Origin of the sequence: Streptomyces sp. NPDC056061, from assembly GCF_042266885.1 — a bacterium.
Lineage (GTDB): Bacteria > Actinomycetota > Actinomycetes > Streptomycetales > Streptomycetaceae > Streptomyces.
Genome location: NZ_JBHJWQ010000010.1, coordinates 22,819 through 138,161 on the forward strand (window position 1 = coordinate 22,819; position 115,343 = coordinate 138,161).

81 protein-coding genes, 1 tRNA gene, 1 pseudogene and 1 riboswitch (1 of these 84 running past the window's edge) are annotated in these 115,343 nt (G+C 72.0%); of the genes and pseudogenes, 35 read left to right on the plus strand and 48 right to left on the minus strand.

From position 1 onward, the window contains the following. Positions 1-234 precede the first annotated feature (234 nt). The 3 genes from ACFC79_RS16755 to ACFC79_RS16765 form a co-directional block, all read right to left on the minus strand. A complete protein-coding gene (locus ACFC79_RS16755; protein WP_376240704.1) occupies positions 235-438 on the minus strand; it encodes a cold-shock protein in 204 nt (67 codons plus the stop codon). A gap of 304 nt (positions 439-742) precedes the next feature. Beyond that, positions 743-1,807: a 2,3-butanediol dehydrogenase gene (locus tag ACFC79_RS16760; protein WP_376240707.1), complete on the minus strand. Its 1,065-nt coding sequence runs from the start codon at positions 1,805-1,807 to the stop codon at positions 743-745. 572 nt (positions 1,808-2,379) lie between these two features. Beyond that, positions 2,380-16,080 carry a type I polyketide synthase gene (locus tag ACFC79_RS16765; protein WP_376241009.1) on the minus strand — a complete coding sequence of 4,567 codons (13,701 nt, stop codon included), beginning with the start codon at positions 16,078-16,080 and terminating at the stop codon, positions 2,380-2,382. 407 nt (positions 16,081-16,487) lie between these two features. Here ACFC79_RS16765 and ACFC79_RS16770 point away from each other — a divergent pair, with 407 nt between their 5' ends. Then, positions 16,488-17,783 carry a carboxymuconolactone decarboxylase family protein gene (locus ACFC79_RS16770; RefSeq protein ID WP_376240709.1) on the plus strand — a complete coding sequence of 432 codons (1,296 nt, stop codon included), beginning with the start codon at positions 16,488-16,490 and terminating at the stop codon, positions 17,781-17,783. A 62-nt stretch (positions 17,784-17,845) separates the two neighbouring features. Here ACFC79_RS16770 and ACFC79_RS16775 read toward each other — a convergent pair whose 3' ends face one another. The 5 genes from ACFC79_RS16775 to ACFC79_RS16795 are packed head-to-tail and all read right to left on the minus strand — an operon-like array spanning position 17,846 to position 21,902. Then, complete coding sequence (locus ACFC79_RS16775) at positions 17,846-18,508, minus strand: O-methyltransferase (RefSeq protein WP_376240711.1); 663 nt, start codon at positions 18,506-18,508, stop codon at positions 17,846-17,848. Positions 18,509-18,554: 46 nt separating this feature from the next. Further along, positions 18,555-19,631 carry an HAD-IIIC family phosphatase gene (locus tag ACFC79_RS16780; protein ID WP_376240714.1) on the minus strand — a complete coding sequence of 359 codons (1,077 nt, stop codon included), beginning with the start codon at positions 19,629-19,631 and terminating at the stop codon, positions 18,555-18,557. A 27-nt stretch (positions 19,632-19,658) separates the two neighbouring features. Continuing rightward, a complete protein-coding gene (locus ACFC79_RS16785; protein WP_376240717.1) occupies positions 19,659-20,768 on the minus strand; it encodes an acyl-CoA dehydrogenase family protein in 1,110 nt (369 codons plus the stop codon). Further along, on the minus strand, positions 20,761-21,039 hold the full coding sequence (locus ACFC79_RS16790) for an acyl carrier protein (protein ID WP_376240720.1): 279 nt from the start codon (positions 21,037-21,039) through the stop codon (positions 20,761-20,763). The genes ACFC79_RS16785 and ACFC79_RS16790 overlap by 8 nt, the downstream gene beginning before the upstream one ends. Further along, positions 21,036-21,902: a 3-hydroxyacyl-CoA dehydrogenase family protein gene (locus ACFC79_RS16795; protein WP_376240723.1), complete on the minus strand. Its 867-nt coding sequence runs from the start codon at positions 21,900-21,902 to the stop codon at positions 21,036-21,038. Before ACFC79_RS16795 ends, ACFC79_RS16790 begins: the two co-directional genes overlap by 4 nt. Positions 21,903-22,466: 564 nt before the next feature. On the opposite strand from ACFC79_RS16795, the gene ACFC79_RS16800 reads away from it, so the two are divergent. The 5 genes from ACFC79_RS16800 (at position 22,467) to ACFC79_RS16820 (ending at position 32,340) form a co-directional block, all read left to right on the plus strand. Further along, complete coding sequence (locus tag ACFC79_RS16800; protein WP_376241010.1) at positions 22,467-23,375, plus strand: endonuclease/exonuclease/phosphatase family protein; 909 nt, start codon at positions 22,467-22,469, stop codon at positions 23,373-23,375. A gap of 324 nt (positions 23,376-23,699) precedes the next feature. Further along, positions 23,700-24,647, plus strand: coding sequence for an NAD(P)-dependent oxidoreductase (locus ACFC79_RS16805; RefSeq protein ID WP_376240726.1), 948 nt, complete (start codon positions 23,700-23,702; stop codon positions 24,645-24,647). A 181-nt stretch (positions 24,648-24,828) separates the two neighbouring features. Next, the gene (locus ACFC79_RS16810) at positions 24,829-25,743 is read left to right on the plus strand and encodes a GNAT family N-acetyltransferase (RefSeq protein WP_376240729.1); all 915 of its coding nucleotides are present in this window, start codon (positions 24,829-24,831) and stop codon (positions 25,741-25,743) included. 161 nt (positions 25,744-25,904) lie between these two features. Next, positions 25,905-31,916 (plus strand): SDR family NAD(P)-dependent oxidoreductase, encoded by a 6,012-nt coding sequence (locus ACFC79_RS16815; protein WP_376240732.1) that lies wholly within the window; start codon positions 25,905-25,907, stop codon positions 31,914-31,916. Continuing rightward, entirely contained in the window at positions 31,909-32,340 is a 432-nt protein-coding gene (locus ACFC79_RS16820) for a PaaI family thioesterase (protein WP_376240734.1), read from the plus strand. Before ACFC79_RS16815 ends, ACFC79_RS16820 begins: the two co-directional genes overlap by 8 nt. Before the next feature lie 6 nt (positions 32,341-32,346). Here ACFC79_RS16820 and ACFC79_RS16825 read toward each other — a convergent pair whose 3' ends face one another. Then, positions 32,347-34,077 carry a beta-ketoacyl synthase N-terminal-like domain-containing protein gene (locus ACFC79_RS16825; RefSeq protein ID WP_376240736.1) on the minus strand — a complete coding sequence of 577 codons (1,731 nt, stop codon included), beginning with the start codon at positions 34,075-34,077 and terminating at the stop codon, positions 32,347-32,349. A gap of 363 nt (positions 34,078-34,440) precedes the next feature. On the opposite strand from ACFC79_RS16825, the gene ACFC79_RS16830 reads away from it, so the two are divergent. The 12 genes from ACFC79_RS16830 (at position 34,441) to ACFC79_RS16885 (ending at position 46,960) form a co-directional block, all read left to right on the plus strand. Beyond that, positions 34,441-35,160, plus strand: a complete 720-nt coding sequence (locus ACFC79_RS16830) for a Phenylacetic acid catabolic protein (protein WP_376240738.1) — start codon at positions 34,441-34,443, stop codon at positions 35,158-35,160. A 15-nt stretch (positions 35,161-35,175) separates the two neighbouring features. Continuing rightward, positions 35,176-36,288, plus strand: coding sequence for a radical SAM protein (locus tag ACFC79_RS16835; RefSeq protein ID WP_376240740.1), 1,113 nt, complete (start codon positions 35,176-35,178; stop codon positions 36,286-36,288). A 25-nt stretch (positions 36,289-36,313) separates the two neighbouring features. Continuing rightward, positions 36,314-36,562, plus strand: coding sequence for an acyl carrier protein (locus ACFC79_RS16840; protein WP_376240742.1), 249 nt, complete (start codon positions 36,314-36,316; stop codon positions 36,560-36,562). Beyond that, the gene (locus ACFC79_RS16845; RefSeq protein ID WP_376240744.1) at positions 36,559-37,731 is read left to right on the plus strand and encodes a beta-ketoacyl synthase N-terminal-like domain-containing protein; all 1,173 of its coding nucleotides are present in this window, start codon (positions 36,559-36,561) and stop codon (positions 37,729-37,731) included. The genes ACFC79_RS16840 and ACFC79_RS16845 overlap by 4 nt, the downstream gene beginning before the upstream one ends. Beyond that, entirely contained in the window at positions 37,728-38,546 is an 819-nt protein-coding gene (gene fabI / locus ACFC79_RS16850) for an enoyl-ACP reductase FabI (protein WP_376240746.1), read from the plus strand. The genes ACFC79_RS16845 and fabI overlap by 4 nt, the downstream gene beginning before the upstream one ends. A 79-nt stretch (positions 38,547-38,625) precedes the next feature. Further along, complete coding sequence (locus tag ACFC79_RS16855; protein ID WP_376240748.1) at positions 38,626-39,711, plus strand: branched-chain amino acid aminotransferase; 1,086 nt, start codon at positions 38,626-38,628, stop codon at positions 39,709-39,711. Between the two features lie 217 nt (positions 39,712-39,928). Further along, on the plus strand, positions 39,929-40,660 hold the full coding sequence (locus ACFC79_RS16860) for a trypsin-like serine protease (protein WP_376240750.1): 732 nt from the start codon (positions 39,929-39,931) through the stop codon (positions 40,658-40,660). Between the two features lie 362 nt (positions 40,661-41,022). After that, positions 41,023-43,542: an ATP-dependent Clp protease ATP-binding subunit gene (locus ACFC79_RS16865; protein WP_376240751.1), complete on the plus strand. Its 2,520-nt coding sequence runs from the start codon at positions 41,023-41,025 to the stop codon at positions 43,540-43,542. A 40-nt stretch (positions 43,543-43,582) separates the two neighbouring features. Then, entirely contained in the window at positions 43,583-44,083 is a 501-nt protein-coding gene (locus ACFC79_RS16870; RefSeq protein ID WP_376240753.1) for a DUF2975 domain-containing protein, read from the plus strand. Further along, a complete protein-coding gene (locus ACFC79_RS16875; RefSeq protein ID WP_376240755.1) occupies positions 44,083-44,304 on the plus strand; it encodes a helix-turn-helix domain-containing protein in 222 nt (73 codons plus the stop codon). Before ACFC79_RS16870 ends, ACFC79_RS16875 begins: the two co-directional genes overlap by 1 nt. 56 nt (positions 44,305-44,360) lie before the next feature. Next, positions 44,361-44,939 carry an O-methyltransferase gene (locus ACFC79_RS16880; RefSeq protein ID WP_376240757.1) on the plus strand — a complete coding sequence of 193 codons (579 nt, stop codon included), beginning with the start codon at positions 44,361-44,363 and terminating at the stop codon, positions 44,937-44,939. Between the two features lie 131 nt (positions 44,940-45,070). Beyond that, positions 45,071-46,960, plus strand: coding sequence for a glycerophosphodiester phosphodiesterase family protein (locus ACFC79_RS16885; protein ID WP_376240759.1), 1,890 nt, complete (start codon positions 45,071-45,073; stop codon positions 46,958-46,960). Positions 46,961-47,327: 367 nt separating this feature from the next. Here the strand turns inward: ACFC79_RS16885 and ACFC79_RS16890 are convergent, their stop codons facing one another. After that, positions 47,328-48,773 (minus strand): glyceraldehyde-3-phosphate dehydrogenase, encoded by a 1,446-nt coding sequence (locus ACFC79_RS16890; RefSeq protein ID WP_376240761.1) that lies wholly within the window; start codon positions 48,771-48,773, stop codon positions 47,328-47,330. Positions 48,774-48,977: 204 nt separating this feature from the next. Here ACFC79_RS16890 and ACFC79_RS16895 point away from each other — a divergent pair, with 204 nt between their 5' ends. The 4 genes and pseudogenes from ACFC79_RS16895 to ACFC79_RS16910 all read left to right on the plus strand — a co-directional run bounded on the left by ACFC79_RS16895 (position 48,978) and on the right by ACFC79_RS16910 (position 53,054). Beyond that, a complete protein-coding gene (locus tag ACFC79_RS16895) occupies positions 48,978-50,105 on the plus strand; it encodes a PP2C family protein-serine/threonine phosphatase (RefSeq protein ID WP_376240763.1) in 1,128 nt (375 codons plus the stop codon). 179 nt (positions 50,106-50,284) lie between these two features. Next, positions 50,285-50,764: a hypothetical protein gene (locus tag ACFC79_RS16900; RefSeq protein WP_376240765.1), complete on the plus strand. Its 480-nt coding sequence runs from the start codon at positions 50,285-50,287 to the stop codon at positions 50,762-50,764. 439 nt (positions 50,765-51,203) lie between these two features. Further along, a pseudogene (locus ACFC79_RS16905) lies at positions 51,204-51,371 on the plus strand (diiron oxygenase); the annotation flags it as partial. A 33-nt stretch (positions 51,372-51,404) separates the two neighbouring features. Continuing rightward, on the plus strand, positions 51,405-53,054 hold the full coding sequence (locus ACFC79_RS16910; RefSeq protein ID WP_376240767.1) for an FAD-dependent oxidoreductase: 1,650 nt from the start codon (positions 51,405-51,407) through the stop codon (positions 53,052-53,054). Positions 53,055-53,192: 138 nt separating this feature from the next. Here ACFC79_RS16910 and ACFC79_RS16915 read toward each other — a convergent pair whose 3' ends face one another. Next, entirely contained in the window at positions 53,193-53,699 is a 507-nt protein-coding gene (locus ACFC79_RS16915; protein ID WP_376240769.1) for a GNAT family N-acetyltransferase, read from the minus strand. A gap of 286 nt (positions 53,700-53,985) precedes the next feature. Between ACFC79_RS16915 and ACFC79_RS16920 the strand changes: the two genes are divergently transcribed. Beyond that, positions 53,986-55,275: a cytochrome P450 gene (locus ACFC79_RS16920; protein ID WP_376240771.1), complete on the plus strand. Its 1,290-nt coding sequence runs from the start codon at positions 53,986-53,988 to the stop codon at positions 55,273-55,275. 66 nt (positions 55,276-55,341) lie between these two features. Here ACFC79_RS16920 and ACFC79_RS16925 read toward each other — a convergent pair whose 3' ends face one another. The 7 genes from ACFC79_RS16925 to ACFC79_RS16955 form a co-directional block, all read right to left on the minus strand. Further along, the gene (locus ACFC79_RS16925) at positions 55,342-56,544 is read right to left on the minus strand and encodes a cytochrome P450 (protein ID WP_376240773.1); all 1,203 of its coding nucleotides are present in this window, start codon (positions 56,542-56,544) and stop codon (positions 55,342-55,344) included. 103 nt (positions 56,545-56,647) lie between these two features. Continuing rightward, positions 56,648-57,703: an MDR family NADP-dependent oxidoreductase gene (locus tag ACFC79_RS16930; RefSeq protein ID WP_376240775.1), complete on the minus strand. Its 1,056-nt coding sequence runs from the start codon at positions 57,701-57,703 to the stop codon at positions 56,648-56,650. Further along, on the minus strand, positions 57,700-59,448 hold the full coding sequence (locus tag ACFC79_RS16935; protein WP_376240777.1) for a phytoene desaturase family protein: 1,749 nt from the start codon (positions 59,446-59,448) through the stop codon (positions 57,700-57,702). Before ACFC79_RS16935 ends, ACFC79_RS16930 begins: the two co-directional genes overlap by 4 nt. Beyond that, positions 59,445-61,127 carry a phytoene desaturase family protein gene (locus ACFC79_RS16940; RefSeq protein ID WP_376240779.1) on the minus strand — a complete coding sequence of 561 codons (1,683 nt, stop codon included), beginning with the start codon at positions 61,125-61,127 and terminating at the stop codon, positions 59,445-59,447. Before ACFC79_RS16940 ends, ACFC79_RS16935 begins: the two co-directional genes overlap by 4 nt. Continuing rightward, a complete protein-coding gene (locus ACFC79_RS16945) occupies positions 61,117-70,548 on the minus strand; it encodes an amino acid adenylation domain-containing protein (protein WP_376240781.1) in 9,432 nt (3,143 codons plus the stop codon). Before ACFC79_RS16945 ends, ACFC79_RS16940 begins: the two co-directional genes overlap by 11 nt. An 81-nt stretch (positions 70,549-70,629) precedes the next feature. Next, positions 70,630-71,571 (minus strand): sterol desaturase family protein, encoded by a 942-nt coding sequence (locus ACFC79_RS16950; protein ID WP_376240783.1) that lies wholly within the window; start codon positions 71,569-71,571, stop codon positions 70,630-70,632. A gap of 771 nt (positions 71,572-72,342) precedes the next feature. Next, positions 72,343-73,203, minus strand: a complete 861-nt coding sequence (locus ACFC79_RS16955) for a Gfo/Idh/MocA family protein (protein ID WP_376240785.1) — start codon at positions 73,201-73,203, stop codon at positions 72,343-72,345. A gap of 198 nt (positions 73,204-73,401) precedes the next feature. Here ACFC79_RS16955 and ACFC79_RS16960 point away from each other — a divergent pair. Beyond that, a tRNA-Ala gene (locus tag ACFC79_RS16960) sits at positions 73,402-73,474 on the plus strand. A gap of 80 nt (positions 73,475-73,554) precedes the next feature. On the opposite strand, the gene ACFC79_RS16965 is transcribed toward ACFC79_RS16960, so the two are convergent. After that, positions 73,555-74,337, minus strand: a complete 783-nt coding sequence (locus tag ACFC79_RS16965) for an SMI1/KNR4 family protein (protein WP_376240787.1) — start codon at positions 74,335-74,337, stop codon at positions 73,555-73,557. A 558-nt stretch (positions 74,338-74,895) separates the two neighbouring features. Here ACFC79_RS16965 and ACFC79_RS16970 point away from each other — a divergent pair. Then, on the plus strand, positions 74,896-75,486 hold the full coding sequence (locus tag ACFC79_RS16970) for a lytic polysaccharide monooxygenase (protein WP_376240789.1): 591 nt from the start codon (positions 74,896-74,898) through the stop codon (positions 75,484-75,486). Between the two features lie 121 nt (positions 75,487-75,607). On the opposite strand, the gene ACFC79_RS16975 is transcribed toward ACFC79_RS16970, so the two are convergent. After that, a complete protein-coding gene (locus ACFC79_RS16975; RefSeq protein WP_376240791.1) occupies positions 75,608-76,594 on the minus strand; it encodes a DMT family transporter in 987 nt (328 codons plus the stop codon). Between the two features lie 145 nt (positions 76,595-76,739). Then, entirely contained in the window at positions 76,740-78,137 is a 1,398-nt protein-coding gene (locus tag ACFC79_RS16980) for an APC family permease (RefSeq protein WP_376240793.1), read from the minus strand. 349 nt (positions 78,138-78,486) lie between these two features. Between ACFC79_RS16980 and ACFC79_RS16985 the strand changes: the two genes are divergently transcribed. Next, a complete protein-coding gene (locus ACFC79_RS16985) occupies positions 78,487-78,804 on the plus strand; it encodes a hypothetical protein (protein ID WP_376240794.1) in 318 nt (105 codons plus the stop codon). 142 nt (positions 78,805-78,946) lie between these two features. Here ACFC79_RS16985 and ACFC79_RS16990 read toward each other — a convergent pair whose 3' ends face one another. The 3 genes from ACFC79_RS16990 to ACFC79_RS17000 form a co-directional block, all read right to left on the minus strand. Next, positions 78,947-79,693, minus strand: a complete 747-nt coding sequence (locus ACFC79_RS16990) for a transglycosylase SLT domain-containing protein (protein ID WP_376240796.1) — start codon at positions 79,691-79,693, stop codon at positions 78,947-78,949. Between the two features lie 4 nt (positions 79,694-79,697). Further along, a riboswitch (cyclic di-AMP (ydaO/yuaA leader) is annotated at positions 79,698-79,884 on the minus strand. A 442-nt stretch (positions 79,885-80,326) separates the two neighbouring features. Further along, a complete protein-coding gene (locus ACFC79_RS16995; protein ID WP_376240798.1) occupies positions 80,327-80,986 on the minus strand; it encodes a DUF305 domain-containing protein in 660 nt (219 codons plus the stop codon). Positions 80,987-81,088: 102 nt separating this feature from the next. Continuing rightward, positions 81,089-81,508: a hypothetical protein gene (locus ACFC79_RS17000; RefSeq protein ID WP_376240800.1), complete on the minus strand. Its 420-nt coding sequence runs from the start codon at positions 81,506-81,508 to the stop codon at positions 81,089-81,091. A gap of 221 nt (positions 81,509-81,729) precedes the next feature. Between ACFC79_RS17000 and ACFC79_RS17005 the strand changes: the two genes are divergently transcribed. Continuing rightward, positions 81,730-82,575 carry an MIP/aquaporin family protein gene (locus ACFC79_RS17005; protein ID WP_376241012.1) on the plus strand — a complete coding sequence of 282 codons (846 nt, stop codon included), beginning with the start codon at positions 81,730-81,732 and terminating at the stop codon, positions 82,573-82,575. A gap of 293 nt (positions 82,576-82,868) precedes the next feature. Here the strand turns inward: ACFC79_RS17005 and ACFC79_RS17010 are convergent, their stop codons facing one another. From ACFC79_RS17010 to ACFC79_RS17055, 10 genes are all read right to left on the minus strand, one after another. Beyond that, complete coding sequence (locus ACFC79_RS17010; protein ID WP_376240802.1) at positions 82,869-85,142, minus strand: M20/M25/M40 family metallo-hydrolase; 2,274 nt, start codon at positions 85,140-85,142, stop codon at positions 82,869-82,871. Then, entirely contained in the window at positions 85,139-86,893 is a 1,755-nt protein-coding gene (locus ACFC79_RS17015) for an amino acid adenylation domain-containing protein (protein ID WP_376240804.1), read from the minus strand. Before ACFC79_RS17015 ends, ACFC79_RS17010 begins: the two co-directional genes overlap by 4 nt. Further along, positions 86,890-90,186, minus strand: a complete 3,297-nt coding sequence (locus tag ACFC79_RS17020) for an amino acid adenylation domain-containing protein (protein WP_376240805.1) — start codon at positions 90,184-90,186, stop codon at positions 86,890-86,892. Before ACFC79_RS17020 ends, ACFC79_RS17015 begins: the two co-directional genes overlap by 4 nt. Then, positions 90,183-90,998 carry a class I SAM-dependent methyltransferase gene (locus ACFC79_RS17025; protein ID WP_376240807.1) on the minus strand — a complete coding sequence of 272 codons (816 nt, stop codon included), beginning with the start codon at positions 90,996-90,998 and terminating at the stop codon, positions 90,183-90,185. The genes ACFC79_RS17020 and ACFC79_RS17025 overlap by 4 nt, the downstream gene beginning before the upstream one ends. Before the next feature lie 12 nt (positions 90,999-91,010). Beyond that, on the minus strand, positions 91,011-91,376 hold the full coding sequence (locus ACFC79_RS17030) for a hypothetical protein (RefSeq protein WP_376240809.1): 366 nt from the start codon (positions 91,374-91,376) through the stop codon (positions 91,011-91,013). 137 nt (positions 91,377-91,513) lie between these two features. Continuing rightward, positions 91,514-92,743: an MFS transporter gene (locus ACFC79_RS17035; protein ID WP_376240811.1), complete on the minus strand. Its 1,230-nt coding sequence runs from the start codon at positions 92,741-92,743 to the stop codon at positions 91,514-91,516. Positions 92,744-92,819: 76 nt separating this feature from the next. Then, complete coding sequence (locus ACFC79_RS17040; RefSeq protein WP_376240813.1) at positions 92,820-93,326, minus strand: pyridoxal-phosphate dependent enzyme; 507 nt, start codon at positions 93,324-93,326, stop codon at positions 92,820-92,822. A gap of 374 nt (positions 93,327-93,700) precedes the next feature. Beyond that, a complete protein-coding gene (locus ACFC79_RS17045) occupies positions 93,701-94,732 on the minus strand; it encodes an ABC transporter substrate-binding protein (protein WP_376240815.1) in 1,032 nt (343 codons plus the stop codon). A 90-nt stretch (positions 94,733-94,822) separates the two neighbouring features. Continuing rightward, complete coding sequence (locus ACFC79_RS17050; RefSeq protein WP_376240817.1) at positions 94,823-95,686, minus strand: ABC transporter permease; 864 nt, start codon at positions 95,684-95,686, stop codon at positions 94,823-94,825. Further along, positions 95,676-96,491 (minus strand): ABC transporter ATP-binding protein, encoded by an 816-nt coding sequence (locus ACFC79_RS17055; protein WP_376240819.1) that lies wholly within the window; start codon positions 96,489-96,491, stop codon positions 95,676-95,678. The genes ACFC79_RS17050 and ACFC79_RS17055 overlap by 11 nt, the downstream gene beginning before the upstream one ends. 217 nt (positions 96,492-96,708) lie before the next feature. Here ACFC79_RS17055 and ACFC79_RS17060 point away from each other — a divergent pair, with 217 nt between their 5' ends. The 3 genes from ACFC79_RS17060 (at position 96,709) to ACFC79_RS17070 (ending at position 99,474) form a co-directional block, all read left to right on the plus strand. Next, entirely contained in the window at positions 96,709-98,307 is a 1,599-nt protein-coding gene (locus tag ACFC79_RS17060) for an ATP-binding protein (protein WP_376240821.1), read from the plus strand. Further along, positions 98,304-99,041: a response regulator gene (locus ACFC79_RS17065; protein WP_376240823.1), complete on the plus strand. Its 738-nt coding sequence runs from the start codon at positions 98,304-98,306 to the stop codon at positions 99,039-99,041. The genes ACFC79_RS17060 and ACFC79_RS17065 overlap by 4 nt, the downstream gene beginning before the upstream one ends. 70 nt (positions 99,042-99,111) lie before the next feature. Then, on the plus strand, positions 99,112-99,474 hold the full coding sequence (locus tag ACFC79_RS17070; protein WP_376240825.1) for a DUF779 domain-containing protein: 363 nt from the start codon (positions 99,112-99,114) through the stop codon (positions 99,472-99,474). Positions 99,475-99,720: 246 nt separating this feature from the next. Here the strand turns inward: ACFC79_RS17070 and ACFC79_RS17075 are convergent, their stop codons facing one another. The 10 genes from ACFC79_RS17075 to ACFC79_RS17120 form a co-directional block, all read right to left on the minus strand. Then, positions 99,721-99,915, minus strand: coding sequence for a hypothetical protein (locus ACFC79_RS17075; RefSeq protein ID WP_376240827.1), 195 nt, complete (start codon positions 99,913-99,915; stop codon positions 99,721-99,723). A 109-nt stretch (positions 99,916-100,024) separates the two neighbouring features. Beyond that, a complete protein-coding gene (locus ACFC79_RS17080; RefSeq protein ID WP_376240829.1) occupies positions 100,025-100,966 on the minus strand; it encodes a phosphatidylinositol-specific phospholipase C/glycerophosphodiester phosphodiesterase family protein in 942 nt (313 codons plus the stop codon). Between the two features lie 244 nt (positions 100,967-101,210). Further along, positions 101,211-101,906 carry an ABC transporter ATP-binding protein gene (locus ACFC79_RS17085; protein ID WP_376240831.1) on the minus strand — a complete coding sequence of 232 codons (696 nt, stop codon included), beginning with the start codon at positions 101,904-101,906 and terminating at the stop codon, positions 101,211-101,213. Next, positions 101,899-102,816, minus strand: a complete 918-nt coding sequence (locus ACFC79_RS17090; protein WP_376241014.1) for an ABC transporter ATP-binding protein — start codon at positions 102,814-102,816, stop codon at positions 101,899-101,901. Before ACFC79_RS17090 ends, ACFC79_RS17085 begins: the two co-directional genes overlap by 8 nt. Before the next feature lie 92 nt (positions 102,817-102,908). Continuing rightward, the gene (locus ACFC79_RS17095) at positions 102,909-103,772 is read right to left on the minus strand and encodes an ABC transporter permease (protein ID WP_376240833.1); all 864 of its coding nucleotides are present in this window, start codon (positions 103,770-103,772) and stop codon (positions 102,909-102,911) included. After that, positions 103,765-104,730: an ABC transporter permease gene (locus tag ACFC79_RS17100; RefSeq protein ID WP_376241016.1), complete on the minus strand. Its 966-nt coding sequence runs from the start codon at positions 104,728-104,730 to the stop codon at positions 103,765-103,767. The genes ACFC79_RS17095 and ACFC79_RS17100 overlap by 8 nt, the downstream gene beginning before the upstream one ends. Positions 104,731-104,753: 23 nt before the next feature. Then, on the minus strand, positions 104,754-106,358 hold the full coding sequence (locus ACFC79_RS17105; RefSeq protein WP_376240834.1) for an ABC transporter substrate-binding protein: 1,605 nt from the start codon (positions 106,356-106,358) through the stop codon (positions 104,754-104,756). Between the two features lie 178 nt (positions 106,359-106,536). Continuing rightward, positions 106,537-107,679 (minus strand): acyl-CoA dehydrogenase family protein, encoded by a 1,143-nt coding sequence (locus ACFC79_RS17110; RefSeq protein ID WP_376240836.1) that lies wholly within the window; start codon positions 107,677-107,679, stop codon positions 106,537-106,539. Beyond that, the gene (locus ACFC79_RS17115; RefSeq protein WP_376240838.1) at positions 107,676-108,869 is read right to left on the minus strand and encodes an acyl-CoA dehydrogenase family protein; all 1,194 of its coding nucleotides are present in this window, start codon (positions 108,867-108,869) and stop codon (positions 107,676-107,678) included. Before ACFC79_RS17115 ends, ACFC79_RS17110 begins: the two co-directional genes overlap by 4 nt. Further along, positions 108,866-109,834, minus strand: a complete 969-nt coding sequence (locus ACFC79_RS17120; RefSeq protein WP_376240840.1) for an NADPH:quinone oxidoreductase family protein — start codon at positions 109,832-109,834, stop codon at positions 108,866-108,868. The genes ACFC79_RS17115 and ACFC79_RS17120 overlap by 4 nt, the downstream gene beginning before the upstream one ends. 251 nt (positions 109,835-110,085) lie before the next feature. Between ACFC79_RS17120 and ACFC79_RS17125 the strand changes: the two genes are divergently transcribed. The 3 genes from ACFC79_RS17125 (at position 110,086) to ACFC79_RS17135 (ending at position 111,448) form a co-directional block, all read left to right on the plus strand. After that, complete coding sequence (locus tag ACFC79_RS17125; protein ID WP_376240842.1) at positions 110,086-110,259, plus strand: hypothetical protein; 174 nt, start codon at positions 110,086-110,088, stop codon at positions 110,257-110,259. Positions 110,260-110,327: 68 nt separating this feature from the next. Continuing rightward, positions 110,328-110,693: a rhodanese-like domain-containing protein gene (locus tag ACFC79_RS17130; RefSeq protein WP_376241018.1), complete on the plus strand. Its 366-nt coding sequence runs from the start codon at positions 110,328-110,330 to the stop codon at positions 110,691-110,693. Next, positions 110,690-111,448 carry a sulfite exporter TauE/SafE family protein gene (locus tag ACFC79_RS17135; RefSeq protein ID WP_376240844.1) on the plus strand — a complete coding sequence of 253 codons (759 nt, stop codon included), beginning with the start codon at positions 110,690-110,692 and terminating at the stop codon, positions 111,446-111,448. Before ACFC79_RS17130 ends, ACFC79_RS17135 begins: the two co-directional genes overlap by 4 nt. Positions 111,449-111,518: 70 nt before the next feature. Here ACFC79_RS17135 and ACFC79_RS17140 read toward each other — a convergent pair whose 3' ends face one another. After that, positions 111,519-111,797: a metal-sensitive transcriptional regulator gene (locus ACFC79_RS17140; RefSeq protein WP_376240846.1), complete on the minus strand. Its 279-nt coding sequence runs from the start codon at positions 111,795-111,797 to the stop codon at positions 111,519-111,521. 97 nt (positions 111,798-111,894) lie between these two features. Between ACFC79_RS17140 and ACFC79_RS17145 the strand changes: the two genes are divergently transcribed. Beyond that, positions 111,895-112,467, plus strand: a complete 573-nt coding sequence (locus ACFC79_RS17145) for a rhodanese-like domain-containing protein (RefSeq protein ID WP_376240848.1) — start codon at positions 111,895-111,897, stop codon at positions 112,465-112,467. A 63-nt stretch (positions 112,468-112,530) separates the two neighbouring features. On the opposite strand, the gene ACFC79_RS17150 is transcribed toward ACFC79_RS17145, so the two are convergent. The 3 genes from ACFC79_RS17150 to ACFC79_RS17160 form a co-directional block, all read right to left on the minus strand. Then, complete coding sequence (locus ACFC79_RS17150; RefSeq protein ID WP_376240850.1) at positions 112,531-113,826, minus strand: alpha/beta fold hydrolase; 1,296 nt, start codon at positions 113,824-113,826, stop codon at positions 112,531-112,533. Positions 113,827-113,921: 95 nt separating this feature from the next. Next, the gene (locus ACFC79_RS17155; protein ID WP_376240852.1) at positions 113,922-114,197 is read right to left on the minus strand and encodes a DUF2087 domain-containing protein; all 276 of its coding nucleotides are present in this window, start codon (positions 114,195-114,197) and stop codon (positions 113,922-113,924) included. 381 nt (positions 114,198-114,578) lie between these two features. Continuing rightward, entirely contained in the window at positions 114,579-114,866 is a 288-nt protein-coding gene (locus ACFC79_RS17160) for a hypothetical protein (protein WP_376240854.1), read from the minus strand. Positions 114,867-114,988: 122 nt separating this feature from the next. Here ACFC79_RS17160 and ACFC79_RS17165 point away from each other — a divergent pair, with 122 nt between their 5' ends. Then, a protein-coding gene (locus tag ACFC79_RS17165; protein ID WP_376240856.1) for an acetylxylan esterase crosses the window boundary here: on the plus strand, positions 114,989-115,343 show its start. Its footprint extends 620 nt past the window's final position; 355 of the gene's 975 nt are visible here — the first part of the coding sequence; the start codon lies at positions 114,989-114,991; the stop codon falls past the right edge of the window.

A 115,343-nucleotide genomic window follows, 5' to 3' on the forward strand; every position in this document is an offset into this window, starting at 1 on the left:
CGGCACCGCGCCTTTCGGCCGGTGCCGTCGCCGAGCCGGCTGCGCCCGGGGGACTTCGGCGACCGCCGCCGAGCGCGGCGGCTCCCCCGCCCCCGCGCCGGTCCTGCACAACACGTCGCCCCGCCGAGTTGCTGCTCGACGGGGCGACGTGATCAGGACCCGGGAAACAACCGGCGGTGTCCCGGGCGGCTCGTGGGCCGCCGGGTCGTTCCGGGCACCGCCTGTGCGATTGCCTCAGGCGGCCGTGATGTTCTCGGCCTGCGGGCCCTTCTGGCCCTGCGTGATGTCGAAGGTGACCGCCTGGCCCTCCTGGAGCTCACGGAAGCCGGTGGCGTTGATGTTGGAGTAGTGCGCGAAGACGTCGGGGCCCCCGCCGTCCTGCGCGATGAAGCCGAAGCCCTTTTCGGCGTTGAACCACTTCACGGTTCCGCTGGCCATGCCCGTACCTCTCAGTCGACGTCGGATCCGCACCATGCGGACCCGGAGGTGATCGCCCTGGTCACGCACTGCACAGCGAAACGCCCGCGCCAAGGGCGCGGGCAGGTCCTGCGAACCACGACATCTCAATCGCGAGGCTACACTCCGGAATCGATCACCGCCAGAGAGCAATGGCCCTTCTCGTGGCCGAATCCCCCCGATCGGCCCCGCACGTTCGCGCCGCCGAGTCCGCCGGCCGAGCCGACCGCGGCGCGCCGGGGCTCCGGTGCACCGGCCGGATCGGCGCACCGTAGCAACCGGTGTGTCAGAGGTGCGGGTCCACCAGGATCTTGACGGCCGTCTCGTTGTGGTGGATCAGGGTCTCGAAGCCCTCGGTGACGAGGTCGTCCAGGCCGATGGTCCTGGTGATGAACGGGGCCAGGTCGATGCGCCCCTCCTGCACGAGCTTGATGGTCTGCGGGTGGGAGTTGACGTAGGCGATCGTGCCGCGCAGGTCGATCTCCTTGAGGACCAGCTTGTGCATGTCGAGCGACGCAGGCTTGCCCCAGATCGAGATGACGGTGATGACGCCGCCCGGTTTGACGGCGTCCAGCAGTGTGTCGAGGACAGCGTTGACGGATGTCGCCTCGAAGGCGACGTCCGCGCCCTTGCCGCCGGTGAGGCGACGGACCTCCTCGGCGACATCGGTGGCAGCGGGGTCGATGACGTGATCGGCGACCTCGGCGTCCAGCGCCTTCTGCCGGCGCAGCGGGCTCAACTCGCTGACCACGACCTCGATGCCCATCGCCTTGAGCACCGCACAGGTGAGCAGTCCGATCGGGCCGGCGCCGCCGACGAGGGCGACGTCGCCCGCCTTCGCGCCCGAGCGCTGGAACGCGTGGTACCCCACGGACAGCGGCTCGATGAGGGCGGCCTGGTCCAGCGGGACGTCTCCGACCGGGTGGACCCACCGGCGCTCGACGGCGATCTTCTCCGCGAGCCCGCCGCCGCGGCCGCCCAGCCCGATGAAGTTCATGTCGGGCGAGATGTGATAGGTCGGGTTGTTCTCGCTGGTGTCGACGTCGGGGCGCAGGATGTAGGGCTCGACCACGACCCGGTCGCCCGGCTTCAGGTCGTCGACACCCTCGCCCACCGCGTACACGACGCCGGACATCTCGTGGCCGAGCGTCACGGGGGCGGACTCGCCCGAGACCGGGTGCGGGTGCCCGGCCGACGGGACGAAGATCGGTCCGTCGAGGTACTCGTGCAGGTCGGTACCGCAGATCCCGCAGTACGCGACCTCGATGCCCACCGTGCCCGGACCGACCGTGGGCTCGGGAATGTCCTCGACTCGGATGTCACCGCGGTCGTAGTAGCGTGCAGCCTTCACTGGGAGCCGGCTCCTTCGTCTGTGTTGTGCTCACACCTCGTGTCGAGTCCTGCCGTGGAGTGAGGTGCGCCTCGCACGGCACATTGCCGTCGGTAGTCGACAATACGGTCCAATACGGTCGGGCGCTCCTCGGCCCCCCTTCCGGGCCCGAAGTGCGCGCTCCCTGCCCGGTCACCCGGAGGCCGAACGCGGTGAGTTCCTCGGTGACCGGGGCGAAGGCCCCCTCCAGGAACGGGGAGGAGTCCCCTCTACCGGCCGCCGCACCGCGGGAGGCGGCCGGGGCCGCAGTGGCGTGGTTGCCGAGGCCGTAGCCTCCGGCGAGGCCGCCCGCCGCCGCGAGTGCCGCTCCTCGCAGGACCGTTCGGCGTGTATGACTGGTCATCGCTCTCCCCCGTTCGTGGTCGGATTCCCGGCTGTGTCGTGCCGGGTCGGGGAAGAGTCTGCTGCGCGGCCGGCCGCACGTCAGGCGGCCTGGGACCCGTGTCGGGGGTGGTGCCGGCACCACCCCCGACCGACGTGCGAGCCGTGTTCCCGACCGGTCGGAGGCGTCGCGGGCCGGGTCCGGCTCCGGGTCAGGACTCCTGCGGATGCGCCCCCTGCTCGCCGATCCAGTCGGTGATGTGGGCGGCGGTGGTGGAGGCGTGCTGGTTGATGAGGGTGAAGTGGTTGCCCGGCGTGGTGCGGGTGGTGGTGATGTGAGGAAGACCGGTCTGCCAGACATCCGGTCCCGGGCCCGTCCCCGGCGGGGCCGGGAGGGGCTCCGACGCCCGCAGGAGCAGCGTCGGGAAGGGGGCGGGGCCGGGGGTCCAGGTGTGGATGAGCTGTTCGGTCCAGGCATGCGCGGACAGGGTGCCGGCTGTGTAGCCGCCGGTGAGGTGCTCGCGCTCGTACAGGCCGTGCCACAGGTGGGGAAGGAGCTCGCGGGCGGCTGGGGTCTGCAGGTCGTAGGTGTCCAGGAGGACGACTGCCCGCACGGGGGTGCCCCGGTCGGCGAGGTGGCGGGCGGTCGCGTGGGCGAGGATGCCGCCGGACGAGGTGCCCAGGAGGATCACCGGCTCTGCGGCCTGCCCGCCGGAACCGGTGCCCACGGCCTGTGCCAGTCCGGACACGAGTGCTTCGCGGGTGGCGGGCAGGGCCTCGTCCGTGCCGAAGCCGGGAGGCGTCAGGCAGGAGATGGCCCAGTCCTCGGGAAGGGCTCGGGCGAGGGCGAAGTAGGTGTCCGGTCCGGTCAGCGGCACGATCGGGGCCACGCAGATCAGGCGGGGGCCCGAGGTGCCGGCGGTGAGCCGGTCCACGACGGGTGGGAGGGGCTCGGTGCTCTTGGGCCGCAGGGCGGCGAGTTGGGACAGCAGGGTGCCGGCGTCGTCCGGGCGGCCGGCCAGCACGGCTTCGCGGTGGAGGCGGGCGACGAGGTCCGTCGGGGTGGCGCCGACGCCCTGGCGGCCGGGTGCCGGCGGGGCGGCGAGGTGGTCGAGGAGGTGGTCGGCCAGTTCGGCCGGGGTGGGGTGGGTGAGGACGACGGTGCTGGGCAGGGTAGTGCCGGTCGCCATGGCGAGCCGATTGCGCAGGTCGACCGCCGCGAGGGAATCCATGCCGTTGTCGCGGAACACCGCGTGCTCGGCGACCGCTTCGCCGGATGCGTGGCCGAGTGCCGCCGCGGCCTCGCCGCGGATCAGGTCCACGAGGAGCTGCCGCCGCTCGGTCGCCGGGAGGCTTCGCAGCCGCGTCGTGAAGTCACCGTCGCCGACGGCGGGTTCGGGCCGGGTGAGGTCCTGCGCCTCGGGCAGCTCGCCGAAGAAGGGCTGGGGGCCCGATGTGGTGACGACGGGCAGGTAGCTCTTCCAGTCGATGCCGGCGACCGTCAGCGCGCCCTCCTCCTCGTGGAGTGCCTGGGCGAGACCGGCCAGGGCCAGGTCGCCGTCGAGGAAGGACACCCCGGTGCGAAGGAGTTGTTCGCTGTCGGGTTCGCCCAGTTGTTCACGGGCCTCTTCCCAGGGGCCGAAGAAGATCGACGTCGCGCGGGCGCCGCGGGCGCGGCGCCGTGCCGCCAGCGCCTCCAGGTACGCACCGGCCGCGGCCTGTGCGGCGTGGTCGCCCACGCCCCAGGTTCCTGCCACCGACGAGGGCAGGACGAAGGCGTCGAGTGCGGTGTCGTCGAGGAGTTCGTCGAGGTGCGCGGCTCCGGTCGCCCTGGCGTGCACCACGTCGGCGACGTGGTCGGGGCCGGCCGTGGCGAGCGGTCCGAGAGCGCGGTCACCGGCCAGGTGGACCACCGAGCGCACCGGGGTGCCGTTGGCCGAGAGCTTGCCGAGCACAGCGGCCACGGCGTCCTTGTCGGTGACGTCGCAGGACACCGCCTCGGCGGTCGTCCCCCGGGCGTTCAGCTCCGCCACCAGTGCGGCGGCACCGGGCGCGGCGGGGCCGCGACGGCTGAGCAGTACCAGGTGTCCGGCGCCCTGCCGGGCGAGCCGACGGGCGGTCCCACTGCCCAGGGTTCCGGTGCCGCCGGTGATCAGGGTCGTGCCGCGGGGCGCCCAGGTGTCGAGCGCGTCGGCCCGTGCGGGTGCCTTCGCCAGGCGCCGGACGAGGACGCCCGAGGCGCGCACCGCCGCCTGGTCCGCCGCCGGGCCCTGTGCGAGCAGCGAGACGAGCCGGCCGGCCGTCCCGGCGTCGAGCCGTTCGGGGAGGTCGGCGAGTCCGCCGCGCAGCGCGGGTGCCTCCACGGCGGCGGTGCGTGCGAGTCCGAGGACCATGGCCTGGCGCGGGTTGCGGACCGGGTCGGCAGGACCGGTGGAGACCGCGCCGCGGGTCGCCGTCCACAGCGGCACCCGGGTTCCGGAGGCCATGAGGGCCTGGGTCAGGGAGACGGTCAGGGCCAGTCCGGCGGGGAGTGCGGGCCGGTCGGCGTGGGGTTCCTCGGCCGCGGCGAGGAGCGAGAGCACCCCGGCCGTGTGGTCGAGGTCGCCGAGTCGTGCCGCGAGCGTCCGGGGGTCGGTGCAGGTCCCGTCGAGGACGACGTGGCGGAACGGGATGCCGTGTGCGGTCAGGGCATCCAGGACGTCCGCGTCGTCGGCGCCGTCGGCGGTGACGACCAGCCAGGTGCCGGTCGGGGACGGGTCGGCCGGGACGCGCAGCGGTGTCCAGACCGTGCGGTAGCGGAGGGTGCCGACCAGGGCGTGCCGGTCCTGCCGTTCGTGCCAGGCCGCCAGCGCGGGGAGTACCGCGGCGAGGGCGTCCTCGTGTTCGGCTGCGAGACCGATGAGCCCGGCGAGGGAGGCGGTGTCCCGCCGGTCCACCGCCTCCCACAGCGGTCCGTCGGTGGCACCGGACGCGGGGGGCGTCGCGGTGGGCGGGGCGGTCCAGTAGGTCTCGTGCTGGAAGGCGTAGGTCGGCAGGTCCACGGCACGGCCGCCGCTCAGCACCGCGGGCCAGTCGACGGGCACCCCGTGGGCGTGGGCATCGCCGACCGAGCGCAGCACGCGGTCCCATCCGCCGTCGTCGCGGCGCAGGGTGCCCAGGGTGACCGCGGGGCTGCCCTCCTCCTCGATGATCTCGCTGGTGCCGACCGCGAGCACCGGGTGCGGGCCGACCTCGATCATGACGCCGTGCCCCTCGCGCACCAGGCCGGTCATCGTCTCGGCGAAGGACACGGTCCGGCGCAGGTTGCCGCACCAGTAGCGGGCGTCGAGCTCCGTCGTGTCCAGGCGGCCCCCGGTCACCGTGGAGTAGAACGGCACCTGCGACGCGCGGGGCCGTACGTCGGCCAGCAGTTCCAGCAGTTCGGGCTCGATCCGGTCGACGTGCGCGGAGTGGGCCGCGAAGTCCACCCCGGGCAGCCGCCAGCGCATGAGCCCGGCGGCGGACAGGCCGCGCTCGACCTCGTGCAGAGCGGCCGGATCGCCGGAGATCGTCACGGTCCTCGGGCCGTTGACGGCCGCGATCGAGACCGCGCCGGATACCTGGTCCAGCACCGCCTGGACCTGCTCGCGCGGACCCATCACCGACATCATCGCGCCGCTTCCGGACAGCCGTTCACGGATCAGGCGGCTGCGCAGCGCCACCACCCGGGCGCCGTCCTCCAGGGACAGACCACCGCTGACACAGGCGGCGGCGACCTCGCCCTGGGAATGGCCGACCACCGCGGCCGGTTCGACCCCCAGCGAACGCCACACGGCGGCGAGGGAGACCATGACCGCCCACAGCACGGGCTGCTGCACATCGGGCCTCCCTTCGAGCGGAGGCGCGTCCTGCTCACCGCGCATCACGCCGGTGAGGGACCAGTCGATGTACGGGGCCAGGGCCGCCCGGCAGTCGTCGACACGTGCGGCGAAGACGGGCGAGGCGTCCAGGAGGCCGGCCGCCATGCCGGGCCAGGCCGCGTCCTGGCCGGGGAAGACGAACACCACCGGGCCGCGTCCGGACGCGGTTGCCCGCGACACCCCGGGGTGTGCGGTGCCCCGGGCCAGGGCGGTCAGGCTCTCGTGCAGCGCGGCACGGTCGTCGCCGACCAGGACCGCCCGGTGCTCGAACGCGGCACGGGTGGTCGCCAGCGAGTATCCGACGTCGAGGGGCCGCAGCCCTGGGTGGTTCTCCAGGTGGGTGAGGAGTTTCCCGGCCTGGGCGCGCAGCGCGGCGGCGGACCTGCCCGACAGCGGCCAGGCCACCGGGCCGCCCGGCACCGGTTCCGCGGTCCGGACATGGTCGGCGTCCGCCGGGTCCGGCTCGGCGGTTCCGCCCGCGGGCAGGGCGGCGGGCGGCGGGGCCTGTTCCAGGACGGCGTGCGCGTTGGTGCCGCTCATCCCGAACGCCGAGACGGCGGCCCGCCGGGGCCGGTCGAGAAGGGGCCACGGCTCGGCCTCGGTCAGCAGCCGCAGCGCGCCCGCGTTCCAGTCGATGCGCGAGGACGGCTCGGTGACGTGCAGGGTCCTGGGCAGCAGGCCCTGCCTCAGCGCCATGACCATCTTGATGACACCGGCGACACCGGCGGCGGTCTGGGTGTGCCCGATGTTGGACTTGACCGAGCCGACCAGCAGCGGCGGGTTGTCCCCCCGGTCCCGGCCGTAGGTGGCGAGCAGTGCGTGCGCCTCGATCGGGTCGCCCAGTGCGGTGCCGGTCCCGTGCGCCTCCACGGCGTCGACGTCGGACGCGGAGAGTCCGCTGTTGGCGAGGGCCTGCCGGATGACGCGCTGCTGTGCCGGGCCACTGGGTGCGGTCAGCCCGTTGGAGGCGCCGTCGGAGTTCACCGCCGACCCGCGGACGACGGCGAGTACCCGGTGGCCGTGCCGCAGGGCGTCCGAGAGCCTCTCCAGCACCAGCAGACCGGCGCCCTCGGCGATGCCCATGCCGTCCGCCGACTCGGCGAACGCCTTGCACCGCCCGTCCGGTGCCATGACCCGGTGCCGGCTCAACGAGACCATCACGTCGGGTCCGGCCAGTACCGTGGCGCCCCCGGCGAGGGCCAGGTCGCTCTCCCCCGAGTGCAGCGACCGACAGGCGAGGTGGAGCGCGACCAGGGAGGACGAACAGGCCGTGTCCACCGTCACCGACGGCCCGACCAGGTCGAACAGGTAGGCGAGACGGCCGGACAGCACGCTGGGGAGCGTCCCGGTGAGCTGGTACCCGTCGGCGTCCGCCGACGCCCCCGCCCCGTAGCTCTGGGAGAGCGCGGAGACGAACGTGCCGGTCGTGCTTCCGCGCAGGGAGGCCGGGTCGAGCCCGGCGCGTTCGAACGCCTCCCAGGCGAGCTCCGTCAGTATCCGCTGCTGCGGGTCCATCGCGGCCGCCTCGCGCGGGGACATCCCGAAGAAGCCCGCATCGAACTCGGCCGCCCCGTCGAGGAATCCCCCCTCCCCGGCGGAGGTCCGGCCGGCCCGCTCCGGGTCGGGGTGGTACACGTCCGGGTCCCAGCCGCGGTCGGCGGGCAGCGGGGAGACCGCGTCCGTACCCGCGACCAGCAGTTCCCACAGCTCCTCGGGCGAACGGACCCGGCCGGGGAACCGGCAGCTCATCCCGATGATCGCGATCGGCCCGGCGTCGGGCGTCCCGGCCGCCGGGGCGCGCGGCGCGGCAGGGGCCGCCCGGTGTTGTTCGCCGGATCCGCCCAGTTCGCCCCAGAGGTGGGCGGCCAGTGCTTCGGGCGTCGGGTGGTCGTAGACCAGGGTCGAGGGCAGGCGCAGACCGGTGTGTTCGCGCAGGGCGTTCCGCAACTGGTTGGCGGTCAGGGAGTCGAAGCCCAGGTCCTTGAACGACCGCCCGGCCCCGACCGCCGCCGGGCCCGCCAGCCCGAGTACCGCGACCACCTGCTCTCGCAGCAGCTCCAGCAGACGAGCACGGGCCTGCTCGCCCGTCAGCCCGGCCAGCAGGTCCAAGGCCCGAGGGGTGGCGGCGGCCCTCCGGCGGGCGGGTCCGGCAGGCACCAGGCCCCGGAAGACGGCGGGGACCGTGTCACGCGCCCGCAATGCGGCCCGGTCGACCCGGGCCGCCACCACCGACGCCCTGCGCGCCGCGCTCGCGGCGTCGAACCAGGCGAGTCCCTGCTCGACGGAGGACACCGGCAATCCGGCGCGGGCGATCCTCGCCATCTCCGCGGCGCTCAGCCCGGTGGACATGCCGGCGTCCTGCGGCCACGGCCCCCACGCGACGGACAGGCCCGTGAGACCTTCCGCGGCACGCCGTTCTGCCAGCGCGTCCAGGAACGCGTTGGCCGCGGTGTAGGCGGCCTGTCCCGCGTTGCCGAGGACGCCGAAGACCGAGGAGAACACCACGAACGCCGTGAGATCGCGCTCGCGGGTCAGTTCGTGCAGGTGCCAGGCGCCGTCCAGCTTCGGACGGAGGACCGTGTCCAGCCGCTCCGGGGTCAGTGCCGGGACGAGCCCGTCGTCGAGCACACCTGCGGCGTGGACGACGCCGGTCAGCGGGTGTTCGGCCGGAACATCCATCAGCAGGGCGGCAAGGGCCGCGCGGTCGGAGACGTCGCAGGCGGCGACGGTCACGCGGGCGCCCCGCGCGGTCAGTTCGGCCACCAGCCCGTCGGCGCCCTCGGTGTCGGCGCCGCGGCGTCCGGCCAGCAGCAGGTGGCGGACCCCGTGCTCGGTGACCAGGTGCCGGGCGACCAGAGCGCCCAGGCCGCCCAGGCCACCGGTGACCAGCACGGTGCCCTCGCCGCCCCACACCGCACCCGGCGCCGACGGGTCGGCGGCGTCGGCGCGGACCAGGCGCGGCACCAGCAGCTCGCCGTCGCGCAGGGCCAGTTGGGGCTCGCCGCAGTCCAGCACGGCGCGTCGCACCGCTGCGGCATCCGCTGCCGGGTCCCCGTCGTCCGCGGGGTCCGCATCGAGCAGCACGAAGCTGCCGGGGCTCTCCTGCTGGGCCGAGCGCACCAGCCCCCACACCGAGGCCGCCACGACGTCCGGCGCCGTTCCGGGCGTGGTGGCCACCGCGCCGCGGGTCACGAACACCAGCCGGGAGGGCCGACCGGTGCCGTTCCCGCCCGTGTCGCCGTCCTCGTCCGCCAGGTGCTGCCGCAGTGTGTCCAGGACGGCGGTGGTGACGGTGCGGACCGCCTCCGGCACCGGCACGCCGACCGGCGCGGTGACCGGGACCAGCACCACTTCCCCGGCCGGGGCGGGGTCGGGTCCGCCGGTCCCCGGCACCGGGGCGGGCGACCAGTCCAGGCGCAGCAGCGGCCGGCCGGTCATGGGCCGCGGGGTGCCGGCGGCCGGGGGGCGCAGGGTCGACGAGCGCACCGAGAGCACCGGATCGCCCGCGGCGTCCGCCGCGGTCAGCGTGACCGTGTCCGCGCCCGTCCTGCGCAGCCGTACGCGCAGCACCGACGCTCCCGCGGCGTGCAGGCTCACGCCGTGCCAGGCGGTCGACGCCGCTCCGCCCGACGTGTCGTCGGGACCGGTGAGCGACGCCAGCGACAGTGCCGCGTCCAGGAGCGCGGGATGCAGGCCGAAGGCGTCCGCGTCGTCGGCGAGGTGCTCGGGGAGTGCGACCTCGGCCAGCACCTCCTCGCCGTTCCGCCACGCCCTCCGGACGGCCCGGGCCGTCGTGGCGTGCGCGGATTCGACGTCGGTCCGCGGCGTGTGGAAGGCATCGAGGCCGACCGGTACGGCGCCTTCCGGCGGCCATGCCCGTCCGTCCTCGGCCCGGACCGCGGGCGCGTCGGGGGCGAGGATGCCGGTGGCGTGCAGCGTCCAGGGCGCGTCGGGAGTGCCGGCGGGCCGCGTGTGCACGTCCAGCGTGCGTCGGCCGTCGTCGCCGGGGCCACCGACCGCCACCTGGATCCGCACGCCGCTCCCGCCCGCCCCGGGCAGCACCAGCGGGGCGGACTGGGTGAGTTCCTCGACGACGCCGCAGCCGACCTCGTCGCCCGCGCGTATCGCCAGTTCCACGAGCCCGGTCCCGGGGAGGACCACGTCGTCGGCCTCGCCGTGGCCGTCGAGCCATGGCAGCTCCGCGGCCGCCAAGTGCCCGGTGCACAGCAGGCCGCCGCTCCCGGGCAGTTCCACGACCGCGCCGAGCAGCGGGTGCTCCGCACCGTCCAGCCCTGCCCGGGCCGCCCCGGCCGCCGGGCCGGGGCCGGTGGAGGCGATCCAGTAGCGGTCGCGCTGGAAGGCGTAGGTCGGCAGCGCGATGCGGCGCGCCCCGGTCCCGGCGAACAGCTCGGCCCACCGCACCGGCACGCCGCGGACGTACAGCCGGGCGGCCGCCGTCACCGCGGCGGACTCCTCGCCGCCGTCGCGCTCCAGCAGCGGCACCGCCTCGGCGTCCGTCACGTCGATCAGGATGTCCTGGGCCGCCGCGGACAACGTCGCGTCCGGTCCGATTTCCAGGAAGGTGCGGGCTCCGGCCGCGGCCGCCGCGGCGACCGCGTCGGCGAACCGCACGGTCCGTGCGACGTGCTCGACCCAGTGGTCGGCGGTGCGGATCCGCTCCGCGTCGATCTCCTTCCCGGTGACGGTGGACACGATCGGGATACGGGGCTCGCCCAGGGACAGGCCCTCGACGACCGTGCGGAAGTCGTCCAGCATCGGCGTCATCAGCGGGGAGTGGAACGCGTGGCTGACCCGCAGCCGGGTCGCCTTGCGCCCGTCGGCCGCGAACCGGTCCGCGATCGCCTCGACCGCGGCGGTCTCCCCGGAGAGCACCACCGCCCGCGGGCCGTTGACCGCGGCCAGTCCCACCCGGCCCCCGGCGGCGAGCAGCGGCGCGACCTCGTCCTCGGTGGCCCGCAGCGCGACCATGGCGCCGCCCTGGGGCAGCGCCTGCATCAGCCGTCCGCGGGCGGCGACGAGGGTGCACGCGTCCGGCAGGGACAGCACCCCGGCCACGTGCGCCGCCGCGATCTCCCCGATCGAGTGCCCGACCAGCACATCGGGCGCCGCGCCCCAGGACTCCACGAGCCGGAAGAGGGCCACCTCCAGTGCGAACAGCGCGGGCTGGGCGTACTCGGTCCGGTCGAGCAGCTCGCCGTCGTCACCGTGCACCACCTCGTGCAGCGGCCGCTCCAGTCGCCCGTCCAGATGTGTGCGGACCTCGTCCCATGCCGCCGCGAACACCGGGAACCGGGCGTACAGGTCGCGGCCCATGCCCGGCCGCTGCGCGCCCTGACCCGCGAACAGCAGCGCCACGGGGGCGGGGGCGCCGGCCACGGTGCCCCCGGCCACCCGCACGGTCCGCACGTCGCCGTCCTGCGCGCCGTCCGCAGCGACGGCGCCCGTCGTGGCCAGCAGGACCGCCCGGCACTCCAGTTCGGAGCGTGTCGTCGCCAGCGAGTAGCCGACGTCCGGCGCCGTCGAGCCGGTCGCGGCCACGAACGCGGCGAGCCGGTCGAGCCCGGCCTCCAGCGCCGCCTCGGTCCGTGCCGACACCGGCCACGGCACCACCGTCGGCCCGGCCTGTACCGGGAGCGCGGGCGCGGCGGGGCCTGCGGGCAGGTCCTGCGGCGGCTGCTCGATGATCACGTGCGCGTTCGTGCCGCTGATCCCGAACGACGACACGCCCGCACGGCGGGGCCGTTCGGCCCGGGGCCACGGCACGGACCCGGTGAGCAGTTCCACCGCGCCGGCCGACCAGTCGACCTGTGACGACGGCGCGTCCACGTGCAGCGTGCGGGGCAGCACACCGTGCCGCACGGCGAGGATCATCTTGATGACGCCCGCGACACCGGAGGCGGCCTGGGTGTGCCCGATGTTGGATTTCAGCGACCCCAGCAGCAGCGGGCGGTCCCGGTCCCGGCCGTAGGCGGCCAGCAGCGCCTGGGCCTCGATCGGGTCGCCCAGCCGGGTGCCGGTGCCGTGTCCCTCCACCGCGTCCACGTCCGCGGGCACCAGCCCGGCGTCGTCCAGGGCCTGGCCGATCACCTGTCGCTGCGCGATCCCGCTCGGCGCGGTGAGGCCGTTCGACGCTCCGTCGGAGTTGACCGCGGAACCGCGCAGGACCGCCAGCACGCGGTGGCCGTCGCGGATCGCGTCCGAGAGCCGTTGCAGCACCAGGATGCCGACACCCTCGGACCATCCGGTGCCGTCCGCGGCCTCCGCGTACGCCTTGCAGCGGCCGTCGGGCGACAGGCCGCCCTGGCGGGCGAACTCCGCGAAGATCCCCGGCTCGGACATCACGGTGACGCCACCGGCCAGTGCCAGGGAGCACTCACCGGCCCGCAGTGCCCGCGCCGCCAGGTGCAACGCCACCAGGGACGAGGAGCAGGCAGTGTCCACGGTCAGCGCCGGGCCCCGCAGGCCCAGGGCGTAGGCGATCCGGCCGGAGAGGACGCTCGGCGAGGTGCCGGTCAGCAGATGGCCCTCCGTGTCGCCGGAGCTGTCCTTCAGCCGTGGACCGTAGTCCTGGGCCATCGCGCCCACGAACACCCCGGTCCGACTGCCGTGCAGGGCCGAGGGGGCGATCTCGGCCCGCTCCACCGCCTCCCAGCTCACCTCCAGCGCGAGGCGCTGCTGCGGGTCCATCGCCCGCGCCTCGCGCGGCGAGATCCCGAACAGCGCCGCGTCGAAGCGGTCCGCGTCGTACAGGAAGCCGCCCGGCCTGCCGTCGGCCTGCTCCCGGGCTGTCCACCCGCGGCCGGTCGGCATCCCGGAGACGGCGTCCGTCTCGCCCGAGAGCAGGTCCCACAGCTCCTCCGGGGAGGTCACCCCGCCCGGGAGGCGGCAGGCCATGCCCACGATCACGACCGGATCGTCCGACTCGGCGGCGCCGGGCTCCGGCGGCACGTCGTCGGTCGCCGTGCCGCCGGTCCCGGCGGCCAGATGGTCGGCGAACCGTTCGGGCGTGGGGTGGTCGAACAGGACGGTGTTGGCCATCCGCAGCCGGGTCGCGGTCCTCAGGCGGGTCACCAGTTCCACCGTCATGGCCGAGTCGAAGCCCAGCTCCCGGAAGGAGTGCGCCGGGTTCACCCGTTCCGCGGAGGAGTGGCCGAGCACCACCGCCGTCTCCGTGCGCACCAGCCGTGCCAGACCGGCGCGCGTCCAGGCGGTGCCGGATCCCCCGCGAACCGTTGGCTCCGGACCTGCGGCGTGCCCCTGCGCGGTGTCGGCCCGCCCGGTACCGCCCGCCGGGGCGACCGCTCCGGCCTCCCCGCCCGCCGCGGAGTCGTCGGTGGATTCCGGGAGCCAGTACCGCTCCCGCTGGAACGCGTACGTCGGCAGGGCCACCCGTCGGGCACCGGTCCCGGCGAACGACCGCGACCAGTCGACCGACGCACCCCGCACGTACAACTCCGCCAGGCAGGCGAGGAAGCGGTCCTTCCCGCCCAGGTCCCGGCGCAGTGTGCCGACGGCCACCGCCCGGGTGTCGGCCGCGTCGGCGATCTCCTGGATCCCGCCGGTCAGCACGGGGTGGGAACTCACCTCGACGAAGAACCGGTGGCCCTGCTCCAGCAGCGCGCGCACCGCCGGTTCGAAACCGACGGTCTGCCGCAGATTGCGGTACCAGTAACCGGCGTCCGTACCGGCGGTGTCCAGCCATGTGCCGGTCACCGTGGAGAGGAACGGCACCCGCGCGGGGCGCGGGTCGATGCCTTCCAGCGCGGCCGTCAGCTCCTCACGCACCTGCTCGACCTGTGCCGAGTGCGAGGCGTAGTCGACCGCGATACGGCGCACCCGTATGCCGGCGCCCGCGAGTTGCGCGAACAACGCGTCGAGTGCGTCCGGTTCACCGGAAACCACGACCGAGCCGGGTCCGTTGACCGCCGCGACCGAGATCCGGCCGTCCCAGCGGTCCAGCCGTGCCTCGGCCTCGGCCCGCGGCAACGGCACCGACAGCATGCCGCCCTCCCCCGCCAGCCGGCGGGCGATGATGCGGCTGCGCAGCGCCACGACCCGCGCCGCATCGTGGAGGGAGAGCGCACCGGACACGCAGGCCGCCGCGATCTCTCCCTGCGAGTGGCCCACCACCGCGTCCGGGACCACCCCGTGCGCCTGCCACAGTGCCGCGAGGGACACCATCACCGCCCAGGAGACGGGCTGGACCACGTCCACCCGCTCCAGCGACGGCGCCCCCTCGGCCTGCTGCAGCACCTCCGGCAGCGACCAGTCCACATGAGGCGCCAGTGCGGCGGCGCACTCGGCGAGCCGCTCGGCGAACACCGGGGACTGCGCCGTCAACCGGACGCCCATGCCCGCCCATTGGGAACCCTGGCCGGGGAAGACGAACACCGTCCCGCCCCCGGCATCGGCGGTTCCGCGTACGACGCCGGGCGCGGATTCACCGTCGGCCAGTGCCGCCAGCGCGTCCAGGGCACCCGTGCGGTCCGGCGCGAGGACGACGGCACGCTGGTCGAGAGCGGCCCGGGTGGTCGCCAGGGAGAAGCCCACGTCCACCGGATCGAGGTGCGGGTTCTCCTCCGTGTGGCGGGCCAGGCGTGCGGCCTGCGCGTGCAGGGCGTCCCGGGTGCGGCCCGACAGCGGCCACGGCACAGAACCGCCGGTGCCGTCGGATCCCGGGCGCGCGGGCGCCCGCCCGGGTGCCGGTTCGACGGCGGAGACGATCAGGTGGCAGTTGGTGCCGCCCACGCCGAACGAGGACACCCCGGCCAGAGCCCGGCCGTCGCGGTAGGGCCAGGGGCGGGGCTCCGTCACCACGTCCAGGCGCCACTCGTCGAAGCGGATCCGCGGGTTGGGCCGGGCGAAGTTCAGGCTCGCCGGCAGTTCGCCGTTGCGCAGCGACAGCACGACCTTCATCAGGCCCGTGATGCCCGCGGCGCCCTCCAGGTGCCCCACGTTCGTCTTCGCCGAACCGACAAGCAGCGGGCTGTCCTCGGGCCGGTCCGCCCCGTAGACGGCGCCGAGCGCGGCGGCCTCCACCGGGTCGCCCACCCGCGTACCGGTGCCGTGCAGCTCCACGTACTGCACCTCGGCCGGGTCCACGCCCGCGCGGCGGCACGCCGCCCGCAACACCGCCTGCTGGCCACGCGGATCGGGGGTCGCCAGACCTTCGGCCGGGCCGTCGTTGTTGACCGCGCCGCCCTCGATGACGCAGTAGATCTCGTCGCCGTCGGCCAGCGCGTCGGCCAGCGGCTTGAGGAGCACCATGCCCGCGCCCTCGCCGCGGACGTACCCGTCGGCACGCTCGTCGAAGGTGAAGCAGCAGCCGTCCGCGGACAGGGCACCGAGCAGGTCCGGCGCCATCGCGCTGTCCTGTACCAGATTGAGTTGTACGCCGCCGGCCACTGCCGTCGTCGACTCCCCGCGCCGCAGGCTCTCGCATGCCAGGTGCACCGCCACGAGCGACGACGACTGTCCGGTGTCCACCACCAGACTCGGTCCCCGCAGTCCGAGGAAGTGGGAGATCCGGTTCGCGATCACGCTGCGGTTCAGACCGGTGAGCGTGTGGTGCCCGACCGCCGACGGCCCCCTGCGCCGGGCCAGTGCGGCGTAGTCGTCCGCGGTCACACCGAGGAACACCCCGGTGTCGCTGCCCCGGACCGCGGCCGGCAGGACTCCGGCGTCCTCCAGGACCTCCCAGCCCAGCTCCAGCGCGAGGCGCTGCTGCGGGTCCATCGACCGGGCCTCGCGCGGGGAGATCCCGAAGAACTCTGCGTCGAAGCGGTCGACCTCGTCCAGAAAGGCACCCCGACCCGTATTGCCGGAGGCCGCTGCCCCGTTGCCCCACCGGCCCGGTGGCACCTGTGCCACCGCGCTCGCCCCGTCCGTGAGCAGCCGCCAGAACCGTTCGGGGTCCTCCGCGGACGGCAGCCGGCACGCCACTCCCACCACTGCGATGGCGTTGTCCCTCGCACGGATGTGCTCGGCGGACATGGACTCGGCTCGGCTCACGGCTCCGCTCCCCCAACTCATTCGTCTCAGCAGGCTCAGCGGGGAGAGAGCACATGTCGCCACACGCTCGTTCTCCGAGAACCCGGCACAGGAATGCCGTTCAAGTCGTGATCAACAAGGCGTGATCCTACAGGGGCACCAGCGAAGCTCCAATGACTTTCCTTTTACCTTTTCCCGGCGCGAGACCGACATCTCCGTATTTGCTTACGCGAATCACATCACCGCGACCACCCATGCACAATGAGGAATCCTTCCGTACCCGAGTACCGATGTGCGAAAACCTTTCCGATTGCATTATCGTTGGGACTTCGTCGGCCCCGTGGGACTTCCGCAGTCGGTCGCCCGTCCCTGAGATGCCGACGCACACGAGCGAGCTCGAGGGGGAGGGCATGCGGCCCAGGATCGATCCGCAGGACGTGGAGGAATTCGCCGTCACACCCGCCGGCCGGGCCTATGCCCGGACGGCGAAGGAGTCACTGAACGGGCTCCTCGCGGACAGGCCCCCGCCGAACGTCATGCGGACCATCGCCAACCACCCGGCACTGCTGCCCGCGATGCAGCCGCTGATGGCCCACGTGGCCGGCGAGGTCCTCCCGGCGCGTGAGCGCGAACTCGTCATCCTGCGCACGGCATGGCGTTCCCAGGCCGCCTACATCTGGGCCCACCACCACGCCGCGGCGCTGTTCGTCGGGCTGACCGAGACGGAGATCGCCCTGGTCGCCACGGAGGACACCTCCGAGTGGACGCTCTTCGAGAGCGCTCTGCTCACGGCCGTCGACGAGCTCCACACCGGGTCCGTCATCTCGGACGGCACCTGGAAGCAGCTCGCCGAGCGCTACAGCGAGGAGCAGTTCCTCGAACTACTGGCGCTCACCGGGACGTACAAGACGCTGGCCTTCATCCTGAACTCCTCCGTCGCCCCGATCGACCCCTGGCTGGAGCGTCCGGCGGTACTGCCCGCGGACCCCGCGCAGATGAGGTCGGGCAGGCATGCACGCCCGCAGGGGGCACGTCCGCCGACGCCGCGCGCCGATGCGCCGGACCGGCGCATCGTGCTGCAGAACGGCGCGGGGCTCTCCCTGCTCGCGCCGACGACGGCCCATCCCGAGCCGCCCCTGCACGAGATCCTCGTCCGCTACCCGGACCTGCTGACGACGGCCGCGAGCGTGCACGGCGCCGGCTCCCGGCTGCTGCTGATCCGCAGGAATCCCGCGGACGTCATGCCGGACACGGACGGCTATTCCTTCAGCGCCACCCATCTGTTCGCCGACTCCAAGGGCGTGCCGACCGTCGTCGAGGTGGTGGAACCCCACGACACGTGGAATCCCAATGACGCCCTCGGCAAAACACTCGACTATGCGGGCAACGGTGCGCGGCACTGGCCGCTGCACATACTTCAGCGTTCGCTCGAATACACGTCACAGCTGTACAACAGCACTGGCGAACATTTGCTCATGGAAATGGGATATGCAACCGATGAGAGTTCGTTCCTGCGCACGCTCGAAGCGAATCTCTCCGTAGGCCGACTGCGCATGGTCATCGTGGCCAGTAAATTTCCACCGGAATTCAGCCGGGTCATCGAGTTCCTCGGTCGTCAGCTCTATCCCGCCGAGGTGTACGGCGTCGAACTCCGCCGCTATTCCGACGGGGCGCACGCCGCGTACGTGCCGAGGGTGGTCGGCTGAGCACGGCTCTCGTGGCGGGCGGAGGCGGACCGGAGTCCCGAGTCCCGGTCCGCCTCCGCCCGCTACTTCTTCCGGATCAGCGTCATGCCGTCCGCCATGGGAATCAGGGACATCTCCACCCGGGGGTCGTCGCGGACCAGCGTGTTGAACGCGCGGATCGCGGTGGTGTCCGGGTCCTGGGCGTCGGGGTCGACGACCCTGCCGAAGAACAGGGTGTTGTCGACCACGATCAGGCCGTGATCACCGACGAGGGTCAGCGCCGCCTCGTAGTAGTCCGGATAGCGCTGCTTGTCGGCGTCGATGAAGACGAAGTCGAACGTGCCGGGCCCGTCGTCCGCGAGGAGGGCCCCGAGGGTGTCCGTCGCGTCACCGACGCGCACGTCGATCCGCCCGTCGACGCCCGCCCTGGCCCAGTAGTCGGCGCCGATCCGCGGCCAGCGGTCGGTGATGTCGCAGGTGACCACTTGGCCGCCGGGCGCGAGCGCGCGGGCCAGGCACAGGGTGCTGTACCCGGTGTACGTACCGATCTCGAGGATCCTGCGGGCCGGGGTGAGACCGGCCAGCAGGGTCAGCAGCTGTCCCTCCTCGGGCATGACCTGCAACGCGCTGCCCGCGGGAAGTTCCGATGTCGTCTCGCGCAACTGCCGCAGGACCTCGTCCTCGCGCAGGGAGGATTCCCGGATGTATTCCGAGAGTCCGGCCGGGAGACCCAACTGGTTCGCCATGCGTCATCCATCTTCTGTGATCGAACGGTCGGACGCGCGCCCGTGTTCAGACGCCGCGAAGGCTGACGGCGTGCAGCTTCATCGTGGGCGGCGGAGCGCAGGGCGCCGGAAGCAGGTGCAGCCGCTGAATGTCCTCCTGGGCGGGCGCGGGCAGCACGGCCCGGCAGTCGCAGGGCTCGCCGGTGAAACCGGCGAGGCGGTAGGCGATCTCCATCATCCGATTGCGCTCGGTGTGCCGGAAGTCGGCGACCAGGTGGGCGCCCGCGTCCGCGGCCTGGTCGACGAGCCAGCCGAGGATCACCGAACCCACACCGCACGACACCACGCGGCACGACGTGGCCAGCAGTTTCAGGTTCCAGACGTCCGCGTGCTTCTCCACCAGTTGGAGGCCGACCGCACCGTGCGGCCCGAACCGGTCGCCGAGCGTGGTCACCAGGACCTCGTGGCGTGGGTCGGCCAGCAGCCTACGCAGATCGGAGATGGAGTAGTGCACTCCTGTGGCGTTCATCTGGCTGGTGCGCAGCGTCAGCTCCTCCACGCGGGACAACTCGTCCTCGGTGGCGCGTCCGATGCGCATCTCCAGCTCCAGGGAACGCAGGAAGTCGTCGCTGGGCCCCTGGAATTCCGCCTCGGCCGACTTCCGCAGGAATCCGGCCTGGTACATCTGCCGACGGCGGCGGGAGTCCACCGTCACCGTCGCCGGGCTGAACTCCGGCAGAGCGGCGAGCTCGGACAGGCGCTCGGCGTCGTAGCACCGGACCTCCGGCAGATGGAACTGGACTTCCGCCCGCTCCGCCGGCTGGTCGTCGACGAAGGCGATGGTGCCGAGCGCGAAGTTGAGCTCGTCGGCGATCTCCCGCACCGAGTCCGACTTGGGGCCCCAGCCGATGTGCGGCAGGACGAAGTACTCGGCGACGCCCAGCGCCTCCAGCCGCTTCCACGCCTGGTCGTGGTCGTTCTTGCTGGCGACCGACTGGAGGATGCCGCGGCTGTCCAGTTCGGTGATGAGTTCCCTGACGGGGGCGGGGAGCGTCACCTCACCGTCCTCCAGGAGCGTGCCCCGCCAGAGGGTGTTGTCGAGGTCCCACACCAGGCACTTCACGATCGAGGGCTGTTCGGCCACTGCTTCTCCTTGACTCGTCTCGCCGTCTCATCCCGCCGTCGTCGACACGGCGTGGTCGGAAAGGATCAGCTGGCAGATCTCCGTACTGCCTTCGATGAGTTCCATGAGTTTCGCGTCGCGGTACGCACGCTCGACCGGATGGCTCTCGTGCGCGGCCGCCGACCCCAGGACCTGTACGGCCGCGGCAGCGCCCTGTGCGGCCCGGACGGCGCTCACCTGCTTGGCGAGGACGGAGGCGACGACCATGTCGGGAGAGCCGTCGTCCCAGCACCGGCTGGCGTGTTCGCACATCCGGGTGGCGATCTGCTCATCGGTCAGCAGGTTCGCCAGATGTCGGCCCACGAGCTGGTGCCGGGCCAGCGGTTTCCCGAACTGCCGCCGGGTGCGGGCGTGTTGGCGGGCGGCGTCGAGGCAGGCCCGCAGGATGCCCACGCAACCCCAGGCGACCGAGATCCGCCCGTACGCCAGCGCGGTCGTCACCAGCAGCATCAAGGGCTGCCCGCCGCCGAGTACCGCACCGGCCGGCAGTCGCACGTCGTCGAGCATCACGTCCGCGTGGCCCGCCGCCCGGCAGCCGGACGGCCGCGGGACCCTGGTCACGGTGACGCCCGGAGCCGCCGTCGGCACCACGACGGCGGCCGCGCCGGTGCCGTACCGCCCGACGACCACGATCACGTCGGCGTAGTGGGCAGCGGTTGTCCAGACCTTCTGCCCGCGGACGACGACACCGTCGCCGTCGGGTTCGATGGTGGTGGTCATCGCCGACAGGTCGCTGCCCGCCTCCGGCTCGCTGAACGCGACGGCGGCGAGCCGGCCTCCTGCCAGCTTCGGCAGGTACTCGGCGTGCTGCTGCGGGTTGCCGAGGCGCTGGATCGTCCACGCGGCCATGCCCTGCGAGGTCATCACGCTCCGCAGCGAGCTGCACCGGCTGCCGACGTGCGCGGTGAACTCGCCGTTCACCGCGCTGCTCGCCCCGACTCCGCCGAATGCCTCGGGCACCTCCGCGCACAGCAGGCCGCGGGCCGCCAGTGTGCGCAGGACGTCGTCGGGGATCAGACCGGCCCGGTCCCACTCGGCGGCCCGGTCACCGACCAGGTCGTCGACGATCCCCCGGGCGTCCGCGAGCGGTTCAGGCATCGGCGGCCCGCCCGGTGCCGTTCAGCCTGAGCACGAGGGCGGTCATGGCCTGGACGGACCGGAAGTTGTCCCGCTTGAGGTCGTCCCCCAGGATCTGCACGGAGAACGCCTGCTCCAGGTGGACGACGAGTTCCATCGCGAACAGCGAGGACACCAGTCCGGATTCGAAGAGGTCCCGGTCGGCGGGAACGTCCGCCCCGACCCGCTTCGACACGAACGCCGTGATCGCCTGCGCGATTCCCTCAGCGGTGGTTGCCAGCTCCTGGCTCACGAAAGCACCTCTCCGTAATCGTAGAAACCGCGCCCCGTCTTGCGCCCCAGATCACCGCGGCGCACCTTTTCCATGAGGAGTTCACAGGGCTCGAAGGTGGAATTCCCGGTCCGCTCGGCGAGCAGCCGCAGAGCATCCGCGAGGTTGTCGAGACCGATCAGATCGGCGGTGCGCAGCGGGCCGGTCGCATGGCCGAGGCATCCGCGCATCAGCAGGTCGACGGACTCGACGCTCGCGGTGCCCTCGGCGACGATCCTCGCCGCTTCGTTGATCATGGGATGGAGCAGCCGGCTGGTGACGAATCCCGGCGCGTCGTGAACGACGACGGTCTTCTTTCCCAGCCGCTCCAGAAGGGAAAGGACGGCGGCCATGGCGTCGTCGCCGGTCTGCGGGCCGCGGATCACCTCGACCATCTCGATGAGGTAGGCCGGATTCATGAAGTGCACCCCGGCCAGTTCCGCGGGTCGTTGCACCGACTTCGCGAGTTCGGCGACGGGGATTCCCGAGGTGTTGGTGATCAGCGGGACGCCTGCGGGGACCACGGCGGATACCTCCGCCATCACCCGTGCCTTGAGCGAGGCGTCCTCGGTGATCGCCTCGATCACCGAACCGGCGCCCGCCACGTCCTTGTTCGACAGCGTCGTTGTCAACACTCCGGGCGTCCGGCCGGACGGGAAGGCGCCCATGAACTGCCCGTGCCGCATCTGCTGCGCGATTTCCGTCCGGGCGTCCCGCAGCACGTCGTCCGAGACGTCGACCAGCACGACGTCCACCCCGCGGCCCAGCGCCAGTGCGGTGATGCTGCGGCCCATGACCCCTGCACCGAGCACAGCAATCGAATCCGATTGCGCATTCGCCAACATATGCCACCAACAGTGAATTTGATTGATTGCGTCCTGCACGAGGACGGTGCCGAATGCTATGGCTCCCGGTCCCCGCAGTACCTGACAGGAAAGCTTCTTTACAGATCCACAATGGAAAAGTTGATAATCATCGACCTAATTTGCCGACTTCTCCGGAGAGATTATGGGGGGCCGACTCCGCGGCCAACCCCTAACTGCCCCAGCAGGCGGTTGAGGTGCCCATGCAGGCGCCGTGGATCCTTCGTCCGGCGCTCCGCGCGCCCCGGCCTGCGTGAACACCACCCGCCGCGGAGTGCTGCGCCCGGGGCCTCACCGCTGCGGTCGCGGCGAACCGGCCCGGCCACGCGCCGGTCGTTCGCGACGACGGGTGTCCGGCTCTCCTGCGAGGATCGTCCTGCGGCGTCGCCGATCGGGAGGGGAACCATGACGGAGCGGGTGCGGGGTACGGACAGCGGGCCGGCACCGGTGGTGACGGCCGGGGCGACCTCAGGGCCTCGGCGTCGGGCCACCGGCGCGAACGCGCCCGGGGAGGCGGAGGTCCGGTCGGCCCGGACGCGGGGGCGCCTGCTCGCGGCGCTCGCCTTGTTGGTGGCCGGGCTGCTGACGTTCCACCGGGCCGTGCCCAACTCCGTGCTCCGTCTGGGCAGTTTGCTGGAGTCGTTCCTGCCGTGGCTCGGCCTGGTGGTCGTGCTGCTGTTCGGTCCGGCGCTGTGGCGACGATCCGTCGTCGCACTCGTGGCCCTGCTCCTGCCGGTGGCGTCCTGGGCATACCTCTTCGGCGGGCTGCTCCTGCCCGGGACGGCCTCCGGCACGCCCGACCTGGTCGCCGTGCAGCACAACGTCAGCGACGAGAACACCGACCCGGCGGGCACGGCCCGCATCCTGGCCGCCGCCGAGCCCGACCTCATCGCGTTGGAGGAGCTGGTGCCCCCGGCATCGGCGGTCTACGAGAAGGCTCTCGCCCCGCAGTATCCGTACCATGCGATCCGGGGGACCGTCGGGCTCTGGTCCAGGCATCCGCTGACCGGCATCCGGCCGCTGGACATCAAGCCCCGGGGGATCGAGGAGTCCTGGAATCGCGCGCTGCGGACCACGGCTCACACACCGCACGGCGAGATCGCGGTGTACGTGGCGCATCTGCCCTCGGTCCGGGTCGGGACGAGCGGACTCGCCTCCGCCCGACGCGACGAGAGCGCCGGGCTGCTCGGCAGGGCCGTCGCCGCCGAGGAGTTGACGAGGGTGATCCTGCTGGGCGACCTCAACAGCACCGTCGACGACCGCGGACTGACCCCGCTGACCTCACGCATGAATGTGGCGGAACGCGGCCTCGCCCTCAGTTTCCCCGCCGCCTTCCCCCTGGCCCGGATCGACCAGATCATGGCCCGCTCGGCGACCGTCGGCCGTATGCGTACCCTGCCCCCGACCGGCAGCGACCACCTGCCGGTGGCCGCCGGGATCGCCCTGGGCCGGTAGACGCTTCGTCCTGGTGGAGCCCCGGTCTCTCGCGGTCACGCCGGTGTCCGGTCATGTCCGGAGCAGAAACGGCATCACCCTTCCGAGGCGCTTTCCGTCATGCCTGCTGCCGCACGCGCGCACGGGCGAGCAGACTCGCACCTGCTCGCGCACGCGGGCACGGTCCACGGGGTATCCGTCCGTACCGCCCGCGGCGGAGCCGGTCCTCCCGCCGCGGCACGCGGGCCGCCACGGTCCGGCAGCCCGTCGGTCGTCCGCCGTGGCTCCGGTCGGTGGGCGACGGGACCGCACGGGCCGATCCGTCTTCCAGGAACGAGGTACACCATGGCGTACACAGCCCAGGAACACCCCCGCATCGGCTGGATCGGTACCGGCCGCATGGGGTTCCGGCTCGCCGCCCGGCTGCTGGACGCGGGGCACGACGTAGCCGTCTTCAACAGGACCCGTGCCAAGGCCGAACCACTGGCCGAACGAGGAGCCGTGATCGTCGACCGGCCGATCGACCTGGCCGACCGGGACGTCGTCTTCAGCATGGTCTCCGCCTCGCCCGACCTGCACGCGGTCGCCACGGGACCCGGCGGCGTGCTGACCTCGCCGACCGCCGCGCCGGGGGTGCTGATCGACAGCTCCACGGTCTCCACCGAGATGTCCGCGCTGATCCGGAAGGAGGCCGCACAACGGGGCACCGACTTCCTCGCCGCCCCGGTGAGCGGGAACCCTTCGGTGATCGCCGCCGGGAAACTGACCCTCGCGGTCTCCGGCCCCCGTGAGGTGTTCAGCCGGGTGGAGCCCCTGCTCGCGGTACTGGGACGCGGGGCCACCTACGTCGGCGAGGACGAAGTCGCGCGCCTCGTCAAGATCGCGCACAACGTCTTCCTCGGCGTCGTCACCCAGTCGCTCGCCGAGATCACGGTCCTCGCGGAGAAGGGAGGCATCAGTCGTGCCGCCTTCCTGGAATTCCTGAACAACTCCGTGATGGGATCGCCCTACACCCGCTACAAGTCCCCCGCGCTGGTCAACCTGGACTTCACGCCGACGTTCACCATGCCGCTGCTGCGCAAGGACCTCGGCCTGGGACTGTCCGCGGCCCACGAGTTCGGGGTTCCGCTGCCGCTCGCCGCGGTCACCGCACAGATCGTCGCGGGTGCCATCGGCGCGGGGCACGTCGAGGACGACTTCGCCGCACTGATCCTGGAGCAGGCAAGGAACTCCGGGCTCCCGCTGCACGCCGAAGACGTCCCCGTGGACGACGGTCTGTCGCCGCGCCCCTGAGTCGACGGGCACGGACGGGTCGGCGGTGGCTCGTGTGCCCCGGCGACCCGTCCGGGGTGCCGGCCGCGGGAGACGGGCGGCCCTCGTTTCGAGGCCCGTCGCGGCCGGTCCACCGTCCGGACCGGCCCAACTCCCCCCGGAGCCTGCCGACATGGCGGGAGCAGCCCGTTAGTGTGATCGAATGACAGAATTCAACGCCCTCGGTGACAGCACCGAATGGCAGCAGGACTTCGAGCGGCGGCTGCGTTCCGCCTACCTGGCCGCCGGGCTCGGTCCGGCCGCGGCGGAGCACCTGCTGGAGGAGGCACGCGCCGCCCTCGGCGACTGGGCCGTCGCGGAGATCACCGAGGGAGGGAACCGAGTGGGCCACGTCGCCGTGGGCGTGATCGACGACAACGGCACACCGGCGGGCCGGATCCGCGACCTCCACATCGACGCGGCCCACGCCGGCCGGGGCCATGGACGGGCCGCCCGCGACTGGGCGGAGGCATGGTGCGCGGAGCGCGGCGCACGACGGCTGAACGTGCGGCTCACCGGCCCCTCCGACGGCCTGTTCGACGACTACGCCGTCCAGGGCCAGACCAGGACACGGGCCGTGGGCTCACCGCCGAGGACGCGCGACGGCGTCACCGCACGCCCGATGACGGAGGCGGAGTATCCCGCGTGGCTCGCCTCCGAGAAGCTTGCCTACACCGGCGACATCGTGCGGGCCGGATCCCTGAGCGCCGAGGAGGCCGAGCGCAAGGCCGATCGCGACTTCGCCGAACTCCTCCCCGATGGTCTGACGACTCCGAGCACCACACTCCTGGTTCTTGAGGCGGCGGGCGAGCAGGTCGGCACCGGCTGGTTGAAGCACGGTCACCTTCCGGGGGTCACCTACGGCTACTCGCTGCACATCGAGGAACGGCACCGCGGCCGGGGACTCGGGCGGGCCGCGATGGCGGTCGGCGAGCGGGCCACCGTCGCGGGCGGCGACGACGTGCTGATGTTCACCGTGTGGGGCGGCAACGAGGTGGCGATGAACCTGTACACGAGCGCCGGCTACGGAGTCATGGAGGAGTTCCGCGCCATCGGGCTTCCCCGCCCCTCCGCCTGACGCCGCCCGCCGCGCGGACGACGCCGCGAAGTGCCCGGGGAACCCGCCCGGCACGGAGGCGCGGCGACGGCCTCTCCCGGGGGTCGACAAGAGCTGCGAAGCGGATCAGTATGGGGGGCCGTTGGGGCGGCAAGGTCCATCGGGGAGGACTGTTGCACGGCGTGGATTCTCATCTGGTCGCGATCGTCGGCATGGCGGGGCGGTTCCCTCAGGCACCGGATCCGGATGCTCTGTGGGAATTGCTGATCAGCGGCGGTGACGCCATCGGACCGGTCCCACCACAACGGTGGGATGCCGCGGACGTGGTCGATCCGACGCGTGACATCCAGTCGGTCGGGGGGTTCATCGAGGACGTCGACCGGTTCGACGCGGCGTTCTTCGGCATCTCGCCCCGCGAGGCCGAAGTCCTGGACCCGCAGCAGCGGTTGATGCTGGAGACGGTCTGGCGGGCCCTGGAGGACGCGGGTGCGGTCGCGGGCACCCTGCGCGGGTCGCGCACCGGGGTGTACGTCGGCGGTCTCTGGCACGACTACGAGCTGCTGCGCAAGGACGCGGGCGCGGGCGCGACACAACACAGCATCGTCGGCAACTCCCTCGACATCGTCTCGTCCCGCATCTCCTACGTCCTCGGCCTGACCGGGCCCAGTCTGACCGTCGAGAGCAGTTGTTCGTCCTCCCTGGTCGCCCTGCACCAGGCGTGTCAGGCGCTGCGGCACGGCGAGATCGACGCAGCGCTGGTGGGCGGGGCGAACCTGATGCTGACGCCCGAGGTGACCGTGGGGCTCACCCACTTCGGCGGCCTCTCGCCGACCGGGCGCTGCCACGCCTTCGGCGCCGGGGCCGACGGGTTCGTCCGGGGCGAGGGCGTCGCCGTCGTGTACCTCAAGCCCCTGCGAAAGGCGCTGCGCGACGGCGACCGGGTGCGCGCGGTCGTGGTGGCCAGCGCGGTGAACAACGACGGCGGCGGGGACAGTCTCGTCACACCGAACCCTGCCGCGCAGCAGGATCTGCTGCGGCGCGTGTACGGATCGGGCGCGGTGCCGCTGGAGCGGCTGGCCTACGTCGAGGCGCACGGCACCGGAACCGCCCGCGGTGACAGTGCGGAGGCGGAGGCGCTCGGCGCGGTACTGGGGCGGGCCGTGGACGGGCGCAGGCTCCACATCGGCTCGGTGAAGACCAACATCGGCCATCTCGAACCGGCTGCCGGGCTGGCCGGGCTCATCAAGTCGGTGCTGGCCCTGGAGCACGGCGTCGTCCCGCCGAGCCTGCACGCCGAGGAGCTCAACCCGGCGATCGACTTCGACGGGCTGAACCTGGCCGTCGCCCGGGAGCCGCTGCCCCTGACCCCGGGCAGCCACATCGGTGTCAACTCCTTCGGCTGGGGCGGCACCAACGCGCATGTCGTCCTCGGCGGGCCGCCCGGGGCTGCCGAGCCCGTTGTCCCCCTCGCCCCGTCCCGGTCCGGCGGACCGTATCTGCTGCCGCTGAGCGCGCATTCCGCCGAGGCGCTGGAGCAGCGCGAGACGGATGTGCGGAAGCTGCTGGCCGAGGGGGCCTGCGCCCGGGAGACGGCACAGGCCCTGGCCTGGTACCGGGACCACTTCCCCCAGCGGCGGGCCCTGTTCGGCCCCGGGCTGGCCGAATCGGTGTCGGGGCGGGCGCGGGAGGTCGGGAAGGTCGCCCTGGTCCTTCCCGGGCAGGGAGCGCAGTGGACGGGCATGGGCGCGGGCCTGTACGGGCACGACGCCGCCTTCACGGACACCATGGACCGGTGCGCGCGGGCGTTGTCGCCGCACGTTCCGTGGGATGTGCGCGATCTCGTCACGGGTCGGGTGGTGCCGTCCGGGGTGGAGCAGGTGCAGCCCGCGTCGTGGGCCATGTCGGTGTCGCTCGCGGCGGCGTGGGCGGATGCGGGGGTGACCGCGGACGTCGTGGTGGGGCACAGCCAGGGCGAGATCGCTGCCGCGGCGGTGGCCGGTGCGCTGTCCCTGGAGGACGCCGCCCTGGTGGTGAGCAGGCGCAGTTCGCTTCTCCGCCGGATCACCGGAGGCGGCCGGATGCTGGCCGTCGACCTCGGTCCGCGGGAGGCGGCCCGCGCCCTGGAAGGCTTCGAGGGCCTGGTGGAACTGGCCGTGCACAACGGTCCTCGGTCCTGTGTGCTGTCCGGCGACGAGGATTCGGTGCTGCTGCTTCAGGAAATCCTCGCGGCCGACGACGTGTTCTGCCGTCTGGTCGACGTCGACTACGGGTCCCACAGCCCGCAGATCGACGCCATCGTGCCGGAGATCCGGGAGGCGCTGGCAGCGGTGACGGCTCGCTCGGGGCACACTCCGGTGCTGTCCACGGTGGACCTGCGGCGGCTGGACGGCACGGAGATGGGCGCCGGGTACTGGGCGGCCAATCTGCGTCGGCGGGTGCGCTTCGCCGAGGCGGTGGATCTGCTGCTCGACGACGGAGTGACGCATGTCGTCGAGGTCAGCCCGCACCCCGGTCTGGGCACCGCGCTCCGCCAGATCGGCGAGGGACGAGCCGAACCGCCGGTCGTGCTGGGTACGTTGCGCCGCGGCGCGGGCTCGCACGGCGACCTGCTGAGGGCTTTCGGCGAGGCGTACGTCTCCGGTCTGGACGCCTGGGGGCCGCGCCCGGCACGGCGCCCCTCGGTGGTGGTGCCGCCGTATCCGTTCCGGCGCGAGCGGTACTGGGTGGCGCCCCGGCGCGGCGCTGCGTCCGCGGGCGGCCGGCCGGCCGTGGTGTTGGCACCGTCGACGGCGACAGGGGTGTGGGAGGGTGCCGTCGGGATGTCCGTGCGGGCCCATCCCTGGCTCGCCGATCACCGCGTGCACGACGCCGTCGTGTTCCCGGCGGGCGGCCATCTCGCCCTGGTGCAGCACGCGTTGTCCGGGCGCGGCGAGGGTCCGCCGGTGCTGCGCGACATCGGTCTGCCGACGGCGCTGGCGCTGGGCGACGAACCCGTGAGACTCGCCGTGACCTGGCGCCCCGGTGCGGGCGCGGCCGGAGTGGTGTCCGTGGTCTCGGGGGCCGTGGACCGCGGGGGCGGCGAGGGCGGAGCGGAGGGCTGGACACGGCACTTCCGGGCGGTGGCGTCCTGGGGTGCTCCCGTCTCCCCCGCCGCCTTCCCGGACCACCTGCTCCCGGAGAAGGAGTTGGACGCCGACGCCTTCTACCGGGACTGCGCCCGGCGGAACCTGCCCTACGGCACCGCGTTCCGGTCGGTGACCGGTGGGCACGTGACCGAGGACGAGGCCCTCGTCCGGGTGGAGTTGCCGCCCGGGAGCCGGTCCGGGGACATGAGGGGGGCACTGCACCCGGTGCTGTGGGACGGTGTGCTGCAGGCCGCTCTCGCCGTGGGCGAGGGCCCGTCGGTGCCGGTCGCGATCCGCAGTGCGGCGATGGCCGCGACCGGTGCGCCCCGTCTGTGGGTGCACGCGATGCGCACGGCGGACGGGACCGGTTTCGACCTCGCGGTGTTCGACGCGGACCGTCGGCCCGTCGGCCGGCTGGACGGAGTGGTGCTGGTCGGCCTGCCGGGTGCCGAGGAGCAGGACGACATCGGCCGGAACGTGTTCCGGACGGTCTTCGAGCCGCGTGAGCGGCAGCCCCGCCCGGAGGGCCGCGGCCGGGTCGTCGTCCACGGCCACCGGGACACGGGGGACGCGGCGGACGTGCTGGCGAACATGCCGGCGGGCGCCCTCGGCCCGGACGGGCTCGGCACGGCGGACACGGTGGTCTTCGTCGCGCCCGAGCGGGGGTCGGCGGGGCTGGTGGAGCTGACGGAGCTGATCCGCCGGTGTCTCGACGAGAACCCCGCGGTCCAGTTGTCGGTGGTGGTCCGCGGCGGTGCGGACTCGGCCGGGCTGTACGAGGGTTTCGTGGCCGTGGTGCAGGCGGAGTATCCGCAGTTGCGCGCCCGGCTCGTCGAGACGGACACGTTCTCGGCGGACCTGGTGGAGGAGTTGTCTGCGGGCGAGGACCGTGTGGTCCTGCGTGGCGGCGAACGCCTCGTCGGATTGCGGGTCCGGGGCGGTTCCTCCCCCGTCCCCGCGCCGTGGCGCACGGGTGGAGGCGCGCAGCCGTTCCGGCTGGGGGTCGCGCGGCCCGGCAGCCCCGACTCCCTGTGCAGGTGGCCGCTGGACCGGTCGGCGCCCGGCCAGGGGCAGGTGGAGGTGGCCGTCGACGCGGCGTCGCTCAACTTCATCGACGTGATGAAGACCATGGGCGTCTACCCGGACCGTTCGGCGGACCGCGAGGTGCTGGGGCTGGACTGCGCGGGCGAGGTGACTGCCGTGGGGCCCTCGGTGACGGGGGTCGCCGTCGGGGACCGGGTGGTCGCCTGTGGTTTCGGGGCGCTGGCCAGTCATGTCACCGTCGACGCGCGGCATGTGGTGCCGCTCCCGGCGTCGCTGAGTGCCGTCGAGGCTGCCGCGCTGCCGATGGTGCTGGTCACGGCCCACTACGCGCTCGTCGACGTGGCCCGGACCGAGCCGGGTGAGACGGTGCTCGTCCATTCCGCCACCGGCGGGCTCGGCCTCGCCGCCCTCCAGGTCGCGCGGAGAGCGGGCGCGACCGTGATCGCGACGGCCGGCACCGAGGAGAAGCGCCGCCTCCTGCGGGATCTGGGCGTGGCCCATGTCTTCGACTCGCGCGGTCTCGACTGGGCCGCGCAGGTACGCGCCGCGACCGGCGGCCGGGGGGTGGACGTCGTCCTCAACTCCCTGTCGGGCGCGGCGCTTCCGCTCGGCTTGGAGGTGCTCGCCGAGGACGGCAGGTTCGTGGAGGTCGGCAAGCGGGACATCCACGCCGGGACGTCCGTCGGTCTCGGGGCGTTCAAGAAGTCGATCTCCGTCACGGCCGTGGACATCGCGGGGCTGCTGCGTCGCCGTCCGGAGCGGTTCGCCTCGGTGCTCGGGGCCGTGTGGCGGCTGGTGGAGGCGGGAGAGCTCGGTCCCCTTCCGGTGCGCACGTGGGAGTTCACCGATGCCGAGGACGCGGTGCGCACCATGTCGCGCGGCGAGCACATCGGCAAGATCGTGCTCACGGGCCCGGCCCGCTGCGGCACGGTCCGGCCGCAGCCGCTGCCGGACGGGCGCCTGCGCGCCGGGGGCACGTATCTGATCACCGGCGGCCTGGGGGCGCTGGGGCTGTCGCTGGCGGAGTTCCTCGCGTCCTCGGGGGCCGGGGCGATCGCCCTGCTCGGACGGTCCGCGCCGGGCGACCCCGGCCGGATCGAGGCACTGCGCGCCGCCGGGGTCCGGGTGGGCGTGTGGTCGGCCGATGTCGCCGACGAGCGGCGGATGCGGACCGTGCTGGCCGAGATTCGCGCGCAACTCCCCCCGCTGCGCGGTGTGTTCCACGCGGCGGGGGTCCTGGACGATGCCACGCTGCTCGGGCTCGACGCCGCGCGGATCGAGCGGGTCCTGCGCCCGAAGGCGCTCGGCGCCCGGGTGCTGCACGAACTCACCGCCGACGACGCCCTCGACCTGTTCGTGCTGTTCTCGTCGGCGTCCGCGTACGTGGGCACGGTGGGTCAGGCCGCGTACGCCGCGGCGAACAGCGCGCTGGACGCCCTCGCGCTGGAACGCCGCCGGACCGGGCTGCCCGGGCTGAGCGTGCAGTGGGGTCCGGTGGCCGGCATCGGGCTCGCGGCACAGTCGTCCGGACGCGGCGACCGGCTCGCCGACCGCGGTCTGGGGAGCATCGGTGTCGACGAGTGCTGGCGGGCGCTGCGCCGGTTCGTCGAGACGGACGAGGCCGTTGTCGTCCATGCCGCCCTCGATCCCGAGCGGTGGCGGGAGACGTACCCGGCCACCGCCTCGCAGTCCAGTTGGCAGTCGCTCACGGGTGCGGACCGGGCCGCGGTCGACACGGGGCTGCGGGACGTGCCCGCGGAGCGGCGCAGGGAGTTGGTGGAGGACGTGGTGCGTCGCGACGCCGCGCTCGTCCTGCGCGTCGACCGGGGCGGACTGGACCGGGACGTCCCGCTCAAGTCGCTGGGCCTGGATTCGCTGATGTCGTTGGAACTGCGCAACAGGCTGGAGGCGTCGCTGGGGCTGCGGCTGAGCCCGACGCTCCTGTGGAAGTACGGCAGTCTGGCCCGGCTGGGCGCCGCGCTGTCCGACTTGTTCGACACGGAGGAGTCCGCCGCGCATGGGTGAGCACCCGGTCCTCACCGTCGAGGAGACCCGCCGGCTGCTGACGGAGTATCTGCCGGGCATGGACGGGTTCCACGTCGTCGACGTCACGCCCGACGGTCTGCTCCTCACGGCGTGTGCGTCGAGTCTGCCGGTTCGGCCGGGTGGGACGGTCTCCGGGCCGGCCATCTTCACGTTCGTCGATGTGGCCTCGTACGTCGCTCTCAGCGCCTATCGGGGCCCTACCCCGTCGGCCATGCTGACGTCCAGCAGCATCAGCTTCCTGGAGGCGGCGGAGCCGGGTGAGCTGCGCGCCCGGGTGGAGGCCGTGCGCATCGGCCGCCGGACGGCCGTGTTCGCGGCGCGGGTCGAGGACGGGCCGGGCAGACCGGTCGCCCTGGCCACCCTTCATTTCGCCTTTCCGGGTGGCAGGAGGCGCGAGCGGTGACGCCGTTCAGTCGTCGCCCAGTGCACGGATCGCGTACGTGACCTGCTCCCACGGGTAGTGCGGCAGCGGGTGCACGGCCCGCGCCGCCGGGTGGGCGGGGACGGCCTCGGCCTCGTCGAGCGTCCGCAGCCGCGGGTCGTCGGTGCCGCCGCCCAGGGCGGTGAGGGCGGCGCGGGCCCCGGCCGCGCTGTCCGCCCCGATCCACGTGGCGTGGCGCAGGCGGGTGCGGCCGTGGTTCGCGGTGTGGGCGAAGGCGGCGTAGTCGGACTCGGCGTCGGGGCCCGACAGTGCCTCCGCGTAGCGCAGTGCGAGGGCGCGCAGCGCGGGTTCCGTGTGCGCGGAGACGAGGAGACCGCCGGGCGCGGACGGGGCCGCGCCCGGCGGCGGGGCGTCGGTGCCCGGTGAGAGCACGACGTGGGCGTTGGTGCCGCTCATGCCGAAGGAGCTGACCGCGGCGCACCGGCCTGCGGACGCAGTGTCCCAGGGGATCGTCCGGGTGGGCACCGTCATGCCGCTGTCGCCGAGGTCGATGCGCGGGTTGAGCCGTTCGAACTGCGCCTGCCGGGGTATCTGCCGCTTCTCCAGGCAGAGGAGGGCCTTGAGCAGCCCCAGCACGCCGGCGGCGGACTCGGTGTGGCCGACGTTGGCCTTCACCGATCCCACGTACCAGGTCCTGCCGTTGCCGCCGCTCAGTGCGGCACGGGCGGCCTCCAGCTCGATGGGGTCGCCCAGCGGGGTTCCGGTGCCGTGCGCCTCCAGGTAGCCGATGTCGTCGGGGGTCAGCCCGGTGGAGGCCAGTACCGATGTGATCAGCCGGGTCTGCGCCGGTCCGTTCGGCGCGGTGAAGCCGGCCGACGGGCCGTCCTGGTTGACGCCGGTTCCCTCGATGACGGCGAGCACACGGTCCCCGTCGCGCTCGGCGTCGGCAAGGCGCTTCAGCACCACCGCACCGCAGCCCTCGCCGCGCACGAATCCGTTGGCCCGCGCGTCGAACGGACGGCAACGGCCGTCCGGCGACAGCGCTTCGGTGCGCTGGATCTCCGCCGTCGACCGGGGTGCGAGGACGAGGCTCACACCACCGGCCACGGCCACGTCGCAGTCCCCGGCCGCCAGGGCGCGGCACGCCGTGTGCACCGCGGTCAGGGAGGACGAGCAGGCGGTGTCGATGGCCATCGTCGGCCCTTCGAAACCCAGGGTGTAGGCGATCCGGCCCGCGGCGAAGCAATGCCCGTTGCCGATCAGCCAGGACGCGTTCGGCTCGGGTTCGGCCCACTGCCGGTAGTCCTGCCCGGTGATGCCGACGAAGACGCCGGTGGACCCGGCGACGCTCGCGGGCGGGATCGCCGCGTCCTCGAATGCTTCCCAGACCACCTGGAGCAGCAGGCGGTGCTGCGGGTCGAGGCTCCGCGCCTCTCGGGGGGAGATTCCGAAGAACTTCGCGTCGAAGCCGAACACGTCGTCCAGGTATCCGCCGCGGGACAGCAGCCCGTCCCAGCCCGAGTCGAACACGGCACGACGCCGCGCGGGCAGTTCCCCGGTGAGGTCGCGGCCCTCGGCAAGTGCCCGCCAGTACGTCTCGCGGTCGCCGATGCCGCCGGGCGCGCGCAGTGCGGTGCCCACGACGGCGATGCGGCGTGCGCCGCGGACGGCGTCCAGCTCCGCGCGCAGCGACTTGATCGTCTCCATGGCCCGGCGCAGTGGGCCGGCGTGTGCGGCGGTGTCCGAAGTCGATGGCATCGCCGGTGAGATTAACAGTTCGATGTGTCGAACGTGCCGTGTTCCGGAGGACTTCGGGATCAGCCGTGCCGTGGGGGCGGTGAACTGCGGTGGGACGAGGAAGCAGCCCGGGATCGATCGTCCGGCCGGGCCGGCGCGGTGGCACCTGTCCCCAACTCCGTTGCGGAGACAGATCGTTGGCGTAAAACAACGGGTGCCGGTGAAGTCTGGTGTTGCCGGTCCCGGATATGACAATGTGTCGACCCGTGGGCCTGGGGGGTCTGCGCCACACGCCGGGGTCGACCGTGCCCTCGGCCGGCGCCGTACCTCCGCCGCCTCTCGTCCTGCTCTGTTCGCCCGTGAGACAGAAAGGTGAGGTCGCCGATGACGGTCGCGGTACTGGACGATGAAGAAGTCGTGGTGCGCACGCCGGAGGAGTTCCACCGGATGCCCCGTGACTACCAGAAGATGCTGATCAGTCAGATCACCATCAACACCGAGGGCGAGTTGTCCGGCGGTGACGACTACGCGCTGATGTTCCTTCCGCTCGCGCCGTCCTCGGAGGAGCGTCAGGTGTGCGCGGAGCGGGCCGCCGAGGAGTACGACCACTACAAGATCGGCAAACGCATCCTCGCCGACATCGGCGTCGACACCACCTACATGGAGACGCAGCCGCTGTCCGAGCGCATGCTGTTCGCGGACGAGCGCATGCACACCTGCACCAGCTGGGCCGAACGCGGCATCTACTCGTACATCGGCGAGGAGACCGCGATGGTGATGCTCCGCGAGTTCGCCGACAGCAGCTACAAGCCGTGGGCCGAGGCGGTGCGCACGATCATCCAGGACGAGAAGATCCACATCGCCCACGGCGCCCGGGTCTGCCGCAACCTCGCCGACACGGAGGAGGGCCGCGAGCAGCTCCAAGTCGCGCTCGACCGGCTGTGGCCGATGTTCGTCGGCATCTTCGGCAGCGCCCACACCAAGCGCTCCCAGAAGGCCGTGCGCTACGGCCTGCGCAAGACCACCAACGGCGAGGCCATCGCGCTGTGGCGCGAGAAGGTGGCTCCGCGCGTCACCAACCTGGGTCTGCGCATCCCCGAATAAGCCACGGAGGCAACCATGGCCGTACCCGTGCTCATCACTCCGCGTCCGCCCTCCCGCGCCGAGGCCAAGGCCCGGCTGCGCGGGCTGCTGGCCGACCGGCCCGATCTGGCCACCCGCCTGAAGACGCTGCGCGGCATGGGCCGCCGGGTGCGGGGCTGCGAAGTCCATCTCACCACGGCGTGCAACATCCGCTGCAAGGGCTGCTGGTACTTCGAGGGCGGCTTCGACACCGCGGTGAAGGAGACCTCGGATCCCGGGCGGATCCGTGCCTTCGCCGAGAAGCTGGCGGCGGACGGCGTCACCCAGGCCACCCTCATCGGCGGCGAGCCCACCATCGTCCTGGACCGGGTCCGCCCGTTCGTGGAGACGCTGCCGTACATCACCATCTCGACCAACGGTCTGCGCCCGCTGCCGCGCGACGGGTACGAGAACGTCGCCATCGGGATCAGCCTGTTCGGCGGCGGACCGCTCGACGACGACCTGCGCGCCCACCGCCCGAACGGCTCCTCGTTCACGGGCCTGTTCGAGAAGGGGCTCGGGCACTACCGCGAGGATCCGCGAGTCACGTTCGTCTTCGCCCTGTCGGAGGAGGGGCTCCCGTACGTCGAACCGACCGTGCGGGCGATCCGCGACAACGGCAACCAGGTCACGTTCAACTTCTACAGCGAGCACGGCTCCGACCACCCGCTGCGGATCGAGAACGAGAAGCGCACCCTCGCCGAGGCCCTGCGGGTGAAGGAGCTCTACCCGGACACCGTGGTCAGCCATCCGTACTTCATCGAGGCCCTGATCACCGGACGCGGTCACTGGGGCGGGCGCTTCGGCTACGACGTCTGCCCGAGCATCAGTGTCGACATGCCCGAACACGAGCAGCGGGTGAACAACGGCAACCCCGTTCTCGACGGCTTCGCCGTCTACGGCGCGGACTACGAGACGCTGCAGTTCTGCTGCACCTCCGGCGACTGCGGCGGCTGCCGCGACAGCCAGGCCGTCTACAGCTGGCTGATGGTCAGTCTCAACTGGTTCCTCGACAGCGAACAGCGCCTGGAGACATGGCTGGACATGGCCGAGAGCTACTGGCGCCAGTGGTACTGGTCGCAGCGCCAGTCCCCGAACTTCAGCCGCTGAACCACCGAGCACACAAGGAGCGATCATGCCCACCACCGTCACCGCCGAGGCCGTGCTGGACCTCATCCGCACCGAACTCGTCGACTCCGGCGTCGAGGAGGACACCATCGAGCCCGACGCCAAGTTCGACGACCTCGACATCGACTCCCTCGACGCCGCGGAGTTGATGGCCACCATCAAGCGCACCTACGGGGTCACCATCCCGCGTGCCGAGCTCGCCGACGTCACCGTGGGCCGACTCGCGTCCGACGTGGCGGAGAAGGCCGGCCTTTGACCGATCCGGTTGCGGTCACCGGCGTCGGTGCCGTCACCCCGCTCGGTGTCGGCGCGGACGTGCTGACCTCGCGGCTCCTCGCGGGCGAGACGGGGCTGGCGGACGGGGACGGGCGCTGCACGGCCTTCGACGCGGGGGACTTCCTCACGCGCCGGGAGACCAGGCGCAACGCCCGGTTCGCCCAACTGGCCCTGGTCGCGGCCGCGGAGGCGCTCGGCCGGGCGGGGTGGACCGAGGGACTGCCCTGTCCGGCGGACGAGATCATGTGCGTCATCGGCACCGGCCTGGGCGGCGTCCCCGAGGGCCCGCGGTCCGGGGACGCGACGCCGTTGACAGTGCCGCTGATGATGGCCAACGGCGCGGCGGCGAGCGTGAGTACGCGCTACGGGCTGCACGGTGAGTCCTTCGCGACGGCGGGCGCCTGCGCCGCCGGGGCGCAGGCCATCGGGCTCGCGCTGGGCGCCATCCGGCGCGGCGAGGTCGCTGCGGCGGTCGTGGGCGGGGCCGAGGCCGCGTCGGTGCCGCTCGTGCGCGAGTCCTTCGCGCAGGCCGGTGCCCTCTCCCCCACGGGCCGGTGCGTCCCGTTCGGCGCGGACCGCGACGGCTTCGTGATGGGCGAGGGCGCGGGCGTCCTGGTCCTGGAGAGCCTGTCGGGCGCCCGCGCCCGCGGGGCCGAGGTGTTCGGCCTGGTCCGGGGCTACGGCGCGAGCTCCGACGCCCATCACGTCACCGCGCCCTCGCCCGACGGGGTCCCGGCGGCCCGGGCGATCCGGCGCGCGCTGGCCGACGCGGGCGTCGAGTCCGCGGACCTCCGCTACATCAACGCCCACGGGACCGGAACGCCGCTGAACGACGAGGCGGAGATCCGCTCGCTGCGGCTCGCCCTGGGCGACGCCCTGGAATCGGTTCCGCTGTCCTCCACCAAGGCGGCGACCGGGCATCTGTTCGGCGCGGGCGGCGCCGTGGAGGCCATCGCCACCCTCGCCGCGCTGCGCGGCGCGCTCGCCCCGCCGACGCACGGACTGACCCGGCCGGACGAGCGGCTCGGCAGGCTCGGCCACGTGCGCCGCGCCCGCGCGCTCACCCCGGGCCGCCGCGGGACGATCGGGCTGTCGGACTCGCTCGGCTTCGGCGGACACAACGCCGTCCTCGTGCTGGGAGCACCATGACCGGATTCGATTTCCAGGGCCGTCGCTACCTCGTCACCGGCGTGATGAACCAGGAATCGCTCGCCTGGCACGTCGCCGCCGCGCTCCAGGAGGCGGGAGCGGAGGTCGTCCTCAGTTCGTTCGGCCGGGCGGCGCGGATCACCCGCAAGGCGGCGGCACTGCTCCCCGCCCCGCCCGACGTGCTGGAACTCGACGTGACGGACGACGCGTGCTTCACCGGGGTCGCCGAGGAGCTGGGGCGGCGGTGGGGCGCGCTCGACGGTGTGCTGCACAGCATCGCCCAGGCGCCGCCCGACGCCGTCGGCGGCGCGTTCCTCGACACGCCCGCCGTCAGTGCGCTGCGCGGCTTCGAGGTCTCGGCGTACTCGCTCCAGCGTCTCGCGGCCTCCCTCACCCCCCTGCTCACCGCGAACGGGCGGGGCGGCAGCGTGGTGGGCATCACCGTGGACAGTGCCCGCGCGCTTCCCGGGTACGACTGGATGGGCGTCTTCAAGGCGTCGCTGGATGCCGTCGCCCGCTACCTGGCGCTGCATCTGGGGCCCCTGGGCGTACGGGTGAACCTGGTCGCGGCGGGCCCGATGGAGACGTTGTCCGCCCGCGGGATCAGTACCTTCGACGCGCTGGCCGACCACTACGAGCGCTGGGCGCCGCTGGGCTGGGACCGCACCGATCCCGGGCAGGTCGTGGGCGCGGTGCTGTTCCTGCTGTCCGACCTGGCCCGATGCACCACCGGCCAAGTGGTGCACGCCGACGGCGGCTTGCACGCCGTCATGGGCGGGATCGGCACGCCTCCTCACCGGCTCTCCCCGGGATGACGCCCTTTAACATGGGGACTCGACCCGGTGGGCGACATCTGCACCCGCTGAAGAACCGCTTCGGCGTAAGGAATTGGCTATGAGCACTGGCTTTCCCCTGTCCCGGACGACGAGTCCCACGCCCGCGGCCGAGCGCGAGAAGATTCTCGCCGCCCCGGGCTTCGGCCGTTACTTCACCGACCACATGGCGTCGGCCGTGTGGACGCGGGACGCCGGCTGGCACGACCACAAGGTGGAACCGCTGCGTCCGTTCTCCCTCCACCCCAGCGCCGCCGTGCTGCACTACGCGCAGGAGATCTTCGAGGGGTTGAAGGCGTACCGCCACGCCGATGGCAGCGTCTGGCTGTTCCGCCCCGAGGCCAATGCACGGCGCTTCGCCCGTTCCGCCGGGCGCCTGGTCCTGCCGGAGCTGCCCGAGGAGGACTTCCTCACGAGCGTGGAGGAGCTGGTCCGCGCGGACGAGGTGTGGGTCCCGGCCCCGGGCGGCGAGGAGAGCCTGTACCTGCGGCCGTTCATGTTCGCCTCGGAGGCGTTCCTCGGTGTGCGGCCCGCGGCCCGGGTCGTGTACTCGGTGATCGCCAGCCCCGCCGGTCCCTACTTCGCGTCCGGGGTCGAGGGCGTCACCCTGTGGGTGAGCGAGCGGTTCACCCGGGCGGCGGACGGCGGCACCGGAGCGGCCAAGTGCGGCGGCAACTACGCGGCGAGCCTGGCCGCCCAGGTCGAGGCCGAGGAGCACGGCTGCGACCAGGTCATGTACCTGGACAGCACGGGCGCCGGCACGCTGGAGGAGTCCGGGACGATGAACCTGTGCCTGGTCACCTCGGACGGACACCTCGTGACCCCCGCGCTCGGCACGATCCTGGAGGGCGTCACCCGCGACACCGTCCTCGCCCTGGCCGCCGACTTCGGCCTGACCCCGCAGGAGCGGTCGGTCACCCTGGACGAGCTGCGCGCGGGTGCCGCCGACGGTTCCGTCACCGAGGTGTTCGCCGCGGGCACGGCGGCCGTCATCACCCCGATCGTGGGCTTCAAGGGCAACGGCTACGAGTTCACCATCGGGAACGGCACCCCGGGCAAGCAGACCGTGGCGCTGCGCGAGCACGTGCTGGACATCCAGTACGGGCGCGCCGAGGACAAGCACGGCTGGCTGCGCCGGGTGCTCTGAGCGGCTCCCGGGAGGGACGTCCGGGGACGGGCCGCGTGGGCCGGCGGGGTGCACCCGTTCCGGCCCACGCGGCACGGCGGGGCACCCCTCCGCCACACGCGGGGACATAACGTCGCGGCATGGCCAGGAGTGAGGTACCCGGCACTCCCGTTCTCCGGGAATCTGGGGCCCGTCAACCCCACGTACACGCCCCGCGTGTCCCGCGAAACGAGGAAGCATGCGCATATCCAGACTGGTCCCCGCGGTCTCGGCCGTTGCGGTCTCCGTCCTCGCCCTGCTCTCCCCCACCGCCTCGGCAGCCGAGAAGGCTCCCGCACAGGTGTCACCGGTGACCAAGGCCGTGCAGCCCATCATCGGCGGCGGCTACGCCCAGAACGCCCCGTGGGCCGCCCGCCTGTACTCCAACGGCCAGGAGACCTGTTCGGCCACGATCATCGCGCCGACGTGGATCCTCACCGCCAAGCACTGCGTCGCCGGCGGCGGGCTCTCCTTCCGCATCGGCAGCCTCGACCAGTACAGCGGCAGTACCGTCGCGAACGGCGTGCAGACCTACACCCACGGCGCCGACCTCGCGCTGGTGCGCCTGGACCGCTCCGTGCAGGGAACGTACTCGCAGCTCGGACAGCCCGGAACGGTGCAGATCGGGCAGAACGTTCAGGTGTGGGGCTGGGGCGCCACCTCGCAGTGCGGCTCGGAGATCAACTGCCAGTCGCAGTACCTGAAGGTGGCCAACGTGACCGTCACCAGCGGCTGCACCGACGCCTACGGCGGCTCGGCGATCTGCGCCCGGCGCGGCAACGGCATCACCGCCGGCGGTGACTCCGGCGGTCCGATGACGCTGAACGGTGTTCAGGTCGGCGTCGCCTCCACCAGCGACCGCCAGACCACGACGGCGTACACGAACGTCACGGCATACCGCTCCTGGATCCAGTCGGTCGCCGGCGTCTGATCGGCGGGGCCCCACGCCTCCCCCGAAGGCCCCGTGCCCGGTCCTCGTGTCCGGGCACGGGGCCGGTTCGCGTCCTGCGGCGCGGGTACCGGGCGAAGCCGCCCCGGCCCGCCCCTCGGCCGCCCGGGGCGGCAGCACCTGAACGGGCGAGGGGCGGGCCCCGACGACGGGAGTCGGTGCGCGGGCGGTCACCGGGGCTCCGGGCGGCGCTTCCCGAGGTGCCCGCGCCCTGCTCCGGCCGGGCCGTCCGGGGCCGGGCCGGGGGCTGCGGACCACCGCGCCCCGGCGGCCCGCAGCCCGGTTGCGACGCGTTGGGACTCGGGTTTGTGTTGACGAAACCCGCCGCTGCACCAGGAGCTGCCATGTCGATGTCGTCCTTCGGTCTCGGCTCGTCCGACCCGTTCAGCGAACTGCTGAACCGGTTCTTCGGCATGTCGCCGGCGACCTCGCCACCGGCCGTGCAACGGGTGCCGATCGGACGCCTGCTGACCGAGTCCTCGCTGCAACTCCTCAATCTGGCCGGGCAGCGGGCGGTGGAGGACGGGACGTCCGACCTGGACACGGAACATCTCCTGTGGGCGGCCACACAGGTCGACCCGGCGCGCACGCTGCTGGTCCAGGCGTCGGTGGACCCGGACGCGCTCGCCAACGACATCGCGAAGGTCCTTCCCCGCGAATCGGGCGAGCCGTCCTCGGAACCGGGCCTCACCCCGGCGGCCAAACGCACGCTCACCGCCGCGTACGCCCGCTCCCAGGCGGCCGGCGTGTCGTACATCGGTCCCGAGCACATCCTCGGGGCCCTGCTGGACGATCCCGATTCGGGTGCCTCCCGGCTGCTGCGCGCGGAGGGCAAGGACGTGCGGAAGCTGGCGGGCCTCACGGACCGGGCGGCCCGCGCGGACGGGGTGCCCGCCGAGGGGGAGAAACCTGCCACGACCCTGGACGAGTACGGGCGGGACCTCACGGAGGAGGCGAGGGCCGGGAAACTCGATCCGGTAGTCGGGCGGGCCGAGGAGATCGAGCAGACCGTCGAGATCCTGTCCCGGCGGTCCAAGAACAACCCCGTGCTCATCGGGGAACCCGGCGTCGGCAAGACCGCGATCGTGGAGGGGCTCGCCCAGCGCATCGTGGCCGACGAGGTCCCCGACACGCTCAAGGGCAGGCGGGTGGTCTCCCTCGACCTGTCCGGGCTCGTGGCGGGCGCGCAGTACCGGGGGCAGTTCGAGGAACGGCTGAAGAAGGTCATCGAGGACGTCCAGAAGTCCGAGGGAGAGATCATCCTGTTCATCGACGAACTGCACACGGTCGTCGGTGCGGGTGCGACGGGCGAGGGCTCGATGGACGCGGGCAACATGCTCAAGCCCGCTCTCGCACGCGGTGAGCTGCACGTGGTGGGCGCGACGACCATCGACGAGTACCGCAAGCACGTGGAGAAGGACGCCGCGCTCGAACGCCGTTTCCAGCCGGTGATGGTTCCGGAACCGACAGTGGAGGAGACGGTACAGATCCTGGAGGGGCTGCGCGACGCGTACGAGGCACACCACCAGGTCCGCTTCGCCGACGGCGCGTTGACCGCCGCGGCGGAGCTCTCCGACCGCTACATCAGCGACCGGTTCCTGCCCGACAAGGCGATCGACGTGATGGACCAGGCGGGCGCCCGGGTGCGCCTGCGCAGCGTCGGCCGTTCCACCGAGGTCGTCAGCCGCGAGGACCGCATCGCGAAACTGCGGCGGGAGCAGGACCAGGCCGTCGCCGCCGAGGACTTCGACAGGGCCGCGGACCTGAAGAAACAGATCGCCGGAATCGAGGGCGAGCTCGCGGGCATCGAGGAGCGGCGCGAGGGGGTCGTCTCCGTCACCGCCCGCGACATCGCCGACGTCGTCTCTCGCCGGACCGGCATCCCGGTCTCCCTTCTCACCGCCGGTGAGAAGGAGAGGCTGCTCAGACTGGAGGAGGAGATGCACGCGCGCATCGTCGGTCAGGACGAGGCGGTCACCGCCGTCTCGCAGGCGGTGCGCCGCAACCGGGCCGGCATGGGCGACCCGAACCGCCCCGTGGGCTCCTTCCTCTTCCTCGGCCCCACCGGCGTGGGCAAGACCGAGCTCGCCAAGACCCTCGCGGAGCTGCTGTTCGGCGAGGAGAAGCGCATGGTCCGCTTCGACATGAGCGAGTTCCAGGAGAAGCACACGGTCGCCCGGCTCGTCGGCGCGCCTCCGGGATACGTCGGCTACGAGGAGGCCGGTCAGCTCACCGAGAAGGTCCGGCGGCAGCCCTACAGCGTGGTGCTGTTCGACGAGGTGGAGAAGGCGCACCCCGATGTCTTCAACACGCTGCTCCAGATTCTCGACGACGGACGCCTGACGGACGCCCAGGGGCGCACCGTCGACTTCCGGCACTGCGTCGTGATCATGACCTCCAACACCGGTGCGCATCGCATCCTCGATCACCAGGGCGATGTCTCCGAGCTCAAGGACGAGTTGATGGACGATCTGCGGGCACGGTTCCTGCCCGAGTTCCTCAATCGGATCGACGACATCATCATCTTCCACGGCCTCACCGAGGACGACCTGGCGCGGATCGTGGATCACCTGCTGGACCGGAGCAGACGCCGGGTGCACGCGCAGGGCATGAAACTGGAGGTGACGGAGGCCGCGAAGAAGCTGTTGACCGCCCACGGCCATCAACCGGAGTTCGGTGCACGCCCGTTGCGGCGCACGATCCAGTCGGAACTCGACAACCGCATCGCGTCCCTCCTGCTCGGCGGTGACGCCGAGCCCGGCGACACGATCGTGGCCGATGTGCGGGACGACTCGCTCCACTGCACGGTCGTCGCGGGCGCCGACTCACGGGCGGGCACGACGAACGAGCGGCAGATCGAATGAACCGATTGATTTTCGATAGGTTTCGATCGAAAATCGATGCATGAATCGCCTCTTCATCTCCATGCTCAGGGCCGGGATCGTCGCCGCCGTCCTCGTCGGACTCTTCGGCCAGGTCGTCGTCATCCCGACGACGGCGGCGGATGAGGTCGACGCCTTCCCGCCGTACGCCCCGTTCGCCGTTCCCTACGCGACCGTGGCCATCGTCGGCGTCGCCTGCGTCCAAGTCGCCCTCGTCGCGGTGTGGATGCTGCTCTCCATGGCCCGGCGCGGCGCCGTCTTCACCCCGCTGGCCTTCCGCTGGGTCGACACCATCATCGGTTCCTCGGTCGTCGCGACGCTGTTGGCGCTCGGCGTCACCGGCCATCTGGCCCTGGCCACCATCCCCTCCCCCGACGACGACGACATGGCCGTGCTCGGCGCCCTGGGCGCCGCGATCACGAGCGTCTGCGTGGGGGCGGCGTTCGCCATGCTCGTCAGCATCCTGCGCAGCCTCCTGCGCAAGGCGACCGACCTGCAGGACGAGATCGCCGAGGTGATCTGATGGCGATCGTCGTCGATCTCGACGTCCAACTCGCCAGGTGCGGCATGTCGGTCGGCGAGTTCGCCGCCGCCGTCGGCATCACGCCCGCCAACATCGCCGTGCTGAAGAACGGTCGCGCGAAGGCGGTGCGGTTCACGACCCTCGACGCGATCTGCCGCACGCTCGGCTGCCAGCCCGGCGAGGTGTTGCGCTGGGTGCCCGACGACGCCGACGAAGGATGAGGACATCGCCGCAGGTCGGCCGGCGACGGGTCGGTGTACGTTGAGCCCTTATGGACATGAACCTGCTCCGATCGCTCCATCGGGAGGGCGTCGAACACGACGCCGCACAAGACGACCGGCTGCTGCGCCGCCGCAATCTGGAGCCCGAATCCGCGGCGTTGCTCGCCGTCGTACTGCGGGCGGCGGGCACCAGGGCCATGGCCGAGATCGGGACGTCCAACGGCTACTCCACGATCTGGTTCGCCGACGCGCTGCGGGCGAACGGCGGCGAACGGCTGCTCAGTGTCGACCTCGACGGACGGGCCCAGCGCGAGGCCGCCGAGAATCTCGGCCGGGCCGGACTCGCCGACCGCGTGGAGCTGCGCGAGGCCGATGGCGGCGCCGTGCTGCGCGAGCTGCCCGACGGCCGACTCGACGCGCTGTTCCTGGACTCCGAACGGCCGGAATACGCCGGCTGGTGGCCGCACCCTCTCAGGGTCCTGCGTCCGGGCGGGCTGCTGATCGTCGACAACGTGCTGTCGCACCCGGGCGAGGTCGCCGATTTCATCGGGCTGATCGAGGCCGACGGCGGTTGCACGACGACAACGGCCCCCGTGGGCAAGGGGCTCCTGCTCGCGGTACGGAATCCGGGCTGACGGGCGGTGTCCGTCCCGCCGATGGGACGGACACCGCGTCGCCGCCCGACGAACGGACGTCCGCGTACCGGTCCGTTCGTGTTTCGCTGCCGGTCAGAGTCTGTTGATCTTCGACGCATACGTTTTTGGCCATGTCTCGTCGATCAATTCGCGTCGCGTCCACGCTGCTCGCGTCCACCGTGCTCATCCCCTGCGTCACCGCCGGCACCGCCGGTGCCGGAACGAAGTCGGCCGGCACCGGCCCGGCCGACAGCCGGGTCGTCGTCTCCGAGGACTTCTCCGGGAACTCCCTGCCCGCCGGTTTCCGCCCCGCCGAGGGCACCTGGGAGGTCAAGAACGGCCGGTTGTACGGCACATCGACCAACAGCAACCAGCAGAGCCGCATCACCTTCGGCGAACACCTCAACGACTTCCGTTTCGAGGTGACCGCGCGCTTCGAGTCCGTGAAGGACTCCGCCCGGTGGACGGCGATGGGCCTGGACATGCCTGCCGGCGGCTCCGTGCCCTGGTCGATAGCCACCATGCGCAGCGGTACCACCGCTTCCAACGGTCTTGAGTTCGCCCAGCGCACGTCGGCCGACGCGTGGAACGTCACCGACACCGCGGCCGCCCCCTCGGCCGCCGGAACCGGTCGTGACGTGCGCATCGCCGTGGAGGTGCACGGCACCAAGGCCCGCTGGTTCTTCGACGGCCGCGAGGCCATGCGCACCACCCGGGTCGCCCGGTCCGCCGACGGCGTCGAGGCCCTCGTCGTCAACGGCTCCACCGTCTCGTTCGACGACCTGAAGGTCACCGAACTCCCCGCCGAGAGCTGGATCCGGCCCGCCGGTTCGCCGATGACCGTGATCGCGCACCGCGGTGCCTCCTCGGCCGCGCCGGAGAACACCCTGGTCTCCGACGAGATCGCCCGGCGCGGTGGCGCCGAGTTCATCGAGAACGACGTCCAGCCGAGCAAGGACGGCGTCCCGTACGTCCTGCACGACGACAATGTCGACCGCACCACCGACGGCAAGGGCGCCATCCGCAGCCTCACCTCCGCCCAGTTGGACGCGCTGGACGCCGGTTCGTGGTTCGGCCCCGCCTACGCCGGCACCCGGATTCCCACCCTGGCCGCGCAGCTGGACGACCTCAGGACCCGCGGCGGCAATCTGCTGCTGGAGATCAAGGGTGCCCACACCCGCGACGAGGTGGCCACGATCGTCAGGACCGTCCGTGAACACGGCATGACGGACCGGGTCTTCGTGCAGAGCTTCGAGGTCGACGCGCTGAAGTACACCTACGAGCTGGCACCGGAGCTGCCGCTCGGCCTGCTGCGCGGTTCCCTGGACGCCGACCCGGTGGCCCTCGCCCAGGAACTCCACCTGGCGGCCTACAACCCCTCGGACGACGCGCTGTCCAAGCGGCCCGGCATCGTGTCCGATCTGCACAAGGCGGGCGTCGCGGTCATGGTCTGGACGGTGGACGGCGCGACCCGCTGGCAGGCGCTGGAGGCCGGCGGCGTCGACGGCATCATCACCAACCGCCCGGCCGAGCTGTCCGGCTGGAACGCGGCCCAGCAGCAGGAACGACCCACGCCCCCCGCCGAGCCGGCCGTGACCATCACCTCGCCGGCCGCCTCGGCATCGCTGGACCGCTCCCAGACCCCGGTCGCCGCGGTCCAGGCCACCGGCGCCGACAAGGTCTCCCTCACCCTGGACGGCGCCTCCGTCACCCCTGGCAAGCCGCTCGACCTGACCTCGCTGGCCGCCGGTGAGCACACCCTCCGCGCCGAGGTCACCGGACCGGGTGGCACCGCCACCACGACGTCGGTCTTCACCCTCCGGGCCACTCCGACCGGGCTGGCGCACCTCATCCTGACCTCGGGTGCCGACAGCAACCGCGTCGCCACCCTGACCACGATGCTGGGCCACGGCCACTACACCCAGCTCGCCGACTGGGCCGCGCGTCAGTCCGGCAACGGCCTGCCCGCCGCGCGCGCCGCGCTGATCGTCGCCGAGGCCCGCGCCCTGAGCGCCGGCTGACGCCGACTCCGGCGTCCGTCTCCCCCCGACCGCCTCGGCCGGGAGGAGACCGCCTCTCCGAGGCGGTGACGACGGACGGTGACGGGACGGACCGGGGGCGCGGCGATGCCGTGCCCCCGGTCTGCGGTCGTTCCGGCCGGTCGGAATCGCGGACGACGTCGCCGAAGTCGCCGCGCACGGACCCGGGCACGAAGTGGACCGGGACGTCCGCCACGACATCGCGGACGTCGCCGCGGGGCGGTCCTCGATGCCCTCCGTGAACGCGGCAGGGATCCGGTTCCTGCGGTCCGGGCGGGGCGGGCCGCGACGACGGCCGCCCCGCCCGCCGGAAGGCGGACGGGGCGAAAGCGCCGGGACCGGACCGTCGTCAGGCGGCCGGGGCCGGGTAGGTCGGGTACTCCACCCCGGAGACGTGCTGGACGACCCGGATGACCTGGCAGGAGTAACCGAACTCGTTGTCGTACCAGAGGTAGAGGATCGCGTTGTCGCCGTCGACCTTGGTGGCACCTGCGTCGACGATCGAGGCGTGGCGCGAGCCGATGAAGTCGCTGGAGACCGCGTCCGGCGCCGTGATGAAGTCGATCTGGCGCTTGAGCGGGGAGGTGAGCGACACATTGCGGAGGTAGTCGAGAACCTCCTCGCGGGTGGCCTCGCGGCCCAGGCGCAGGCTGAGGATCGCGATCGAGACATCCGGCACCGGGACCCGGATCGAGCTGCCGGTGATCGGCGCATCGAGGTCGGGGAGCGCCTTGGCGACGGCCGAGGCGGCACCGGTCTCGGTGATGACCATGTTGAGCGGCGCCGAACGGCCGCGACGGTCGGCCTTGTGGTAATTGTCCAGCAGGTTCTGGTCGTTGGTGAACGAGTGGACGGTCTCCACGTGGCCGCGCAGCACGCCGTACTCGTCCGCCATCGCCTTCAGCGGCGGGACGATCGCGTTGGTGGTGCAGGACGCGCAGGAGAGGATCCGCTCGTCCTGCTTGATCACGTCATGGTTGACGCCGTGCACGATGTTGGGCACGTCACCCTTGCCGGGAGCGGTGAGGACGACCTTGTCGATGCCGGGCCGCAGGTGCTTCGACAGCCCCTCGCGGTCGCGCCACTTACCGGTGTTGTCGATGAGGATGGCACCGTCGATGCCGTACTCCGTGTAGTCGACCTCCGACGGGTCGTTGGCGTAGATCACCTTGATCTCGTTGCCGTTGGCGACGATCGTGCTCCTCGCCTCGTCGACGGTGATCGTGCCGTGGAACTGACCGTGGATGGAGTCGCGGCGAAGGAGCGAGGCACGCTTGACGATGTCCTGCTCACCACCGCGGCGGACGACGATGGCGCGCAGGCGCAGTCCGTTGCCGGAGCCGGTCTTCTCGATGAGCAGGCGGGCGACGAGGCGACCGATGCGGCCGAAGCCGTACAGGACGACGTCGCGCGACCGGCGGCACTCGATCTTGTTCTCGCCCGTGGCGCCGGCGACGGCCTCGGCAGTGAACTCCTCGACGGACAGACCGCGGTCGTCCGTCCGGTACGTCGCGGCGAGCATGCCGATGTCGATCTGGGAAGGGCCGAGATCGAGGGTGGTGAGCGCCGTCAGGAACGGCAGCGTCTCGGTGACCGAGAGCTCCTCACCGGCGATCTGACGGGCGAATCGATGGGTCTTGAGGATGCTGACCACCGACTTGTTCACCAGGGAGCGGCTGTGGACCAGGACGGTGACGTCCCGCTCCCGGTGCAGCTTCCCGATGATCGGGATCATCGACTCCGCGATCTCCTCGCGGTTCTTCCAGTTGGTGAACGAGTCCTCGTTGACAGTCACAGATTTATCTTTCGAGCTAGGCGGCGCTCATATGCTAACCCGACGCCGATTTGATCAATCAAACGGTCCCGTTCAAGGGCGACGAGCCGCTCCGGCGCCCCCTGCCGGCGCGTCGCCGGGACCCGCACGGATGCGTCCTCCGACCCGGATACATCGGGTCTGCGGTGACGCGAGCAGGTGCGGACACGCACATAGAGTTCCTGCATGTCACATGTCGGTGAATCGGGCGGCACGGAGACCGGGCGCCCCTCGCTGTGGCGTCCCCGCCCGGACTGCAGGACGTGGGCCTGGTGGGTTCCCCTGCTGCTGATCGCCCTGGACACGGCGGCGGACCTGGCCGTACGAAGCCGTGAGCCGCTGAGCTTCCTGCTGGTCGGGGTACCTCCCGTGGCTGCGGCCACTCGCGGCCCGCGACACACCGCCGGTGTCGCCGCACTGTGCCTGGGGCTGGAGGTGTGGCTGGCCTCCCGACGACCGGGGCACATCTGGGAGCCGCACCATCTGGCCCTGTACACCGCCACCGTCCTGATCGGTCTCGTCGGCGTGGCCCTGGCCCGGCAGCGGGTCCGCGCCGAGAAGAACCTGGTCCGCGCCCGCTCGGTCGCCGAGGCCATGCAGCTGACACTGCTGCGCCCGTTCCCGGAACGGATCGGCCCGGTCCGGCTGGCGGGCTTCTACGAGGCCGGCGAGCGCGGCACGCTCGTCGGGGGCGACCTCTACGACCTGTGCGAGACCCGGTTCGGCGTGCGGGTCGTCATCGGTGACGTGCGGGGGAAGGGACTGGAAGCGGTCCAGACGGTCGCCGCCGTCCTGGGCGGATTCCGTGTCTGCGCCCATGAGTCGCAGGACCTGAGCCGCCTCGCGGAGCACCTGGAGCTCAGCATCGCCCGCGGCTGCGGACCCTCGTCCGGGGACGACGAGCTGTTCGTCACTGCGCTGCTGCTGGAGTTCCCGCCCGACGGCACCTCGGTCAGAATCGTCGATCGCGGCCATCCGGCCCCGCTGCTGCTCTCCCCGCACGGCACGCGACGGCTCGGCACCGCCCCGGCCCCTCCCCTGGGACTGTGCGCGCTGGATGCCGAGAGGGCCGAGGTCACCACGCATCCGCTGCGGAGCGGCGAGGTGCTCCTGCTGTACACGGACGGGGTGAGCGAGGCACGCAACACCCGGGGCGAGTTCTATCCAGTGGCCGAACGGCTGGCCGACCGCTTCGGCGACGGGCGCGGGGCACCGGATCCGTCGGCTCTCGTGTCCTTCCTCAGGACCGATGCGGAGAAGTGGTCGACCGGCACCGCCGACGACAGGGCCGCGCTCGCGCTCACCTGGGCGTAACGTCCGGGCGCCCTATTCCGGCGGGCCCCTCCGCCGTTCCCGCGGTGGCGAACCGTTCAGGTGGTGCGCCCTCGGGGCCGGTCGTACTGTCGACGAAGGAAACGGCCGCTGCGGCTGCGGACCGGGAGGAGAACGGCCGGGGCCGCACGGGTCCGGACAGAACCAGTCGGGGAGCCGGCATGCGGAGAGACAGACTGAAGAACGCGGTCGCGCTGTGTGCCGCCGGACTCATCGCCGCGGCGGTGCCGACATCCGCCTCCGCGAGCGCGCCCGCCTCGGTTCCGTCGGCGGGCACCCGGGCTGCTGCGCCGTCCGCGCCGAACCGCACGGTGGCCGTCGACTGCTTCTCGCAGGCGCGCGTACGCCCCGGCGAATTCCTGCTGGCCTGCGGGGACGGCAACAACCGTCTCGTCTCACTGCGTTGGACGCGCTGGGGCCCGGAATCCGCCGTGGGCAGCGGCCTCGACGCCGTGAACGACTGCCGGCCCTACTGCGCCGCGGGCACGTTCCACACATATCCGGTCACCGTGCGGCTCGACCGGCCGAGGAGCTGGCAGAAGCATCCGGAACTCCGGCAGTTCACCCGGCTGCAACTCGTCTACACCGACGGCACACCGGCGCACGCGGACCGGGTCACGCACTACGCCCTCTGGAACTGAGGATTCCGGGGCGGGGAGGCCGCTCCACCGCGAGCGCCGGCCGGATCCGGGGCTCGTGCGGGCCGCGCTCGTGCGGGCCGCGCTCGTCCTTGTCTTCCACGCGGTCGTCGCCGTGCTCCTGGCCGTCGGAAGCTGCGCGGCCGGCCTCCTGAGCGGTGCCGCGACCGCCGCCGTCCTCGAACCGGCCGGTCCGGGGCAGGGCACACGTGCGGGCTTCGCCGCCGATTCCGCCGCGGATCGACGCCTCCGGTGCCGTGGCGCGCGAGGCGCCGCCAGCGGCCGGACGAGACGATTTTCCCCAGGGGGTAGGCGGAGGCCGCCCTCTTGCTATACCTTCCGCCCAACAACTTATTAGACGCCGCGTCTAACAAGGGAGGGCGGCGCTCGGCGGCCCGGGGTTCTCGGCGAGCGGACTGGGAAGGAACCCCGACCGGCGGCCGCGAACGCCGGGCTCGACACGAAGCGTGCGCTCGCCGAGGCGAGGACGAACGAGCACCACAAGTCCCTGATGCGGTCCAGCTGTTCGGGTCTCATGGAGTTCCTCTCCTCCGCCCGGCTCCTGACCGGGCCGGCGCTGGCCCTGTACAAGCGCGCCAACCTGATCTGATCCGCGTCCCGTCGACCGACCCGAGCTGACGAGATGACCTACGCGATCACCCAGACCTGTTGCAGCGATGCCACGTGCGTCGCCGTGTGCCCCGTCAACTGCATCCATCCGACGCCGCAGGAGCGTGCCTTCGGCAGCACGGAGATGCTCTACGTCGATCCGGGATCGTGCATCGACTGCGGCGCCTGCGCCGACGCCTGCCCAGTCGACGCGATCTTCCCGGTGGACGGCCTGCCGGAGGAGCAGCGGGACTACGCCGCGATCAACGCGGCCTACTTCGCCGATGCCGCACCCGGATCCGGCGACACCGCGCCGAACTTCCACGCCTGGGGCGCGCCGGCGTCCGCGCGCTCCCTGCCGTCCGACTTCGGGCCGATCCGGGTGGCGGTGGTCGGCACCGGCCCGGCGGGCATGTACGCGGCCGAGGACCTGCTGCTGCACGCCAATGCCCAGGTGACGCTGATCGACCGGCTGCCGGTGGCCGGGGGGCTGGTGCGGTACGGCGTTGCTCCCGACCATCCGGCGACCAAGAAGGTGGCCGACACCTTCGCACGCCTCCACACCCACCCCCGGGTACGAATGCACCTGGGTGTCGAGATCGGGAAGGACGTCACCACCGGGGAACTCGCCGCGCATCACGACGCGGTCGTCTACGCCGTGGGCGCGTCAGCGGACCGGCGACTCGGTATCCCGGGGGAGGACGTGCCGGGCAGCATCTCGGCAACCGCGTTCGTGGCCTGGTACAACGCCCAACCGGAGACCGCGCCGCACGTCGTCGACCTGTCCACCGAGCGGGTGGTGGTGGCCGGCAACGGCAATGTCGCCCTCGACGTCGCCCGCATCCTGGTGACGGACCCCGAGGTCCTCGCGGGCTCGGACATCGCCGATCACGCACTCGCCGCCCTGCGCGCGTCGAAGGTGCGCGAGGTGGTGCTGCTCGGCAGGCGCGGCCCCGAGCACGCGGCGTACAGCGCGTCCGAACTGCTTGCCCTCACCCGCCTGCCGGGGGTGGAGCTCGTGGTCGACGACCACGATCCGCGTACCGGCGAGGCGATCGACGGTGCGGTGCCGGGCGGGAAGGCGGCACTGCTGCGCGGCACGGTCCGCGAGACGGTGGACTGGTCGCACACCCCGGAATCGGCGCGGCGGATCGTCTTCCGGTTCCACTCCGCGCCCGTGGAGGTGCTCGGCGGCGAATCCGCCCGAGCCGTGCGCGTGACCGGGCACGGCGGCGAACTGGACATCGCGGCAGGCGTGTTGCTGCGGGCGGTCGGCTACCGCGGAACACCGGTGGCCGGGCTTCCGTTCGACGCGGCGACCGGCACGGTGCCGCACGAGCGGGGTCGTGTGCCGGGCCGCCCCGGGACGTACCTCGTGGGCTGGATCAAGCGGGGGCCCTCGGGCGGCATCGGGGCCAACCGGGCCTGCGCCGCGGAGACCGTCGGCACGCTGCTGGCCGACGCGGTCGCCGGCGCGCTGCCCCGGCCCACGGGCTCGCCCAGGGCGTTCCTCCGCCTCGCCCGGGGCCGCGGTCGCCGCCTCGTCGATGCCCGCGGACTCGCCGCGATCGACAGGGCGGAGCTGGCACGCGGCCGGGCCGCCGGTCGCCCACGGGTCAAGTTCGGCACCGTGGACGAGCTGATCTCCGCCGCGAGGACGGGCCGTTGGCGGCTGCCGGGGTGAGACGGGAACCGCCCCCGTGCCGGCCCGCCCGTCCGGCGGCCCCGGCCGGACGCGTGACCGGCCGGACGCGTGACCCGGCGACGCCCCGATCCGTCGGGGCGCCGTCCGGGCCGGGCGGCGCCCGGCCCCGTGACGACCTCACACGGACGCGAGCGGATCCGGACGGTCCACCGCGTACACCGTGACGGCGTTGCCGCCGATCGTGTCGCGTCGGCGCGGCGTGAAGCCGAGACGTTCGGCCACCCGCACGGAGGGATCGTTGCCGGGCCTGATGAACGCGGTGAAGCGGTCCCGCGCAAGCGTGGCGAAGCCCCAGTCGAGGCACGCCCGGGCCGCCTCGGTGGCGTACCCGTTCCCCCAGTGCTCCGCCCGGAACGTCCACCCCAGCTCGACCTCGTCGAACTGCTCCCAGTACTGCAGGCCGCTCCGGCCGATGAGTTCACCGCTCGACCTGAGCAGCACGGCACACAGTCCGTGGCCCCTCTCCGCCCACTGGCGTTCCACCACGGACAGTCGGTCCAGCGCCTGTTGATGCGTGTAGGTGCCGACGAATCGGCTGACCCTGGGATCGGCGTGGAGTTCGACGAAGGCGTCGGCGTCGGTGAGTCGCAGGGGTCGCAAGGACAGTCGCTCGGTCTCGATCATGTCGCCGAGGATAGTGATCCGCCTCGGGACGCATGCGGACGTCACGACTCCGCGGTCCCCGCCCGGGCACGTCCGCCGAGCAGGCCCGGTCGGCGTCGAACACTGCCGAACATCCTTTGCGACCGCGCACGCTACCGTGTGCTACCAACGCTCGTACGGCTCGCGCCCCGAGAGATACGATAATCCTCCCGGCGCGAGGCGTCGCAGCGCCAGACTTGTCCCGTATCCGAAACCCGCTGCACACCTTTCTCATCTCCGCGCCCCGGTGCGGACCGCGCGACGACCCATGGAGAACACGTTGAGGACGAAGTTCCGTTCTCGTATCACTGCCCGGCTCGGGCGCACCTACCTTTCCAGGATCCAGAAGTACGGAATCGGTTCCTCCACAATCAGGCTGCTGCCCGACGAATTGCTCATGCTGCTGCGCAGGGACGGTCTGGACCCGGTGGACAAGCTGGCCGGGCTGAGGGCGACGGCGCCGATATCCAAGGTCTCGCTGCCGTTCGGGATGGACGTCTGGGTGGTCACCGGCTACGAGGAGTCCAAGGCCGTGCTCGGTTCGGCCGACGGGTTCAGCACCGACTTCGCCCACCTCGCCAGCAATGCCGGAGTGGCGGCGGAACAGAGCCCCGGCGGGCTCGGGTTCAGCGATCCTCCGGTGCACACACGGCTGCGCCGCATCCTCACACCGGAATTCACGATGCGTCGGCTGCGCCGGCTCACTCCACGCATCGACGCCATCGTCGAGGAACGTCTCGACGCGATGGCGGCCCGCAGGGGTCCGGTCGACCTGGTCCAGGAATTCGCGCTGCCTGTGCCCTCGCTCACGATCTGTGAGCTGCTCGGTGTGCCCTACGGGGACCGCGACGACTTCCAGCGGCTGGCCATGGACCGCTTCGACCTGTTCGCGGGGACGACCGCGCCGTTCGGTGCCATGTCGGAGTCACTGGCGTACTTCAGGGACGTGGTCGGGGCCCAGCGCCGAAACCCGGGCGACGGCCTGCTCGGCATGATCGTGAAGGAGCACGGCGACAGCATCGACGACGAGGAACTCGCGGGCCTCGCCGACGGCGTGCTCACCGGCGGATTCGAGACGACCGCCAGCACCATCGCGCTGGGCTCCCTGGTGCTGCTGCGCGACGCGGACGTCTTCGAGCGAATACGGACCGAGGACGCGGCGGCGGCGCCGTTCGTCGAGGAGGTGCTGCGCTACTCCACCGCGGTGCAGCTCGCCTTCCCCCGGTTCGCACGCGAGGACATAGAGATAGCCGGGGCGGTCATTCCCAAGGGGGACATGGTGCTCTGCTCGCTGAGCGGCGCCAATCGGGACGCCTCGTACGTCGGGGACGACGGCCGTTTCGACCCGCACCGCAACGCCACCGGGCACCTCGCCTTCGGCCACGGCATCCACCGCTGCATCGGCGCCGAACTGGCCCGCATGGAGCTGCGCGCCGTCTACCCGGCCCTGACCAGGCGTTTCCCGCACATGAGCCTGGCAGTCCCGCCGCAGGAGCTGGCCTTCCGCAAGTTGTCGATCGTCTACGGCGTCGAGTCGCTCCCGGTGCACCTGGGCTGAGCGGCCCGGACGCCGCCGAGCGCCTCCCCCGGGCGCCGCGGCGTCATGGAGCGACGGTCTCCTCCTCTACCAGGTGACCGGAATCCGTTCAGGGCTGCGGGACGTGGTCCCGTTCCGCCACTCCACCTCGTCGGCGGGGCGGGCGAGACGAAGGCCGGGACAGCGCGCGGCGAGCCGGTGGAGCGACAGCTGGAGTTCCAGCCGCGCCAGCCACGCGCCGAGGCAGTAGTGCGGGCCGGCGCCGAACGACAGGGTGGGGGCCGCCAGGGGGGCGAACAGGTCGTCGAACGGCCGGGGCGGAAACACATCGGGGTCGCGATTGGCCGCGCCGCAGTCGGCCAGCACCATCGAACCCGCCGGAACGGTGACGCCCCCCACCTCGGTGTCCACGGAGACGTGGCGCGCGGTCCCGCGGTCGTCGCCGAGCGGAATGAGGTGCAGCAACCGCTCGGCGACCGCCCCCGCGGCTTCTTCGTCCGCCCCGATGCGGGACCAGCACTCCCTGCGCTCGGCGAGCAGGTAGAGCAGCGCGTTGCCGAGCATCGTCATGGTGCTGTCGTGGCCTCCCACCACCAGCCCGCACACGAGGTCGACGAGCTGGCTCTCGGCGATGCCGCCCTCCTCGTCGGCCGCGCCGACGAGCATGCTGGTCAGGTCGTCGCCGGGGTCCTTGCGCCGCTCGGTCAGGAGCGCCGCCCCGAACGCGGCGAACTCCGCCAGCACCGGTTCCATCTCCTCCTCGGGATGGGAGCCGTCGGAGAAGGCGTACTCGGTCCAGTGCCGCAACCGTTCCCGCGCCGCGTTGTCGAGGCCCATCAGCCGGCTGATCACATCGACCGGGAGCGGGAGGGTGAAGCCGGCCACCAGGTCGGCCGGCCGCGGGCCATCGACGAGTGTGTCCAGGCGCTGTTCCACGATCGAGGCGATCCACGGACGCCAGCGGGCCACGGTCCTCGGGGTGAACGCGCGGCGCAGCGTGCGGCGCAGACGCAGATGGTCCTCGCCGTCCTGATTGAACATCAGGTCCGCGCTGGCCACGAGTCCGGACTGGCCCGTCAGCGGCACGGTGTCCGGCACGTGGAGCTGTGCACGCCCGAACCGCGCGTCGGTCAGGACCTTGCGCACGTCGGGGTAGCGGCTCACCCGCCAGGCCCGGGTGCCGTCCGGCAGCACGACGGGCTCGGGCGGTCCGGACGGTTCGAACTGTGAACGGTGCAGAGGCGGGAGCGGCGAGACGGCGGTCACGTCGTTGGCGTCGAAAAGGGGCACGTAGGTCCTCCACATGCGCGGGTACGGCGGAAACGAACGGGCTCGGGACACGGGCGACCGCCGGACGGGGCCGCCTGCGGCGGCACACGCCGCGTCCTGACGGTCAGAGCTCGACCAGCACTTTTCCTCGATTGGCTCCCGTCCCCCGGTAGAGGCTCCGGTAGGCGTCCGGAATGTTCTCGAAGCCCTGGTGAACGGTGTGCCCGAAGCGGATCTCGCCCCTGCGGACCCTGCCGCCGAGTTCGTGGTGGAGCGCGTGCCAGTTCTGTTCCGTGAACCATTCGAGCGAGAAGATCCCGCGCACGCAGGTCCGCGGGAACATGATGTAGGGCAGCAGCCGCGGCCCGGTGGCCTCGCGGCCGACCTGGGTGGACCACTGCCAGCACACGGCCACCTGGCTCGCCACGTTGAGCATGGAGAACACGGCGTCCGTGACGGTGCCGCCCAGGTTGTCGAAGTACTTGTCGACCCCGTCGGGTGCGACCCAGCCGAGCGCCTCGCGCACCGCCTCCCAACTGTCCCCGTGGCGGTAGACGACGACCGCGTCGAAGCCCAACTCGTCCAGGTAGTCGGCCTTCTCGGCCGTCGAGGTGGTGCCGATCACCCGGGCTCCGGCGAGTTTGGCGAGCTGTCCGACCAGGGAACCGACCGAGCCGGAGGCGCCGCTGATCACCACGGTGTCGCCGGGGCGGACCGACATGAACTTGGTGAGCGTGCCCCAGGCCGTCATGCCGGGACCTCCCATGACGCTCAGTGCGGTGAGCAGCGGGAGTGCGTCGTCGTACCAGTCGGGGTCGAGGCGGCGGAAGGCGGGGAAGACCATCGGGAACGTTCCGGTCTGCCACGGTGTCGCCGCGCCGTTGCTGACGAGGTGGGTGCGCCAGCCTCCGAAGCCCTGCACCAGGTCACCGGGCCGGTGGGCGGCCCGCGGACCGGCATCCAGCACCTCCATGATCGAGTCGGCGCCCATGTGTGCGCCGAGCGGGGTGTCCAGGGCGATGCCCTGCAGGTAGGGGTCCACCGAGACGTAGCGCGTCCTGAGCAGCATCTCGTCGGGGGCGAGGTCGGTGTCGAGGTCCTCGTCGACCATTTCGTAGACCTTGTCGACGTCCGGCACCCCCTCGATGTGCTCGCGCACGACCCACTTCCTGGTCCTCATCGCGTTCCCTTCCCGTTCACGAGGGGCGAACGTGCTCCCGTGCCCGACCGGATCTCCGTCCGGGGTCCCACCGGAACGACGAGATGGGTCGGTGGCGGCCCGCTGTCGTCGACGGAGGCGGTGAACGTCAGCCCGTCGTCCCGGCAGATGAACTGCATGACGTGCCGGCCGGCCGCCGCGGCCCGGATCAGGCCGCCCGTGGTCGCCCAGACGCCGGACTGGTAGAAGTTGCGCAGTCCCGGCAGGCCGGGGCCGTGCTTCTTGATGAGCGTCTCCAGCGTCTCCCCGCTCTCCACGAAAGGCTGCCAGCCGAGGACGGTGCCGTCGTAGTTGCCCGTGTAGCGGACCTGGGTGAGCGGGCTCGACACGTCGCGGACGGCGATCGCGTCCGACATGCCCGGGTGGTGCCGTTCCAGGAAGGCGACGAGTGTCTCGCGCACCCGCTTCTTGGCGGCGTAGTATCCGCGGCCGTGGCGCACGGGCAGGGTATGGAGCTCCTGGCCTCCGCGGCTCCGCGTCGTCTGCTCCGGTCCTTCGTCCAGGGCTCGCCAGGGGGCGATGTCGCAGAAGTAGGTGACGTAGGCGATGCTCGTCCCGTCGGGCGAGAGCTCGGGGTAGTGCCGGTTGCGGAACTGGACGTTGATGCTCGGGTGGCGGATGCCGGTCAGTTCGGCCGCCACCTCCTCGTCGAGCAGATAGGTCGTGCAGGGGTCGGCGTCGGGGAATTCGCGGCGCAGTCCGAGGAAGAGCGTGACGTAGCCGGGGAACACCATCCCGGGTTCCTTGATCGTGCGGGTGTAGAGCCTGCGGTAGGCGTCGTCGAGGTAGCGGCCGCCGAGCAGGTCCATCATCGTGGTGCGGCCGTCGCAGGCCGAGACGACGACGTCGGCGCGCAGTTCCTCGCCGTTGCTCAGCCGTACCCCCACCGCCCGGTCGTCCTCGACCAGCACTTCCTCGACCTTGGCGTTGTAGGTGACTTCGCCGCCGAGCTTGCGGTAGCGGCGCTCGATGGACTCGGCGAGCCCGAGCGATCCGCCCTCGGGAACTCCTGCGGAAAGATTGGCGTGCGAGGCGAGCTGGAAGTGGAACGGCAGCACCGGGAAGGCCGGATGCTTCTCGTACAGGATGAAGTTGAACGCCTCGCGGAGCAGGGGGTCCTTGAACCTCGCCGAGTAGTCGGTCATCAGCACACCGATGGACTTGCGCACGGCGTTGAAGTACGGGACGAACGACGCCAGCATGCGCCAGCGCTCCAGTGCGGGCATCAGCCCGACCGGTTTGAGGAACGGGTAGACGGCGAGGGCCTTGCGGAAGGCCCGCAGCTGCTTGCAGAAGCCCCGGATCAGAGCCGAGTCGACGGGCGAGATGTCCGTCAGATGTGCCTGGAGCCGGTCGGGGTCGGAGTAGAAGTAAACGGACCGGCCGCACCGGCCGCGCACCACGTTGAAGACGTCGAAGTGCCGGACCTCCTTGCCCTGCAACGCGCCCAGCTCCAACCAGATCTGGTGCATCTCGTTGCCGGGGCCGCTGCCCAGCAGCCAGCTGATGCAGGGGTCCAGGGTGAAGTCGCCGCGGTCCCAGGCAGTGCAGCAGCCGCCGGGCAGTTCGTGCATCTCCAGGACATGGGTGCGGTAGCCGTTCATCCGGGCATAGCAGCCGGTGGACAGGCCGCCGAGCCCGGCGCCGATGATGATCATCGACTCTCGTCGGGAACGCGACACGGACGTGCTCTCCTCGGTTCTCATGTACGGGTGCCCCCACGCGCGGACCATCGGTCGAGCTGGGGCAGTCGGCCCAGCTTCCCGGGGTGCCAGGGCTCGGTGCCCCGGCTCTCCGAGGCGGTGAACCCGCGTCCCAGCTCGTCGCAGAGGTACTGGATGACGAAACGGCCGGTGGACGCGGCGCGGATGAGGCCGCCCATCCCGACCCACTGCCCGGCCATGGAGAAGCCGCGCAGGCCGGGCAGGCGCATGCGGTCCTTGCCGACCAGTGCGGTCGCGACGTCGTCGGCCTCGGAGAACGCCTTCCAGGCAAGGATGGAACCGTCGTGGTTGCCGGTGTAGCGGCGGGTGGTGGCGGGGGTGGCGACGTCGACGAGTTCGATGCGTTCGGCGGTGCCGGGCATGTGGCGCTCCAGGAACTCCCGGACGAAGTCGGCCACCTGTTGTTTCTGTGCCCGATATGCCTTGCGGTCGGCGGCGCGCAACTCCTTCCAGTGGGCGAAGTCGCTGAAGTAGGTGCAGTGGATCACCGATCTGCCGGGCGGGGCGAAGCCGTCCGAGTAGTCGGAGCGCAACTGGACCACCAGACTGCTCTGGAGCGCCCCGGGAAGTCGCGCCGCGTCCTCGGGCGTGAGCAGGTAGGTGGTGCTGTGGGCCCGGTCGCGGCCGAGGTTCCCGCGGATTCCGACGAAGGCCGAGACCACGGCGGGGAAGAGGGCACCGCGGCGGTGCAGCAGGTCGTTGTACAGCTTGTCGATCCGGGGGCCGGTGTACCGGCCCTGGAGGAGGCCGTGGATGGTGGTGTGCCCGTCGCAGGCCGCGACGATGTGGTCGGCGTAGTACCGCTTGCCGTTGCGCAGTTCGATGCCGACGGCGCGTCCGTCCTCGACCAGAACGCGCTCGACGCGTGCCCGGTAGGTGATCTCACCGCCCAGCGACGAGTACCGCTCCTCGATCGACCGGGCCAGGCCCAGCGAACCTCCCTGGGGGAAGCCCGCGTTGTCGTGGTGGGCGCTGGCCATGTTGAACAGGTACGGCAGCAGCGGGAAGCCGTCCGGGTCCTGGAAGAAGATGTTCCGGAACGCCCGGCGCAGCAGCGGATCCTGGAACCGGTCGGCGAAGTCGTGCATGGGCGTCGACGCCGTGCGCCAGAAGAGGCGGAACGCCGGCAGTACGGTGCGCAGTGTCGCCAGCTTCTCGCGCGCGGTCCGCAGGGCGGGGGCGGTGAGGAATGGGTAGAGCTCGATGGCGGTGAAACGCCGCAGGTCGCGGCAGAACGAGCGGATCAGCCGGGCGTCGGCGGGCGACAGCCCGAGCAGGTGCTTCTCCAGCCGGTCCGGGTCGTTGTAGAAGACCACCGAGCGGCCGGTCTCGTCGACGACGCGGTTGAACATCTCAAAGTTGGTGATGGTCTTGCCATCGAGTGCACCGAGTTCCCGCCACACCTGGTGCGCCTCGTTGCCGGCGGCCGTGCCGATCAGCCACTCGATGCAGTAGTCGAAAATGTAGCCGTCGCGCGACCATGCGGTGCAGCAGCCCCCGGGGAGGACGTGCTTCTCGAAGATGCGCGAGCGCATCCCGTTCATCTGCGCGTAGCAGCCGGCGGACAGTCCGGCCACTCCGGCGCCGATCACGATGACCCGGGGGCCGCCGTCCGTCCCGCGCCCGTCCGCGCCCCAGTCGTCGCCCCCGTCATCGGGCATCGTCGCCGCCCTCCCGGAGGATGCCGAGCACCAGCTCGGCGTTGCGGGCCACGTGCTTCGGGTCGAGCATGTCGGCGTGGATTCCGGAGCCGCGGAGCACGGCCGTGGCCGTGATGGAGCTGCCGTGCCAGGTGCCGCGCGCGTCGGCCGCGTACAGGGCGGTCTTCTCCTCGTCGGTGACGACGCTGACGGTGGCGGCCACCGCGCCCAGGTTCGGGGTGCGGCCGCAGAAGGCCAAGTACTCCCCCGCGTGGTCGATGGTCTCGCGGGCGACGATCTCCGACCCGGTGTGCTTGAGCAGGTGCTCGGCGAGTTCCGCCTCGAAGACCTTGAAGTGTTCGGGGCCGGGGACGTAGGGCTCCAGGACGCGGTGCGAGTCCAGGACGATCACATGGGCGACGTCGCGGCCCCGGCTCTCCAGTTCCTTGGCCACCTCGAAGGCGAGGTTGCCGCCGAGGGAGTAGCCGAGCAGTCGGCACGGGCCGTCGGCCTGCATGGATTCGACGAGATCGGCGTAGCGGGCGACCTTGTCCTCGCCGGGGACGTAGTTGAAGGCGATCAGCCGATGCCCGGCGAGCCGGGTGGCGAACGCCCGGTACACGAGCCCGTGCCCGCCGGCCGGCGGGAAGCAGAACAGTGTGTCCTCCTGATCGGCGTTGAAGGTCAGGCAGGGAAGGTCGTCCGCGATGCCGCCGGTGGCGAGGCGCTCGACCGTCGCGGCCATGCCGTGCAGGGTCGTGACCCGGTACAGGAGGCTGACCGGGATGCCGACGCCGAACTCCTGCCGCAGCCGGTGGATCAGTTCGATCAGCTTGATGGAGCTGCCGCCCGCCTCGAAGAACTCGTGCGCCGGTCCGACCCGCTCCAGCCCGAGCAGTTCCTTCCAGTGCCGGGCCATGCTCTCCTCGAACGGTGTGCCGGGCTCCTGCTCCGGTTCCTCGGCCGTGTCGGGCCGGGGCTCCGGCAGTCCGGCCACATCGACCTTCCCGTTGCCGGTCAGCGGCAGTTCCGGCACCACGACGAAGTGCGCGGGGATCATGTGGGCGGGCAGCAGGTCCGCGAGGTGCCGGCGCAGCACGCGCCGGTCGATCTCCGCCCCCGGCACCGGTACGCAGTACGCACAGAGCGCGTCCTCGCCCCCGGCGTCGGGGCGCACCGTGACCACCGCCCGGGCCAGTTGGGGCCACTGGGCCAAGTGGGTCTCGATCTCCCCGATCTCGATCCGGTGACCGCGGAGTTTGATCTGGCCGTCCACCCGTCCGAGCAGATGGACGACACCGTTCGCGTCCCAGCGCGCGGCATCGCCGGTGCGGTAGAGGCGTGCGGGCCGGGCGTCCGGCCCCGGGTCGAGGGTCCGGGTCACGAAGCGTTCCGCCGTCTGCTGCGGATCGCCCGCGTAGCCGAGGGCGACTCCTTCGCCGCCGATCCACAGTTCTCCCGGTACACCGGGCGGGACCGGTTCGCCGTGCCGGTCGAGGACATGGAGCGTGGTGTTGTTCAGGGGCCGCCCGATGGGCACGGTACGGCCGGGTTCGAGGTCGTCGGCGGGTCCTTCGAAGCAGGCGCTGTCGATGGTGGCCTCGGTGAGGCCGTAAGAGTTGATCACGCGGGTGTCCGGGCCGCACAGGCCGCGCAGCCGTCGGTACTCCCCCACCTTCCACGCGTCGGATCCGACGACCAGCAGGCGCATGAAGTCCAGTCGGTGGCCCTCGCGTTCGCAGTGGTCCATGAGCCCGCGCACGACGGCGGGGACGAACTCCGCGCAGTCGATGCGTTCCTCCCGCATGGTGCGGTGGAGGCGCTCGGTGTCGAAGAGCAGGTCGCGGTCGACGAGCACGAGGTTGCCGCCGGAGCACAGTGCGCGCACCAGGTCGCCGGTGAAGACGTCGAACGAGGGGGCGGCCATCTGGAGGTGCACCCGCACATCGCGGTCGAGGCGGTACTCGTGCAGCCATGCCGCGTACGCGGAGGCGAGGTTGCGATGGCTCACCTGAACTGCCTTGGGGAGCCCGGTCGAGCCGGAGGTGTGGATGACGTAGGCGGGCGCGTCCAGGTCGGTCGGCTGCCCGGTGTCGGGGGCGGGTGCCGCCTCGTGCAGTTCGCGCAGGGTCAGCGTCGGGACCGGCAGTCCCGTCGCCCGGTCCCTGGACGCGTCGTCCTCGACGACGACCAGGACGGCGGCCGCGGTCCGTACGGTCTGCGCGATGCGATCGGCGGGGTGGTCGGGCGGGATCGGGAGGTAGGCGCTCCCGGACTTCAGCACCGCGAGGAGTGTCACCACGAGGTCGGGCGTCTTGCCGAGGCAGAGCGCCACGACGGCTCCGGCACCCGCTCCCAGCCCTCGCAGGCGTCGGGCCAGTTCGTCCGAACGGCGGTCCAGTTCCGCGTAGGTCAGCCGCAGGGACTCTCCCCGCGGTGCCGGAAGGGTGACGGCGACGGCGTCGGGGTGCCCGGCCGCGGCCTCGGCGATCAGTTCGTGCACGGGGCGGATGCGGCCGTCCCCCGCGGTCGTCCCCGCCGCCGGGAGCGCGGCCGTGCGGCGGGCACCGCTCCACTCGCCGGTCAGGAGCTCGCGCTCGCGCGCGTCCAGCATGTCCAGCCGGGTGACGGGGCGCTCGGGCGCGGTCCGGGTCATGCTGTCGAGCAGCGTCGTGTAGTGCGATGCGATCCGTCGCATGGTCTCCGGCTCGAACAGGTCGGTGTTGTACTTGAGCACGCAGTGGAACCGGTGGTCCGCCTCGTCCTCGTAGACCGACAGGGTGACCTCGAACTGCCCTTCCTCCTCGGGAAGTTCGATGTACTCAAGGCGGTATCCGTACTTCTCGGTGGCCACCTTGTGCGTGAGCAGGATGAACATGGCCTGGAAGACGGCGGACCGGCTGGGGTCGTGCTGGAGGCCGAGCCGGTCGACCAGCAGGACGAACGGGTACTCCTGGTTGTCCAGGCCGCCCAGCACGGTCGTACGGACCTGTTGGAGCAGTTCGGCGACCGTCGGCTCGCCGGACAGGTCCGCGTGCAGCGGGAGCGGGTTGACGAAGTAGCCGTAGACGGAGGCGAAGTCCTGCTCGGTCCGTCCGGTCACCGGACTGCCCACGATGACGTGGTCCTGGCCGGAGTAGCGCTGGAGCAACACGTAGTAGGCGCCGAGCAGCACCATGAAGGGGGTCACATCGTGCCGGCGTGCCAGACCGTGCACACGGGCGGTGAGGTCCTCGTCCAGGACAAAGAACTCCGAGGCCCCGTTGTGGGTCTGGACGGCCGGACGGGGTTTGTCGACGGGCAGTTCCAGGACCGGTACCTCGTCGGGCAGGTGCGATCGCCAGTAGTCGAGCATGCGCTGCGCCGCGGGGCCGGCCAGGAAGCGGTTCTGCGCGTTGAGGAAGTCCAGGTAGCGCGCGGTGACGGGCGGCAGCGACGGCACGCGGCCCTGGCGCAGCCCCTCGTAGACGGCCAGGAGTTCCTCGATGAAGGTGAAGGTCGAGATCGCGTCCGAGATGATGTGGTGGACCGCCTTCATGATCACCCAGCGGTCGTCACCGCGTTTGAAGAGGCGGAAGCGGAACAGCGGATCGCGTTCGAGGTCGTAGGGCTTGCGGTACTCGGCCACGATCGTGCGGTGGATGTCCTCCCACTCCTGGTCCCGCACGTCGAACAGGGCGATGTCCGCACTCCGGTCCGGCGAGACCTGCTGCATGGGCACCCCGTCCACCGTGAGGAAGTTGGTCCGCAGCGCGGGGTGGCGGGCGACGAGGTGACGGACGGCCTCGAACATGAGGTCGGGGTCGAGGGCGACGCGGACCTCCACTGCTCCGCCGATGTTGTACGCGTAGCCCTCGGGGTTGAGCTGCCTCAGGAACCACAGGGCCTTCTGGTTCTGCGTCAGCGGATGGTGGAATTCGTCCTCGAAGACCTCCACCACCGTCTTGTCCCCGCCGTCGGCCTCCGACGCCACCGATTCGGCGAGGCTGTCGTGGAGCTGGGCGACGAGTTCGCCGACCGTCGTCCCGCTGAGCAGCGCCACCACCGGCGGTGCCACGCCCAGTTCGGAGCCGAGCCGGGCACGGAGCTCCATCGCCAGCAGGGAGTCCAGGCCCAGCGCGTTGAGGCCCGCCTGCGGATCGATCTCGTCGGCGCCGGTCCGGAGCACCGAGGCGGCCACCGCCGTGAACCTGCGGGCCACCAGGTCCAGACGCTCGGCCGCGCCCGCGGTGCGGAAGGTGTCGAGCAGACCGGTGCCCGCTCCCGCCTCGGCCGCGTCCGCACTGGCGCTCGCGGCAAGTTCGGTGACCAGTGAGGGCGGTGACGCGTACCAGGCCAGGAACACCGGCCAGTCGACGACGGTCGCGACGAGGAGTTGTGCCCGGTCCTGACCGATGACGCGTTCCAGGACCGCCATGCCCACCTCGGGCGCGAGCGAGCTCATCCCCCGGCTGTGGAGGTAGTGGCCGACGAGTCCCAGCTCCTCGATCATGCCCGTGGCCCACGGACCCCAGTCCACGCTGAGTCCGGGCAGTCCGAGCGCCCGGCGGTGGTGGGCCAGTGCGTCCAGGAAGGCGTTCCCGGCGGCGTAGTTGGTCTGGCCGGCCGTGGTCAGCAGGGAGGCGATCGAGGCGAAGAGGACGAAGTGGTCCAGCGGTTCGTCCCGCAGGTGCCGGTGCAGCAGGTGGGCGCCGATGGCCTTGGGGTCGTGGGCGGCGGCGAACGTGGGGTGGTCCATGTCGGCGACGAGCGTGTCGCGGACCTGCCCTGCCAGGTGGAACACGCCGCGGACCGGCAGCGGGCCGGTGCGCCGGTGGGCGCCGAGCCACTGCGTGAACGCCGCTTCGTCGGTGATGTCCAGCGGGGCCAGGACGACGCGGGCGCCGAGTGCCTCCAGTTCCTTGACGAAGGCGGCGGCACGTCCCGCGGGGGTGCCGGGGTCGAGATCGCGCCACTCGGTGCGCTCCGGGAGCGCGGTGCGTCCGATGAGGACGAGGCTGCGGGCCCCGCGCCGCACCAGTGTCCGGCACAGGAGCTTGCCGAGTGCGCCGAACGCTCCGGTCACCAGGTAGTCGCCGTCGGCGCGCAGGCACAGCGGGAGGGGGCGGGTGAGCCCCTCGGCCTGTCGTGCCCTGCTGGTGAAGCGGCCGGAGCCGCGCAGCGCGATCTCCTCCTCGTCGTCCGTGAGGAATTCGCGCAGCAGGGCCGCGGCGTCGGTCAGGACGCCCTCGTCGTCCTGCGGGCGGGAATCCAGGTCGATCAGCTTTCCGGGGTGGCTGAGCAGCTCCTGATGCCTGAGCACCCGGCCGACGCCCCACGCGGGTGCCCCCAGCGGCTCGACCGTCTCGCCGGATTCGACATGCTGCGCGCCACGGGTGACGATGTGCAGTCGGCCGCCGTCCCCGCGGCGCAGCAGGGCCCGGGCGAGTGCGATCAGCGAATACGCTCCGGTGTCGCGGTGCCGCGCGAGGTCGTCCCGTGCCGTTTCGGCGAGGCGGGGCAGGTCGAGGTTCCACAGGTGCACGACGGTGCCGACGGCTGTCGCTCCGTCACCGTCCCCGCTCCCGCCCACATCGGCGAGCAGCCGTTCCAGGTCCTCGACGGAGCCGGGGGCCACGGTGGATTCGCGCCCGTCGTCGCTCCTGCGGTACCGGTCCCCCGGACGCACGAGGTGGTACCGCTCGCCACGTGCTGCGAGCAGGACGCCCAGGGCGTCGCCGACTCCCCGGTCGTCGGCGAACACCAGCCAGCAGGTCCCGGCGGGGCGGCCGGCGAAGGTCCCGGCACGGTCCCCGGTCGCGTCCTCCTCGCCGGCGCCCTCTTCGAGGGGCCTGTCGACCCATACGGTCTCGGCGAGCCAGGAATCGATCGTGCCGAGTCCGACCGCCGTGGACGCCTTCTCCACGTCGGCCGCGCGGAATCCCACGATGGTCCCGAGGGATTCGCCGTCGTCCGCGTAGAGGGTGATGTTCCCGACGAGTTCGTCCGCGTCCTCTCGGGTCACCGTGGCGTGCGCCCAGATGGGCCGGTCGCCGACCGGGGCGAGGCGCACCTCCTCGATGGACAGGGGCAGCCGGATGCCGGAGGCCGGCCGGCCCGTCCCGCCGTCGAGGAGCTGTGTCGTCAGCAGCGCCTGGAAGCAGCCGTCGAGCAGCACGGGGTGGATGTGGTGCCGGGCCGCGTCGTCACCGATCGCCGCGGGCGGACGGAGCCGGGCGAGGACTTCTCCGGGGCCGATGTGGACGTCGTCGATGGCACGGAACGCGGGACCGTAGTGGTATCCCCGTGCCGCCAGTTCCGCATAGCACTCCTCGCCGCCCAGCCGACGCCGTGTGCGTGCCCGCACGGCGTCGATACCGACCGCGGAACCGGTCGGCCGGGGCTGTCCGGAGCGTACGACTCCGCTCGCGTGCACCGGCCGGTCGTTCTCGTCGTCCCCCGCCGAGGCGATGGTGAACGTCGCGTTCCGCGACGAGAGGGTCAGGCGTACGGCCCGGGCCTCGCCCTCGGGCAGGAAAAGCGCCCTGCGGAGTTCGATGTCGGTGAGCACGGCGTGGGTGCCGCCGGTCAGGGAGCGGACGGCCTGCAGGGCCATCTCCAGGTACCCCGCCGCCGGGAAGACGACCGTGGACTCGATGCGGTGGTCGTCGAGGTAGGGCAGCCGCTCGGAGTCGAGTGTGGCGTGCCAGGTCGGTTCGGGGTGTGCGGTGCGGCGGCCCAGCAGCGGGTGGTCGACGCGGCCGAGGCGGACCTGCGCCACCGGGGCGGGCTCGGTCCAGTACCGGTCGCGCTTCCACGGGTAGCGGGGCAGGGTCACGGGTGTGCCCGCCGGGTGCAGGGTGTTCCACGCGATGGGGACGCCCAGGGTGTGCAGTTCGGCCAGCGAGGCGGCGAAGCGTTCCGGTTCGTTCTCCCGGCGGCGGATCGAGGGGAGGGTGCGCACGGTGCTGCCGCGGTCGTCGAGGCACTCCCGGATGGAGTGGCCGAGCACCGGGTGCGGGCCGATCTCCAGGAACAGGGAGTATCCGTCGTCGGAGAGGCGTTCCACGGCCGACCGGAAGCGGACCCGATCGCGGACGTTGCGCCACCAGTAGGCCGCATCGAGTTCGCTGCCGTGCGCGGTGCCCTCCTGACCGGTCAGGTACAGCGGCACGGTCGCCGGACGCGGCGCGAGCCCGTCCAGCGAGGTGAGCAGCTCGTCCTTGATCGCCTCCATTCCCGCGCTGTGGTAGGGCACCTCCACTTGGAGGAACTTGGCGAAGATCTGCTCGGCCCGCAGTTCGTCCGCCAGGGCGGCCAGGGCGTCCCGGTCGCCGGCGAGCGTGACCGCCGAGGGGCTGTTGACCGCGGCCACGGACACCCGGTCCCCGTGATCGGCCACCCGGTTCTGCGCCTCCTGCTCGGTCAGGCTCACGGCGAGCATGGTTCCGGTCCCGGTGAGCAGCTGCTGGAGCCTGCTGCGGTGGACGGCGATCCTCGCCGCGTCGTCCAGGGTGTAGACGCCCGCCTCGTAGAACGCGGCGATCTCGCCGGTGCTGTGCCCGACCACGGCGTCGGGCCGTACGCCGTAGTGGCGCCACATGGCCGCGAGCCCGACCTGGACGGCGAAATTGGCGGGCTGGGCGAGCCAGGTCTCGCCCATGCGCGAGGCGGTTTCGTCGGCCGTCATCTCCTCGATCAGCGACCAGTCCGCGTATTTCCGGATCGCCCGGTCGCATCGGGTGATGGCGTCCCGGAACACGTCGTCGTCCCGGAGCAGTTGGCGCCCCATCCCCCACCACTGCGGGCCCATGCCGGTGAACACCCAGACCAGGCCGCGCTGTTCGGTGTCGAGCTGCCTGCCGTGGACCACCCGTGGGTGGGCTTCGCCGCGGAGGAACGCCTCAAGTCCCTCGTCCAGCTCGGCGGGTGAGGAGTACACGATGCCGAGCCGTGATTCGAGGTGCTGGCGGCGCCGGGCCAGGGTGTGGGCGAGGTCGGGGAGCGGCGAGGTCGGTCCGTTGGCCCCGGCGAGCTCGCGGCGGATGCCTTCCGCCACCTGCGGCAGGCTGTCCGGGGTCCTGGCGCTCAGCGGAAGGATGTTCCAGGCCCGCTGTTCGCGGACCGTCCGCGGGGCTTCCCGCCGGGGTGCCTCCTCCAGCACGACGTGCGCGTTGGTGCCGCCGAAACCGAAGGAGTTCACCCCGGCCCGGGCGGGCCCCCGGTGCTCGGGCCAGTCGGTCGGCTCGGTGGGAATGCGGTACGGGGCGGACTCCGCGTCGATGGCCGCGTTGATCCGCTCCAGGTTGATGTGGGGCGGGATGCGGCGGTGCTTGAGGCAGAGCACGGTCTTGATCAGCCCGGCGACGCCGGCCGCCGACTCGGTGTGCCCGATGTTGGTCTTGACCGACCCGACGTAGCACGCGGCACCCGGTCTCCGGCCCACGGAGAGCGCCCTGCTCAACGCGTTCGCCTCGATCGGGTCGCCGACCGGTGTCGACGTTCCGTGCGCCTCGACGTACTGGAGGCAGCCGGGGGTGATGCCGGCCTCGGCGCAGACACGCTGGATGAGTGCGACCTGGGCGTCCGCGCTGGGCACGGTGATGCCGTTGGTGCGGCCGTCCTGGTTGACCCCGGTCGCCGAGATCACCGCGTGGATCGGGTCTCCGTCGCGCAGTGCGTCGTCGAGCCGTTTGAGGGCCACCATGCCCACGCCCTCCGCGCGCACGTAGCCGTTGGCCCCGGCGTCGAATGTGCGCGAGCGCCCGTCGGGCGACAGGAAGCCGCCCTTGGTCTCGGCGATGGTGTATTGGGGTGCCATGTGCAGCAGCACCCCACCGGCCAGCGCGAGATCGGTCTCGCGATCGTTCAGGCTCCGGCAGGCGAGGTGCACGGCCACCAGGGAAGAGCTGCACGCGGTGTCGATCGAGAGGCTGGGCCCCCGGAAGTCGAAGCAGTACGAGAGACGGTTCGAGACCATCGTCATCATGGTGCCGGTGGCGGTGTGCGCGGCCAGCGAATCGAAGCCCAGATCGGAGAACTGGAGGATCTTGTAGTCCAGCGTGAACGCGCCGACGAACACGGCGGTGTTGCTTCCGGCGAGCTCGGCGGGCCGTTGGCCGCCGTCCTCCAGCGCCTCCCACGCCACCTCCAGCAGCTTGCGCTGCTGCGGGTCCATGTGGTCGGCCTCGCGCGGGCTGATGCCGAAGAAGCCGGGGTCGAACTCGTCGAATCCGTCGATGTATCCGCCGCGGCCGCCGATCAGACGCCCCGGCTTCTCCTTGTGCCCGCTGCCGAGCGTCGTGACGTCGTACCGGTCGGCCGGCGTCGGTGTGATGCAGTCCTTGCCCTCCATGAGGTTCTGCCAGTAAGCGCGGTGGTCCGACGCACCGCCGGGCAGTCGGCAGCCCATGCCGATGATCGCTACTTTGTCGCTCACAGAGGCACTGTTCACGTCGGGCAAGGTCGTACTCCTCAAGTCGTGGCGCCGTGTCACGGCAGGGTTGTGGGAGGGCCCCGCGGCCTCCCGGAAGGGCGGACCCGGTCAGACGGAACCGGGGCCGGCCCTCTTCGCGCGGCGCCAGGGGTGGAGAAGGGTGGTGGCGATGGCGCCGGTCGGCGGGAACGTGGCGGGATCGCTGAGCCCGACCGCGACGGGTTCTCGACCGGGTCGCCAGGTGTAGCTGTCGAAGAGGTGGTCCCAGATCGAGAGGTCCGAGCCGTAGTGCCCTGCCTCGGACAGGTCGGTGCTGTGGTGCAGGCGGTGCTGTTCGGGACTGGCGAGCACATGGTTGAGCCGGCCGATGTGCACGTCGATGTTCGCGTGGACGAAATATCCCTGGGCGGCCACGAACAATCCCACGACGAGCACGGATTCGCGTGAGAAGCCGATCAGCGCCAGGGAGAGTTGGACGACTCCCTGGGCGAGGACGATGTCCAGGACGTGATTGACGCCGTTATTGGCGACGTTGACCTTCTGCGGCACGTGGTGAACACCGTGCAGGCGCCACAATATCGGGTTGGTATGGCCCAGGCGGTGCACGAGATAACTCGCCAGCGAACCGGTCAGCAGAGCACCGGGGATCTCGATCCAGAGATCCATCGCGGGTTCATCGGGGCTCACCACGGCCACGGCTGCGGTGACCAGGTATTGCGCCATTGCGCTGGACAGCATCGTGACCAGGAAGTAGACGCCGTACCAGCGCCATTCACTGGCGTCGGGATGCCAGGAGCGCTGATAGGGAATCAGGCGTTCGAGGACGGTGAGATACGCGATGGTGCCGAGCAGGAAGAGCGGGTTCACGCGGCCCGGGTCCCAGTCGAGTGACAGCGCCGCCGCGGCCACCGAGACCGCGGCGACCAGCAGGACCGGGTAGGCGAGAACGCGGAGCGCACCGCGCACCGGACCCGTGGGGGAACCTTTCCCCTGCACGGGGTGCGAGCCGGGCTCCGGATCACCACCGGGCGTTGGTTCGAACTTTTCCATGCGCAGCACCTTCACGAAAGAATCCGGTGCAGAGAACGCACAGACCCCGAAAGAGAAACCGACAAATTCCTGCGGGCATACGGGATGAGCGCGAAAGACGCTCGTCGCGTACGGGCAATTCATGCACGGATACCGATATGGGATTTTCCGTGGGCCTGGCCCCGATCAGGGACACCGAGCAAACCCGCTCTCTACTTTTCCCCCCGCGACGCTCCCAACCGTCGGAATCCGGCCGCGTCTCACCGCAACGACCGGGCATGAGACAGCCACCACTCGTCCGACTTTCAATTAACCAGGCGGACCAGTCGGGCGGAATAGGAATAATTCGCGCCACACCCAAGAGGATTACTAATAATATTGATCACCTATTGGGAATTAATATTTTTCAATTCCGATGCGGGTCGTTCCACCCGACCGGGGAGTGATGGGAAATCCGGGCACGACACATCGGGCCGGGAGGGACCCTCAAACCGGCCGGGAAATCGACGCCAAATCCACATAATCGTGCGATTCGGTCACGGACTTGGTCGACCGGCAGGCGCGAGCGGGGCCGGACCGGACCGCGGAACCGCTGCCGCGGGCCGACATGGCTCATAAGCACCGGAGCCCGGACGGGACTCGGGAAACAACGTCCTGTCGGGAAGCACGCGGGGAGGCGCACCGCCGCGACCATGCTTTTTCGTCCCGGTTCCTCACGGGCCCGCCCGGCCCCGCGGGCGTTCGCGCCTTCGGGAACGCGTCGTACCGGCCGGGCGGGCCGGAGTCATCGCCTCATCGGGCCGGGGGCCGCCGGGCACACAGCTCGGCGGCGACGGACTCCAGGACCTCGATGGGCCGCAGCAGATCCGGGTACGCGATCGGCGGCCTTCGCGTCCGGGCCATGTGCAGGAACACCTCCAGACCCGGCACGCAGTACCGCGCGTCGAGAGTGAGGGTCTGCTCGACCATGGCGTCCTGGGTGAACGCCATTCCGTGGAAGGGGATCTGTCGGGTGTCGGTGGGACGGACGAGGTTCACGACGACACGGGTGCTGCCCGCCGTGAAGGAGGCGGTGACCGTGGAAGCGGTGGCGTCCGTACGCACGTCGCCGATCTCGCCGGGAGCGAGCCGGAGCGCGAGGTCCACCGGGTGGATGCCGTAGAAGAAGATCCCGCCGTGGTCGCCGTCGGGGTCGGCGGGCCCGGACGCGACGACCGCGTGGGGTCGCCCGCTCGCCGTGGACCGGGCCACCAGTGCCTCCGTGTCGGGTATCCAGCGGAGCGCGGAGTACGACGTGAGCGGCGCGTCGTGGGCGAGCGCGGTGTCGATCATGATCCGGGCATCCTCGACGGTGCAGGCCAACGGCTTGTCGACGAACACCGGGAGCCCCTCGGCCAGGAAGGGGAGCGCGTGTTCCCGATGGCGCGCGCCGTGCCGGTCCGCGATCACGACGGCGTCCACCAGGCCGAGCAGGTCCGTGGGAGCGTCGACGACCTTCGCGATCCCGCCGGTGGAGGCGAGTGCGTCATTGCGTTCGTCGCGACCGCCGCTGAGCGCCACGACACGGGCATCGCCGCCCGCCCGGTGGACGTTGAGGTGACGGACGATGTGGTCGACATGACTGTTCGCGGTGCCAACGATCCCGATGCGCATCGGGAGAGGTTATCTTCAGGCCGGCGGGCCGGACTTCCCCGGGTCGCCGACATGGTGCGCCCCCTCCGTCCGTCGGCCGGGCGGGCGGCCCGCGCCGGGTCCTGAGGGTTCCGCGCCCGCACGCGTTCCCGGGCCGGGGAGCGCGCGCTCGATGCGGGTGTGACGGGCGAGGACCGTGCGGCATAGGATCGCCGGGGTGGGGCCGTAGCGCAGTGGTCGTCGCGCCTTCACGGCATGTAGGAAGACGCCGGTTCGAATCCGGTCGGCTCCGCCCTCCACGCGCCTGCCCGGCGGGGGCCGCATTCAGCGGGATGTTCGCGGGCCCGTGCCGGGCATCGTGTCGGTCGACCATCAGGGACGGAGTCCCGGGGCGCCCGCGCGCAGCCAGCCGAGCAGATCGTCCGTCAGCAGATCACCGCGTGCGGCGATGTCCTCGTCGATCGCCCTCGGATCGAGGCGGTGGACGCTGGTGCGGTCCCGGCCGTGACGGCGCATGAAGAGTCCGTCGCCCCCGTCGGTCTCACCGACCAGCACCCAGTCGGGCGCGTACCGGGCGACCTCGAATGCCTCGTTGCGTTCCGCGATGCGGTGCGGTCCGTACATCAGCACGCCGTTGTCGAGCAGCACGCCCGGCGTCGAGCGCCACAGTCGGGCTACCGCGGGATTCGGCCCCTCCCCGAGCCCTCGCGACAGCGCCTCCCGCACGGTGAGGAAGCCTGCGAAGGAGTCCGCCACGGGATACTCCTCCCCGTCCGTTCCGTCACGGCACACCACCGGGTACTCGCCGTCCCCGGCCTCCCCGCGTCGGTCCAGGACGAAGAAGTAGCTGTCACCGCAGTCGGGTTCGACGGCGAAGCACAACCTGTCCCCGCTCAGCCGCCACCGGGCGGTGACGTCCTCGTACACGTCGAACGCCTCGTCCGCGTCGTCGGCCCCGTCCGTGATTCCGGTCGGCACGACGACGGCCAGGTCGGCACCCCTGGTCCGGCCCCGGCCGAACTCCGCCAGCCACCACCGGTACGACGACGGCAACGGCCCGACCCGGGCCTCGGCCGCGCGGATCGCCGCGTCCGGGGCGCCGGGCCCACGACCGAGTTCCGGCGCCGCCTCGATCAGGTCTCGCAGTCGGGTCATATCCGGTGTCATGTCACGGAGTCTGCCAGGGCGCTGTCCCGGAACGGCCCGTCGGGGTCGTCCGTGCCGCCGGTGCCCGCAGCGGGTCCGGTGCCCGCCCGTTCACGGCCGGACTCCCGTGTCCCTTCCGGTCCCCGTTCCCCGGTCCGGGCCGAGGTCCGCCTCCTCGATCGGTGTCTCCATGGGCAGCGTGCCACGAGTGATCGCGCGAAAGCCGTGCACCCCCGGCGAGTTCGGGATCTCCTCGGGAAAGCAACCGCCGTTGTCCGCCCGGCAGTGCCGTCGGAACGACGTCGCCAGGGTACGGCCCAGGTACCTCTCGAACGCGTCGAGTTCGGCGGCCGTCGCCGGCGTCTCTCCCTGTTCCAGTTCATGTCCCCACTCTGCGACGGCCGTTCGGCCACGGGCGCGGCGGCCCGTTCGCCCACCACAGCCGTCAATGGTATGGACATGACCAACTGGGCCTGGCTAGTCTCGAACTTGGTCTAGACCTAGTGGAGGAAGGTGCGGCTCCCCCACTCGTCACGCAGCGCCCCCACACCTCCCCAGGAGCGAAGCATGCGCAGAAGGATCACCTCGCTACTGCTCGGGCTCGGCATCGTCGGAGCCACTGTCCTGACCACCGGCGGTACTGCCCAGAGCCACGGGTACACCGATGCCCCGATCAGCCGTCAGCAGCTCTGCGGCAACGGCACGGTGCGCAACTGCGGCCAGATCCAGTGGGAGCCGCCGAGCGTCGAGGGGCCGAAGGGCTTCCCCGCCCGTGGCCCGGTCGACGGCACGATCTGCGCCGGAGGCATCGACCGCTTCTCCGAACTCGACGACCCGCGCGGCGGCAACTGGCCCGCGACCCAGGTCACCGGCGGGCAGAGTTACACCTTCCGCTGGCAGATCGAGGCACGGCACGCCACGACCGACTTCCGTTACTACATCACCAAGGACGGCTACGACCCCGCCAAGCCGCTCACCCGGGCCGACCTGGACCCGCAGCCGTTCCTGACCGTTCCGTTCGGCGGACGCCTGCCGGGTTCCACGGTGACCCACTCCGGAGTGCTGCCGCAGAAGTCGGGCAAGCACCTGATCCTCGGCGTCTGGACGATCGCCGACACCGGCAACGCCTTCTACGCCTGCTCGGACGTGAACTTCTGAGCCGACACGCGTCTCCACGCGCGGCCCGGCCGCACGGGCCCGCCGGCGGTCCGCTCCTCGGGGCGTCCGTCGGCGGACGCCCGGTCTCTCCCGGACGATCCGGGAGAGACCGGTCCGGTGGTCAATCGGCCGTCGCGAGCCGCCCGGCCGGCCGGACGGTGACGAGGGCGATACCCGCGCAGCACACGGCGAGGAGCAGCAGTTCGACGGCCGACGGCGCGGGCGCGGTGTGCAGGGCCCAGTCGCCGAGACGCACGGTGAAGGGCACGGCAAGTTGCACGGCGGCCGTGAAGACCGGGCCGCGCAGCAGGATCAGCCGGTGTTGCACGAGGTAGGCGGGGGCGTAGACGGCCCCGCCCAGCAGCACGATGCCGCCGGTGGCGGCGAGTGACGGCGGGTGGTCGACCAGCGCGGGCAGGGACATCGGCAGCAGCAGGCAGGTGGCCGCGGCGAGCAGCACGGGGAGCACGGCGAGCGGCGGCAGTCCTGGCAGGCGGTCGCGGTACAGGAAGCCGTACACCGCGAAGGCCACGGTCGCGGCGGACACCAGCAGCAGCCCCACCCGGTCGACGTCTCCCGCGTCCGCGCCGAGTGCCGCGTATCCGGCTGCCGCCGCGCATGCCAGGACCGCCCCCGCCGTCCTGCGCGCCCCGGACCTCTCGCCGAAGAACACCGCGCCCACCGCCACCGAGGCACACGGCATCAGCGCGACGACGAGGTTGGCGAGCGAGGTGCCGATGCGCTCGATGGCGAGGAGGGTTCCGGCCGCGTAACCCGCGAAGCCCAGGAGCCCCAGCAGCCATACGGTTCCGGGGCGGGCGGCGGCCCTGCGCAGATCGGCCCGGCCGCCCGGACTCGACGCGGCGACGGCGGTGAGCACCGCACAGCAGACCGCGGTGCGGCCCACCGCGACGATCAGCGGATCGGTCCCGGTCACCAGCGACCCGGAGAGGAGCCAGGTTCCGGCGAGCAGCAGCACGAGCACGACCGGCACGGCGGCGCCTCCCCGGGCGGTGGAACGGACGGACGGGGCACGGGACCGGGACACGCGTGTCCCGTCGCCGGTGGCGGTCGCCCGTTCCCGGCCGATCGGCAGTTCTCCTCGCATCTCCTCGTACGGAGAACGCGGAGCCGCGGCCCGTTCCCGGCCACCCATCATGGTCCGCCGCGCCGTTGGCGTCCATCGCCCTGTCCGTCCGGTGGGGATGGCGCACCGTGCGGCGCGTCCCCGGTGTGCGCGGCGGCGTCGGCGGTCAGGACTGCGTGTCCTCCGGGATGCTGACCAGCCAGCGGGTCCCCGGGCGGGGCCGCAGGTACAGCACCCAGTAGAGGGTGGCGACCGCGGTGATGCCGCCGGTCCACAGCAGGTACTCGGTCTCCTGCTGGATCAGGATGTACGCGAGCACCACGATGAGCAGGGCGGGGATCGTCGGCCACAGGGGCATGCGCCAGGCGGGCGCCTCGCGGTGGGCGCCGCGGCGGCAGAGCAGGGCGGCGACGGCGACCAGCAGGTACATGCCGGTGACGGAGACGCCGGTGACGCCGTACAGGGTGTCCAGGTTGACGAAGCAGAGTGCCGCGCCGGGGACGCCGACGAGCAGGGTGGCCACCCACGGGGAACCGAACCGACCGAGCCTGGACAGTGCGTGGTTGACCGGCTCGGGCCATGCCTTGTCGCGGGCGGAGGCGAACAGGACCCGTGAGTTCTGGATGACCATCACGATGCCCGCGTTGATGATGGCGAGGGCGACGCAGAGGCTGACGAAGGTTCCGACGGCCGAGTTGGACCAGGAGACGATCATGGTGTTGAGGTCGCCCGAGGTCAGTGCCGCGAGGTCCGGGGCGCCCATCGTGAGAGCGATGACGGGAACGAGGATGACCGCGCTGGAGATGGCAAGGGTGGCGAGCACGGTACGGGCGACGTTGCGGCGCGGGTTCTCCAGTTCCTCCGAGAGGTAGACGGCGGTGGAGAAGCCCTGGGTGATGAAGAGCGCGATCGCGAGTCCGGAGATCACCATCATCGCGGTCACGGTGGAGGTCGTGCCGTCCGAGGAGGCGACCTGACCGTGCACCAGCGCGGAGGCTCCGCGCTCGGAGTGGGCGAAGCCGAGAACGGCGACGAGGGCGGCGGCGATCACCTCCAGGACGAGGAAGATCCCGGTGATCCACGCGTTGGCCCGCAGGTCCAGCAGGCCGGCGAGGGTGGCCAGCAGCATGACCCCGGCGCCCGCCGCGGGGGCCGGGATGTGCACGACGGGAGCGAGGTAGTCGGCCGTGCCCATGGCGATGACCGGAGGCACGATCATCACGACGAGCAGGGACAGCACGAAGACGAGCCAGCCGGCGAGCCGTCCCGCCATGGTCGACACCATGGCGTACTCGCCTCCCGCGCTCGGGATCAGGGTGCCGAGTTCCGAGTAGCAGAAGGCGACGGCGATGCAGAGCAGCGAGCCGATGGCGATGGTGAGTGCCGTGTACGTGCCCAGGCTGGAGAACAGGTCCGGTACGACCACGAACAGGGTCGAGGCGGGCGTCACGCACGACAGCGTGAGCAGTGTCCCGCCCACGACGCCGATGGAACGCTTGAGCTTCTGCGGGGTGGGGCCGGTCGCCGGTGCGAGCGCCTGGGGAGCGCTGAGCGTTTCGGTCATCGTGCGTTTCCGATCGACAGGTGTGATGTTCGAGCAGGGAGCGGTATCGCCTCCAGACGAGGACGTGGTGTGTGGTTTCGTCGCTCCCAGCGCGACATGCAATCTCGACGAGTTCCGCAGGTCAAGAGCTGTTTACCTACGGAATTCGTTGTCGATGCATCGCACCACGACGATTTGACGACAGAAGTGCGTCATTTCCTGCGGTAGTCGGTATGTGCGGGAACCGCAGCCGGCCGGGATGGAAAGTTTTGCCCGTCCCGGCATCCGGAACGGGCGACGACGCCCCGGGACGCACGGGTGGCACGGCCCGCGGGTCGCGCGTTGCCGGACCAGGTGCCAGCCTGGATGCATGGCTTGGGCGTCATGGACGACTCGTGGTGTTTTCTCCGGGCACGGCGGCGTGCTCACCGAGGAGGTCGGTGTCCTGACCGGGGACCTGACCATTCATACGACCTGGGCCGACGACACGGCTCAGGTGACCGTGCAGTACACGGGCGCGATCGACTGGTTCACCATGTCGGGCAGCCCCGTGCCCTGCGATTCGGAGGAGGACAGCCGAAGCCTCCACGACGCGGTGGTGCGGTCGGTCCGGCTGGGTGCGGCGGCCACGGTTCCCCGACCACCGCTCCGGGCGCCGGAACGCCCGGCAGGGAGCGCCCAGGAATGAGGGACAGGCGCTCGCGGGGGCGACGCGCGCTCGCGCCGCCCGCCTTCGGCCCCGCGATGCGCCCCCGCGTCGGGCCGTCCGGCCTTCCGCGGGGGCGCATCGCGTCCGTGTCGCACCGGCCGTCAACCGGTGCCTGCGGGCATCAGTAGGCGCCGAACACGTTGTCGATCGAGCCGTACTTGGCCGCGGCGTAGTTGCACGCGGCGGTGATGTTGGCGACCGGGTCGTAGCCGTCCAGCGAGGTGCCGGGCACATGGTAGGCACGGAAGGTCGGCTCGATGATCTGGAGGAGGCCCTTGGACGGCGTCCCGGCGGCGGCGTTCGAGTCCCAGTTGTTGATGGCCCGGGGGTTGCCGGAGGACTCCCGCATGATGTTGCGGTGGATGCCGTCGTAGCTGCCCGGGATGCTGTGACGGGCCATGACGGCCAGCGACTCCCTGATCCAGCCGTCCAGGTTGTTCGGGTACGAGACCGGCGCGGCGGTGATGGTCGCGGCCGCGGAGCCGCTCGCAGCCGGTACGGCGGCGGCGCCGACGGCCAGCTTCATGCCCGGGACGATCAGGGCGGGGTTGCCGCCGATGACGGCTCGATTGCCCTCGTACAGCTTCTGCCAGCCGCCCTCGACGGAGTACTTCTGCGCGATCTTGGAAAGGGTGTCGCCCGCGATCACGGAATGCGTGGCAGGTGCGGCATTGCGCGCGGGAACCTGTCCGACGACGGACGCGGCGGATGCCACGGCCTTTCCGGTGGGGGCCTGCGCCGGAGCGGCCGAGGCGAAACCGGCACCGATCAGCGGGAGCACGAGGGCCATTCCGCCCGTCGCAGCGGCAATGAGGCCGCGGGTCGGCGAAATGAACGAGTGGCGACGGTACTTGCCCGTTGCGGTCATGGCGAATTCCTCTCCGCCGCCTGCGAGGTGAGCTGTCGGGTTCGGACTGGAGATGTCCGGCCGCACACGAATGCGACTTCACCCCGAGCCGGTCCGGATACCGGACCGGCGGCCTACCTGGTTCCCCCGCTCCTGCCGTACGTGAGTGGGTCGGGTTCTCGGACGGCGGCAGGATTCGGCGTTCCGTCCGGATTGACGGTGACCGTAGGCGAGAAAAGCGGAATGAAACAAGCCTGCATTTTTTGATCACAATTGATCCGCATGATCAATTCATTCAATTCGCAGTAAGCCACCTCACACCAGGGAGCCAACCGTCCCCGCACGAAAGGGGAACCGGAGCACGGACCGAGCCGCGACGAAGCCCTCGTGTGACGCGCACCACGGATTCACGAAAAGGACATTTCACCCGACAGCCAAAGGCCGCATCACATACCCGAGTTACCCGTATCGACCAAAATTATAATTAAGGGCAAATCGCCCACATTGCGACATTCCTCGGCGGTCTGCGTGCTACGGACCGCGTGTTGCGGGCTGCGAGCCTCCGCCGGAGCCCGCGGTCGAGGCCCGCGCACCGCCCGGACACGCGGCGGGGCCGCCCGTCATCACACGACGGACGGCCCCGCACAACGATGCTCAGAGCCTGGAGAGGATCTTGTTCATCTTCTCGATCTCGCCGGTCTGCGCGGCGACGACAGCTCCGGCGAGCTTCTTCGCATCGGCGTCGCGGCCGTTCTTCCGTTCACTCTCGGCCATGGTGACCGCGCCTTCGTGGTGCGCGATCATGAGCCGGGCGAACTTCTTGTCGAAGTCCGTGCCCTTGGCTGCCCCGAGATCATTCATGTCCTTGCCGGACATCATCCCGGGCATGCCCGAGCCGTCCGGACCGTGATGCATGCCGGGCATGTCCTCCGCCGAGGACGAGACCGCGGGCAGTGGCCTGCCCCAGGCGTTCAGCCAACCCGTCATGGTGTCGATCTCGGGGTCCTGGGCCTTCTTGATCGCCGCGGCCAGCGCCTTGATCTCGGAATCGGCGGCACGGCCGTCGGCCAGCTCCGCCATCTCGACGGCCTGACGGTGGTGCGGGATCATCTGCTGCGCGAACTCCACGTCCGCATCGTTGAACGCGCCGGGGGTGACCTGCGCGGAGGCTGCGGGGGAAGCGTGTTCCGTGCCCGGCATGGACGAGCCGCCGGAGTCGTCGGAGGTACCGCAGGCCGTCAGCGCCAGGGCGAGCACGGCGACGGCGAGCGACGCACGTCGGCCGGCCGCGGAACGGGTGGGAGAAACTGACATCACAGGTGTCTTTCCAGGTGGTCGGCGCCACATCGGTGACGCGCGGGAGTCGGGCAGATCGTCCTGCCGGTCCGGCCGGGGCCGGGGCCGGCGAACCACCTGTCACGTCCGCGCGACACACACCTGGAGCAACAGCCCTCTTCCTGCGTACGGCGGCCCCCGCCGCACCGGTCCGCGGGGGGCACCACCGCGCCCCGGGAGGAACCACGCGGCCAGGAGCACGGATCCCAGCGCCGCCGGCAGCGGCACCAGCCGGTCCCGGGCCTGGGTCGACACGCAGGACTCGCCGGTCGCGCCGGGCAGGTCGGGCGCCGCGTGGACGGTGCCGCGTTCGTCCGCCTGCGCGAGGGGTCCGGTCCCCGCCCGCACGGGCACGGGCGGTGCCGCACTCATGGCCATGGCGTCGTGGCAGCCCTCCACCGCGCTCGCCGGGGCCCCGTGCATCAGGAACATCCCGCACAGGACGGCACAGAGGACGAGCAGCCGGAGTGCTCCCGGTGTGCGTGTCCACCTGCGATTCACGGCTGCCTCGGCATCCTCGGTCGTACGAGCCCTGCGGTTCCGGCCGACAATACCCCCATGGGGTTTACCGCCCCATGGCACCCCGCCCTCCGCGCCGCGACGCCGCGGCGACGTCCCTCGCCTTCGCACCACCACCGCGTGCGGAAGCGTTTCCCGGCACCTACGCTCATATGTGGATCAATGCCGCCACCCGCCGTGACCTGACAGGAAGCGAGATCCCCATGGAGCGGCTCAAGTTGTCGGGAATCGGCGGGGAACTCGCGGCGGAGTTCGCCGGAACGCTGATTCTCATCCTCTTCGGCTGCGGTGTGGTGGCCCAGGTCGTCGCCGGCGGGGCGCTCACCGACCCGCCGGGCGGCCTCGGGAATCACGACAGCATCGCCTGGGCCTGGGGCCTCGGGGTCACCCTGGGCATCTACGTGGCGGGCAGGCTGAGCGGCGCGCATCTCAATCCCGCCGTGACGCTCTCGCTCGCAGCCTTCAAGGACTTCCCCTGGAGAAAGGTCGCACCCTATTCCCTCGCGCAGCTCGTGGGAGCCTTCGTCGGCGCACTGGTGGTGCGCTGGAATTACACCGAGGCGCTGGCGAGGGCCGACCCCGGACACACCATCAAGACGCAATTCGTCTTCTCGACGCTGCCGGCCAACGGAAACACCGCACTTCCCGTATCCGAATGGGGGGCATTGCGGGACCAGGTCATCGGTACCGCCATTCTCATCCTGCTGATCTTCGCGGTCACCGATCTTCTCAATATGCCACCGGGGGCCAACCTCAGTCCGTTCGTCGTGGGGCTCGTCGTGGTGGCCATCGGTATGGCATTCGGAACGAACGCGGGTTACGCGATCAATCCCGCCCGTGACTTCGGGCCCCGGCTGGCGAGTTTCCTGACCGGGTACGGAGGCGCGTGGCGCGACCAGTACGGGAATTTCTACTTCTGGGTTCCGATCGTGGGCCCGCTCGTGGGCGGCCTGGTCGGCGCCTTCCTGTACAAGCATCTCGTGGGCCGTTTCATCCCCGCGGCGGAACCCGAGCCGGAGGGCAGCATTCCCACACCGCAGGAGAAGTGACGACCGATCCGTCGCCGGGCGCCGACCCCGGAGAGGCAGCGGATCGGGGCCGGGGCCCCGTACGCCGCCGGTCCGGCGACGGGTTTCCGGTGCGACGAGGGCGGGTTGCGCGCGCACCGGCGGGAGTCGCTGCGCCGGGAGCCGCAGCGGAGCGAGGAGCGGCGCGCGCCCAGGGGCACGAGAACGGCGAGAGGGCGGTCGAGCGCGCCCTCGGCCGGGTCGGGTTGGACTGGGCACGGCTTCCGCGTGGTGGTGGGATGCCCGGCCCGGCACCCCACCACCAGGCGCTCGGCTCAGGCCCGTGTGCGCAGCCCGGCGAGCATCTCGTACACCGTCTCGGTGCCCTGCCGCAGGGCCTCGACGCCGATGTGCTCGTCGGTGCCGTGCATGCGCTTGAGCATGTCGCGATCCACGGTGAACGGGTACATGCCGTAGACGGGTATGTTCCGTTCCCGGAACGGGACGGCGCTGGTCACGGCCTCGAACTGGCAGGCGGTGGCGCGTACTCCGGGATGGGTCCGGCGCACGGCCGACTGCCAGGCGCGGAAGACGTCGGTGTCGTGGTCCGAGTCGGGCGTGGCGAGATGACCGCGGAGCCGGTCCAGTGCCTGCTGCTCGCTCTCGCCAGGGTTCCCGACCACGGTCAGTGTCGCCCGGTTGCCGATGTACGCGCGCAGTTCGGCGACGATACGGCCGGGGTCGTCGGCGCCGGGCAGGAAGGCGGCCCGGAACTCGGCGGTGGCGGTGCCCGGCACGATGCTCGGGTAGTAGCCGGACCGTGCCGAGGTGAAGGCGAGGGTGGTCCGGAGCATCGCGTTGTGCAGTTCCGGGGTCCGGCTGAGCCGGACCACCTCCTCGCCCGCCCGGTCCCGCCGCGGTTCGGAGCGGGCGTCGAGCATCCGACGGACCGCCTCGGCGAACGACCGGTCGGTGGTGGCCTCGGCGAGTTCGGCGAAGTAGCGGCGGGAGAGCGCGTTGGGCCGGATGTGGGCCCGCCAGTCCCCCAGGTGGTCCAGCGCCTCACCCAGCCGGATCACGGCCTGTCCGGTGAACGGCTTGGAGGTGTGGGTGGCGTACCCGGACGTCTCCAGACGCAGCAGCAGGGACCGTTTGTCGTTGCAGGTGAGCGACGCGATCATGGGCCCGGTGCCGTCGTGCTGGTCGAGCACCCAGCCGCCCTCGGTGACGACCGCGCCCGCATCGACCCTGCCCGGATGCTCCTTGAGGAACCAGGCCACACCGTGGGGTCCCTGTTCCTCGTCGCAGTCGGACCAGAAGACGATGTCGCGGTCGAAGACGGCACCCTCGCGGACGTGTCGCAGCAGCGCGGCGACGAAGGCCGCGTTGACGCCCTTCATGTCGAGCGCGCCGCGCCCGTACAGCTTGCCGTCCACGATGCTCCCCGCGAAGGGTTCCGTCGTCCAGGCATCGCCGACGGCCGGGACGACGTCGGAGTGGCCGAGCAGGACCAGCGGCTTCTTGCGGTGCGTCCCGGTGCCGGGGACGCGGGCGAAGAAGTGGACGTTGCCGTCCTTGGGGGTGGGCACGATCTCGGTGGCCACCCCGGCGGCGCGGAAGATGTCCTGGAGCATCCGCGCGTACGGCTCGGTGACGGCCCCGTCGCCGGGGTTGCCGGTGTCCTGGCGGATCATGGCGACGGCGAGTTCCACCGGGTCGGTGGGGTCCCCGTCGTAGGCCCCGTCGGCCGCCGCGGGCACGGCGGCCGAGGCCCGTGGGGCACCCGCCGTCGCCGCGCCGAGTCCGAGCAGGGTGCCCGCGGCGGCGGTCGCACCGGCGCCCAGGACGGAACGCCGGGAGGGCCGGGCGCCGGGTAGGTCGTCCAGACAGGCGGCGATGACGGCCGCCGGGTCCTCCTGGTGGATGTAGTGACCGCCCTCGACGGACCGTGTCGTGAACGCGGCGCGGGTCCAGTCGGCCCAGCGGCGCACCGTCACCTCGGGGACGTGCGGGTCGTCGGTGGCCCAGACCGCGCGCAGGTCGACATGCGGAACGGCCGACCGGCCGCCGTCGTACCCGGCGGCGAGCCGCAGATCGGCGATGACGGGGGGCAGCAGCACCTCCTCGAACTCGGCGTCGGCCAGCAGTTCCGGGTCGGTCAGGCCGGTCCCCACGACGAAGGCGCGCGCGTCCTCGACGGTGATCTCGCGGCCGTCGCCGTGGAAGTCGCCGGGGCACTGCCCGGCGACCGCGCACAGCCTGGCGACCGGCACGTGGGCGTCGATCAGCCGGCAGCACGTCTCGTAGGCGAGCAGCGCACCGAGGCTGACCCCGATCAGCACCACCCGTCGCCCCTCCCACAGCGCGCGGATCTCGGCGGCGACGGTGTCCGCGTGGACGGTCATGTCGGTGACGGGTTCCTCGTCGACGCGGGTGCCGCGGCCGGGCGGGGTGACGAGGGCGAGGACGGTGTTCCCGGGCAGCAGACCGCGCCAGGCGGCGAAGGCCGCCCCGTGGGCGCCGGTGGGGGCGAAGCAGACGACGAGCGTGTCGACCGCTCCCCCGTTCTGTGGTGTCGGCTCCGGCAGGCTCAGCCAAGGGGTCGTCATATCCGGTCCTCCTGTCGCGTCTCGCGGCACAGTGCGGCGATCGCGGTGACGGTGGGTGCGCCGAGGATGCGGCGCAGGGGGACTCGTCGGCCCGCCGGGGCCGCCAAACGGTTGGCGAGGCGGACGGCGAGCAGCGAGTGGCCGCCCGCGTCGAAGAAGTTCTGGTCGGCCGCGGCCGGAGGTGCGCCGAGCAGTTCCTCCCAGAGCGCGGCGACGGCGGCCTCGGTGGCGTCGGACGGGGTGAACCCGGAGGTGCGTTCCTGCCCGATGCCGTCCACCAGGGCGCGCAGGGCGGTGCGGTCGAGCTTGCCGTTGGTGCCCGACGGGAGCCGCGGCACCCGCTGGAGGCGGGCGGGCAGCATGTAGTCGGGCAGCCGGTCGCGCAGGTGGCCGCGGAGCGCGGCGGGCGCGGTCTCCTCGTCGGCGGTGAAACAGGCGACGACGCGTGCCTCGCCGTTCTCGGTCTCGGCGTACGCACCGGTGTCGGTGACGCCCGGCGCCTTGCGCAGGGTGGACTCGATCTCCTCCAGCTCCACGCGGTGGCCGCGCACCTTGATCTGGTTGTCGGCGCGGCCGGCGATCTCCAGTGCGCCGTCCGGCAGCAGGCGGCCCCGGTCGCCGGTCCGGTGGTGCCGGTGGCCGTCCGGGTCCGTGGTGAAGCGTTCCTCGCTGTCGCCGCCGAGGTAGCCGAGCGCCAGCGGCGGGCCCGAGACCCACACCTCGCCCGTGGTGCCGGGGGGAAGCCGTCGGCCGAGCCGGTCGCGGACGGAGAGCGAGGCGCCCGCCACGGGGCTGCCGACGGGGACGCGTTCGGCGTCGGCGGGCATGCGGGCGGTGTCGTACGCGGCGACGTTGGAGGCCGTCTCCGTCATGCCGTAGAGGTTCAGCAGGGTGGCGTCGGGCCAGACCTCCCGGAAGCGCCGGACGGTGTCGACCGGCAGGATGTCGGCACCGCTGGTGACCAGGACCGGCCGGTGCCCGTCCGGCAGCCGCGCGCTCTCCTCCAGCAGGCCCGCGATCAGCTGCGGGGTCAGGAAGAGGTGGGTGATCCGCTCCCGCCGGACCGTCTCGGCGAACAGGGCCGGGTCCAGCAGTTCGTCGGTGTCGAGCACGATGGACGGGACGCCCCGGAGCAGTCCGCCCAGCAGTTCCCAGGGCGAGGCGACCAGGGCGAGGGACTTCTGGACGGCGAGCACCGCGTTCTCGCCGAAGGGGTGGTCCTGCCACATCCACTCCAGCCTGCCGCGGACCGAACGCCTGCTGATCCGCACGCCCTTGGGGTTTCCGGTGGTGCCGGAGGTGTACACGACGTGGAACAGCGCGTCATCGTCGGGTTCGTGCTCCGGGGCCCGGTGCAGCGGGCCGTCGGCGAGCGGTGCGAGCGTGACGCGGGGTACGTCCAGGGTCGGGAACTGGTCGAGTCCGGGCTCGGCCAGCACACAGTGCGGCCCGGTCTCCTCCACCATGCGACGCTGTCGCCGTGCGGGGATCGCGGGGTCCAGTCCGAGGTAGGCGGCGCCCGTCCTGAGCACGGCGAGGACCCCGGCGACCGCGGCCGGGCCACGCTGTGCGGCGAGTGCCACGATGCTGCCCGGGCCGGTCCCCTTGGCGGCGAGCCGGGCGGCCAGTCTGCCGCTCCAGTCGTCGAGTTCGCGATAGGTGAGGTCGGCGCCGCGGTGACGCAGGGCCACGGCACCGGGGCGGGCGGCCACCTGTTCCGCCAGGCGTTCCAGCAGGGTCGGCGCGGTCATCGTTGATCGCCTCCGGGCATCAGATCGAGGGAGCGGACGGTGGTGTGCCCCGCGCGGCGCGGGTCGGTCAGGGCCCGCAGCGCGATCAACGTGGATTCCAGTACGTTGCGGGCTGCCGGGGCGTCGAGCAGTTCCCGCTGGTAGGCGTACTGCAGCAGGAGTCGTCCGGGGCCGTGCGGCTGGACGTACAGCGCGCAGTCGTACTTGGTGAAGCCGGTGTCCAGTTCGACGAAGCGGAATCCGACGCCGGCGGCCGTGGTGGCGCGTGCCGGGTACGGAAGCATGTTGAGCATGGTCTGGAAGACCGGTGTCGCCGAGGCGCTGCGGACGGCTGCGGGCAGCCGTCGCAGGGTCCAGCCGAAGGGGTACTCGGCCGCGGCGTACGCGTCGTGGACCGTCTCGCGCACCTGGGCGGTGAAGGCGCCGAGGGTCACGGCCGGGTCGACCGGCAGCCGCAGCGGCAGCATGGCGAGGGTGAACGCGGGGACCCCTGCCGCCTCCGGCTGTTCGCGGCCCGCCATGGGGGCGCCGACGATCACTTCATCGGCGTCGCCGTAGTAGCTCAGCGCCAGTGCGTACGCGGCGAGCAGCGGCACGAAGACGGTGGCGGAGGCGGACAGTGCGGTGTCGCCGAGCCGCCGCGAGAGGTCCTCGTCGACGACCGCCTCGACGATGTCGCCGCGGTAGGTGGGGGTGGCGGGGCGCCGCTTCTGGGCGATCTGGAGTGCCGGGAGCCGGCCCGAGAGGCGGCGCTGCCAGTACTCCCCCGCCTCGGTGACCTCCTCGGTCGTCAACCGGGACGCGAGGTGGTCGAGATACCGGTCGTACCGGTCGGCGCGTTCCGGGTCGGGACCGGCGGGGCACCGCTCGTACAGTTCGGCGAGCCGCTGGAGGAGCACGGTGGCGCCCCAGCCGTCGAGCAGCAGTTCGTGCATGGTGACGAGCAGCCGGTGCCGCCCGCCGGGGAGGCGGAAGAGGGCGGCGCGCAGGGCCGGTTCGGCGAGCAGGTCGAAGGGCCGGGCGGCCTCCTCGGCGGCGACGGCGCGGAACTCCTGCTCGGTGAGGTCGTGGACCGGCCCGGCCAGCGGCACCCGCCAGTGCGGGTACTGGTGCACGACCTCCTCGCCGCCCGGTTCGTCGGGCTCGGCGAAGCGTGCCAGGAGCTGCGGGTTCTCGGCGAGCAGCAGGTCCCAGGCCCGGGCGAACCGGGGCACGTCCAGCGGACCGTCGAGTTCCAGGAAGCCCTGGTAGCTGTAGGAGGGGCTGAGCGGGTCGAGCCGCCAGTGGAAGTACACCCCGGCCTGCTGCGGGGTGAGCGGCCGGGCGCGCGGGGCGTCCGGTGCCCGCCCGGTGCGGGTGCCGGTCGTCGCGGGCCGGTGGCCTCCGAGTGCGGCGAGCGCGGCGGGACTGCCGTCGCGCAGCACGTCGCGCAGGCCCGCGGCCGATCCTCGCTCCCGCAGCGCCGCGACCAGCCGCATGGCCTGGAGCGAGTCACCGCCCAGGGCCAGGAAGGGGTCGTCGCGGCCGACCCGCCCGGTGCCGAGGAGCTCGGCGACGAGGCTCGCGATCGCGGTCTCCGCCCCGCCGCGCGGCGGGGTGTAGGGGCGGTCGTCGGGACGGCTGCGGCGCGGCGGGGCCGGCAGTGCCCCGTAGTCGGTCTTGCCGTTGCGGGTGAGCGGGATGCGGGGCAGGACGACGAAGGTGTGCGGCACCATCGGTGCGGGGAGCCGCTCGGCCAGGTGGGCGCGGAGTGCTCGCTCCGATATCTCGTCGCCGGTGGTGGTCAGGTGGGCGACGAGCCGGGGCGACCGGGCGTCCGACGGGGTGTGGGCGCTCTCGCGGGCGACCAGGGCGCCGTCGTCCTGCGGGGTGTGGACGGTGACGGCGCAGCCGACGACCGCGGGGTGGTCGCCGAGCACGGCCTCGATCTCGGCGAGTTCCATGCGCACGCCGCCGAGTTTCACCTGCCGGTCGATCCGCCCCAGGTACTCCAGTTGGCCGTCGGGGCGCACGCGGACCGCGTCCCCGGTGCGGTAGAGGCGGCCGCCGCCGTCGCGGAACGGGTCGGTGAAGAAGGCACGGGCGGTGCGCTCCGGGTCGCCGAGGTAGCCGCGGCCGACGACGAGGCCGCCGACGAACAGTTCCCCCGTCTCGCCGTGCGCGCAGGCGTGCCAGAGCCCCTCCTCGGCGCGCAGGACGTACAGTTCGGCGTTGCCGATGGGTGTCCCGATCGGCAGGTGGCGCGCCCCGGCGTCCGGCGGGCCGAGCACGGCATGGGTGACGTCGTCCGAGCATTCGGTGGGGCCGTAGGCGTTGAGCAGCCCGATGCCGGGCAGGGCGGCGTGCCAGCGTGCGGCCAGGGAGGGCGGTAACTCCTCGCCGGTGGCGATCATCCAGCGCAGCGCGAGGGGTGGGGTCGCGGTGCGGTCGTGGGCGTCGAGGAGGAAGCGGACGAGGGTGGGCACCGTCTCCAGGACCGTGGTGCCGCGCGCGCGGATTTCCGCCAGGAGCAGGGCACCGTCCTGGGCCTGTTCGTCGTCGAGGACCTGGACCCGGCCGCCGACCAGGAGCGGGGCGAGCATCTGCCAGACGGAGACGTCGAAGCCGAGCGGTGCGGTCTGGGCCAGCCGGTCCTCCGGGGTCAGCGAGAGGTCGTCGGCCTTGGCCCGGAGGTGGTTGAGCATGCCCCGGTGCTCGACGACGGCGGCCTTGGGGCGGCCGGTGGAGCCGGAGGTGTAGAGGACGTAGCGCACCTCGTCGGGGGCCGGCGGTGCGGCCCGGGTGTACGGGGTGTCCGCCGGTCGCGGCGCCGTGGTGGGGACACCGGCGGCGCGCGCTCCCTTGACGAGTTCGACGCTGTCCTCCGGTTCTCCGGTGGTCAGTACGAGGGCGGCGCCGCTGTCGCCGAGCAGCGCCTCGACGCGGGCCGCGGGCCAGCCCGCGTCGAGCGGCAGGTAGACGGCGCCGAGGAGTTCCAGGGCGAGGAACGCCGTGACGACGTCGCCGCCGCGCCGTCCGCCGACCGCGACGATCCGGCCCTGCGAGACTCCGGCGGCGGCGAGTTGCGCGGCGATGCGGTGCGCCCGGTCGGCGAGTTCGGCGTAGGTGAGGGTGGTGTTCCCGTGTTCGACGGCCACGCGGTCGGGGTGGGCGGCGGCGTGGCGGTCGACGTGGGCGTGGACCGCATCGCCGAGTTCGTACGGCTCGTGGCGGGTCAGTGCGGCGGCGACGGCCGCCTCCGCGGCTCCCTCGGCCAGCGGGAGCACCGGATAGTGGTCGGGTATGCGGGTCACCGGGTGTCCTTCTTCTCGGCCACGACGAGCAGGTACTCGACCGGCACGCCCGTGCCCCGCTCGTCGGTGGTGTGGAAGCCCTCGGTCATCTCGGCCATTTCCGCGCGCAGTTCCTTCCAGCGCGCGGGCGGCGAGATGGTGTTCCTGGCGGCGATGCAGGGTCCGAAGCAGTTCTCGAAGAAGGCGACCAGGTCCTCGGCGGTGGCGAACGGGTAGAAGAGTTCCCGTCGTTCGGAGGTGATGGTGAAGTCGTCCCCGAAGAGTTCGGCGAGGTGGTCCGGGGAGCCCCACAGCATGGGCTGGCCCTGGTGTCCGTTGGGCGAGGGGAAGTAGGCGGAGAGGATCTCCTGGAAGTGGGCGGTCCAGCTGCGGGCCGTCCAGTTGCACATGCCGATCCGGCCGCCCGGTCGCAGCACGCGCGCCGTCTCGCCCGACGACGCGGCGTGGTCGGGTGCGAACTGGATGCCGTAGGTGGAGGTGACCAGGTCGAACGAGGCGTCGGCGAAGGGGAGTTCCTGTGCGTCGCCCCGGTGCAGTTCCACCTCGGCCCCGGCCTCGGCGAACCGCTGGCGGGCATCGGGGAAGAACTCGTCGGTGAGGTCGAGTCCGGTGACCCGGCAGCCGCGCAGCGCGGTCAGCAGCGCGACGTTGCCGTTCCCGGTGGCGACGTCGAGGTGGCGGGTGCCCGCTTCGGGGGCGAGGCGGGCGACCAGTTCCTCGGCCCCGGGCCGCAACAGGTCGGCGACGTGCCGGTACTCGCCGTAGGACCACATGGTGCGGTTGATCTCCTGGACGTTCTCGTCGATCGTCATGCGGTTCCCCCTTCAGAGTGTGAGCCGGGAGCCCAGGTCGGCGGCTTCGGCGCGGGCGAGGACCTTGTCGGCGACGGCCACGCCGAGGACCGACATGCCGAACGGGTTGCCGATCGACGCGTTGATGGTCTTCATGCCGACGACCGGAGGCAGGCCGTCCCGGACGAGCGCGCCCGGCATGGCCGGCAGCCGGGTCGAGTCCCCCCGGAAAGTGGTCCAGCCGAGGTACGCCTCCTCGGGAAGGAGGGATTGTCCGGCGGAGTGCAGGGTGAGGGCCTCTGCCACGACGGTCACGATGTCGAGGCCGCGGGCTGCCTCGATCACGTCCGCACGGGTCAGGTAGCGGAAGTGGCTGTCCGGATGGTGCGCGAAGTCCATGGCGGGCGGGGCTCCTTGGCGTGAGGTCCGGTGCTGCGGGGATGTGGTGCCGGTGGGACGTGGTGCCGGTGGGGTACGACGTGGCGCGATGGGGCATCGCCGGTTTCGGTGCCGGGGAGGAACGCGTGCGGGGTGGTTCAGTCGTCGGTGCCTCGGCGGGCACGCAGCATCACGAAGGGGACGAGCGCGCCGAGCAGCAGTACGCAGGCGAGTGCGACCCAGCCCGCCGTGCCGAGGGCGAGGACGACGCCGGTCATGAGCACCGGGCCGGCGACCCGGTTGGCGACGGTTCGGCTGGTGTTGAAGAGCACCAGGTACGCGCTGCGGGCCCGCTCCGGTGCCAGGTCGAAGGAGAGCGTCCACGAGGCGCCGACCTGGAGCAGTTCGGCGAACGTCAGCAGGACGACGGCCGACGCGAGCACAAGCAGCGCCTCGTCGCGGCCGAAGCCGGGCGCGGCGGCGAGGGCCAGCGCGCCGAGGGCGAGCAGCAGCGCTGCGGCCGCGTACGAGTACCAGGCCCGACGTGTGGTGCTGTAGCAGCGGTTGAGCGGGTACTGGAGGGCGATGCACAGCACGGTGTTGATGGCGTAGAGGATGCCGACGTAGCGCTCCGGCACATCGGTCTCGGTGACCAGCCACAGCGGGAAGGCCACGTTGAGCACGGGCATCCACAGCGACACCAGTGCGTTGTACGCGGTGAAGCCGAGCAGCCTGCGGTCCTTGAGGAGCGGGGCGACACGGGGGCTCTCGACGACGGTCGCGGCCTCCTCGCCCCGCGCGGTGGCGTAGACCGCGGCCACCACCACGTAGGCGATCGCGCCGCCGATCAGCAGCGGCCGGAAGGCCCCGGGCGACCCGGACCCGAGGGCGGCCCCGGCGATCAGCCCGCCCAGGCTGATGCCGAGGTTGACCACGGTGCGCTGCACGGCCATGACCTTCGCGCGCAGGCTCCTGGGGGCCCGCGCGCCGATGTACGACTGCACGAGCGGGGGCGAGGACTGCTCGGTGACGGCGATGACGGCGACCACGAGCAGGAAGCTCCACCAGCCGTCCACCCACAGGTAGCCGATGGTAGCCAGCGCGCGCAGCAGCATCACACCGATGAGCACCGGCTTGGGACCGAAGCGGCCGGCCAGTCGGGCGATGGGCACGGCGGCGACGACGGCGACGGTTCCGCCGATCGTCAGGCCGGTGCCGACGGAGGAGGTGCTGAGATGGGCGACCTTGACGAAGTAGATGGTCGAGACGGCGAGGAACAGCCCCGTCCCCGTCCACTCGATCAGTGTGGCGCCCTGGACCAGCGGCAGGAACTGCCGGTAGCCCGGGTCCCTCCCCCGGCGGTCGAGGGTGGTGGTGCTCGTGCCCATGGTCAGTGCTCCTGGTGCTTCCGGTCGAAGTGGAGGCCCTCGCACCGCAGTTGTTCCATGGCGGCGACGACCTCCTTCACGATGCCCTGTCGGTCCGCCCAGTGGTGCGGCGGTGGATGTCGGGCGAGGCCGGGTTCTCGTACTGGTCGGGACGGCGGCAGGCGGGGTTGCCCTCGCACGGTTCGCGCACCGTGCGCAGCCGGCTCAGCAGGTAGCCGCCCCGGCCGTCCGGTTCGTCGACGACCACGGTGCGGGCGCCGCGTTCGGCGAGCATGCGGCGGGTGGCGGGCGGGGTCTTGAGGCCGATCACGGCCAGGAACGAGCAGTCGACGGCGGACAGCAGGTGGGCGAGGGCGAGATTGCCCGCGGTGGACTCCACCACCGCTGTTCCGGGGGCGGGCGGCCGTTCGTCGTGCAGTGCCCGCACCAGTGCGACGGCGCTGCGGTCCTTCACCGATCCGGTGGGACCGTACTGCTCCGGCTTCAGTCCCGGACGCCGTGCCCCGCCCCGGTGGGCGACGTCCGGGTGGAGCAGGGGAGTTCGGCGAAGAGCCCGTGCGAGGACGGGCTGGACACGCGGCACGCTTCCCCCTGTGCGATGACTCGTGGACCTTTTCCGCGGTCCGGCCGGCATGCCTCGCTGTGCGCCCTCAGACCATAGACACGCCCGGCCCGGCGTCAACACGCCCTCATGCGGGGTTCCGCCCGCCGTTGGCAGGAACCCGGCTTGACGCCCGCCGGAACGCTCCGTGTCCGGCCCGTCGTCCCCCGTCGCCCCGGTGGTCCTGCCGGGGCTGAGCACCCGGGGCGAGGGAGCGGGAGAATTCGAAATGGCCGGTTCGGTCGCCACCGTCGGGTCCGGCACGACGGGGCTCCCGGTCACGAACGGACCGTCCGGACGGTCCGTTCGTGACCGGGAGCCCGGTGGACATCGGCCGGTCGCACGCCGACGCGGGGTCAGCCCGCCTTCTTCACGAACTCGGTGGTGTACGTCTTGGAGAGGTCCACCTTCGCGTTCTTCAGGTTGGGGTTGAACGCCTTCAGGACTCGTTCGACGGTGGCGGGGCCGTCCGCGGGCATGACACCGTCCGTGGTGAACATGGGCAGCGTGCTCTCGATCGCCCGGGCGTAGAGCTCCTTGCCCCCGCCCTGGGCGTAGTCGGCGGGCATCTTCGCCGCGATCTCGTCCGCGCTGTGCGTGGACATCCACTTCAGTGTCTTCACGAAGGCGTTGGCCAGCTTCTGCACGGTTTCCTTGTGGCTCTCGACCCACTCGGTCCGCATGTAGAGGCTGGAGGACGGGTAGGGCCCGCCGAGTGCCTCCTGGGACCCCTCCGGGGTGCGCATGTCGATGAGGACCCTGCCGAGCTTCTTGTCCAGGACGGTGGCCACCGTCGGGTCGGTGGTCATGCCGCCCTGGATGGAGCCCTGCTGGAGCGCGGAGATGAACGTCTGTCCCGCTCCGACCGCCACGGGTGTGAACTCGCTGGTCTTCACGCCGTTGCTCACCGCGAGGTACTTCGTCAGGAAGTCCGTCGAGGAGCCGAGGCCGGTCACCCCGAGTTTCTTGCCCTTGAAGTCCTTGGCCGACGTGAGGTCGCCGGCCGCCTTCTCGGAGACGATCTCGACCTCTCCGGGGGCGTGGGAGAACTGGACGACCGACTCCACCTGCTTGCCCTTCACCTGGAGGTCGAGCGTGTGGTCGTAGAAGCCCACCGTGCCCTGGACGTCCCCGGAGACCAGGGCGGTCTCGGCCTGGACTCCCGCGGGCTCGGTCAGGAGCTGCACGGACACCCCCTCGTCCTTGAAGTGGCCGAGCCGTTCGGTCAGCATCGCGGGCAGGTAGATGACCTTGTCGAGGCCGCCGACCATGATCTTGACGTTGCCGTCCCCCCCGCCCGCGGCGGAGTCGCCTCCGCAGGCGGTCAGGGTGGTCAGGGCGAGCGCGCCCGCTGCGACGGCGGCCGAGATCCGGGTGGTTGTGCGCATCTGGTTCACGTCCTTGTGAAGTGACGGGGTGGGGTGGTGGGTCGGGGCCGCCGGGCCGGGGCGCGACGCGTACGCGGACGGCGCCGGGCGTCAGCGGCCGGTGTCGGCATCGGCCGGCTTCCAGCGGAACAACTTCTTCTCCAGGACGGTCAGCAGGCCCTCGGCCAGCAGCGCGACCACCGCGAGAATCACCATCGCGGCGTACACACCGGCCGCGTTGAAGGTGCCCTGGGAGGCGGAGACCAGCAGCCCGAGCCCCTTCGTGGCGCCGATGTACTCGCCGACGATGGCGCCGATGAGCGCGAATCCGAAGCTCACGTGCAGGCTGGTGAAGATCCAGGACGTGGCCGAGGGAATGACCACCTGGAGGGTGACCTGGCGGTTGCCGGCGCCCAGGATGCGGGAGTTGGCGACCAGGTTGCGGTCCACCTCCCTCGCGCCCTGGAACGCGTTGAAGAAGACCGGGAAGAACACCAGGACGACCGCGGAGGCGACCTTCGAGGCCGGGCCGAGCCCGAACCAGATGAGGAAGATCGGCGCGAGCACGATGCGCGGCAGCGCGTTGAGCACCTTGATGTACGGGCCGAGGACGTCGGCGGCGAAGCGGACACGGCCCAGCGCGATACCGAGCAGCACCCCGGAGATCACACCGATGACCCAGCCGAGCAGCGCCTCGTAGAGGGTGTACCAGATCTGCTCCCACAGCGGTCCCTGAGCCGTGCCGTCGACGACCCACACGCGGATCTGTTCCCAGATCTTCGACGGCATGGAGAAGTTGAACGGGTCGATGACCGCGGTGCGGGCCAGCCATTCCCACAGCCCGACCACGGCGAGGAGCACCGCGGCCCGGCTCCCGAGCACCAGGTACGACCGGTTGCGGGCGGCCCGCGCGCGCGCCGCGGTCCGATCGGTCTTGGTGACGACGGCGGCGGCCTCGACGGTCTCAGGCGGCATCGGCGGCACCCCTCTCGCGGGTGATGCGGACCTCTTCGCCGAGCGAGGACCAGATCTCCCGGTAGATCTCGACGAACCGGGGCTCCAGGCGGACCTCCTCGACCTTGCGGGGGCGCGGCAGGTCGATCTCGAAGATCTCCTTGACCGTGGCGGGTCCCGCGGTCATGACCACGACCTTGTCGGCCAGCGCGATGGATTCCTCCAGGTCGTGGGTGACGAAGACGACGGAGGCGCCGGTGCCGGCCCACAGGTCCAGCAGCTCGTCCGACATCAGGGCCCTGGTCTGCACGTCGAGGGCGGAGAAGGGTTCGTCCATCAGCAGGATCTCGGGGTCGTTGACGAACGTGGCGGCGAGGGCGACGCGCTTACGCTGACCGCCGGACAGCTGGTGGGGGTAGCGGTCCTCGAAGGAGGACAGACCGACCCGGTCGAGCCACTGCCTGGCCCGCTCCTTCGCCTCGGCCTTCGCCACTCCGCGGAACCGCGGACCCGCCATCACGTTGGACAGCACGGTCCGCCACGGGAACACCGCGTCCTGCTGGAAGACGAAGCCGACCTTGCCACCGATGCCGCGTACCGGCTCGCCACCCACCAGCACCTCGCCCTCGGTGGGCTCCTCCAGACCGCTGACCAGGGTCAGCGTGGTCGACTTGCCGCATCCGGTGGGGCCCACCACGGCGACGAACTCGCCGCGCCCGATGGTCAGGTCCAGGTCCCGTACGGCGGTGTGGAGCGCCCCCGACGGAGTCCGGAACGCCTTGCTCGCGCCCCGCAGCTCGATGGCGGGGCTCGTTTCGCTGTTCATGGGGCGGGACGCTAGGGGCGGCCCGGGACCGTGGGCACCCTTGCGCCCACAACTCCCCCTTCTGCCCATATTCCGGGGTTCTGCTCGTTCTGCTCGCTCCGCGGCAACGAATGTGGCACGGGGACTGGCCATCGGCGACGGCGGCGTTTACGTTGCGATCACACGAGGACGGAACGGAGTATCGGTTCCCGACCGGCGGAAGGCAGAGGGCGAGCACATGCGGATTCACTGGCCCCGCCGTGTCTCCGCGCAGGTCCTGCTCACCCAGGTGGTCATCATCACCGGCGTGATCATGCTCGTCACCGGGCTCTTCCTCCCGCCGCTCAGCAACCAGGTCGACTCCCAGGCGATGCACCAGGCGCTGTCGATCGCCCAGACCACCGCCGCCCGCCCCGGCCTGGCCCATGACCTGACGAGCACGGATCCGAGCCCGGCCGGACCGGTGCAGGCGGAGGCGGAACGGATCCGGCTGGCCACGAACGCGTTGTACATCGTGGTCATGGACACCCGGGGGGTGCGCTGGTCGCACACCGACACCGGCCAGATCGGCAGACGCGTGTCGACCGATCCGAGCACCGCGCTGGGCGGCCGGGAGATCATGCAGATCGACAACGGCACGCTGGGCCGTTCGGCGCGTGCGAAGGTACCGCTGCGCGACGGTGCCGGGCGCATCGTGGGCGCGGTGTCGGTGGGCATCGCGTACGACGGCGTCCACGACCGGCTGCTCGGGGCCATCCCCGGCCTGCTGCTCCATTCGGGCGCGGCGCTGGTCGCGGGAGTGCTTGCCGCGTGGGCCGTCTCGCGACGTCTGCGGCGGAGCACGCACGGGCTCGCGTTCGCCGACATCTCGGCGTTGCTGGACGAACGCGAGGCCATGCTGCACAGCATTCGCGAGGCGGTGCTCGCGCTCGACGACCGGGGCCGGATCCGGCTGCTCAACGACGAGGCGCACCGGCTGCTGGAACTGGACCGGGACGCCGTCGGGCGGGCGGTCGGCGACGTGCTGCCGCCCGGCCGCACCGCGGACGTGCTGGCGGGACGGGTCGACGGCACCGACCTGATCACCGTGTGCAGGGGGCGCGTACTGATCGCCAACCGCATGTCCACCGGTGACGGCGGAGCCGTCGTCACGCTGCGCGACCGCACCGAACTGGAGTTGCTCGGCCGCGAACTGGACTCCACGCACGGCCTGCTGGACGCGCTGCGCGCCCAGGACCACGAACACGCCAACCGGCTGCACACACTGCTGGGGCTGCTGGAGCTCGGGCGGCACGACGCCGCGATGGAATTCGTGGTGGAGGTGACCGACGGCCGTCGGGCGTCGGCGGAACAGGTCGCGGAACGCGTCAACGACCCGTTGCTGTCGGCGTTGCTGGTGGGCAAGTCTGCCATCGCGGCGGAACGGGGCGTGACCCTGAGGGTGTCCCCGGCCACCCGGCTGCCGGACGTGGTGGTGGACCCGCGCGATCTGGTGACGGTGCTGGGCAACCTCATCGACAACGCGCTGGACGTCGCCTCGCTGATCGAGGTCGAGATCCTCGCCGAGGACACCACCGCGGTCCTGCGGGTCAGCGACAACGGCCCCGGCGTGCCTCCCGACATGCGCGAACACATCTTCACCGAGGGCTGGTCCACCAAGGAGTCCCCCGCCCACCGCGGGCGCGGTCTGGGGCTGGCGCTGGTGCGCCGCCTGGCCGAGCGCTACGGTGGCGCCGCTCGTGTCACGGCCAGGGCCGGGGGCGGCGCGGTCTTCACGGTCGTCCTGCCCGAGGCGCTCCGCGCCCGGCCGCTGAGCGAAGTGGGAGAGTTGCGATGATCGATGTCCTCGTGGTGGACGACGACTTCCGCGTCGCCGAGATCAACGCCGCGTACGTGGCGAAGGTACCCGGCTTCCGCGTCGCGTCGCGTGCGCACACCGCCGCCCAGGCGCTGGCGTTCCTGGAGCGCGAACGCGTCGATCTGGTGCTCCTCGACCACTACCTGCCGGACGAGACCGGGCTGGCGCTGGTGCGCCGGCTGCGTCAGCGCGGCCACCCCGCCGACGTGATCATGGTGACCGCGGCCCGCGACGTGGCGACCGTGCAGGCCGCGATGCGCTGCGGCGCCCTGCAGTACCTGGTCAAGCCGTTCACCTTCGTGGGGCTGCGGTCCAAGCTGGAGAGCTACGGGGCGCTGCGCCGGACCCTCGATGGCATGGGTGCGGGCCGGGGCGAGGCGGGGCAGGAACAGGTCGACCGGATTTTCGGTGCGCTGCGCACCGCGGGGTCCGGCCCCGCCACCGGCCTGCCCAAAGGGCATTCGGCGCCCACGGCCGACGTCATCCGCCATGTCCTGTCGGCCGCCGACGGGCCGCTGTCCGCCCACGAGGTGGCCGCCCGGGCGGGCCTGAGCCGCTCCACCGCCCAGCGGTACCTCAAGTACCTGGAAGGAGCCGGTCGCATCCGCCTCAGCCTCAAGTACGGCGACACGGGCAGGCCCGAGCATCGGTACGCATGGGCGAGGGCGTCCGCGCATCATGGCACGCAGGGAGACGAAGGAGCCGTTCCATGAACCGACCCGGCAGGAGACCGCACGTGACACGTCGGCCCGCGGCAGGCGGCACCGCCCCGGGGAGCCCTCGATGAGTCCCGTCGGCGAGGCGGCGGTGGAGCTCACGGACGCGGCCGCCGAGCTGGTGCGGCGGCTGCGCAGGGCGCATGGTCCGCTGATGTTCCACCAGTCGGGCGGCTGCTGCGACGGCAGTGCGCCGATGTGCTACCGGGACGGCGAGTTCCGCACGGGCGGCTCCGATGTGCTGCTGGCCTCGCTGCGGGTCGACGGCGTGGTGGAACCCGTCCCGTTCTGGATCTCGCGCAGTCAGTACGAGGTGTGGGCGCACACCCGGTTGATCGTCGACGTGGTGGAGGGCCGGGGCAGCGGATTCTCCCTGGAGGCTCCGGAGGGAGTGCGGTTCCTGATCCGTTCGCGGCTCGTCGACGCGTGAGGCGCGCCCCGCCGCCGGCCCCGGGAGGCGGTCGATGTGCGGATCGCGGAACCGGCTGCGGGGACGACGGCCCGTGCGGGCCTTCCTGCCCCCGTGCGGACGGTGATGGGGCGGCCGGGCGTTCCGCGTCGGGGCCGGGGATCGTCCGGGAACGGCTCGGGGTCCTCGACGCCCGGGTCGCGGCACCGCGGGCGGGGTCCGGTGACGGCGATGCCCCGGCCACCGCCGTCGGACGGACCGTCGCGGTCAGGGACCCAGGCTGCTGACGACGTCGGCCGTGGCCGTCAGACCGTCCTGGATGGTCGGCGCCATGCTCGTGCCCGCGAGGAAGAACCCGAGCAGGGCGCAGACCAGTGCGTGCGAAAGCTTCAGCCCGCCGTTGCGGAGGAAGATCACCGCAAGGATCAGCAGAAGCAGCACCAGTGAGATCGAAATGGCCATGGCCAACCTCCTCCGCCGCGCCGGAATGCGGCATTCGGCCGCCAGTGTGGCGTATGGGGGAGGCCGTCCGGCGGACTGGCGTGTACGCCATCCGAGTGCTGACAAGTCGTCAGTTCCCCACGCGGCCACCGATTCCCGCGCCGGGCCGACCCCCTTCCCGCCGGAGCTCTCCGTCATGGCGCCGGAGGAAGCGCTCCAGCCCTGCCAGGTCATCGGTGTTGAGGTGGTCGACACCGGCGGCGAGCAGCTCGGTCCACACGGCGTCGCGCTCCGGTCCCGCCACGTCCGGGGTGGCCCAGAACCGGACACGTCGGCCCCTGCGATGGGCGGCGGCGACGAACGAGCGCAGTTTGGCCCTCTCCCCGGCGGGGAAGGGGCCCGCGCCCTGCCAGCCGAACTCGTCGGTCCAGGCGGCGCTGATGAGCGGGACGAACGAGGCCGCGGCCGGGGCGCCGAGGTCCTCCGGCCTGCCGTCGTAGAAGGCGTACCGCGTGCGCTGCGACTCCATCGGCGCGCGGGCGGCGCGGTCGCCCGAGACGACGGGTGTGACGGCACCGGGCCGGACCCGGCCGTGGTGGTACGACGTCAGCATCCTCCGATGGCACCGGAGTTGCTCGTCGAGTGCGGGGTGGGCGGCCGCCCCGTCGGCCTTGATGTCGATCAGCAGCTGGAAAGGTCCGTGATGGCCCGGGTGGACCGTGCCGTGATGGGCCCGGACCCTCGCCAGCAGCGGATCGAGGTAGAGCGAGGCGAGGGTCCGGGTGGGGTCGAGGGCGGCAATCCCGTGCCCGACCAGGAGTTCCCCGTCCACGAGGAAGACGTCCGCCTCGACGCTGGTGAAGCCATGGGCGAGCGCGTCGTGCAACGGGTTCGGGTGCAGGTAGTCGTTGTGCGCGTGCGCCCGGCGCAGCGGGGGCACGCGCCGGCGGTCCCCGGTCGCCCCCGCGGCGGCCGCCGCGGGGGCGACCGCCGTCCGGAGGGACAGCACCGCGCCCGTGGCGGCGGTGGCGAACGCGGTGTTGAGAACGCTTCGACGGGTCGGGAACGCCATGGAATCTCCCGGGGAGAGCGGGACCGGACGGTCGGATGCGATCGAGTATGCGACCCGCCATCCACCAACCGGCCTGCACCGCACAAGAGTTGACCGACACTTCGCCTCCCCTTCGACCGCGGTTCCACCGGCCCGCCGCCCGGCCGTCGCGCACCGCGCCCGTCCGGCCCGCGGACGGCGGCCGGCCGCATATCGCCCAGCCGTCCGGACGCGTCCGCCGGTCACGGGCATGGGGAGGGCGGGCTCATCCGGGTCGGCCCGCGGCCGTCCGCTGCGGCGAGCCGTGCTCGGTGATCTCCTGCCATCCGACCGTGCGATCGCACCAGCGTTCCAGCAGCACCCGGTCGTGGCCCACGGCCAGCAGGCCGGCTCCGGAGTCGCGCCGGTACGCCTCGACGACCGCGACCAGTGCGGCGGTCGTCGAGGCGTCGAGCATCGCCGTCATCTCGTCGCACACCAGCCAGCGGGGCCGCAGGGTAAGTGCCCTGGCCAGACAGGCACGTTGCAGTTGGCCGTCGCTCACCTCGTGCGGGCGCCGGTCCAGCAGATCCGCGGTGAGCCCGACCAGCGGTGTCAGGTCGGCGACCCGGTCCGCCGCCTCACCTCGTCGGCCGGTCGCCCGCAGCGGCTCGGCGATGAGGTCGCGCAGGGCGAGGCGGGGGTCGGCCGAGAGCCGGGGCTGCTGGAACACGACACCCACGGCGGTGCGCAACTCTCGGGGGGCGCGGTGCCGCCAGCCCCGTACCGGACGTCCGTCGAGGGTGAGCGCACCGGCGTCCGGGCGGTGCAGCAGGGCGGCGACCCTGGCCAGGGTGGACTTGCCGCAGCCGCTCGGGCCGAGCAGACCCACCGACTCCCCCGGCCGGATCGTCAGCGAGGCGTCGCGGACCACGGGGGCACGGCGGTCGTATCCGGCGGTGATGTGCGTGAGTTCAAGCACGGTCGGCACCCTCCGTATGCATCGGCGCCCCGTGATGGCAGGCGAGACCGCCGTCGAACGGGGGCGGTACGGAGCACCGGTCGTCGGCGAGTGCGCAGCGCGCGGCGAACGCGCAGCCGTCGGGGAGCGCCCCGAGTTCCGGTGGCATGCCGGGAATGGGGGTGAACGCGCGTTCCGGCAGGGCGTCAAGGAGACCGCGCGCGTACGGGTGGCGCGGCCCCGGCTTTCCGAAGAACGCGTCGGCGTCGGCGAGTTCGACGATGCGACCGGCGTACATGACGGCGACGCGGTCGGCGATCCGCCCGGCCGCCGCCAGGTCGTGGGTGATGAGGAGCAGTGCCCTGCCGCCGTCGGTGTGGCGGCGCAGTTCGTCCACGGTCCGGTCGACCAGGTCCCGGTCGAGCCCGGTGGTCGGTTCGTCGGCCAGCAGCAGCGGCGCGTCACCGATCAGGGCGAGCGCGGTCGCGGCGCGCTGGGCGAGTCCGCCGGAGAGTTCGTGCGGGTACCGGTCCAGGTGGCCGGCCGGGAACGAGGCGCGTGCGGCGGCCTGTTCGGCGGCGGCCCGCAGTGCCGGCGCGCGGGTGCCGGTCAGCTCGCGAACGGTCTCCTCCAGCTGGGCACGGACCGTGCGGACCGGGGTGAGGTGGGCGGCCGGGCTCTGCGGTACGAGTCCGATGCGGCGGCCCCGTACCGTGCGGGCGAGGGTGCGTTCACCGGCGGTGAGGAGGTCGGTGCCGTCCCGGAGCACCGCCGAGCCCCCGGTCTCCGCGTTGCCGGGGAGCAGCCCCAGCAGCGCGGAGGCGAGCACGGACTTGCCGCAGCCGCTCTCGCCGACGAGGGCCAGGCACTCCCCCGCGGCGAGGTCGAAGCATGCGTCCTGGACGGCGGCGACATGCCTGCCGCCGCGCATCCGGAAGCGGACCCGGAGCCCGCGGACGGAAAGGACCGGACCCTCCGGGTCCACGGACACCGGGTGCGCGGACACCGGTCGCGGGGCGGTTCTCACAGCATCAGCTCCGATCGGCGGCGCGGGTTGATCCGTTCCCGCCAGGCACCGGCGAGTCCCGCCAGGGCGAGGGTGGGGACGATCAGGAACAGTCCGGGGAAGAGGGTCGGCCACCAGTCCCCGGCGAGCAGCGAACCGCGCGCCGTCTGCACGAGGTTGCCCAGGCTCGCCTGGTGCGTGGGCAGTCCCAGCCCGAGGAAGGAGAGCGCGGACTCGTGCCACATGGCGTGCGGCACCATCAGGACGGCGGCGAGTCCTGCCTGCGGCAGCACCGCGGGCAACAGGTGCCGGACGACCACCCGGGTCCGTGAGGCGCCGCCGGAGATCGCGGCGTCGACGAACGGCCGGGTGCGCAGCGAGAGCACCTCGGAGCGGACGATCCGCGCCGTCGACAGCCAGTGGGTGACGGCGACGGAGACGATCACGGGGCCGACGCCCGGCCGGAACATGGCGACGACGAAGATGCCGAGCAGCAGGTGCGGGACGGAGGAGAAGGTGTCCACGAGGCGCATGACGAGCCGGTCGGTCCAGCCGCCGACGGCTGCCGCGAGCGCGCCGACGGCGGTGCCGATGATGGTGGCGGTGAGCCCGGCGACGACCCCCACGAGCAGCGAGACACGCAGCCCGTAGACGCAGCGCAGCAGCAGGTCGCGGCCGACGTCGTCGGTACCGAAGGGGTGCTGCCAGGACGGTGGCCGGAGCCGGGCCGAGAGGTCGACGGCCTGCTGGTCGAGCTGGACCAGCGGTGGCACGAGGAGGACCGCCAGCAGCACCGCGGCGACGATCCCGGCCGAGGCGACCACCCGGATGCGGCGGCTGGTGCGGCGCATGGTTCCGATCGGGGTATCGGTTTCAGCCATCGAAACCCACTCTCGGGTCGGCGAGCGCGTACAGCACGTCGGACAGCAGGTTGCCGAGGACGACCGCCGCGGTGGCCAGCACGGTGAGTGCGGCGAGCAGCGGGAAGTCGACGGCGGTGGCGGCCTGCACGGTGGCGGCGGCGATGCCGGGCCAGCTGAAGACCGTCTCGACGAGCAGGGCGCCGGTGATGAGTTCGGGGACGCGGGATCCGACGAGGGTGAGCATGGGCAGCATCCCGGAGCGCAGTGCGTGGCCGAGCAGTACGGTGCGTTCGCGCAGTCCGCGGGCGCGGGCGCCGCGCACCGGGTCCTCGTCCAGCGCGTCGGCGACGCCCTGGCGCACGTAGAGGAAGAACCAGGGCAGTTGGGAGACGCCGAGTACGGCCGCCGGGAGCACCAGATGGGCGGTGACCTGGCCGGGGGTGACCGTGTCGCTCGCCGCGTCGGTGAGACCGCCGGCCGGGAGCACGCCGAGTTTCACGGCGAAGAACCAGATGGCGAGCAGTCCCAGCCAGAAGGCCGGGGCGGCTTCGAGGGTGTAGGCGGCGGCGGAGGCACATCGGTCGAGCAGGCCGCCGGGCCTGCGGGCCGCGAGCACGCCGAGGCCCGTGCCGAGCACGACGGCGACGGCGAAGGCGGTTCCGGCGAGCAGCACGGACCAGCCGAGGCGCTCGGAGATGACGTCGGCGACGGGCTGGCGCATCACGCCGGAGTCGCCGAGGTCGCCCTGCAGGGCTGCGACGAGCCAGTTCCACCAGCGGGTCACCAGGGGCTGGTCGACGCCGAGGTTGGCCCGCAACTGGTCGAGGTTCTCCTGCGACGCCGTGAGCCCGGCGGTCCCCGCGTATGCCTTGACCGGATCGAAGGGGGAGGCGGCGGCGACGGCGAAGACGCCGAACGTCACGGCGACCAGGACGGGGACGGCGAGCAGCGCGCGCCGTCCCGCCATCCTGCCCATCGGCCCCCAGGGGAGGCGACGGTTCACTTCTTCGGCGTCCAGTCCTCGACGTTCCACCACGGCCCGGAGGCGAGGCCGTGGTCGTGCGGTTCCACCTGGGTGGTGAGTGCGCCGAAGCGGTCCTTCACGACGTAGAGGTGGTCGATGTGGGTGAGGAAGGTGTAGCCGGGGTTCTTCACGAGTTCGCGCTGGACGGTGTCGTAGGCGGCCTTGCGGACGGCCTTGTCGCCGCTCCTTCGGCCCTGTTCGAGAGCCTGGTCGACGGCCTTGTTCTGGTACCGGGCCATGTTGTTGAAACCGTCGCCCGCGAGGGAGGACTTCAGCAGGGTGTACTGGTCGAAGTCGGGGTCCGCGGGCGAGCCGCCTCCGGCGAGGACCGCGTCCTGCTTCATCCGGGGCTCGATGACCTCCCAGGTGCCGGCCTCGGTGGTGATGTCGATGCCCGCCTTCTTGGCGTCGGAGGCGTAGGCGAGCGCGTGGTCCTGGCGCAGCTTGTCGCCGGTGAGGTACCAGAGCGGGAACGCGGCGCGCACGCCGTTCCGGGTGCGGATGCCGTCCTTGCCCGCACGCCATCCGGCGTCGTCCAGGATCCTCTTCGCTGCGGCCAGGTCGTGACGGCGTTCGGTGCCCTTGGTGAACCACTCGCTGTCGGTGGGGACGGGCCCGTGGGCGGGCCTGCCCGCGCCGTTGAGGATGGAGTCGACCATGACCCGCCGGTCGACGGCGACGTCGAGGGCGCGCCGGATCGCGGTGTCGCCCGTGACCTCGTTGTGGGTGGGCAGGGTCACGGCGCGGTAGTCGTAGGTGGTCGCGGCGTAGGTCTTCATCCCGCTGCCGTCGGCGAAGCCCTTGGCCAGGTTCGGCGGCAGGATGGCGCCGTCGAGGTCGCCGGAGCGCAGCCGGGTGGCGCGTACGTCGTCGTCCTTGATGATCACCATGGTGAACTTCTTCACCTTCGGCGCGCCGCCCCAGTAGTCGGGGTTGGCCCGGAAGCTCAGCTTCTCGCCCTTGGACCACTTGGTGAGGAGGTAGGGCCCGGTACCGATGGGGTGGGTGGTGAAGGCGCCGGTGTTGATGTCCTGTCCGGCCGCGACGTGTTCGGGGGCGATGGGCAGGACGGTGCGCTGGGCGAAGGGCGCGTAGGGGTACTTGAGGGTGAAGACGACGGTGTCGTCGCCGATCGCCTCGACGCTCTTCAGGGCGTCGAGCTCGGTGCGGGAGGCATTGTTGGTCTTCGGGTCGAGGATGGTGCGGTAGGTGAACACGACGTCCTGGGCGCCGAACGGATTGCCGTCGCTGAACTTCACGCCCTTGCGGAGCTTGTACGTGTATGTCAGCCCGTCGGCGCTCACCTCGGGCAGGGCGACGGCGAGGGCGGGGCGCAGTGCCATGTCCGCGTCGAGGGTGAGCAGCCCGTCGAAGATCTTGGAGTTGCCGTCCTTGCCGTATCCCAGGAGCGGGCTGAGGCTGTCGGGTTCGTAGGCGATGCCCACCACCGCCGAGTCGCCCGGTCCCGAGCCGGTACCGCCACCGTCCGGGCCCCCCGGCTTCGAGCAGGCCGCCGCGGTCAGTGACAGCGCGGCCGCCAGTGTCATGGCGACCGCTCCGCGTATCGATCGGCCCGTCATGCCCAGCACACTCCCTTTTGGTCAATGAAGGTAATTGCTAACTCTTTGCAATTAAACATCATGTAAAGGGGCGTCGGACACCCCGCCCGGGTGCGGAGCGACGAAGCGGAGGCACGTGGGCACGTGCCTCCGCTCCCGGCTCCCGCCGCCTCGCGGGGAGTCCGCCGCGCCTGCGCGGCTACGGCGCGGGCAGTTCCACGAGTCCGGCGACGGACGCGCGGTGGTGTCCGGCCGTGCCGTACGCGAGGGAGTCGGCCTTGGCTCGCTTGAGATAGAGGTGCGCCGGGTGTTCCCAGGTCATGCCGATGCCGCCGTGGAGCTGGACGCACTCCTCCGCCGCGTGCACCGCCGCCTTCGAGCAGTACGCCTTCGCGATCGCCACCGCCAGCGGCGCGTCGGGGCTGTCGGCGGCCAGCGTGTCCGCGGCGTTCCGCGCGGCGGCGCGGGCGGACACGACCTCCAGCCAGAGGTGGGCCAGGCGGTGCTTGAGTCCCTGGAAGGAGCCGATGGGGCGGTTGAACTGATGCCGTTCCTTGGTGTGGCGGACGGTCTCGGCCAGACACCACTCGGCGATCCCGAGCTGTTCGGAGGCGAGCAGTCCGGCCCCCGCGAGCAGCCCGCGGCGAACCGCCGCGGCCGAGGAGGCACCGTCGGCCAGGCGCGTTCCGGCTGTCCGGGCGAGGGTGACGGTGGCGAGCGGCCGGGTCAGGTCGAGCGGGACGACCGGCTCGACGGCCACCCCGCCGGAGCCGGTCTCCACGGCGTACAGGCCGTCGGCGGCGGGCACCAGCAGCACATCGGCCGCGGTCGCGTCGGCCACGCCGGTCACCGCCCCCTGCGGTCCGTCGGCGCGGACGCCCGCCGGGCGCGCCGCGCCGGGGCCGACCGCGAAGGGGCCGACGGAGAACGGTACGGCGAGGACCGCGACCCGGTCCCCGGTGGCGAGGTCACCGAGCAGCCCGGCGACCGGCCCGTCCTGCGCCGGGAGCGCGAGAAGCGTCTGGGTGGCGACGACCGCACTGGTCAGGTACGGCACCGGGGCGACACCGCGTCCCAGTTCCTCCAGCACCACCGCGGCCTCCCGGTGACCCGCGCCCTGGCCGCCCAGTTCCTCGGGCACCAGCAGTCCGGCGGCCCCGATGTCGGCGGCCAGGGACTTCCACAGACGCGGCTCGTACGGCGTGCCGGACTCGACTCGGGCAAGCACGGACGAGGCGTCGCACCGGTCGGCGAGCAGCGAGCGCACCGCCGCCCGCAGGTCCTCCTCGGTCCGTGTGTACAGCAGATCGGGTTCCCGGGTCTCTTCGGTCGATGCGCTCATCGGGCGAGGTCCTTCCAGGCGACGTCCTTGTCGTCCCGCGGCTCGGCGGGCAGGCCGAGGACGCGTTCGGCGACGATGTTGAGCAGCACCTCGCTGGTGCCGCCCTCGATGGAATTGCCCTTGGCCCGCAGGTAGCGGTACCCGGCGTCGCGCCCGGTGAAGTCGACGAGCTCCGGACGGCTCATGGTCCAGTCCTCGTACGACAACCCCTCCTCGCCGAGGAGTTCGACTTCCAGTCCGCTGATCTCCTGGTTGAGGCGGGCGAAGGCGAGCTTCATCCCGGAGCCCTCGGGGCCGGGCTGTCCGGCGACGAGCTGCTGGCGCAGCCGGATGCCGGTGAGTCTGACGACCTCGGCCTCGACCCAGAGGTCCAGCAGGCGCTGGTGCAGGTCGTGGGTGCGCAGTTCGGGGCGCTCGCGCCAGGTGCGGGCGACCGGTCCGATCATGCCTCCCTCGCGCGGGAGGCGTGCCCCGCCGATGGAGACGCGTTCGTTCATCAGGGTGGTCCGGGCGACCTTCCAGCCCTCGTTCACCGGGCCGAGGCGTCTGCTGTCGGGGATGCGCACGCCGGTCAGGAACACCTCGTTGAACTCGGCCTCGCCGGTGATCTGGCGCAACGGCCGTACCTCGACGCCGGGGTCGGTCATGTCGCAGACGAAGTAGGTGATGCCGCGGTGCTTGGGCAGGGCGGGATCGGTGCGGGCGATGAGGATCGCCCAACGGGCGAGGTGGGCGCTGGACGTCCAGACCTTCTGGCCGTCGACCACCCAGTCGTCGCCGTCGCGGACGGCACGGGTTGCGAGCGCGGCGAGGTCGGAGCCCGCCCCGGGTTCGCTGAAGAGCTGGCACCAGACCTCCTCGCCGACCCACAGCGGCCGCAGGAAGCGCCGCTTCTGCTCGTCGGTGCCGTACGCGAGGAGGGTGGGGGCGGCCATGCCCAGACCGATGCCGATCCGGCGCGGGTCGTTGTCGGGGGCACCGGCCGCGGCGAGTTCGGTGTCGACGACGGTTTGCAGGGACCGGGGCGCGCCGAGGCCGCCGAGACCTGCCGGGTAGTGCACCCAGGCCAGTCCGGCGTCGAAGCGGGCGCGCAGGAAGTCGCCGCGCCCGGTGGTGGCCACGGGGTGCGCCGCCAGCAGCTCGCGGGTACGGCGGCGCAGTTCGTCGGCGTCCGGGGTGGTCGTGGTCATCGCTCCGCTCCCGTCGGGAGTACGGCGATCCGGCCGGTGCTCGCGCCGTCGGCGACGCGCTGGACTGCGTCCGCCGCTCCGCTCAGTCCCACCCGTTCGCTGACCAGCGGCTCGATGGCGCCCTGCGCGACGAGCCTGCCGAGTTCGTCGTGGCACGCGCGGACCGCAGCCGGGTCCTGGGTGCGGTAGAGGCCCCAGTGGAGCCCGAGGATCGAGTAGTTCTTGACGAGTGCGTGGTTGAGGGCCGGGGTGGGGACGACCCCGCTCGCGAATCCGACGACGACGATGCGGCCCTCGAAGGCGACGCACTTCGCGGACTTGGCATACGCGTCGCCGCCGACCGGGTCGTAGACGACGTCGGCGCCCCGCCCGCCGGTGAACTCCTTGACCGCCGCGACGATGTCGTCGGTGCGGCGGTCGACGACGAGGTCGCAGCCGAGCCCGGCGGCGGTGCTCGCCTTCTGCGGCCCCGAGACGACGCCGATGACGATGGCCCCGGCGGCCTTGCCGAGCTGCACGGCCGCGCTGCCGACGCCGCCGGCCGCCGCGTGCACCAGCAGGGTCTCGCCGGCCCGGAGGCGCGCTCTGCGGTGCAGGCCGAACCAGCCGGTCTGGTAGCCGATGTTCAGCGCGGCGGCCTCGGCGTCGCCGAGGGGTTCCGGCGCGGGCAGCAGGGCCGCCGCGTCGGCGAGGGCGTACTCGGCGAAGCCGCCGTGCGGCAGGGCGGCGGTGGCGAGCACCCGGCGCCCGTCCGGCGTCTCGCCGCAGATCTCCACGCCGGGGGTGAACGGCAGCGGGGGCCGCACCTGGTACTGGCCCCGGCAGAGCAGCGCGTCGGGAAAGTTGATGTTCGCCGCGCGCACCCTGAGGAGCACCTGCCCCTCGCCGGGCGCGGGCCGGTCGGTCTCCTCCAGCCGCATCACCTCGCCCGGCTCACCGTTCCGGTGCACTCGCCATGCCTGCATGAGGGGCCTCCACAACTGTCGGCGTTTCCACTGCTCCGGCGCATACTAAGCGGTCGCTTGCTTCTCTGGGAACAACGCGCGCCGCCACCCCGGCCGAAACCCCGGCGCACGTGCCCCCGACACCCCCGACGACGGGTGCGTGACGCAGAACATGACCACACCGCCCCCCGGGAAAATACCCCGGGGGGTATAAGTGCTAACCTGGGCGCCAGATACCCCCCGGGGTACACGGGGAAAGGAAGGGGCACATCGTGTTCGTCGTCGACCACGCCGCCGACGGCCCGGAGCCGGGCCGCATCACCGGCGCGCGGCGTCCGGCGCGCGCCGCGGCGAGGGTCTCCCGCACCCAGGTTCCGGGCGGTGTCCTCGGCGGTCCCGCCGCTCGGGCCGGGCCCACCCACGCGGCCCCCGCCCCCGCCGCATGACCCGTCACCCGACCGTGCCGCACCTCAGGAGTGTCCCCTTGCCTCCCACACCCTTTTCCCCGTCCTCACTGTTCACCGTGTTCCGCCGCGGTCCCGGTCGCGTCGGCCCGGCCGAGGCGGCCCGGCTGACCGCCGACGGCACGGCCGTCCTGCTCGATGTGCGCGAGGCGTCCGAGTGGCACGCCGGACACGCACCGGGCGCGGTCCATCTGCCACTGTCCCGCCTCGCCGATGGCGCGTCACTGCCGGGCGGGGCGGGAGACAGGTCGCCGGTGGTGGTGATCTGCCGCTCCGGCAACCGGTCCCGGCGGGCGGCCCGCATCCTCGTCGAACAGGGTGTGCGGGCCGTGGACGTGGTGGGCGGCATGACCGCCTGGGCGGCCGAGGGGCTGCCCGTGCACGACCGGCGCGGAGCGGCGGGCACCGTCATATGACCACGCTCGTCCTCGCGCTCGCGGCCGGAACGGCGGTCGGCCTGGCACTCGGCGGGCTGGGCGGCGGCGGCAGCGTCCTCGCCGTCCCCGCGCTCATCTATCTGCTCGGTTTCGCCCCGGCCGCGGCCACCACCGCCGGCCTGCTCATCGTCATCGCCACGTCCCTCACCGGGCTGGTCGCCCATGCCCGGGAGGGCGGGGTCCGCTGGCGCACCGGAGGACTTTTCGCCGCGGCGGGGATCGTACCGGCGGCGTTGGCCGGGGCGCTGTCCGCACGGATTCCGCCGGGTGCGCTGACCGCGGCGTTCGCGGTGCTCGCGGTGGTCGCCGCCGCACGGATGATCCGTCCGCGGCCCGCCCCCGCGGACGGGAACGATGCGACGGCCGACGTGTCGTCCGGGCGGGCCGTGGGTGCGGGTGCCGGACTCGGCGCCGTGACCGGCCTGCTCGGTGTGGGCGGCGGGTTCCTCGCGGTTCCGGCCCTGGTCACAGTGCTGGCCCTGCCGATGAGCACGGCGGTCGGCACCAGCCTGCTGGTGATCACGGTGAACTCCACGGCCGCTCTGGCCACCCGCCTGGCCACTCCCGTCCCGCTCGACTGGGCGGTGATCGCCCCGTTCACCGCGGCGGCGGTGCTGGGCGCCTGGGACGGACGGCGCCTTGCCGCGAAGGTCTCCACGCACACGCTGCAACGGGTCTTCGGCGCGGTACTGCTGGCCGTGGCCGTGTTCATGCTCGTGGACGCCGTGACGTGACCGACACCCCTGCCTCTCACGGCCGGGGCCGGGCACCGGCTCCTCCCGGTACCCGGCCCCGGCCGCCGCTTCAGGCCAGCGAGAGGAAGAGCTTCTCCAGCCGTGCCCGCATCCGGTCCCGGTCCGCCGGCTCGCTCCCGGAGTCCGCCATGCAGTGCTGGAGCCCCGTCGCGATGATCGCGAACCCGGCCCGGTCGAGAGCCCGGGAGACGGCCGCCATCTGCGTGATGACGTCCTCGCAGTCCCGGCCCTCCTCGATCATCCGGATGACCGCGGCGAGCTGGCCCTGAGCGCGACGAAGGCGGTTGAGGACCGACTTCAGTTCGTCGGCCGCCATGTCGAGTTCCACACACCCTCCTCTTGATACCCCGAGGGGTATTCTACCCGAGTGGGGAGGAGAGGACCGAGTTCCTCCGCCTCCCCTGCGAACGAAAGGAAAACTGCTCGTGACCAGCCCCGCCTCCCTCTCCCCCGCCCAGGCCGCGGCCCGGCTCGCGGAGTTCACCGTCGTCGACGTGCGGGCCCCCGGCGAGTACGCCTCCGGGCACGTGCCCGGTGCGCTGAACGTCCCGCTGGACCGCCTCCCCGAGGCCGTGGCCGCCCTCAAGTCCGCCGCCGCCCGCGGCCCGCTGCTCGTGGTGTGCGCCTCCGGTGTCCGCTCCACCCGGGCCTGCGACATCCTCGCGGCGGCCGATGTGGATGCCACGACGCTGTCCGGCGGAACCTCTGCCTGGGAACGCGAGGGACACAGCCTCGACCGTCCCGTCGGAGCCCGCGCGACCTGGCCGATGGAACGTCAGGTCCGGCTCGCGGCGGGCTCCCTCGTGGTGGCCGGACTGATCGCGGGGCTGCGCTTCCCGGCCGCGCGCTGGATCTCCGCCGGTGTCGGCTCCGGGCTGGTCTTCTCTGCCGTGACCAACACCTGCGGCATGGCGGCGGCATTGTCGAAGCTGCCGTACAACCGCGCCCCGCGCTCGGCCGCGGACCTGGGGACGACGCTGAGGGGCCTGTCGGGCTGAACCCGCGCCGTCGGACGCGAGGTGCCGGTCGCGTGCGACCGGCACCCCGTCCGTTGCCTCGGGTCAGACCTCGTCCCGGACCAGGGCGAGGAGCCGATCCAGGACCCGGGGGCCGCCGGCCCGCAGACCGTCGTGCTCGTACTCGTTCGTCACCCACGTACGCAGACCGCGGATCGACGCGGCCGTCCGCAGCGCGTGCCCGGTGTCGACGTACATGTCGTCGTGATAGACGGCGGCGGCGACCGGCACCTCGTTGGCCGCCAGGCGCGCCGGGTCGTACAGCGGCGCCCAGTCGGTGCGGGCGGCCAGCAGTTCGGCGGTCTCGCGCAGCGGGCGCAGCGCCGGGTCGACCTCGAAGTGCCAGGGGTGGATGCTCTCCCCGGTGAAGAGCACCGGACCCTCGCCGTCCAACGCCGCGGCGGCGTCGAACTGCGGGAACTCGGCGCGCACCCGCTCGGCGGACCAGTCGGTGGGGCGCGCGTCCTGGCCGTAGATCGCCTCGTGCATCAGCGCGTACAGCGGGTGCCCGGCGAACGACGTGGCCGCGCGCATGCCCTCCTGGAAGGTGTCGGAGAGTTCGGTGCCGTGCGGGGTACGGACGAAGGCGTTCTCCAGCAGGTAGTGCAGTTGGTGGCTGCCGCTGCCGCCGCCCAGCATGATGCCGAGCGACTGGAATCCCTCGGGCGTCAGGCGGTGCCCCGCGCTCTCGGGGCGGTGCTCCGCGAGATGGGCGGTGATCCGCCGGGCCCGCTCGACGTCCTGCGGGTAACGGGCGTAGTGGGCTGCGGCCTTGCGCTCGATGCGCGGGTAGGCGGCACGGTAGACGTCGTCGGCGTGCGCGTCGAGCGACGGCAGCCCGCCGGTGATCAGAACGGTGCTGAGTCCCTCGGGTGCGGCCGACAGGTAGCGGACGGCGCAGAAGCCGCCGAAGGACTGGCCGAGGACCGTCCACGGCTCGCCGCCGGTCAGTCCGGGTCGGATCAGCTCACAGTCGCGCACGATGTTGTCGGAACGGAAGTGGGCGAGGTAGTCGGCCTGTTCGCACGGACCGCCGCGCAGCGGCAGGGTCTGCCGGTTGGCCGGGCTGGACAGCCCGGTGCCGCGCTGGTCGAGGAGCAGGACCCGGAACTCCTCCACGGCCCGGCCGAGCCATGCCTCGGTGCCGACGAAGCGCCGGGCGCCGAAGCCGGGGCCGCCCTCCAGATAGACCAGCCAGGGCAGTTTTTCGTCGCTCCGGCCGCTCGCCACGGCTTCCCTGCCGAAGATCTCGATCTGCTCGCCGCCGGGATCGGCGTGGTCGAGCGGGACCGTGAAGTGGCGGTCGGTGAAGACGATGCCGGGGTGGCGGTAGCTGCTCACAAGGTGCTCCTGAGTCGATGTGCACGGACAGTTCAGCACACGGCCGTGACACCGCCGCTCGCGGCCGGGCCCGAGGCCATGCACACGCGCGGCCGCTACCGACCGCGCCGATAGCTGCTGCCGTCCCTGGGCCGGACCAGCAGTCCGGCGACCACCAGATGGCGGCGCAGCGCCGAGCAGTCCTCGTGCACCGTCAGCAGCGCCTCGTTGACCTCGCGCTCGGTGTAGTCGTGGTCACGTTCGAAGAGCGTCTCGGCGAGATGCGTCAGAAGCTGTTCGCGGCGTGCGGCCTTGCGCGGGATCGTCGTGAGGCGGCCGTTCGAGAAGAATGCCTGTACCTGCGGGTAACCGCTTGTGCTGGTGTCGGACATGGGTGGCAGGGTCGCAGTCGTCCGGTCGGCGGGCAAGGTGTTTTCGCCATGACCGCGGGGCCGGACGGGCACCGTCCGGCGAGGGGACGGCGCCCGGGTGCTCCGTCAGTGGCCGCGCACGTCGGGCCGGTGGCGCTGCGCGCCGTCGCGGTCCGGGAGCCGCGCGAAGGTCTCGTACCGGGCGCCCGCGCGGTGCGTGCCCCGGGCCGGAATGCGGCCAAGGCCCCGGAGTTCCTTGTCGCCGCGCCTGGCGGGAGAGGGCGAAGCAGACGGTGACGCCCTGCTGGTTGTGCGGCTGGGCCGACGCGGGCGGGCGGTTCGTCGAAATCGCTCCGGGCCCCCGCGCCGACGGCGTGCTCGACACCGCCGGGTTCGAGGAGTTCACCCGTCTCGGTGGCGTCGACGACATGGCGGGGCGGCGACGGTGGTGCGGTCGCCGGTGTTCCGGTCCTCCGACACCACTGCCCGGATGACGTCGTCGCAGGACTCCGCGGCCACGGCCCGGTGCTCGGTGAGCGGGGTGAGCCGGCCGACGGCCGGGTGCGGGGCGGGCATCGCCTCCCGTACGGCGAGCGCGACGCGCGGTTCGTGGCACAGCTTGGCGACCTGGCCCGCGCCGGGGTTCAGGTCGGTGAGCGCGAGGGCCCGGGAACGCAGCGGCTCGGGCACGGCTTCCTCCGCCCGGCACGACGCCCGGCAGGACGCCCGTCGCCGGCGTGCCGTCGTACCCGTACGGTGTGAACGACGAACCCCACGGGTGATCACTCACCCCGCGACGAAGGCGGTCCCCCATGTCCCAGTTCGATCTGCCCGTCGACGAGTTGCGCGACTACCGCAGCCGGTCGGTGGAGCCGGAGGACTTCGACGCGTTCTGGTCGAAGACCCTCGACGAGGCCCGGTCGTACGACCTCGGTGCCCGGTTCGAGCGGCGTACGGGCACGGGACTCAGGACCGTCGACGTGTACGACGTGACGTTCGCGGGCTTCGGCGGCCACCCGGTCAAGGGCTGGTTCGTCCTTCCCGCCGGTACGACGGAGCCGCTGCCGGTGGTCGTGGAGTTCATCGGCTACGGCGGCGGGCGGGGCCTGTCCCACACCCATCTGCTCTGGGCGTCGGCGGGCTTCGCCCACTTCGTGATGGACACCC

Excerpts from the sequence above, each read along its gene's own strand:
- ACFC79_RS16755 (WP_376240704.1), bottom strand. The coding sequence starts at position 438 with ATGGCCAGCGGAACCGTGAAGTGGTTCAACGCCGAAAAGGGCTTCGGC.
- ACFC79_RS16765 (WP_376241009.1), bottom strand. The coding sequence starts at position 16,080 with ATGTCCGCCGAGCACATCCGTGCGAGGGACAACGCCATCGCAGTGGTG.
- ACFC79_RS16770 (WP_376240709.1), top strand. The coding sequence starts at position 16,488 with ATGCGGCCCAGGATCGATCCGCAGGACGTGGAGGAATTCGCCGTCACA.
- ACFC79_RS16775 (WP_376240711.1), bottom strand. The coding sequence starts at position 18,508 with ATGGCGAACCAGTTGGGTCTCCCGGCCGGACTCTCGGAATACATCCGG.
- ACFC79_RS16785 (WP_376240717.1), bottom strand. The coding sequence starts at position 20,768 with ATGCCTGAACCGCTCGCGGACGCCCGGGGGATCGTCGACGACCTGGTC.
- ACFC79_RS16795 (WP_376240723.1), bottom strand. The coding sequence starts at position 21,902 with ATGTTGGCGAATGCGCAATCGGATTCGATTGCTGTGCTCGGTGCAGGG.
- ACFC79_RS16805 (WP_376240726.1), top strand. The coding sequence starts at position 23,700 with ATGGCGTACACAGCCCAGGAACACCCCCGCATCGGCTGGATCGGTACC.
- ACFC79_RS16810 (WP_376240729.1), top strand. The coding sequence starts at position 24,829 with ATGACAGAATTCAACGCCCTCGGTGACAGCACCGAATGGCAGCAGGAC.
- ACFC79_RS16820 (WP_376240734.1), top strand. The coding sequence starts at position 31,909 with ATGGGTGAGCACCCGGTCCTCACCGTCGAGGAGACCCGCCGGCTGCTG.
- ACFC79_RS16825 (WP_376240736.1), bottom strand. The coding sequence starts at position 34,077 with ATGCCATCGACTTCGGACACCGCCGCACACGCCGGCCCACTGCGCCGG.
- ACFC79_RS16830 (WP_376240738.1), top strand. The coding sequence starts at position 34,441 with ATGACGGTCGCGGTACTGGACGATGAAGAAGTCGTGGTGCGCACGCCG.
- ACFC79_RS16835 (WP_376240740.1), top strand. The coding sequence starts at position 35,176 with ATGGCCGTACCCGTGCTCATCACTCCGCGTCCGCCCTCCCGCGCCGAG.
- ACFC79_RS16840 (WP_376240742.1), top strand. The coding sequence starts at position 36,314 with ATGCCCACCACCGTCACCGCCGAGGCCGTGCTGGACCTCATCCGCACC.
- fabI (WP_376240746.1), top strand. The coding sequence starts at position 37,728 with ATGACCGGATTCGATTTCCAGGGCCGTCGCTACCTCGTCACCGGCGTG.
- ACFC79_RS16855 (WP_376240748.1), top strand. The coding sequence starts at position 38,626 with ATGAGCACTGGCTTTCCCCTGTCCCGGACGACGAGTCCCACGCCCGCG.
- ACFC79_RS16860 (WP_376240750.1), top strand. The coding sequence starts at position 39,929 with ATGCGCATATCCAGACTGGTCCCCGCGGTCTCGGCCGTTGCGGTCTCC.
- ACFC79_RS16865 (WP_376240751.1), top strand. The coding sequence starts at position 41,023 with ATGTCGATGTCGTCCTTCGGTCTCGGCTCGTCCGACCCGTTCAGCGAA.
- ACFC79_RS16870 (WP_376240753.1), top strand. The coding sequence starts at position 43,583 with ATGAATCGCCTCTTCATCTCCATGCTCAGGGCCGGGATCGTCGCCGCC.
- ACFC79_RS16875 (WP_376240755.1), top strand. The coding sequence starts at position 44,083 with ATGGCGATCGTCGTCGATCTCGACGTCCAACTCGCCAGGTGCGGCATG.
- ACFC79_RS16880 (WP_376240757.1), top strand. The coding sequence starts at position 44,361 with ATGAACCTGCTCCGATCGCTCCATCGGGAGGGCGTCGAACACGACGCC.
- ACFC79_RS16885 (WP_376240759.1), top strand. The coding sequence starts at position 45,071 with ATGTCTCGTCGATCAATTCGCGTCGCGTCCACGCTGCTCGCGTCCACC.
- ACFC79_RS16895 (WP_376240763.1), top strand. The coding sequence starts at position 48,978 with ATGTCACATGTCGGTGAATCGGGCGGCACGGAGACCGGGCGCCCCTCG.
- ACFC79_RS16900 (WP_376240765.1), top strand. The coding sequence starts at position 50,285 with ATGCGGAGAGACAGACTGAAGAACGCGGTCGCGCTGTGTGCCGCCGGA.
- ACFC79_RS16910 (WP_376240767.1), top strand. The coding sequence starts at position 51,405 with ATGACCTACGCGATCACCCAGACCTGTTGCAGCGATGCCACGTGCGTC.
- ACFC79_RS16915 (WP_376240769.1), bottom strand. The coding sequence starts at position 53,699 with ATGATCGAGACCGAGCGACTGTCCTTGCGACCCCTGCGACTCACCGAC.
- ACFC79_RS16920 (WP_376240771.1), top strand. The coding sequence starts at position 53,986 with ATGGAGAACACGTTGAGGACGAAGTTCCGTTCTCGTATCACTGCCCGG.
- ACFC79_RS16930 (WP_376240775.1), bottom strand. The coding sequence starts at position 57,703 with ATGAGGACCAGGAAGTGGGTCGTGCGCGAGCACATCGAGGGGGTGCCG.
- ACFC79_RS16935 (WP_376240777.1), bottom strand. The coding sequence starts at position 59,448 with ATGAGAACCGAGGAGAGCACGTCCGTGTCGCGTTCCCGACGAGAGTCG.
- ACFC79_RS16940 (WP_376240779.1), bottom strand. The coding sequence starts at position 61,127 with ATGCCCGATGACGGGGGCGACGACTGGGGCGCGGACGGGCGCGGGACG.
- ACFC79_RS16950 (WP_376240783.1), bottom strand. The coding sequence starts at position 71,571 with ATGGAAAAGTTCGAACCAACGCCCGGTGGTGATCCGGAGCCCGGCTCG.
- ACFC79_RS16955 (WP_376240785.1), bottom strand. The coding sequence starts at position 73,203 with ATGCGCATCGGGATCGTTGGCACCGCGAACAGTCATGTCGACCACATC.
- ACFC79_RS16965 (WP_376240787.1), bottom strand. The coding sequence starts at position 74,337 with ATGACCCGACTGCGAGACCTGATCGAGGCGGCGCCGGAACTCGGTCGT.
- ACFC79_RS16970 (WP_376240789.1), top strand. The coding sequence starts at position 74,896 with ATGCGCAGAAGGATCACCTCGCTACTGCTCGGGCTCGGCATCGTCGGA.
- ACFC79_RS16975 (WP_376240791.1), bottom strand. The coding sequence starts at position 76,594 with ATGCGAGGAGAACTGCCGATCGGCCGGGAACGGGCGACCGCCACCGGC.
- ACFC79_RS16980 (WP_376240793.1), bottom strand. The coding sequence starts at position 78,137 with ATGACCGAAACGCTCAGCGCTCCCCAGGCGCTCGCACCGGCGACCGGC.
- ACFC79_RS16985 (WP_376240794.1), top strand. The coding sequence starts at position 78,487 with ATGGCTTGGGCGTCATGGACGACTCGTGGTGTTTTCTCCGGGCACGGC.
- ACFC79_RS16990 (WP_376240796.1), bottom strand. The coding sequence starts at position 79,693 with ATGACCGCAACGGGCAAGTACCGTCGCCACTCGTTCATTTCGCCGACC.
- ACFC79_RS16995 (WP_376240798.1), bottom strand. The coding sequence starts at position 80,986 with ATGTCAGTTTCTCCCACCCGTTCCGCGGCCGGCCGACGTGCGTCGCTC.
- ACFC79_RS17005 (WP_376241012.1), top strand. The coding sequence starts at position 81,730 with ATGGAGCGGCTCAAGTTGTCGGGAATCGGCGGGGAACTCGCGGCGGAG.
- ACFC79_RS17010 (WP_376240802.1), bottom strand. The coding sequence starts at position 85,142 with ATGACGACCCCTTGGCTGAGCCTGCCGGAGCCGACACCACAGAACGGG.
- ACFC79_RS17015 (WP_376240804.1), bottom strand. The coding sequence starts at position 86,893 with ATGACCGCGCCGACCCTGCTGGAACGCCTGGCGGAACAGGTGGCCGCC.
- ACFC79_RS17025 (WP_376240807.1), bottom strand. The coding sequence starts at position 90,998 with ATGACGATCGACGAGAACGTCCAGGAGATCAACCGCACCATGTGGTCC.
- ACFC79_RS17030 (WP_376240809.1), bottom strand. The coding sequence starts at position 91,376 with ATGGACTTCGCGCACCATCCGGACAGCCACTTCCGCTACCTGACCCGT.
- ACFC79_RS17035 (WP_376240811.1), bottom strand. The coding sequence starts at position 92,743 with ATGGGCACGAGCACCACCACCCTCGACCGCCGGGGGAGGGACCCGGGC.
- ACFC79_RS17045 (WP_376240815.1), bottom strand. The coding sequence starts at position 94,732 with ATGCGCACAACCACCCGGATCTCGGCCGCCGTCGCAGCGGGCGCGCTC.
- ACFC79_RS17050 (WP_376240817.1), bottom strand. The coding sequence starts at position 95,686 with ATGCCGCCTGAGACCGTCGAGGCCGCCGCCGTCGTCACCAAGACCGAT.
- ACFC79_RS17055 (WP_376240819.1), bottom strand. The coding sequence starts at position 96,491 with ATGAACAGCGAAACGAGCCCCGCCATCGAGCTGCGGGGCGCGAGCAAG.
- ACFC79_RS17060 (WP_376240821.1), top strand. The coding sequence starts at position 96,709 with ATGCGGATTCACTGGCCCCGCCGTGTCTCCGCGCAGGTCCTGCTCACC.
- ACFC79_RS17065 (WP_376240823.1), top strand. The coding sequence starts at position 98,304 with ATGATCGATGTCCTCGTGGTGGACGACGACTTCCGCGTCGCCGAGATC.
- ACFC79_RS17070 (WP_376240825.1), top strand. The coding sequence starts at position 99,112 with ATGAGTCCCGTCGGCGAGGCGGCGGTGGAGCTCACGGACGCGGCCGCC.
- ACFC79_RS17075 (WP_376240827.1), bottom strand. The coding sequence starts at position 99,915 with ATGGCCATTTCGATCTCACTGGTGCTGCTTCTGCTGATCCTTGCGGTG.
- ACFC79_RS17080 (WP_376240829.1), bottom strand. The coding sequence starts at position 100,966 with ATGGCGTTCCCGACCCGTCGAAGCGTTCTCAACACCGCGTTCGCCACC.
- ACFC79_RS17090 (WP_376241014.1), bottom strand. The coding sequence starts at position 102,816 with ATGCGCGGCGGCAGGCATGTCGCCGCCGTCCAGGACGCATGCTTCGAC.
- ACFC79_RS17095 (WP_376240833.1), bottom strand. The coding sequence starts at position 103,772 with ATGGCTGAAACCGATACCCCGATCGGAACCATGCGCCGCACCAGCCGC.
- ACFC79_RS17100 (WP_376241016.1), bottom strand. The coding sequence starts at position 104,730 with ATGGGCAGGATGGCGGGACGGCGCGCGCTGCTCGCCGTCCCCGTCCTG.
- ACFC79_RS17105 (WP_376240834.1), bottom strand. The coding sequence starts at position 106,358 with ATGACGGGCCGATCGATACGCGGAGCGGTCGCCATGACACTGGCGGCC.
- ACFC79_RS17110 (WP_376240836.1), bottom strand. The coding sequence starts at position 107,679 with ATGAGCGCATCGACCGAAGAGACCCGGGAACCCGATCTGCTGTACACA.
- ACFC79_RS17115 (WP_376240838.1), bottom strand. The coding sequence starts at position 108,869 with ATGACCACGACCACCCCGGACGCCGACGAACTGCGCCGCCGTACCCGC.
- ACFC79_RS17120 (WP_376240840.1), bottom strand. The coding sequence starts at position 109,834 with ATGCAGGCATGGCGAGTGCACCGGAACGGTGAGCCGGGCGAGGTGATG.
- ACFC79_RS17135 (WP_376240844.1), top strand. The coding sequence starts at position 110,690 with ATGACCACGCTCGTCCTCGCGCTCGCGGCCGGAACGGCGGTCGGCCTG.
- ACFC79_RS17155 (WP_376240852.1), bottom strand. The coding sequence starts at position 114,197 with ATGTCCGACACCAGCACAAGCGGTTACCCGCAGGTACAGGCATTCTTC.